Below are 115,343 nucleotides of genomic sequence, written 5' to 3'. Positions count from 1 at the left end.
TGTTATAAGATAAATAAAAGTTTTACTAAATAAATAGTAGTTAAGCAATTAATATAAATTATAGTTTAAGAAAGGAATGCATGTTTTATGAAAATACTTATTACTGGAGGGGCAGGCTATATAGGAAGTACTATATGCTCTGCATTAGAAGATAAAGGACATACACCAATTATATTAGATTCACTTATAAATGGAAGAGTTGAATTCACTAAAAATCGTATATTTTATAAAGGAGATATAGCAGATGAAGCCTTATTAGAAACTATATTTAAAGAACATAATGATATAGCCTGCACTATTCATTGTGCAGCACTTATAATAGTTCCGGAATCAATAGAACATCCTTTTGAATATTATACTGAAAATGTATCAAAATCAATTAAATTATTTAAAAAGTTAAATGAATTAGGATGTAATAAGATTGTTTTTAGTTCATCTGCTTCTGTATATGATGATGTAGAAAACTTTATGGTAACTGAAAAATCCAAGGTAAATCCAAGAAGCCCTTATGCTAGAACAAAATATATGATGGAAATGGTGCTTGAAGATTTTTGCAAAGCATATAACATGAAGGGAATATCATTAAGATATTTCAATCTAATTGGTGCAGATCCAAATATGAGATCAGGAATGTATAATAGTAATCCATCACATATATTAGGAAAGTTAGTTAGTGTTTATAACGGTAGAGAGGAACAACTAAAAATTACTGGTGTTAATTGGGCTACTAGAGATGGTTCTGGAATAAGAGACTATATAGATATTTGGGATTTAGCTAATGCGCATGTTCTAGCTGTAGAAAATTTTGAGAAAGCATTTGAGAAATGTGGGATTGATACACCATATCTTACTATAAATCTAGGAACAGGAGAAGGTGTCACAGTTAAAGAATTAGTGAATTCTTTTGAAAGAGTAACAGGGACTACATTAAACAAAGTAGAGACTGAACCTAGATTTGGAGATGTTGGAGGAGCATATGCTAATATAGATTTAGCAAATAAATTGCTTAATTGGACTCCTGAAGTTAGTGTTGATGAAAGTATATTAAAGGCATTAAAATGGGATGAAGTTCGTGTACAAACTTTAAAATACTAGAAAATATAAAAAACTAATGAATATATTTTTTGTATAGAATTGGTGCTTTAACGATGCTGTAGAAGAAGGTAGAGTTATAATGCAGTTAATTAAAAATTGTAATGTAGTATTTGAAGATAGAATTGAAAAAAATAATGTTATTATAGAAAATAAAAAAATAAAATTAATAACTAAAAGTTGTGATTTTAAATGTGATGTTTTGGAATGCGATGATTTGTTTCTTTCACCTGGATTTATAGATATTCATATTCATGGTACAAATGGTTATGATATAATGGATAATTCATATGAATCAATAAATAGAATATCAAAAATAATTGCTAAAAGTGGGACAACATCATTTCTTCCAACAACTATGACATATAAGATTTCGGAGACCAATGAAATAATTCATACAATTGCAAGTTCAAAAGAGCGAGGTACTGATGGTGCAAATATTATAGGCATAAACTTAGAAGGTCCATTTATAAATAAGGATGCTCGAGGAGCTCATAAATCAGAATTTATAATTAATCCTACAATAGAAAATTTTAAAGCTATAGTAGGGAATAATGAAAAATATATTAAGATAATTACAATAGCACCTGAAGTTTGTGAATGTAGAGAGTTTATTCAATATTTGAATGGAAAAGGAATTGTTGCTTCTATTGGACATACTAGAGCCACATATGATGAAGCAATAAAAGCTATAAAGTTTGGAATATCCCATTCAACTCATATATTTAATGCAATGCCAGGATTTCATCATAGAAATCCTGGGACTATTGGAGCTATATTTGATAGTAATATTACTACTGAAATAATTGCAGATGGAATATTGAATTCATTTACAGCAGTTAGATTATTATGTAATATGAAAAATTCAGATAGCATAATTATTGTCTCAGATTCAATAAAATATGCAAATATGGCGGAAGGTTACTATAAGACTGATGATTATGATTTAAGCGTTTTGAATGGAGTTGCAATGTTAAAATCAGGAGTTTTAGCTGGATCTACCACAATGTTAAATAAAGCTGTAAAAAATGTATATAAAAATACTTGTTTACCACTATATGAAGTCATAAAAATGGTAACGATTAATCCAGCTAAGTTATGCAGAATAGAATCAAAAAAGGGGATTATTAAAAGTGGGTTTGACGCAGATTTAATTCTTTTTGATAAAAATATCAATATTAATAAAGTAATTATAAATGGGAACTTGTTTTATGAATAAGAAATAAAAGGTTTTAGGGAGGCAATTATGATTGAACAAGCAATATGTAATAGGGGTTGACTTAGGAGGAACTAAGATAAATATTGCAATAGCTGATATAAAAGGGAATATAGTTATAAATGAAATCAGAGATACTGAAGCGTATTTTGGTGAAAAACATATAGTTAACAACATTTTAAAACAAATTGAGCATTTATTAAGAAAAATGAATATTAGCTCAAAAGATTTAAAAGCTATAGGAATAGGAGCACCAGGAATTATTGATCAAGACAAAGGAATTATTATTAAAGCTACTCAATTGCCGTTTGAGAATTTTAACATTATTAGCCCTATAAGAGAAAAGTATAATATCCCAATTTTCCTACAAAATGATGCTAATGTAGCAGCTTTAGGGGAATATATGTCTGAAGAAAATAAAAACTGTAAAGATATGATTTACTTAACCATAAGTACAGGAATAGGTGGTGCCGCGATAATAAATGGAGAGTTATATTTTGGTTCATCAGCTAATGCATTAGAAGTAGGACATACTGTAGTAAAATTAGATGGCGAAAAGTGTAATTGTGGAAACTACGGATGTCTTGAAACAATTGCATCGGGTAATTCAATTGAAAAAAGAGGAAATAAAATATATGAAAAACATATGAAAATATCTAATTCAAACTATAAAAAGATTACAACTAAAGATGTATTTATTAAAGCAGAAAGTGGAGAAGAACAGTATAGAAAAATTTTAGAAGAAGCTTATTTTTATTTAGCAATATCCTTAGCTAATTTAATTGTTTTATTTGATCCAGAATTAATTGTTATTGGTGGTGGGGTAGGAAATTCAAGTTATTTCGATCTCAATAAGTTAAGTAAAATTATATTTCAAAAAGGATTCTCTAAAATGCATAAGGATTTGAAAATTAGAAAATCAAAATTGAAAGGAAATTCTGGTGTGGTAGGTGCAGTTGCATTAGCTATTAGAGGGATATGATGAACTTACAACTTATTTTGTACGTAGTTAATATCTTATTTTTTGAAGTATCATTTGAAGAAATATAAATAGAATTCGTCTTTTTAGTTAAGTTTGATATAAAAATAAGTGTTAATATTCAATAGGTTTAGTAAAAAAGATGCAAAATGTAAAATTATATTGTTACAGCAGGAGTATGTTAAACAGAAAAAGTTTATTTATTTCTAGCAGACAAACATGTGGTTATTATATATGTACATTATAAAAAAGGTAATTTATATATTGATTAGATAACAAGTATTTTAATGAAAATGTTTATTATAAATTGGTAAGTATGAATGGAGGATATCTATGTTATGGAAAACCGAGGAGTGCTGTTATATGATGTATTAATGAGAGGAAGCCAATATGGAGCAGATAATATTGTGCTGGTATATAATAATTTTAAAGTATCATACACTGAATTTTGTGATATGGTACAGAAAAAATCGTGTATATTAAAACAACACGGGATTTGTAAAAATTCTAAAGTTGCAATTATTATTGAAAATCAATTTCAATTTATTTTGAATTTTTTCTCGATAAGCAAATGTGGAGCTATAGTTGTTCCTATATATAACAAAACTGGGAAGAATAAAATAGAAAATATTATTGATGAATATGATATTAATTACATAATTTGTGATGAGAAGATCGAAAAATTAAAATATAATAGCAAAGAAATGGAATGCATGACACTTTATATATGTGAAGAGAATATTGATGAAAGTCTAGATGATGTAAGGCTGATTTTGTTTACATCAGGAACTACAAGCACTCCTAAAGCGATTATGCTTACAGAAAAGAATATATTCAGTAATATAGAGTCTATTAGTAGTTATCTTAATATTAATTCTAACGATAAAATATTATTAATAAAGAATTTATGTCATTCATCTAGTATAATTGGAGAATTATTAGTTGGTATAATTAATGGTTGTACAATTGTATTGTCTAGCAAAGTCCCAATGACAAGAAATATATTGTGGTTGATAGAAGAAAATAATATAAGTGTTTTTTTTGCAGTTCCTACTATTTTAAAAGGTATATTGGATTACTCAAGAAAAAATAAAGTGAATTTAGAAAAGTTAAGGATAATTAATTTTTATGGTGCACCTATGAATAAAGAAGATATCTCAAGTTTAATTAAATTGTTGCCAAGTTGCAATTTAATCTATTCTTATGGTCAGACTGAGGCATCTCCAAGAGTAACATATATTGAAAAGAAAGATTTAATTAATAAACCGGGGTCAAGTGGGAAAGCAATTAAAAATGTTGAATTTAAAATAGTAGATGAATCTGGAAGAAGTGTCCTGCCATTTATAAAAGGAGAAATTACAGTTAGTGGTTTCAATGTTATGAAAGGATATTACAAGAACATTGAAAAGACTAAAAAGACCATAAAATCTGGTTGGCTGTATACAGGGGACATTGGATATGTTGATGATGAAGGATTTTTATTTGTTTGTGGCAGGAAAGATAATATGATCATAAGTGCAGGAAAAAATATATATCCTGAGGAAATTGAAAATGTTTTAATGTTGCATGAATCTGTTAAAGAAGTTTTAGTATTTAGTGAGCATGTTGAAAATGAATCTTTTGTATTATCTGCATTGATAGTTGTGAATGAAGGTATGTCAGTATCAATAAGTGAATTATTTAAATTATGTAGTTTATTTTTAGAAAATTACAAGATACCACAAAATATGAAGTTTGTTAACCAGTTGGATAAAACCCCAAGTGGCAAAATTAAGAGGTGTTTGCATGAACAAAATTAACTTATTTGTAATTCCATTTGCTGGTGGATCTTCATCGAGTTTCCCCAAAGTTGGAAGCAGTGATATTGGTTGGAATGTTATCGTGCTAGACACTCCTGGAAAAGGTAAAAAGGATAATGAACAGTTAGTAACTGAATTTGAGAATTTGGTTATGAATATTTATCAACAAATTTGCACTTATATAGATACAGATAACTGTAAGGAATATGCTATACTTGGACACAGCTTAGGAAGTTATGTGGCATATGAAGTTGTAAAAACAATGGAGAGACTTGGAACATCTACCCCCACATGGTTGTTTTTAACAGGAACTGTAGCGCCTGACAAGTTGAATGTTGATGAGATAAAAAATTTATTTGAGCGTGGGGATGAGTCAATTATAAACCATATAGTGAATTTTGGATATGTAAATAATAAGATTGCACATAGTTCATATTTTATGAAAATATTTTATCCAATAGTAAAAGCTGATTATTCTATGTTAGTTAAATATTGTGAGGGAGCTAGAATGAAAAAAATGGATAAAGTGCAAATTTGCTGTCCCGTCATGATTTTAAATGGTAAGGATGATTTGATCAGTGAGAAAGATGTGTTGGCATGGCAAGATTTTTGTAAAAGAGAAATAGAGTATGTATGGTTTATGGGCAAACATTTCTTCATTATAGAACAATGGGAAAGTATTTTATCTTATATGTGGAATAGAGTAGAGAAACTATTAATTTAAGGTAGTGGAAGATTATGATTTATGAAAAAGCGTATAAAACGTTACAAGGATATGAATGTTTAAGTTCATGCATTGGAAATTACTTGATGTATGATGGTATCAACATTAATGCAAGTGATATATTCTTTTTGGGAAATGGATTTAATATTACATATAATATTAATGAAAAGATAATTAAAACGGATATGTATGAAGCGAATTTTAAATTTATGAATTTATTTGGAGTTAAGTATGAGCAGAAGGGTTTTAAAGATAGAATATCAGCCATAGAGTTTTTAAAAAAATCTGTATTATGCGAAAAAAAAGTAATTATAAAAGTTTCATCATCTTTTATAAAATACAATAGAGTGTTTTCCCAATCCAATAATTCACCACATTATATTAATGTAATTGGTATAAAACAGGATGAAGTTTATATTAGTGATGGGTTTGTGCCGACTAGAGTTGCGTCTGTCTATGAGGGGTGGATATCTTTAGATCAAATAGTAAGTGCTTGGGAGGCAATGGAATATAGATGCTTAATTTTAAATTTTGATAAAATAAATTTTGATAAAAAGATGATTCAAAATAATATTAAATTTAAAATTCAAAAAGGCATAAAGAGTTATTTAGATGGCAGTATATATTCAGATTTCTGTTATGGAGTTACTGCAGTCCGAAAATTATTAAGTGAATTAAATGAGTTAATTTTGAAAGATAATTTTTATGAATCTATCGTTTTCATGAACTATCAATTAAGAGTATACGGATTTTTGTCATCAAAGAATATGATTTTAGCCAAAATTCGTGACTTTGGATTATCACCCAACGTATGTGAAGGTTATGAAAATGTTATCAAAACATGGGAGAAAGTCTTATTGCTATTGATTAAAGTAGGTATTTCAAAGAAATTAGATACATTAGATGAATTAATAAGTACTGTTGATGATTGTATTGAAAATGAAAGAAGTGTATTAAATGATATAGTCGCATTATGGAGGTAATAAGTTATGGATGATAGTATCTTAATGAAATGTTTAAAAGTAAATAATGGACCTATGTATATATATGATAAAAAGAATATTATTGACAAGCTTTTAGTACTATCAGATGCATTATTTGACGATGCAAAAATTTATTATTCAATGAAGGCGAATCCTTTGTTAGGAATATGTAAGTTAATGATTAACAATGGTTGTGGTATTGAGGTAGCATCAAAAGGGGAATTGTTTGTTGCTTTAAAGGCTGGAGCAAGTCCTAAAAATATAATATTTACCAGTCCAGGAAAAACCTATGATGAAATTGATTATGCTATAGATTGTGATATAAAAGTTATTAATGTGGATTCATTTGAAGAAATAAAAATTATAAATAAACTTGGAGAAAATAAAAATAAGATAGTTAAGGTTGGGTTAAGGATAAATCCAAGTGTGTCGTTTTCTAATGCTAAAATAAAAATGACAGGAGTTTCTTCACAATTTGGTATAGAAGAAGGCTGCATTGATCAATATTTTATAGATGAAATATTGAAAATGAAGTATGTAGAAGTAGTTGGAATTCAAGTATATATGGGTACTAACATATTGGATTCTAATGATATTGTTAAGAACTCAAAATATATAATTGATTTATGTATTTCTCTTGAGGATAAGTTTAAATATAAGTTTAAATATTTGAATCTTGGTGGTGGTTTTGGTATTCCGTATTTTAAAAATGAACCAATGCTAGATATAAATGATTTAAAAATTCAAATGAATGTATTATATGAAAATTATAGAAGTTCACTGTCTGACAAGGACATAATTTTTGAAAGTGGTAGATTTTTAATGGCAGAGTCTGGTTGCTTTATTACAAAGGTTTTATATAAGAAGGAATCAAAAGGACAAAAGTATATTATTTGTGATGGAGGATCTAACTTTCATAGTGCTTCTGCATTTTTAGGGAGATTTATTCGTAACAACTATCCTATGCATGTTTTAAATAAGAATAATGATATAAAAGAAAAATTTAATGTGGTTGGACCATTATGTACGCCTACCGATGTAATAGGTCAAAATGTTGAACTTGATTGTCATATAAATGTTAATGATTATATTGTTATTGAAAAATCAGGGGCGTATGGTTTGACCTATAGTCCATGTTTATTCTTAGGGCATGAGATGCCCAATGAATATTTGTATGATGGAGAAGATTTTGTATTATTAAGGTCAAAAGGGAATCTGGAAGATGTTCTCATTAATCAAAGTATAAAGTAGGTGATAGTGATGGATAATGTTTTTGATTTGATTGAGATAATTACTAATAAAAGAAGTAATTGTAGAATTATATGGTTATTTAATATTGGAACTGAAAAATACTGGAGTGATGAAAGTTACTCTGTTAAGGATACTAATGAAGAGTTGTTATTAACACATGTTGAAGAAATGAATCTTTTGTTAACCCGAAAACAAGATATATTGATACTGAGAAAAAGACCAGATGAAAGATTTTTAAAGTATCTTGAAGAAATAGGATTTGAGGTGCCTCAAATAATATGTCCTAAAAGTAATGAAGATGATTGCAGGTCTATATCAGAAATTATCTTGGAAGATGAGAATTTTTTAAAACTTCTTTCAGGGCTCAATAAAAATGAAGATGATGTGTATTTTGTTCCATATGGAATATCCTTTTTGGAAGAAAAAATTTCACAAATCTGCAATTTGAGAATGATAGGAACAAGTTCAAGTATTGTAAAGCAAATAAATGATAAAGCATTTTCTAGAAATTTGGCAGAGCAACTTGGACTAAAAGTAACAGAAGGAAAAGTATGTAATTCATTCGAGCAAATTGAAGAAGAATATTATAAGTTAAAGTGCAAGTTTAATAGAGTAATTATTAAGCAGTGTTGTGGGGCTTCTGGCAAAGGTTTATACGTTGTAGATAATGATAGAAAACTAAAATCTACTATTATGATATTGAAACATTTTACTAAGAGTAAAGTTAACTCTAAATGGATTGTTGAAGGTTGGTATGAAAAGAAATGTGATATTAATTATCAGATATATGTTAGAGAAGACGGAGAAGTAAATGTTTTTTCTATAAAAGAACAATTGTTGGATGAAACTAAATATATTGGGTCTGTTGTACCACCTAGAATTAGTTGTGATATTATTGAAAAATATAAATCATATGGTGAGATTATTGGACAAGCTCTGCATAAAATTGGATTCAATGGTGTGTTAGGAGTAGATTCTTTTATTTCTGAAGATGATTTGATAATTCCAATTATTGAAATTAATGCAAGGTTTACTCTGTCTACTTATATATCATTTTTGCCTGAAAAGTTTCATGACAAATCAATTTATTCATTTTATGAAAGACTTACATTAAAGGATGGCATATCATTCAATGATTTGGAGAATTTAATAAGAAAAAATAATTTGGGGTTTGACTTGAGGAACAACACAGGTTTATTTTGTTATGTATCAGAGACTATGAAAGATAATGTTAGCAGGCATAATGGAAGGCTTTTTGTTGCAATTATAGGAGATTCTTATCAAGAAAATAAATTAATGAAAGAAAAATTAGATAGGGCATTAGAAAGTATCAGGAGGTGATATAAAATGGAGCAAAAAATTAGAAATGTAGTAGGAAGTGTACTAGGATTATCAGAAAAAGAAAGTGCTAACATTGATCAAAATGAATCATTGCTTGATTACGGATTAGATTCAATGAATAGTATAGAAATTATTGTTTCTATTGAAGAAGAATTCAGTATTTCAATTGAAGTAGAGGATTTAACGGTAGAGAGTGTTGGTTCTATTAACGGTTTGATAAAGTTAGTTAATAAGTATTTATAATTAGTAAAGAATAAAAGGTGTTTAAAGTATAATAAAAAGGAGAAATTGTTAATATAATAAACAATTGTAATTATGATGGAGATTAGAAAAAGTATAATTTTAGAGAGAATTATATCTCAAAAACGCGGAGAAAACTTTGATGTTGCTGTTATGTATAGTGGTGGAAAGGATAGTGCATTTCTTATACATTTATTAAAGAACGTATACAACTTAAGAGTTAAAGCTGTTGCTGTTGATAATGGATTTGAAAATGAAAATATGTGGAAAGCCATGAGCCATTTTACGGAAGCGAATAATATACCTTTAGAAATAATTAGACCTAATAAAGAGGTTTTTTGTGAATTATATAGAGTGTTAGTTGAACATCAACATGTATTTCACAAGGAAAAGACAAATCATTTATGTTTTATATGTAATAATTTATTGTGGGCTAGTGTTGTAGAATATGCAGATAGAAATAATATACCATTTGTTGCTTCAGGTTTATCATTAGCTCAATTGAGTAGCGGGAGGAAACATTCTTTAAATCCAGATAAATTTGCAAATTCAATTGCTGAAAAATCTACACAAATGATTTTTCTTAATGCATACAATAATTTAAAAGGTATAAATGATTCTAATATAAATGAACTATTGTTAGAATATTTCAATAAGGTTAATGTTTCAGGAAAAAAAGTTACTACTATATATCCATATATATATCATGAGATTTCTGTGGAAGATTTGAAAAGTAAGATATCACAATTAGGATGGACTCCTCCGAGTGAAGTTAGTATAGAAAAGTATGTCTCATCTGGATGTATGATAATGAGAAGTCTGGTTTATGAACTTGAGAAAATAGGAATTATTACATTGAATGAACGTGAACAAGCTAAGGTCATGATTAATAAAGGACAAATGAGCGAAGAACAGTTAAATTTTGCACTATATGATGCAAGTAAAGATGTTGTTAATTTACAAAATCCGATTTTTGATGAATTAAATATTAAGGAATATTTAATATCAAAATGTAAAGAAAGAAATAAAGTTTTTACTGAGTAATAATGCATAAAAGCATAACAAACAAGGGATTGATATTTTTACTTTGTATATTTTGAAAATGAATTTATTTAGGGAAAGGTTAGGAGAATATGAATGAATACAACTAAAAATATTAGGATTGCTGAATATCCACTTACGCATGTGGATTGTGTTGAAAAAGCTATTTGCGTTTTATTGTCGGCTTACGGTAAAGATTTGCCTAGTTTATACTTAATGTATCTAAATTTATTTCGTTCTTATAATAGTGAAATTAAGAATATTCCTAATACTGAACTTGGTGTTCTAGAGTATTTGTGTAAACAGAATGTTATCCCGCTAACATTTGTTGCAAAAAAGGTTGATTATGATGCTTCTTTAGAGGTAGATAAATTAATTGCTTATAGCAAGCCATGTTTGGTGCCTGGAGATTTGTATGAATTGTTTTATTCAAAGCATTACCATATTAATAGCTGGCCTCATTTATTTGTTATTGATGGAGCTAGAAAAGAAGAACGTTTATTTTTTATTATGGATTCTGTTCATAAAAATGAGAATGAACATATTTTTTCTAAATTTGTTATGCAATATAATACACTAACAGATTTGTATAAATGTTATTGTAACAACTATAAAAAAAATATAATGTATTCTGAAAATAACGTTATATATCATTTTGATGAAAACATTTCTGAAAAAATCCCAGAGGTAGACATCCTAAGTAATGTAAGATCATTAGTCAATTCTTTAGTGAGGATTAGTAATGGTTCGATAGAGAAGGCGATGCTTGAAAAAATAAAGAATAGTTGTTCTAAATATGGAACCATATGTACTGATTATAATAATGATATAAATGAATTGTTAGGAAATGTAAAGATAAAATTTGCAAGAATAATAAAACGAAAAGAAGTTTTGTTCAATGAAATAACTAACAACTTAAGTGATTATATAACTGAAGGAATGCTTAATAAATTTAACAGTGATTTGAAGTTATTTATAAGCAATTATAATGCTTTTTTTAGGGTTATGGTTGCAAGTTGTTTAAGAGGAAATATAGACGGGTTAGATGAAAGGTTAAATAAAAGTATAGCTGAAGAGCAAAATTTTATTTATGAGCTTAATACTGCTGTTGCAAGAATAAATAATATACCTAAAGAAAATGCATATGAGCCAATATGGAATTTTGAAAACAATAATGACAATAATATTTCTGAAGAAAATGGAGTTTTTATAATTAAAACTAAGAAGGAATGTAATTGTTGGATTAAAGATGAGTCTATAAAAATAATGTTAAATAAACAGATGAGTGATTTAAAATACTGGAGATTTGTTATACATATGTCTTTGGCTAATGGATATGTAGACAATAATTATCACTGCGGTATTTCTTTTAGAACTAATGAAAACAAATTATTTTATTGGGGAAGTTACAATTCAGAATGTATTAGGCTTTCTGATATAGGAATAAAACTTGATGTATTTGATGTGATTTCAGAAGAAAATATATCAGATATTTATTTTGGAGTTATCAAACAAGATAATTTATATAAACTGTATTACAAAACAAAAGGTGGACAAGATAAATATATTCCTGTTCAGATGCCAATTGGCCAAATAAGCGAAATTGGTATTGGGTGTAAAACATGGGAATCGAATTTTGATGAAGAATTTGTAATGATGGTTGATAATATTATATTCGAATCAAAATAGAAAAATATTAATTTAAGGAAGGGTTAATATGATATTTTTAGACAATGTAACAAAGCAATTTGTTACATCCAAAAAGTACCCAGGTTTTATTGGGGCAATTAAGGGATTGTTTACTAGAGAAAAGGTTATAAAGTTAGCAGTTAATAATATATCTATGAAGATAAATGATGGAGAAGTTGTTGGTTATATTGGAGGAAATGGTGCTGGAAAATCAACAACTATTAAAATGATGACGGGAATATTAACTCCTACAAGTGGAACTTGTATGGTGAATGGAATTAATCCTGCAGAAAATAGAATAGAAAATGCCAGAAATATTGGAGTTGTATTTGGTCAGAGAACACAACTATGGTGGGACTTACCCCTAAGTGAATCCTTTTCAATACTAAAGGAAATATATCATATAAGTAGTGTAGATTATGAGAGTAGAATGGAATATTTTAATGAAGTATTAGGAATAAATGAGTTCATTAATTCTTCTGTTAGAACTTTATCATTAGGTCAACGAATGAGAGCAGATTTAGCCGCAGCTTTATTGCATAATCCTAAAGTACTATATTTAGATGAACCGACTATAGGGCTTGATGTAGTAGTTAAAGAAAATATACGTAGAGCAATTAAGGAAATAAACAAAAAATATAACACAACTATAATATTAACAACACATGATATGGAGGACATAGAAGAGTTATGTAATAGAATTATTATTATTGATAAAGGCACAGTAATATATGATGGAATGCTTGCGGATTTAATGAAAACTTATGGCACTAAATGTATTATTGAAATAGAAGTTAAAGAGGTTGAGTTGTTGCAACTTAATTATAACGAGTTATTAAATATTTCTAAAGAGAACTTGTCTGTTAAAATTAATAAAAATAATATATGTTTTACTTTTAATAAAAATGCAATTAGTGTAATTGATATTATTAGCTATGTTATGAAGAGGGGAACAATTAAAGATTTTAAGGTAAAAGAAACTGAATTATCTGAGATTGTTAAAGAGATTTATAAAAAGGGAATGGTTGGAGAAGTGTTATGTTAACGATGTTTAGAGTATATTGGCCTTTTGCAGCCAATAAGATTAAAAGCAGTTTTGCTTACAGAGGAAGGTTTTATCTTTTAATTCTTGGAAGAATTTTTAGTATGTTTATTGTTTTTTTCTTATGGATGGCAATTTATAAAAATTCTAATGGAGGCATTATTGGCGGTTTTAGTGAAAATGAAATGATGCTATATGTTTTTATGTCGTATGTCATTTCTGGATATGCTACAATAGGAATTTCAGATGAGATAGGTAGTAATATTGTTGACGGCTCAATAGCTATAAATTTAACTAAACCTTTAGACTATAGATTAAGTTTAATTTTTAAGGCATTTGGTACTTTAGTTTATAAATTCGTTGTTCCATCATTATTTATTTGGATAGGAGTTGAAATATATAGAGTAATTTATTTGGGAATTGCAGTTACGAGTATTGTAAATATTGCACTATTTTTACTTAGTAGTTTGTTCAGTTTTTTTATATATGTATTATTTGATTATTTATTTGGAATGTTAGCATTTTATACTACGTACATTTTTGGACTGAACATTGCTAAAAGTGCTGTTTTAGGAATACTTACCGGCCAACTCATTCCATTATCTTTTTTTCCAGAAGTAGTACAAAAGGTTTTTTCAATACTGCCTTTTTCATCTATGACATATTTACCTGTTATGATATATATGGGAAAATGTTCAAAGTTTGATACTATGATGATTATTGTTAGACAAATAGTTTGGATTATTATTTTGTATTATTGTGGTACCGTATTATGGAAAAAAGCTACTAAGAGATTAGTAGTTTTAGGGGGATGATAAATAATGAAGATTGGTATAGTAGGATATTCAAAATTATATTTTATCTTTTGTAGACAATATATAAAATCATTATTACAATCAAAAGTTGATTTTTTGATGGGGTTGTTTGGCTTTTTATGTTCTCAAGCTTCAGGGATTATATTTCTATATTTGATATTTAAAAGGATACCAGCTCTTAGTGGATGGAGTTTTGAACAGTTGATTTTTATATATGGATTTTCTCAGATTCCAAGAGGATTGGATCATTTATTTACAGATAATTTATGGATGCTTGCATGGCAAATGGTTGTACGAGGAACCTTTGATCGATATATGCTAAGGCCTATGAATCTTTTTTTTCAGATAATATGTGAGAAAATTCAATTTGATGCTTTGGGAGAAGTGCTTATTGGTTTAATTCTAGTGTGCAGAGCTATAAAATTGAACATAATTAACATATCCACGAAATTTATTTTATGTTTCATTTTATCAGTAGTTGCAGGAGCTATTATTTATACATCAGTGAAGTTATTTTTTGCTTCATTAGCATTTTGGGTAAAAGAGAGTGCTCCTTTCTTACAAACTGCGTATGATACATCAGATTTTGCAAAATACCCAATCGAGGTATATCCTAAAATAATAAAATTTGTATTGGTTTATATAATGCCATTTGCTTTTGTAGCATATATTCCAGCAACTTATTTTTTGAATAAGAATGGGTTTTTCAAAACAGTTGGAATGGAATGTGTAATTTCAATTATTATATTTAATATTTCATATTTTGTTTTCAAAAAGGGTACTGAAAGATATGAGAGCGCTGGAAATTAACAACAAGCTAATAAATATGAAATTTGAAATGCTTTTACTAATGTAAAGGATATTGAATAATTGATTATTAATAGGTGATTTATAGATATTAATACTTATTTAGGGTTTAGTAGCGTTGAAAATAAATATAACAAGATATTTAATAGTAATCATAAAAAATTTCAATATAGTGAATGTAAAGTACATTATTAATTTTGGCATAGGAAATGAAAAGATATTTTACAATGTTAGCATTTTTGAAATATATAACAAATTATTTTTGATATATAATTATATGATGAGAGGTGTATTTAAGTGAATAGTAATGAAAGATTGTTGAATTTGATTAATAAACTAAAAAATAATAATCCTTACTTTAAAGAATATTTTAAAGATTTTGATATTAATCTTGAAAATATAGAAAGTATTTATGACAGTTTACCTATTATTAATAAAGCTGAAGTAGAACATAACTTGAGAGAATATATTGTTTCTGATTTTAAATCAGAATTAGGACAAGATGAATTATTAAAGTTATTTCATGATATGTCTGATATTTCTTGGAATCATGATAGGACAATAGTTGATGGAAATAAAAAGTGGATATTAGAAACAACAACTGGTACAACTGGAAAACCCTTTACGGTTTTAAAAAATCAAATTGAAAAGTTTACTGAGTCCAAATATCTAATGAAATGCAGAAGAAATGTTTCCGATGAAATATTATGGGATAATGGTTTTCTTCTTTTGGAACCTAGAGATGAATATTTAAAAAAGTGCTTTAGAGACGTAAATAAAAAAAGTCACTTTAATATTATGAAGCATTTAGGCGAGTCTGAAGCAAAGTGGTTGCTTGCAACAGCATTACAAATTAGAAAATTATTTGATAGTATTTTAGAAAATAATTATGGTGAGCAAATATCGAGAATCCCTATTAAATTAGTGGAAACAACTAGTCAAAAATTATTTCCAGATGAGATTGAAAGTATGAAAAAAGTCTTTAAATCAGCAACTTTTTTAAGTCAATATGGTTGTAGAGAGTTTTGGAATATTGCATATGAATGTAAATGTGGTAAAATGCACGTTAATAATGATTATTTGAGGGTAGACTTGATTGATGATCATGGCAAAATTATTAGAGATGAAGGAATTGTAGGAGAAGTAATAGTTACTAGTTATGCTCATCTTAGTATGCCATTTTTCAAATATTATTTAGGAGATAGAGGAAAGATGCATTATGGTGAATGTGAATGTGGAAATTGTGCTCCATGGATAGAACTGCAACCAGGTCGTGATAAGCAGAAACTTGTTAATACAGATTATTATGGTAGTGAAGTATATAGAAAAATTCTTAGATATATCAACTTTCATATGTCATACATTGACATACAAAAAATAAAAATAATTCAAACAGAAGACTATAAGCTTGTCGTATATGCTGTAGTTAATGAACAATATAAGAAGAAATTTGAAGATGAATTTATTAAAAATTCTATTTATAATATTCAAGGATTTAATAAGTTTAATGTAGAATTTGTTTATGAATACCCATTTATAGATGATGATAGAGCTCTTAAAAATGAAATATTTGAGAATAAATTATTGTAGGAGGTAGAAGAAGAGATGAGAGAAATTTTAAAAACAATTATTGACAAGTATAGTAAAAATCCAAACTATATTTTTTCAGATGAACTAAACTTAATTGATGATTTGAATTTAGATTCTTTGGCATTAATTAGTATTGTTACTGAAATAGAAGAAACATTTAATATCGTTTTTGATGCAGAAGATTTAGATTGGAGTATGTTCACTAATATAAATAATATTGAACAGTTGATTGTAAATAAGACCAATAAGTGATTTATCATTGAAATGAATATTGAATGTAAATCAACGTCTTTATAACTTGAAAATATTTTTGTACATTCTTTATATTTTGATTAGAAATATAAAGAATATTAATAGTTTTGACTTAAAATGTTATAGTGAGATTTAAAACATTTTAATGAAACAAGTTTTACGGTAATGAGGCTGTAACACTAAGTAATTAGTACCCAGCCTCTTTAAATTACAAAAAATAAATTTGAAACCCAATAAGTTTCAGATTTATAGTAAAATATTATTACGCCAACAAAAAGATTATATAATAAATTACAAGTTTTATCCTTCTGTTTGGAAAGGGCTGTTATGAAAAATTAAGTAATAATAAGATTTGTATGATTTGAAGAAGCTGTTTAATACAAATTTGACACACTTTTTTATAATTTATTAAAGAGTATGTCAAATAGTGTTACAGTTTCTTTTTTATTTTACGAAAAATCTAATAAATATTAGAGATAAATTTTCAATTAAGGAGATGCTATGACGATTTTTAACACTATTATTTTAGTTATAGTTGCAGTTATTCCTGTAACTATGCTTGGATATAATTTATCTAATTGGATATTGATTTTACTTGGAGTTATTTTTTTGTGTAAAAATAGACCAAAGTCTATTAATAAGAGTTTTATTATAATGACTTTAAGTTTAGTTATTTGCAGCATTGTTTCTATTATAATTAATGGAATGAAAATAGATCAAATAGGTTCAATGAGTTTTTATGTTATTATACCTATTTATTATCTTGTATTCAAAGCAATGAGTGAAAATATAAAAAATAAGGATATAAATATAACATTGATAATTTCAGCAGTAGTAGCCTTGGGTTATATATTTTATGTAGGAGTATACTATGGTGCAAGGGTATATGGAAACTTGGGTTATGCTAATAGTTATGCACTGTTAATGCTTATGTTTATAAATATCAATTGTAGGTATAATACAGAGAAATTTTCTGAAATTTTAAACATTATATACATAATAACTATATTATTTACTGGCTCGAGAACAACTTTAATCTTGTTATTGATCAATATAGTATACATAGAATTTAGAAGAAGAGAAATGGTGCTATCAGAAACCTTTATAGCTTCACTAATAGTTTTTACTCTAATAGAGAATATACCCATAGTAGGAATAACCATTTTGCCAGTTATATTTTATTTGTTTTTGGAATTCAAAGGTTTTAAAAACAAAAAAATTTCATGGGTAATTATGCTGCTTATTATTGCATCATTTACTATAGTTTCAAAAATAAATACATTTCAGAGAATAGAGAATATAAGTATTAGTAATGGATCATTTCAAGAAAGACTTCTTACATTTGAAGATGTTATAAGAAATCTTAATTTTGTAGGACATGGGATAAATACTTTTGAATATAAGCAATTTAAAATTCAAAGTGGATTTTATGATATAAAGTATATTCATAATTCAATCTTACATACATCATTTGAATTAGGCATTGTTGGTGGCATTGCGTTAATAGTAATAATAGTATATGGATCAATAATATTACTTAAGAAAAGAAAAATTGATGAGTTGGCTGTGCTATTAATAGTGTTTATTCATTCCTTGCTAGATTTTGATTTTGCTTATTCAAGTATAATAATTCTTTTACTATTTGTCGTGATATGCAGAAATAAAAATGTAGAGGTTAAGGAGGATACCAAGGTAAGATATAAAATTATATTATGCTGCATGATAATATTATCTTGTATAATAATCTTTAATGAAAGCATATTAAGAACCTCATATTTAGCTATAATGTATGAAAAGTTTAATATTAGCCAAATTGTAACAAATATAAATTTATTTAATGATTGGAGAATATATCAATCTAGAAGTGATTCTTTTATTAAAGATATTAATGGTAACGAGCTCGAGCGGAAGAAGTTATTAATTGCCAAAGATGCTTTAATTAATGGATTGAATGCTAATAAAGAAAATATAATGTTAAAGTGGAATTTGGCTTACGTATATGAGAAAATGAATGATTCTAGGGCTAAAGGTTTAAGATTAGAGCTTGTAGAGGATGAAAAATATAACTTTGAGAGCTATAAAGAAGCTTATAAATATAGTAATGAAGATAAGAGTGTTTATTTTAAGTTAAATGAAATTTTTAAAAATGCGTATATTGGCAGAAGCTTTAGAGCAAAGTATATTAAAAACCAGATAAAGGATTCTTTAGAGGAGACTTTAAAGATGTGAGTTGGATTAATTCAATTTAAATGCAAATGATAAATACGAATAAAATATTTTGGACAAAATTTCCACCAAGTATTGGCTTGGCTTGCCTATCTCCCTATGGTAAAATTAGCATAAATAATTTTATTATAAGGGGGATTTTTTATGTCAAAACTAAAAAAAATAGTAGGAATATTGTTAGTTTACTGCTTTACAATGACAGTGCTGCCTATGAGTTCATTAGTTAAAACAGTACAAGCTGCCACTAATGCTGTTCCCAAGTATTTAGATTATAGTGAAGCTTATGTTAGAGCAGGGATGCAGTACAAAGATAAAACATTACTAAATACTAATAAGGGAACTTTATATTTTAATAATGGGAAAACAAGTACTGTCAAAAACTTTGATTCATATAATCAAATATCTGATAAGCAATTTTTTAATAGTTCAACGAATAGTATATTCAATCTTGAAACAGGAAAAATTTCTTCATTGGATAATGATAATACATATATTAAAGAAAAGAATTTAATTATTGCAAAGTACAAGCAGTATAATGTAACGACTAAGAGAATAATACCTATTAGATCAACAGGAAACATAAAGTGGAGTGTATACATTGTTGGGTATTTTAATAAAGATAAACAATATGTTAATAAGATGGGTTTCGTTAGTTCTAATTTAAGTATATATGAGGTTGATAAAGAGCAGTATTATTCATTAGTATACAACTCCTGTGTTTATAAGGATAGTCTATATTATATAAGTTCTGGAAATAAGTTAATTGTCATAAATCCAGATAAATCTAGTTATAAATATGAATTTAGTAATAACCTTAAGAAATTATATGGACGAGGTTATTCAAATATATATATTAATAAGAATGGCATGTATTTAAAAGTTCTCCAGTCTTCGCAAAGTGGGTATAATATTGCTTTGCAGAAAATAAAAATAGTTAATAATCAAGTTAATCCTGTAGGAAACAAAATTATTAATGTATCTTCAAAGCTTCCTTTTAACTTAATATCAATGGATATAAATAATAATATGTGGATAATGAAAGATGGATTTGTTTATAAGATAGAAAATGATGTTTTGGTAAAGAAGTATCAAGTAAATAAGAACATGAATGGGCTTTATGTATATGATGATAAGCACTTAACAGTTTCAGGTTATGATGTTACAACAAAAAAAGGAATGTATAAGATAATTAATATTAAATAACAATATTAGGCTGTTTCAAACTTATTTGTAGCGTGAAACAGCCTAATTTTTGTTGATAAAACTTTACCGTCATGTTATTATTATGTTATTAAAATAGAAAACAATTTCAGGATTGTTACTGGTTAAGCAGGCGAGACCTAAATTAATATGAAACAACTTATATTTATAAGTGTTTGATATTAGCTTAGGTCTTTTTATTTTAGCAAATGCTAAATAAAAGTAAGCTGAAAAATAAATAATATAAACATATTATTTTTACTAATGTTAAATAATTCACTTAATATAGAAGGAGGAATTAATATGATAAACGGTACAGAAAAATTTCCAAAAGGATTTTTGTGGGGCGGTGCAGTTGCAGCTAACCAATGTGAGGGAGCATACAATGAAGAGGGCAAGGGTTTATCGACTCAAGATATAGCTCCAAGAGGAATTGTTGGACCAATAACAGAGGAACCAACAGAAGATAACATGAAATTGATAGGAATAGATTTCTACCATAGATATAAAGAAGACATAAAGTTATTTGCGGAGATGGGCTTTAAGGTATTTAGAACATCTATAGCTTGGTCAAGAATATTTCCAAATGGTGATGATGAGAAGCCAAATGAAAAAGGCTTACAATTCTATGATGACTTATTTGATGAATGTTTGAAGTACGGAATTGAGCCATTAGTTACAATTTCACACTATGAAACACCACTTGCTCTTTCTAAGAACTATGATGGTTGGGTAAATCGTAAGTTAATAGGATTCTTTGAAAACTATGTTACAACAATCTTTAATAGATATAAGAATAAGGTAAAATACTGGCTTACATTTAATGAAATTAACTCAGTATTACATGCACCATATATGAGTGGTGGTATTTTTACAGATAAGGAAAAGTTATCAAAACAAGATTTATATCAAGCAATTCATCATGAACTAGTTGCAAGTGCTAAAGCTGTTAAAATTGGTCATGAGATAAATCCGGACTTTAAGATTGGATGTATGATTCTTGGGGTTCCAAACTATCCATTAACATCTCAACCAAGTGATGTACTTGAAGCAATGAAGCAAGATAGAGATAATTTATTCTTCTCAGATATTCAAGTAAGAGGATATTATCCAAGGTATATGAACAGATACTTTAAAGCTAACAATATAGAAATTAAAATGGAACCAGGCGATGAAGAAATTCTTAAAAATACAGTAGACTTTATTTCCTTCAGTTACTATATGAGTTCTTGCGCAACAACTGATCCAGAAAAGAAGAAAGGTGCAGCAGGGAATATTATTGCAGGAGTTCCAAATCCGTATTTAGAAGCTTCAGAATGGGGTTGGCAAATAGACCCTCAAGGATTACGCTATATTCTTAATCTTTTATATGATCGTTACCAAAAACCTCTATTCATTGTTGAAAATGGACTTGGTGCTGTAGATGAACTTATAACAGACGAGAATGGAAACAAGACAGTAAATGATGATTATAGAATTAAGTATTTAAATGATCACTTAGTTCAAGTAGCAGAAGCTATAGAAGATGGTGTAGATTTAATGGGATACACTACTTGGGGATGTATTGACCTTGTAAGTGCTTCAACTGCTCAACTTAAGAAGCGTTATGGATTCATATATGTTGACCGTAATGATGATGGATCAGGTACTTTAGAGAGATATAAGAAGAAGAGTTTCAATTGGTATAAAGAAGTTATTGCAACTAATGGTGGTAGCTTAGAAGACTAAAATATAGAAGAGATTACTGAAGAATAAATTGTAACAAAAATTCTGCAGTAATCTCTTTTTATTATATGCATATGAGATATATTATAATCTGCTATAACTGTGGCTAACAATTAAATATAACTATACTGGTTACCAAAGTTCATCTTCACTTGGGCAGTAATTAATCTTTTTAGCAGCTCTTAATTCTACAAAACAGCCACATTTACCACACATTCCATTTATAAGATGATTGCACTGTTTGCATATAGAAAGTCTGTGTTTATAAGTTTCATCATCTGCTTTTATGTCTATAGGCATTACTTTAATATATTCCACTATATTTTCATAGTATTGCTTAATATTACTTTCTGAAAGCAGACATTTTCTACAAAACTTAGTCATTACTCAAGGGTTATAGAAACTACACTACATTTAGGTAGTTTAATTTTTAAACCATCTTTTAAGATTCTAAAGTCAGTAAAAGCCTGTGGTTCTATAGCATTTGGATCATCAAAGGTATTGTGAGCATCCATTTTAGCTGTTAGTACCTTTCCTGCCACTCTTGAAAAATCAAAACCTAGTATATTGCTTTCAACTTCAAAGTCTTCATCAATAGAACAATTTGAAACTGTAATGTGCATTTTACCTTGGAAGTCAATTGAAACAGATTGAGAAATACAAGGGATAGAGTTAGCATCATATTCTATAGTTTTGTTTTCAACAAAGCTGTCTATAAGTGTAGAATCTTGATGCTCTTTATACATATTAAACACGTGATAGGTTGGAGTCTTAATCATTTTCTTGCCTTCAGTTAATATTATAGCTTGAAGTACGTTAACTGCTTGAGCGATGTTAGCCATAATAACTCTATCAGAATGTTGGTTGAATATATTTAAGTTTATAGCAGCTACAATTGCATCTCTCATAGTGTTTTGCTGATATAAGAAACCTGGGTTTGTCCCGTCTTCAACATCATACCAAGTTCCCCATTCATCAACTATAAGTCCAATTTCATGATTCTTATCATGCTTTGACATTATTTCGCAGTGTTTAGTGATAAGTTCATCAATATATAAGGTTCTTCTAATAGTTTCATAATATTCATGGATTTCAAATTCTGTAGCTTTGCCCTTATGATTCCAATCTCCAGTAGGAACTGTGTAATAATGCAAAGAAATAGCTTTTGTATGGTAAGGTGTTATGTTAGATAGAAGTTTATCAGTCCAATTATAATCATCGCTATTTGGACCACAAGCAATTTTGAAAAGTTCATTGCCACTGAAGTTTCTGCAGTAAGTTTGATAACGTCTGTATTCATTTGCGTAATAGTCTGGTTGCATTGAGCCTCCACAACCCCAATTTTCATTGCCTATACCAAAGTACTTAAGTTTCCATGGTTTTTCTCTTCCGTTTTGTTTTCTTAAGTTTGCCATAGGAGAAACTCCATCAAAGGTCATATATTCAATCCATTCTGCCATTTCTTGAACTGTACCACTACCTAAATTTCCAGCAATGTAAGGCTCACAACCAATCTGCTCACAAAGTTCAAAAAACTCGTGAGTACCAAAACTATTATCTTCAACAAGTCCACCCCAATGAGTGTTAATCATTTTTTTTCTTAATTCCTTAGGACCAATACCATCTTTCCAATGATATTCATCAGCAAAGCAACCGCCTGGCCAACGTAAAACAGGAATTTTAATTTCTTTTAATGCTTCAACTACATCATTTCTCATTCCATTTGTATTAGGAATTTTTGAATTTTCACCAACATATAGTCCTTCGTATATGCAACGGCCTAAATGTTCTGAAAAATGTCCATATATTTCTTTATTAATTTTACTTTTCTTATTGTTTCCGTTTATTATCATTTTTAAAGTTGTCATAAAAATCACCTCTCAAACTTATGATAACTTGTTGACAGTAGAAATACACTGATTTATTATATTTTTAAAGCTGATATATAATACTTTTTTAGGAGAAAATATGAAGATAAATAAACTTGGATTAAATTATACACATGATAAATATTTTTGTTTAAAAAGACCAAATGGATCAGGAGATTATCTATTTTTATTTGTAAAAACTCCAGCAGTGTTCTACTTAAATGGTGTTGAAACTTTTGCAGACAAGGATTCTGTAATAATTTATAATTTTCAAAGTTCTCAGCATTATGGCGCATATGAATGTACATACATAAATGACTTTATTCATTTTAATATGGACAATGATTTGTACTTTTTTGATAGCTTAGGTATACCTTTTGATTCAATAATAAAGCTTACTAATCCTAAAGAAATATCAAAAATGCTAGAGAATATTTCTCTTGAGTATTTTTCAAATAATACAAAAAAGTCCAGTTCAATAGATTTATTAATAAAGCTATTATTTACTAAATTAAGTGAGCAAATAAAGGACGAAGGATTGGGAAAGCAATATAATAGACATTATTATGAGTTATTAGCATTGCGCTCAAAGATTTATAGTACACCCCAGCTTAAGTGGAGCGTGGCTGAATTATCAAAACAAGTAAATTTAAGTCCATCCTATTTTCAAGAAGTTTATAAACAAACCTTTCATGTAACCTGTATTGCTGATGTAATTACAAGTAAGATTGAATTTGCAAAATATAATCTTTCAAAAACTAATTATGCTATAAAGGAAATAGCAGAACTTTGTGGATATGAAAATGATGTTCATTTTATGAGACAGTTTAAAAAGTTTGTTGGTATGACAGCGAGTAATTATAGAATGAAATGTAAATAAAAAATAATATAAATTTAATATAAAACAAAGGTCTGTAACTGTATAATATAAGATGTTTATATAAGCTTTTAATTGTATAGAAATCTTAAAGGAGAATATTAATATGAACTTTATGGATATAGCCATTTTAGAAGCAAAAAAAGCAGGGCAAAAAGGAGAGATACCTGTTGGTGCAGTAATAGTAAAAGATAATGAGATAATAAGTACAGCCTTTAATGAAAGGGAAAACTTAAATTCTCCAATTGCACATGCAGAAATATTGGCAATAGAACGGGCAGCAAAGAAACTTAATAATTGGAGACTTAATGGTTGTGAAATGTATGTAACCCTTGAACCGTGTCCAATGTGTGCAGGAGCAATTCTTCAAAGCAGGATATCTAAATTGTACATAGGAACTTTTGATCCTACTACAGGGGCTTGCGGAAGTGTGGTAAATTTAATGGATAATGTGAATCTTAATAGTTTTGTGAGGGTAAAATGGGAATATAATGACGAATGTAGTAGTTTATTGAAAGATTTTTTTAGTCGTAAAAGGGTTAAAATGTAGCTTAATATCTATATTCCAAGTTGGTATAATGTGATAAAATTATAATTGAGGGGATAAAATATAGTATTTTATAGGAGGGTGAGATGGAACTACAAGTAGAAATGTTAATAGCTTATGATATAAAATTATTTGAAAAAAACTTTTATAATAATGAAGAAAGATTAACTACATTTTTATCCAAGTATTTTAAGGAAACATATGGACATAAAGTGGCTGGTTTGCAAGTTGAAGAAAATGTACTGTTTGCATGGTCATATTATTTTGTGAATTTAGCTGATGATGATATAAAGGCTGTAGATCATATAATGGGAAATATGTTTACACATTTTGATTATATGCTTAACAGTGATGAAGAATCACAAGCTTCAAATGGAGATAAATCAAGCAATCATTTATTATTAGATCATACATTTTGTGCTACATGGTTTAAAACTAGTGTTTGTGTAATGCTAATGATGCTATATGGAAAAGATAGATTTAGAAGAGCAGATGAATATTTGGAGGAAAATTACTATTCTAAAAACCAAAGATTTAGAAGTCTTATGCTTCAAGAACCACCTAAACAAGATGAGAATAATTAATGAGAGAAACCTTAGTTAAAAAGTTTATTTTAACTAAGGTTATTTTTTACCAAAGATTTAAAATAGTGAATTTGATAACTACGGGTTATTTTCATAAAGGAATAAAAACATTTAAATCAATAGAACCGATATATGGAACATATTAATAGGGTTAGAAGAATATAAATTATTGATATGGATTTGGTAGGGCATCTTCAAAAAATAAGTAAGTATATATACGTCTATTTGACTTTATACTACATCAGCAGAATCAAGAGATAGCTGTTTATATGTGCAATCTGCTTCTTTGTATAACTAAAAATATCTGTCGCATATTTACAGTTGTTGTTTATTTCTAGGTGCCTAAAGCAATAATTAGGGAGGATGTAATTATGAAAAAGGTGGACATAATTTCGGGATTTCTTGGAGCCGGCAAAACTACTTTAATAAAAAAACTCTTAAAAGAAAGGCTGAATGGAGAAAATATAGTAGTAATTGAGAATGAATACGGTGAGGTAGGAATAGACGGTAATATCCTAAAATCAGATAATATAACAATTAAAGAAATAACCTCAGGTTGTATATGCTGTACCATATCTAGTAGTTTTAAAGATGTATTGGATGAAGTATTTGATACCTACAATCCCGATAGAATAATAGTTGAACCTTCTGGAGTAGCTAAACTATCAGAGGTGGTCAAAGAAATAAGAAGTGAGCAAGTTAAGAGAAATATTATTATAAATATGCAGATAGCTGTAGTTGATTCAGTAAATTTTGAAAATTATTTTGATAACTTTGGAGAATTTTTTGTTGATCAGATAACTAATGCAAAAACTATAATATTAAGCAAAACTCAGCTTATGAGAAATACGGATTTAAATCAAGTATTTAAGGCAATAAGAAAGATGAATCCAACTTGCCCTATAATAACTACAAACTGGGATAACATACCAGCTAGTAAGATATTAGAAGTAGGTGAATTCAGAAATAAAGATGTATTAAGTCAAGTTGATTTGATAAGAAAACCTTTAAATGTATCTCATCTTATAAGAAAAGGAATGAAAAGTGATTCTATAGCCTCTGATGTATTTAAAACTTGGGGAGTAGAAACTCCAAAGGTATTTAAAAAATCAGAACTTAGAAATATTCTAGAAGAGTTAGGTAAAGGCAATTATGGCAATGTTATAAGAGTAAAAGGAGTAGTAAACACTGCTGCTTCATGGATACAATTTGATTATGTACCAGGACAAATTGAGATAAAAGACATAAATTATGACTATACAGGACGAATTTGCGTTATTGGCAGTGAACTTAAAAAAGAAGCAATAAAAACATTGTTTTTAGGAGAGTAGTTAAATGAGTTCAAGTTGTAATGTTGAGGTAGTTACAGGATTTTTAGGGTGGGGAAAAACCACATTTGTTCAGGCATATTTAGATTTAACAGCTAAACCTGAAGATAATACACTAGTAATTCAATTAGAAAATGGCAGAACTAAAATTGATGAAGGAAAATTAAAGGGACGGAATATATCTATAAGGAGATTTAAATCAATAGAAGATATAGATGAAAAAAGGTTTAATAGAATGATTGCTTTTTACCAACCTAAAAGAATTATTTTTGAATTGAATTGTATGACTAATGTAGACCAGTTAAGAAATATGCTTAATGATTATAATACTACTAGAAAATTTAAGATTACATCCACTATATCTTTAGTGGATGCAATCACTATAAAGATATTTTTAAGAAATATGAGCAATATCATTCAACCTAACATTCAAGAGGCTGATTTGCTCATAATTAATAATTATAACAAGATATCAAGAGAAACTCTTAAAGACATTAGGGAAAGTTTAGAACAATTAAATCAACACGCTCATGTTATGGAATGTATGTGGGATAGTTTGTATGAAAATCTTAAGCAAAGTAGATTAATTAAATGTGTTAGGAGATAGTGATATGGAAGAATTCTCAGTAGTATTTACTAGCATGGTACTAGAAGCACTTCCGTTTATATTAATTGGAGTTCTTGTATCTGCATTTATTCAAATGTATTTATCTGAAGAGCATATAAGGAGAGTTCTTCCACAAAACAAGGTGATAGGAGGAATAATAGCTGCATTTATAGGAGTATTCTTTCCTATATGTGAGTGTACATCTGTACCAATCACTAAAGGGCTCATAAGGAAGGGTATACCTATTAATATGGCAATAACTTATATGTTAGCTGCACCAATTGTAAGTCCAATAGTTATTATGTCAACTTATTATGCTTTTAATGGAAATATAAAGGTGGTAGCATTTAGAACCTTTTTGGGAGCTTTAGCAGCATTTATAATTGGATATTTGATTTCAATAATGAATTCTGAAAATGTTAATTCTATTCTCAGAGAAGGTATTGATAAAAATAGAGAACTCTGCGACTGTGGGTGTGGATATCTTAAAAATAGTAGAGGTTTAAAACCACTTTTATATCATGCTTCAAAGGAATTTTATAATGTAACCATATATTTTATTTTTGGTGCTTCAATTGCTACTGTAAGCAATTTAATAATATCAAAAAACGAATTTTTAGGGATGCATTTTTCAACTCCAGTGGCAATTATAATAATGATGTTGTTTGCATTTTTCGTATCTCTTTGTTCTGAAGCAGATGCCTTTGTTGCTTCAACATTCTTGTCTACTATGCCATTAGGAGCAGTTATGTCATTTTTAATACTTGGACCTATGATTGATGTGAAAAATACTTTTATGCTGCTATCTTATTTTAAAAAGGGTTTTGTTTTTAAGCTAGTATTTTTAATATTTGCAGTTTCATTTATTATCTGTGCATTAGTAATTTAAGGGTAAGAGTGATTGTATTATGAGGAGATTTAATTTAAATGAATTTTTGTGGTTTGTAATCTTAAGCCTTTTTATGATGATTATCGCATATGGTATAGCTTCAGGAAATATATATAATATTCTAACTCAAAGACTAGTTAAGTTTTTGTGGATAGCAGTAGTGATAATTGGATTATTAATATTAGTCCAAGTACCTAAAATATTTACAATACCAGATAGAACAGGCGTAAAGAAAAGTAATGCTATATTTATATTAGCACTAAGTATTATGTTTATAGGAGTTATGCAAGCACCTATAGTCACTTTATCAAAACAAGTTCAAGTTGTAGTACAGGATGAAAATCATCAGCATGATGAGGAGGAACGTATTCCAGATGGAGTTATAAATGTCACAGATAAAAATTTTTATGGTTATTTAGAAGAAATTCAAAAAGATTTAGGTAAGTTTGAAAATCGAGATATATCCTTAAAGGGGAGAGTAATAAAGCAGAACGGAAGGTATATAATCACAAAAAATGTCATGAATTGCTGTGCGGCAGATGCTAAAACATATGGAATTTTTATTGATATAAGACCTACTATGAGTCTTGAAGAAGGAAGAGAGTATGTAGTTGCAGGTAAATTACAAAAGATTGAAGTAAAGCATAATAATAAGTATATAGAATTACCAGAAATAAAAGACGTTAAGTTAGTAACAAAGCTTTAGTATACTAAATAAAGAGCAAACAGAATTTTTAGTGTAGAAGATATTTTGAAATATTTTCTACATTTTTTGTTTCTAAATTATTAAAAATTAGAATTTTAAAAGTTATGGTATAATGAATTGAGAAACATTATTAATTATTAATTGTAATTAATAATGGTAAACTATAAATGACTAATTAATCACTTAGATGAAGATATAATGAGGAGGATGAAATTTATGAATCCAGTAGCGTTTAAATTATTTGGATTACCTATAATGTGGTATGGTGTTCTTATTGGATCGGGAGTACTATTAGCATTAGCATTAGCTTGGTACAATTGCAAGAAGAAAAATGTTGATTTTGATACAATAACAACTCTTTTTCTAATAGCATTTCCTTGTGCAATAGTCGGTGCAAGATTATATTATGTAATATTTGAATTTTCAAGATATAAGAGTTTTTTTGATGTTATAAATATAAGACAGGGTGGATTAGCTATTCATGGTGGTATAATAGGAGCTCTTTTATCAGCTTTAATCTATACGAGAATAAAAAAGATAGAGTTTTTGAAGTATGCAGATATTGCAGCACCATCTATAATATTGGCACAAGCTATTGGTCGTTGGGGGAACTTTATGAATAGTGAAGCTCATGGAGGACCTGTTTCAGCAGAATTTATAAGCAAGTTTCCAGGTTTTATACAAAAGGGGATGTATATAGATGGAACTTATTATCAGCCAACCTTTTTATATGAATCTGCGTGGAACATAGTAGTACTAATAATTTTATTGATAATCTTATATAGGAAGAAGGATAGTCATAAAGGAATAGTGATTGCAAGTTATATAGGATTATACTCTGTGGGAAGATGTGTAATTGAAGGTTTAAGAACAGATAGTTTAATGTTTTATGGATTTAGGGTTGCACAATTAGTAAGCATAACAGCTGCGTTATGTGCAGTAGTGGCTATAACTTACATAGTTAGAAATGAAAAAGCTAAAAAGAACTTAAATAACTCTATAAAATAAGTTAAGTTTATTATAGTGAGCATAAAGGCTAATTGCCTTTTGCTCATTTTTTGTTTTGGTAAGGATAAAATATATCAGTAAGGAGCTTAATATTTGAATACATTTATAAGAGATTAATAATCAAGTGAAGTCTTTTCACTTAATTATTGTTTTATTTATTAAATTAGGAATATACAATATAAAAAACGTAAAAAATGTATATTGAAAAGTATTCCAAAAAGAAGTACTATTTACCTATAAATACATAAATCTTGCTTTTATAGTTTATCAATTTTAAGTTGATAAGAATTAAATTAGAGTTTCACAGTAATTGTAACAAATGGGGGAAAGGTGTTTATGAAAGTAAATATAAGATATTTGACAATTTTTTTACTTCTATTTTTAATAGAAGCTATTATAGCTTTTTTTGTACATGATGCAATTATTAGACCATATATTGGAGATATCTTAGTAGTTATACTAATGTATACTTTTATAAGAGCCATTATAAATAAAAAAATAAAGTTTTTGCCTATATATTTATTTATTTTTGCTACCATAGTAGAGATCTCTCAATATTTTCACCTTGTGAATATTTTGCACTTGCAAAACAATAAAATTGCATTAATTATTCTAGGAAATTCTTTTGATATAAAAGATATTCTATGCTATTTAGTTGGGAGCATAATTTTAATCATTTGTGAAAGAAGTAAACTAATTAATGATAACAGATAAAGTATAATTATATATAAAATTGTCAGGGAAATAGGGGATATTTTATTAATGAGTTAATGGAGTGAGCAAAGTGGAAGTAACATACACAAATACATTTGAAGATTTAGTCGATATTTATACAATGAGATATATGAATAATAGTGAGAATAAGAAAATTATTTACAAAGGAAAAGTTGCAATTCTGTTATCAATTATACTTATAACCTTAGGATTATCTTTAATTTTTTATCAATTTCAAAGATTTTTTGTATATCCAATACTGTATGTAGGATTAGTAACTGTATTTATTGTAAGGATAACATATCCTGACGTTTGTGAATCAAGGTTAAGGGAGAAGATTATTGAGCAGTTAAAAGAAGTGAATTATAAGTTGCTCCTTACCCCTATTAAGTTAAATTTAGCTGACGGAAGCATAAAAGAGGAGAAATGTGGAAACATAAGAATAATACCGTGGAAGTATGTACGAAAAGTTGATATTCATGATAAGAAAATATATTTAAAGCTTGGGAGTATAGATACATTAATTATTCCAGAGGCAGCGTTTAATAATGTAGATGAAAGAGATTTTTTCACAGAGTATGTTTTTAGTCATACATCATTAGAAAAAAAAGAAATAAATAGGAAAACACTTAAAGCAATAAACAGTTAGTTTAGAGTAAACTAGCTGTTTTAAATTATTATAATTATTAAATAGCTTGGTGTATAAGGAAGCTACATGCAAATTATTGTGTGGTAATATATTATCAACATGGAAATATTATTTAAAGGTAACTATCTTGACGATAGAAGTTTAAATTGTTATAATGAGAACACCGTGAATAATACATGATATGTATAAGAAGGCGGTACTTGTGGAGAGATGTCCGAGTTGGTTTAAGGAGCACGCCTGGAAAGCGTGTATAGGGGAAACTCTATCAGGGGTTCGAATCCCCTTCTTTCCGCCATAGTCATGCTAGATGGGGAGCTAGCGGTGTCCTGTAACCTGCAATCCGCTACAGCAGGGTTGAATTCCTCATTGAGGCTTTAGTCTGTATGGCCTGCCCCTTGCAAGTGATGTTGAAGGTCGGGTCCCACGCAATGTAAACCTGTGAACCTCGTCAGGTCCGGAGGGAAGCAGCGATAAGCAGTTATTTACATGTGCCGTGGAATAACCTGGCCCGAGTTAACTACAAGGGTAACGCATATAGATTATTGTCAAGGTGAGGTGCATGACTTTCAAAAAAAAGGTCTGTATAAAATATCTGAGGGTATTTTATACAGACCTTTTTGTTTAGTTTTAAATGAAACAATTTTTAATTAAAAGCAGTTTAAATGTGAGAATATAAAAAATTAGAGTATATAAAGTCTAGTTTCTTTTATAATCTACAAATCTATATGTAGTCCCATTTTCTACAATAGGATCACTTTTCTCAATAATCTTCCAGTGTGAAGCTTCTAATTGAGGAAAATAAGTATCTCCCTTAAAGGAATCTTGCAATTCAGTTAAGTACATTTTTGAAGCATATGGTAAGAAAGCAGCATATATTTGACCACCACCAATAACAAAAACTTCTTCATCAGAATCCTTAAAGTTCTTAATAATAGTATCTATAGAATTTGAAATTTCTACAGCTTGATTATCTATAGAAAAGTTTTCATCTCTAGTAATTATAATATGTTTTCTTTTTGGTAAAACACCAGGAAGGGATTCAAAGGTCTTTCTGCCCATAATTATAGTGTGATTTTCTGTTAGTTTCTTAAATCTTTTAAGATCACTTGATAAATGCCAGATTAGTGAATTATCTTTTCCTATAACATTGTTGTTAGCTACTGCGCATATAATTGATATCATTATACGGACACCTCCATTTTTATTGCTTCATGATGTTTGTAATCTACAAGCTTAACATCATCAGCAGTGAAATCATAGAAATTCTTTATATCAGGGTTTATCCAAAACTGTGGAGCTTCATAGGCTTCATTTATTCTTGTCAATTGTATTTTCATACCTTCAACTTGGTTTTCATATATGTGAGCGTTGTTGATAACGTGAGTAAATAGACCTGCTTTAAGTCCAGTGACTTGGGCAAGCATATGAGTTAATACAGCGAATTGAGTACTGTTAAATGGCACACCTAAAGGTATGTCTCCACTTCTTTGTACCAGCATACAATTAAGATGACCGTCAGTAACATCCCACATAGTCAAAAAGCAACAAGGAGCTAAGTTCATCTCAGGTAAGTCCTGCCAATTCCATATGTTAAGCATCATTCTTCTATCTTGAGGATTGTTTTTTAAAGCCTCTATTAGATTATCAATTTGATGAAACTTCTTTATTTGATATCCATAAGCTTTTCCAATGGTTCCATCTTGACCTTCCCATTCATTCCATATCTTTACGTTAACTTTTCTTAGATCTTCAACAACATTAGATTGTTTTTGATATATCCATAGCATTTCCTTTACTGCTGTTTTAAATGCCACAAATTTTGTGGTGAGGATAGGAAATTCCTTTTGAAGATTGAACTGCATAATTTGATGAGGCAGCTTGTAAGTAGAAACCCCTGTTCTATTAGTGTCGAAGTATCCATTATCTAAAATATCTTTTGTTATAGCAAGATACTTTTCATCATAAAGACTCATTATAAATCCTCCTTAAATATAATAAATTGAATGCTATATTTATTTTATATCATTTTTATAAGAATAGCTAATATTAAAAAGTAAAATCCTATTAGATAGTATTCTATTATAGTATATTTTTGTGTTATTTAACAAAAATCCTACTTTTCTTAGTGAGAATTATTTAATGAATATCGGCTATTAATAAGAGTGCTATTAGTGTATAATTATCTATAGAAAATTCATAGAAGAGAAGGTGGGGAAAATATGGGTTATACAGCTTTATATAGAGAATGGAGACCACAAAGGTTTGATGAGATAGTAGGACAAAAACATATAACGACTACGTTAAAAAATCAAATTTTAAATGATAGGATAGCCCATGCATACCTGTTTTGCGGAACTAGAGGAACTGGAAAGACAACTACAGCTAAGGTAATGGTGAAGGCTTTAAATTGCCTTAACTTGCATGATGGGGAACCTTGCAATGAATGTGAAATGTGTAAAAAAATCAATGAGGGTTTATCTATAGATGTAACTGAACTAGATGCAGCTTCAAACAACGGTGTTGATAAAATAAGAGATATTATTGAGGATGTTCAATATCCTCCTCAAGAGGCTAGATTCAAGATTTATATAATGGATGAGGTACACATGCTTTCTCAAGGAGCTGTTAATGCCTTTCTTAAGACATTAGAGGAACCACCTAAGAATGTGGTATTTATATTAGCAACTACAGATCCACAGAAGTTACCAATAACTATACTTTCAAGATGTCAGAGGTTTGATTTTAAGAGGATTAGTAATGAAGATATAACTGATAGATTAAGGGCCATAGTTGATGCCAAAGGAGTTAGAGCAGATAATGGTAGCTTAAAGCTTATTGCGAGAGTTTCTGATGGAGCTATGAGAGATTCTGTAAGTATATTAGATCAAGCTATATCTATGGGTGATGGTAAGGTTGAGTATAATGATGTAATATCTATGCTTGGTCTTGTAACTAATGAGCATTTATTTAGAATAGCAGATGCAATAATAGAGCGAAGTGTAGAGAAGTCTATGTCAATAATTGAAGATATAGTGCTTTCAGGTAAGGATGTTTACGGATTTATAAAGGAATTAATAAGTCATTACAGAAATCTTTTGATGGTGAAGGTCACAAGTAATCCAGAAGATGTCATTGATATGTCACAGGATAATATAGAATCATTAAGAGAGCAAGCTAATAGATTAAGAAGTGAAGAAATCATGAGAGGCATTAGAGTTCTTCAAGAAGCAGAAGAAGATGCAAGAATAAGTAAGCAAAGCAGAATATATTTAGAGCTAGCTATAATTAAAATGTGCAAGATTGAATATGATACATCAAAGGAGGTCCTTTTATCTAGAATTAATAAGCTAGAGAATATAATAAAGAGTGGAAACATTACTGTGGAAAGAGTTGAACAATCTTCAGGTAATGTGCATAGTGAAAATAAATTACCTAAGACTGAGGTGAAAAAGCAGCAGTCAGTAGATTTAAAAGTACCTGATGAAGAAAGAAATGAGCATTCTACTATAACAATAAATGATGTTCAAAGGGCTTGGGCTGACATATTAGAAGCATTTAAAGCAAGAAGAAAGATGGTCATATATGCTTCATTAGTGACAGGTAAAGTTGCTAGTTGTAGTGAAGGCGTTATAGAAATAAGGTATGAAAATCAATTTTCATTTAATAAGATGAGGTTAGAGAAAGGTGAAAATGCACAGACAGTGAATGAAGTATTTTCAGAGATATTGAAAGAAAGAGTTAGAGTAAGATACGCTGTAGACAAAGGCGTTGATGAAGGTGAAAGGAATTCTGAGGATATTTTAAGAGAGAGGCTCGGAGATGGGATACTAGAAGTATTTGATGAATAAATTACAGACTTAAGTTATATATTAAGTATAGTTTATGTGAAGAATATCATTGTGTATCAGTATTAGTTTAAAATTTCTTCATATGAGAATTTAAACCACAGTAGAAAAACAGGAAAAAATACTATATAATTAATATAGATTTTATTATTTTAAGGAGGAACGTTAAATGGCAAGAGGTGGATTTCCTGGCGGCGGAAACATGAATAATCTAATGAAGCAAGCACAAAAGCTACAAAAACAAATGGAAGATACTCAAAAAGAGCTTGAAAGTGCTGAGTTTGAGGCTTCAGTAGGTGGTGGAGCAGTTTCAGTTAAAGCCAACGGTAAGAAAGAAATTTTAAGTATAAATATAAAAGAAGAAGTAGTAGATCCAGATGATGTTGAAATGTTAGAAGATTTAATTTTATCAGCTGTTAATGAAGTTTTAAGAAAAGCTGAAGAAGAAACTTCAAGCAAGATGGGTAAATTAACAGGTGGAATGAATATACCAGGATTATTCTAAGAAATTTTTCATAGAATAGGGTATAGTAAGAGTTGAATATAAGTATATAATATTTTGGAAACATAAAACTCCGCTATAAGCGGAGTTTTTTATCAAGTATCATAAAGGAAGGATGTGAATAAGAATATGGATTTTTATCCTGTTGCTATAGAGAAATTAATAGAGGAATTTGCAAAGTTACCTAGTATAGGTTATAAAACAGCACAAAGATTAACCTTACATATTCTTAATCTACCTAAAGAAGAGGTAGAAGAATTTTCGAAAGCCTTGGTGCAGGCTAGAGGAACTATTAAGTATTGTTCAATTTGCGGTAATTACACAGATAAGGACCCATGTGCAATCTGTGGAAATCCAAATAGAGATAAGGAAAGTATTTGTGTAGTAGAACAACCTAAAGATATAATGACTATGGAAAAGGTTAAAGAATTTAATGGCGTTTATCATGTGTTACATGGCAATATATCTCCAATGCAGGGCAGGGGTCCTCAAGATATAAGAATTAGAGAACTCGTGGCAAGAATGAGCGGAGATATTAAAGAAGTAATAGTAGCAACAAATCCTAATATTGAAGGGGAAGCTACAGCTATGTATATAGCAAAGATTTTAAAGCCATTAGACGTAAAGGTAACAAGAATTGCAGCTGGAATTCCTGTAGGGGGAGACCTTGAATATGCAGATGAAGTTACTTTATCAAAAGCTCTTGAGGGTAGAAAAGAAATATAAAAGTTGATGTTTTGGTTATAAAAGTTATATTTCAGTAATAATATATTATCAAGAATAGTTTTCCTAAAATATGTAAATAATCTTAAAAGCATATTAGTGGAGGGGTTATATGGATAATGTATTCACAGCAAATTTAAAAAAGGCAGAGATATCAAAATACGATGAAACTCTTTTAGAATCCATAAGACAAGCTAAATTAGACATGGATACTGCTATAGGGATTTTTAATACTTGTATTGATCCAAAACTTATAGATATTGCAATATATGAAGAGAATGTAGCTAGAACAAAATTAGATTATTTAATTTTGGAAGCAAAAAAACGTGGCTTGAAGTTTAATTTTGAAATTGAATGTTGCAACATTGAGAATGTTGAGTAGTGTAAAGTTAGAGGTGATAGGTGGATGGAACCATTATTATACGCTCTGTTAGGAATATTGTTATTGGTTGTTATAACTAAAATATTTGCTTGGCCGGTAAAAATTTTAATAAAGCTTGTTGTAAATGGAGTTCTTGGAGTTGTATTACTGTTAATTGTAAATTATATCGGTGCTTACTGGAGCTTTTCCATAGGTATAAATGTAGTCACAGCGTTAATAGCAGGATTTGCAGGAATACCAGGAGTAATATTTTTAATACTGTTTAAACTTTTTTTGTGATCTGAAAAGATCACTTTTTTTATTCTTTAGGAAATTATATTCAAAAAATATCTGTTACATAGTTGGAGTGGTTATCTATTTTCAGACAGCTTGTTTGACAGAATGAATTTATAGTTGTAACATAATAATATGATAAATTGTTAGAATTCTAATGATTTGAAATCTAATTATTTGTAATCTAATTATTTAAGAGGGGTATGAGATTTATGATTAAGACATTACATAATTTATTATTGAGTACACACTCAATATTTAATAAAAGAGTATTTGCAAACTTAAGTGATACAGGTCTTACATTAGGTCAACCTAAGGTACTTGATTACTTGAAATATCATGATGGATGTGTGCAAAAAGATATAGCAATAGCATGTGAAATTGAATCATCAACAGTGACAAGTCTGCTTTTGAGAATGGAGGAGTCTGGGTTAATTGAAAGAAGAATGCTAAATGGCAATAGGCGGTCATTGTATGTATTTCTTACTGAAAAAGGACGAAAATCATTGGAAAAAGTAAGTGAAGTATTTGAAGGCCTTGAAAGAGTTGCTTTTGAAGGATTTTCAAAAGAAGAAGAAGAGGATTTTATAGAGAAATTTTGGAAAATACACAGTAATTTAATGAAAGAAAAGTAATTAACATTAAGAGAGGGGTTTTATCAGTTATGACAAAAAAGGAATTATTCAAAAGATATGCTTTTTTTACTATGGGATTATTTGTAAATGCGCTTGGCGTAAGCTTAATCACAAAGGCACAGTTAGGAACATCACCTATTTCCAGTGTGCCGTATACTCTTAGTAAGGGTTTTCCACTTACAATGGGTACTTTTACATTTTTTCTAAATATGATTTTAATTATAGGACAAATATTATTGCAAAAGAAAGACTTTGAAAAAATACAACTTGTTCAAATACCTGTTTCAGTTCTATTTGCTTATTTCATAGACTTCACAATGGGTATGCTCTCATTTTTAAATCCAAATACATATATACTTAAAGTAGTATTTTTACTAATAGGTTGTTCAATTCTTGCATTAGGTATAAGTATGGAAGTGATTGCAAATGTAGTTATGCTTTCAGGGGAAGCATTTGTAAAAGCACTTTCATCAAAGTTAGATAAAGAATTTGGCACCACTAAGGTTTCATTTGATATAACATTGGTTCTTACAGCTTGTATTGTTTCCTTAATTTTATTCCGTAGAATTGCAGGTGTTCGCGAAGGAACAATTATTGCGGCTTTAATTGTTGGTCTAATTGCAAGGTTTTTCAATAGCAAACTTGGATTTATTAATAATATGCTTCTTGTGAATGAGCAATTTTTAAATCAAGAAGATATGGAAGATGAACAAGCTTCATAAAAGGGCATTATAATACATCTTTATTAATAATTAATTATATAGTAAATATAGAATAATATATAAATAGAATGACTTAGCATGAAGCTAAGTTATTTTTTTATAGAAAAAAGTAAAAAAATTTTTAAACTAGAAGGAAAAAAATTGATTATATAGAATTAATATGATAATTGCGTTTTTAGCTAAGTTTGAAGAAGGAATAAGTATAAGTCTAAAAACATAAGTAAAATATTAGAAAAAATTAAGAAAATCTTAATTTTTCAAGGATATAATAACAGTAGTTAGAAAGGGGGATATAAATGAAAAAGGTACTTGAAGTAAATAATGTAAAGAAGAAGCTTGGAAAAAGAGAAATTATAAAGGGTATTACTTTTGATGTTAATGAGGGGGAAATATTTGGGTTTTTAGGACCTAATGGTGCAGGTAAGACTACTACAATAAGAATGCTTGTAGACTTAATTCATCCAGATTCAGGAGAAATAAAGATTTTTGGTTATAATTTAAAAAAAGAGAGAACAAAGGCTCTTGAAAATATAGGAGCTGTAGTTGAGAATCCTGAATTATATAAGTATTTATCAGGAAGAGAAAATCTTATGCAGATTGCCAGGGTAAGAAAGCTTCCAAAGGAAGAGGTTGAAAGAGTAATTGAAATTGTAGGACTTAAGGATAGAATAAATGATAAAGTTAAAAAGTATTCTTTAGGTATGAAACAAAGATTAGGTCTTGCAGCAGCCCTATTAGGAGAACCTAAGTTAATAATTTTGGATGAGCCTACAAATGGACTTGATCCTTCAGGAATAATAGATTTTAGAGAAATAGTTAAAACAGCAGCTAAGGAAAAAAATATGGCTGTATTTGTATCTTCTCATATATTAAGTGAAGTGCAGCAACTTTGTGATAGGGTTGCATTTATAAACAATGGAGTAATTCAATCAGTAGAGGATATGAATGCAGAGTTTACCACAGAAACTGAAGTTTTGGTATTAAAGACCACAGATGATGATGCAGCTGTAGAGATTGTTAAAGGTATAAGCATGGTTAAAGACTGCACAGTAAGAGAATCTATGATTAATGTTCAACTAGAAACAGGAAAGACTCCTGATTTTATAGAAGAACTTGTAAAGAATAATATTAGAATAAATGAAATTTATAGAAAACATGAACAGCTAGAACAAAGGTATATGGAACTTGTTGAAGGGGGTGCAAGATAGTGCTTTTTACATTGATAAAGAATGAATTAATAAAGATATTTAGAAGAGGGAAGACATGGATTGTATTCATATTGTTTGTGGCACTTGTAGGTGTAACTATGTATGGAAGTTTTTATGAAGAAAAGCAAGCAAAGAAAAATATAACTTATAATATAGAAAGCTTAAAGCAGCAAAATCAAGATAATGAGGGGAAAATTAAGAATTTAGAAAGTTCAACTGATGCAAAGAGCCAAGAAAGTCTGGTAATGCTAAAGAAAGAACAAGAGAATATTAAGGATACACTACAAAGTCTAGAAAGTGAATTAAGTGAAAAGGTAGATGTAGAGGAAATCAAAGCTTCTAGAGAAAAAGAAATTGCAACATTGGAAGAAAACTTAAAAGGTAATACGGACGATAGATCAAAAAGTTTTGCAGAGCAGCACTTGGAAGAATTAAAATACTTACAAGCTAATAATATTTATGAAGCAGCAACTTATAAAACAAACCCATATAAATTCATGACGATGCTATTTGCAATTTTAGCAACAATGCTATTAATAGCAGGGATTGCAGTATTTATGAGTGATATAGTTTCAGGAGAATGTACACCACCAACGTTGAAGTTTCTTCTTATTCAACCTATTTCAAGAGGAAAGGTGTTGTTTTCAAAATTTATAGCAGTAACAACTACTGTATTAACTATGATAATGGGTATGGAGTTAATAGGGTTCCTACTTATGGGGATAACTAGAGGCTTCAATTTAGCAAAATATCCAGTATTAATGGGTGTAAAATATGAAATGAAATATAATGCTCAGTCAGCTAGTTCACATCCAGCAATGATAAGTGGTTCAGGAGTAATGGGAACCAATGGAGAATTATTGTTAAAATCTTTATTGTTACAAGTTTTATTTATAATAACATGCTGTGCCTTTGTATTTTTAATATCAACATTATTTAAAAGCAGTATGATTACTATGGCTATATCAGTGTTATCAACTATAGCAGTAGTTATATTCTTTGGTAGTATAAGTTTCTTACAAAGTAAAGCGCATATTTTATTCTTCAGTTATGCTAATACTCAGGCTGTTTTAACAGGTGATATAGTAAATAGTTATAATAATGTTAATCTAACACTTACTAATTCAATTATAGTGATGGTGATAACTACCATTTTAACCTATGCAATTGCACATTTTATATTTAATAAGAAGGATATTCTTATATAAATAAGAAGTGCACAAAGCTTTAGTATGTTAATTCATGTAAAGTAATTACAAGATAACTGGACTTTATTGCAAAATATCCTGTGGGGAAGTTTTTAATGCTTATTCTACAGGATATATTTTTATAAAACTTATAGTTTCTTTATAGTGAAGCAGATTAATAAATATATAAGTAAAATATTAGAAAAAATTAAGAAAATCTTAATTTTTCAAGGATATAATAACAGTAGTTAGAGAGGGGGATATAAATGAAAAAAGTACTTGAAGTAAATAATGTAAAGAAAAAGCTTGGAAAAAGAGAAATTATAAAGGGTATTACTTTTGATGTTAACGAGGGGGAGATATTTGGATTTCTAGGACCTAATGGTGCAGGTAAGACTACTACAATAAGAATGCTTGTAGACTTAATTCATCCAGATTCAGGAGAGATAAAGATTTTTGGTTATAATTTAAAAACTGAGAGAACAAAGGCTCTTGAAAATATAGGAGCTGTAGTTGAGAATCCTGAATTATATAAGTATTTATCAGGAAGAGAAAATCTTATGCAGATTGCTAGGGTAAGAAAGCTTCCAAAGGAGGAGGTTCAAAGAGTAATTGAAATTGTAGGTCTTAAGGATAGAATAAATGATAAAGTTAAAAAGTATTCTTTAGGTATGAAACAAAGATTAGGTCTTGCAGCAGCCCTTTTAGGAGAACCTAAGTTAATAATTTTAGACGAGCCTACCAATGGACTTGATCCTTCAGGAATAATAGATTTTAGAGAAATAGTTAAAACAGCAGCTAAGGAAAAAAATATGGCTGTATTTGTATCTTCTCATATATTAAGTGAAGTTCAACAACTTTGTGATAGGGTTGCATTTATAAACAATGGAGTAATTCAATCAGTAGAGGATATGAATGCAGAGTTTACCACAGAAACTGAAGTTTTGGTATTAAAGACTACAGATGATGATGCAGCTGTAGAAATTGTTAAAGGAATAAGCATGGTTAAGGACTGCACAGTTAGAGAGTCTATGATTAATGTTCAGTTAGAAACAGGAAAGACTCCTGATTTCGTAGAAGAACTTGTAAAGAATAATATTAGAATAAATGAAATTTATAGAAAACATGAACAGCTAGAACAAAGGTATATGGAACTTGTTGAAGGGGGGGCAAGATAATGCTTTTTATACTGATAAAAAATGAACTTATTAAAATACTTAGAAGAGGCAAGACATGGGTTGTATTTATATTGTTTATAGCACTTGTAGGACTTGCAATGTATGGCTCTTTTTATGATGAAAAACAACAACAAAAGTATAATAATCCTCAAAATAGATTGCAAGATGTTAATTATAGATTAAGTGATGTTGATAAAGAGATTAAAGATTTAGAAAGCTCAAAAAGTAGTGAAAATGAGGATAAATTAAATTCGCTTAAAATGCAACAACAAACCTTGACCAAAGAAAAAGAGAAGTGGGAAGCACTAGCTAATGGAACTATAACTGTTGAACAAATTAAAGCGAGTAGAGATCAGGAAATAAAAACTCTAGAACAGCAGATAAAGGAAAACAAAGAACCAGAAGAAAAAGTTTATACTCAACAAAGGATACAAACAATAAAATATTTACAAGCTAATAATTTAAAAGATGAAGATGAATTTAAGGTAAATCCATATAGTTTTATGAAGACGTTATTTGAAATGTTAGGAACAATGTTATTAGTAGCAGGAATTGCTGTATTTATGAGTGATATAGTATCAGGAGAATGTACACCACCTACATTAAAGTTTCTTTTGCTTCAACCAATATCAAGAGGAAAAGTGTTACTTTCAAAGTTTATTGCAGTAGTAGTGACAGTAATATCAATGATAATGAGCATAGAATTAGTAGGTTTTCTAGTTATAGGTATAGTTAGAGGGTTCAACTTTGCAAAATATCCAGCGTTAATGGGAACTCAGTATAAGATGCAATATGCAGGGCCTAATAATAGCAATTATCAACCAGTGGCTATAGATGGTACAACAGTAATTGGAACCAATGCAGATCTTATTTTAAAATCATTTTTGTTACAAATACTATTTATAATTACATGCTGCGCATTTGTATTTTTGATATCTACATTATTTAAGAGCAGTATGATTACTATGGCAATATCAGTATTGTTTATTATAGGCTTAACTATATTCTCACATTTAATAAACTTTATGAAACAGATAGCTCATCTATTGTTTATCAGTTATGGCAATCCAGTAGCCACTATAACGGGAAATGTGGTCTTAGATTATAAAAATGTAAATATGACAGTCACTACTGCAATAATAGTAATGATAGTGACTACAGTAGTAAGCTATTTGATTGCACATATTATATTTAAAAAGAAGGATATTCTTATATAGGGAGCAGTCCATTGAGATAATTAATAGGATTAAAAGTAAAAGGTTAGCAGTATTAATGCTAGCCTTTTTGTTGCTGTAATATCTATCTAAAAATATAGATATTACTTTTGCTACGTTAAGAATAGAGCAGAATTCCTCCATTTATATAAACAATAATTTATTCTAAAATGTAAACCCTATAAAAAATATTTTTTTGTGGAAAATTTGTCCTCTGTGGTTTACAATAAGAACATATGTTTGGTTATTGTTAGTGTATTTCATTTTAAAGGAGGAATTTTTATGAATTTAACTGAAATGATATTATGCTCTCGTGATAATGATAAGAATTTTGATGATATTTATTTTAGATTTAAGAAAAAAATAGAGTTTTTAGTTGAGAGCTTTAATATAAAGCTATACAAGAATGATGTTATATTATTTCTTTGGCAGCTTACTAAAAAGATTAACGTTTCAAACTTTAAGTCTGAGCAAATGTTACAAGCATATATATCAGTTTCCTTAAAAAACTACTGTATAAGTATTTATAATAAGCACTGTAAAAATAATAAGATTATCTATAACTCAGTACTTACAAATATTGAAATTGATCAAAACTATAATGATAACTCTATAGAAGATTCTTCATTAGCTTTTGATGATTTAATTATAAACTTATCAGATAAGCAGAAAGAAGTTATAACTATGAGATATAAATATTGCCTATCAGATGATGAAATTGCTCGGTCTTTAAATATATCTAGGCAAGCAGTATATAAGAATAGAATAGCTGCATTAAATAAATTACATGAAACCTTAAGTTGTTAAATTTAATTTTTACATGGGGAGGTGTTCTAGATGGAAAGTAATATAATACAACTTGTAGCTACTCAAGGTGGATTTGCAGTATTATTTTCATATTTATTGTTTTATGTCTTAAAAGAAAATAGTAAACGTGAAGAAAATTATCAGGAAATAATTAAAAGGTTCTCTGATTCTCTACCTGAGATAAAAGAAGAAATAGAAACTTTAAATAGTAAACTTAAAAACTAATTTTTATGTTTTTAAATAAACTTATCAGCATAGCAAAAAAGTTGACTGGACTTATATACATGTTATAATTGTTAAAAGAGGTAAAAAATGTGATGAGATAATTTAATTATGCATGTAATATGTAAAACGTTATATAATTAAATAATATCTATCTATGCAAGGAGGATTAAATGCAACAAACCGTTAAGATAATGTTACATCTAATAATTATATCTGTTATTGCATATATAGGTCCAGATATATTAAATATATAACCTGAATCTAATTTATTTAGTTATTTAATATTTCTTATGCTAATTGAAGGCTTAATTGTTTTTTTCTTAAACGGAAAAATAAAATATTTAATAGCAATTTTTCAAATAATACTTGTAAACTGTATTTTATACTTTGAAGGATTTTTTATTTATGAAAGATTAAATAAATTATATGGATCATACTTTTGGTTTGAACAGCATTCTCCTTGGGATGCAAGCTTCATTACAATATTATTTTGTGTAGTATCAACTGTTCTTGCAGCACTAAGTTATATTTTTCTAAGGAAGTTTTCGACATTCTTAATACTAAAAATAAAAAAATAATTTTTTAAAATCTGGTACCTATAGACTAAACACTTTTTTATGTGCTCAGTCTATAGGAAATTATATTTATATAGTACATTAATCTAATTAAGGTGGTGTTCATATGGAGATAACATATTCAAATACATATGAAGATTTAATTGATATGTATAAATTCAGATATCTAAATGATAAATCTAACAAAAAAAGCTTAACTTTTGGAAAAATTTTAACTCTATTAATAATTATGCTTTCTTCTTTTATAATAGCTTTATTGATATTTGAATCTAGTGTATACGTCTATTATATATCAATCTGTATTAGCATATTTTGTGTTCTTTTTGCCTATAAAAGTAACTTTAATTTTTATAAACTTCGTGCTAATCATAATATTTCTAATATCCTAAAACAATTAGACTATAGTAATCTTCTAAATCCTATTACATTAACATTAACTGAAGAAAGTATAAAAAAAGAAAGAAATGGTTCAATTGATATAATCACTTGGAATCATGTGCAAGTTATTGAAAATTATAAAAATAAAATATACTTGAGATTTAAAAATAATGATGAAGTAATCATCCCAGAAGACACTTTTAAAGATAAAGGAGAAACGAAACTGTTTTTAGAATTTATCAATAGTCATGTCATTACAGCTTCTTAGTTTAACCTTTGGTTTATTTAGTTTTTTATAATTAAATAACTCTGTAATTATTAATAAAAGTATTTAAGAGGTGGAAAGTAAATATGAAAATAAATTATACTAATAATTTAGATGAGGTAGTGGAAATTAATCATGTTCTCTTAATGGATAGTCCTATAGTGAAAAGAAGGATTAATATGTGTAGGATTGTTTTGCCTATAATATTAGTAGTGTTTCTTTTAGTTTTAAACTTCTATTCTGGCATTGTATTTATAATAATTAAATGTACATATATATTATTAGCCTTATTACTCGCAGTATTCTATAAAAAATATTATGCAAGTAAACTATATAAAGTATTATATAGAAGAATAACAGAGTCTGAGGATTTATTAAAAAATATTACTTTAACTTTAAATGAAACTGGTATATGTAAAGAAGTAGATGGAGATATATTATCAACTCCTTGGAATGAAATTCAAAATATTAAACTTATAAACGAACATATAGTAATAAATCTAACTACCCATAAGTTTTTTGTAGTGCCTATAAGAGCATTTAGTAATGAAGCTGAGAAAAATTCCTTTGTGCAAATAATGAAAGATCATATTAATTACAACTAGTGCGGGAATCATGTAAAATAAAATGACATTTTTTAGATCTACATGGTTTTATTTTATTTAAATTTAGAATTTTATCATAGGATTATGCACAATGCTAATTTAAATAGAAATACGGAGGAATTGATATGAAAAAGGTTCTTAAAAATTTTCTGTGGTCTTTAGGCATTACTTTGCTGATTATATTAATAGCACTTGTGGGAAATGAGTTATTGACTCATAAAAATAATTTAATAACAAAAGAAGGATTTGTATTGTTTTCTCAGTATAATAATGTTTCAGATAGTATACCTAAGGTTCAAAACATACTAGAAAAGTTTCCTCAACTGAAGATATATTTAGAAAATGATTTAAACAAAAAAGTTAATGACCCGGAGACAATAAAGAAGTTTGGAAATATAGCTGGCCTTTATGAAAATAATAATATATATATAAGTACACTTAATAATAGTACGACTCTATTTCATGAACTTGGACATGCTATAGATGCCTATATGGGTTGTTATTCAGCGTTAGGATATGCAGCTGAGGATTTTAGATATACTTTATCTGCAAATGACGACTTTAAAAAGCTTTATGAAAAATATAAAAACACTTCTATATTTACGGAATACGGCAGAAACCCTTCCTCAGATACAAGAAAGTGCTTATCAGAAGGCTTTGCAGAGATGTTTGCAAACTATATATCTGATAGAAATAAGGTAGATAAGGAAGTTGCAACATATTTTGATAATATAGTAAAAATGATAAATGAGTTAAAACCAACAGAAGTGGTGCATTAGATATAAGGAAAAATTTAAAATATATTATGTCTTGTGTGTAACTTATAAAAACAACTAAATAAAAATATAATAAAGGACTGTTGAAAATTCAACAGTCCTTTATTATATAAAAATTTATCCGATAGCTAGCATCCGTAACACTCCAACTTCTTTAAGTTGGAGATAACGGCTGCACGCTCCTGGATAAGTTCAACTAAGATTCAGATGGGGATACACCCCACCTGAATCTTAGTTGAACTTGATATATTAATAAAAAGTCACTTATTTTAAGTTCACTCTTCTGAATTATTTTCTATCAAGTTGTAAATACACTCCTCCACCAGTTAAAATCAAAGTGTTTTTATCTTTTATATAGAAACTACAGCCCGTATATTTTTTAGAATTGATAACTTCTACTTCAGTAACGCTGTTACCTTTTATACCTAATTTATCTAAAGTAACATGATTCCTTGTCTCACTTGCAATAGTATCATTTGATACTGTCTTTTTCTGATAAATAGGATTAGTTATTATATTATTCAAGTCACTTACGTTTTCAGCAAAAGAGATTGACTGCTCCTTTGAGAAAATAACAGTTTTACCTATAATCTTATTTAAGTCTTCATCAGTAAAAGTTGTTACTTTATTACTTGCTAGTTTTTTATTAATAGTCCAAGTTCCATAAAATGATGGTCGAATCTCATTATTCTTTGAACCAGAGTCATTTTTAGTTGTTTCCTGTTTTGAATTTGAGTTATTATCCTTTGTGTTTTGTTGGTTTGAGTCTGAATTACTAGCTGTTGAATTATTATCAGTGTTATCATTTGCTGTTTGATCTTTTGAATTTACATCATTGTTTTGAGATGTGTTAGTCTTTGAAGAAGCATCCTTCACATCATTACTATTGCTACATCCACCTAAAAAAACACACATTAGAATTAGTATGGGTATTAATTTCTTTTTGATCATTACTTGCATCTCCTTTTAGGAGTATTTTACAGTAATAAACTCCAAAGAATGTAACAAAATGATTAATTTTGTATTTCGTTGTAATAACAGTTTAAACTTAATCTATCAATAGCTTACAATTAAATAAGTATTGTGGTGTAATTTTTATATTAGTTGATATTATAAATTTTATATTAGTTTGTACTAATTAAAGGTTATTTTTGAAAAAAGAATATATAAAGATTGAGATAGATACAATCATTAAAGTTAAAGGAGGCATATAAAAGGATTTATCGTAAGTGAATGCATAAGATATAACTTTAAAATAAGAGGCATTTAAGGTATAGCTATATAAGAAACTGTCTGTAGATGGCACTATAAAATACATAATGCTTTGAGGAATTAATATGGTGCAGATAATCAAAATACCATAGATTGTAACTGATATCTTATTATTCATTTTATTTGAAAGTAGTAGAATCATAATAGCTAATGATATTGTAAGTGAACTCGAATACATTAAACATTCTGTAATTGAACTTTTATCATTAAAATGAAAGACACAAGCTATGTTAAATATAGTGGCTATTGTTAAAATACTATAGATCATAATTGGGAGTATATTACCTACTTTACATGCAGGTAATGAGATTAAAATGGATAATATAATTAGTATTAATATTATAACTATATTTAGCAATGAAATTATATTATCTCCAATAAGAAATATACCATGTAGGAGACTCAACAAAATTGCTAATATTGATGATATTATACCTAATACACGCGCAATGGTATTCTTCATAAAAACCTCCTTTAACTATAAATACTTAGAATTTAAGTATCCTTCATATAATGATTTATCAAAACACCGTATACACAAAGATTGGTTTAAATCTAGTGGATATTCACTATCTCTCTTTATGTTTTATTTAATTAAATAATACTAGAAATTTTTGTCATGTAAGTATAGTAAGTTAGAACTAGTTTTTACGCCAATCATATCTCCCATTAGGCAAAGTAATTTTATGACCATTAATTATAACTGTATTATTACTTTCCCAGACTATAGCAGCCTTGTCTATTCTATAGTCCCAATAAATATTTTTTGGTTTATTGTTTGAAGCATCATTTATTATTACTTCACATCTAACAGAAAAACTAACTGTTGAGCCCCCTCCATTACAAACATACGCTTTTACAGTGTACTTATTATCAGGAGACTTTGATTCTGACAAGAAATCACCTTTTGGTAACTTCTGAAAATCATCAGATAGATTATTATTTATATAATATGAGATTGCATTATGAGTAAATAAAGTTCCTAAGAGCATAAAGATAACTATCCCGATAATTAAATATACTATATTTGTTTTATGCTTACTCATTTTATTACCTCCGTTTATATGTATTAAATACATATTTTTTACTCACAAGTTCTTTTGGATATTCTTAAAATATATCTATTAATCAGTTTACATCCAACTATAAAAAATGTAAATAATTATAAATGATCATATAAAGGAAATTGGTTGTGTTATAATTATGAATAATGGTAAAAGTTTAATAGTTATTATAAACATCATATATAGTAATAAAAATTAATCACGAAACAGTAGCAATTTTACTTATTAAAGATAAAGAATAAAATCTAAAATTCCAATAGCTAGGTGACTTTTATTGTTATAAATGCTAAACTTAGATGTAATTACTAAAGAAATAGGAAGTGATAAAATGCCTATAGGAAAAGGGATAAATTGCAAGTTTTGTCCGGATTATAATGTAAGCTGTAATGGTGATGCTACAGATTGCTTATGCTATGTATGTCCAAGAAACTTGGGCCAATGCATGTGTGTAAAGTATTGTAGAGAAACTGAGTCAGTATTATATTTTGAAAATAGTACAAAATCTTCATCTCAAGAAAATTATAAAGATTTGTATGAAGATTAAGATATATAAGGGGGCTTTAAGAGAATGAGTATAGTAGAGGAAAAACTAAAAGAATTAGAAGAATATTTAAAGGTTATTGAACATTATAATCAAGCTAGTGCTTTGGTGTATTGGGATATGACAACTGGAATGCCAGAGAAAGCATTGGATGATAGAGCGGAAACTATGTCATTTTTAGGATTGCAAGCACACAATTTATCTGTTGCACCTAAAATGGATGAATTAATAAAGTTTTTTGAAAGTCATGTAGAAGAGCTTGATGATGTTCACAAGAGAATGACAAGTGAGCTTAGAAAGGCTTATGATAAGAACAAAGTTTACCCAGAAGAGTTTATTAAGGAAATATCTCTAGCTTGTTCAAAAGGAGAAGCTGCTTGGGAAAAAGCAAAGAATGCAAATGACTTTGAAATCTTTAGACCACATCTACAAAAGATAGTGGATTTAACAAAGAAATCTATAACCTTTAAACCAGCTAAAAAGAATATATATGATTCATTATTAGATGATTATGAACCAGGGTTAACTGTTGAAAAACTTGATAAGGTTTTTGGAGATTTAAGAAACGGTATAGTAGAGATATTAAATAAAATTAAAGCTGCAGGAGTTGAAGTTGATAATTCTTTCTTTAAGAAGACTTTTTCTAAAGAATCTCAACAAAAGTTTAGCATAGAAGTTTTAAATAAAATGGGATTTGACTTTAAGGCTGGAAGATTAGATGAGAGTGAACATCCATATACAACTAACATGGGGAATAAGGATGTAAGAATAACTTCTCACTATTATGAAAATGAGTTTACTTTTGCATTATATTCAGCAATTCATGAAGGTGGTCACGCTATATATGAGCAAGATATTCCAGATTCTTTAAGAGGAACAGGATTAAATCAAGCTTCATCAATGGCCGTTCATGAATCTCAATCAAGATTTTATGAGAACATAGTTGGAAGAAGTAAAGCTTTTTGTAAGTATCTTTATAAGTCAGCAAAAGAACAATTTCCTCAATTTGCAGATGTAGATGAAGAAGGTTTCTATAAAGCAATTAATAAGGTAGAACCATCACTTATAAGAACTGAGGCTGATGAATTGACATATAGTCTTCATGTAATAATAAGATATGAAATAGAGAAGTTACTTATAAATGATAAGATAACTGTAGATGAATTACCAAGAGTTTGGAATGAAAAATATAAGGAATACTTAGGAATAGAACCTCCTACTGATACTGAAGGAGTACTTCAAGATGTTCACTGGGCGGGTGGCTCTTTTGGATATTTCCCAAGCTATGCTTTAGGTAATCTTTATGGAGCTCAAATGCTAAACAAGATGCTTAAGGATGTTCCTAATATATATGACGAAATTGCAGAAGGAAATTTAGATTCAGTTCATAAATGGTTAAGAACAAATGTACATGAATGTGCTTCATTATATGATCCAAGTGACTTAATTAAGAGAATTACTGGAGAAGAATTGAATGCTAAGTACTTCCTTGAGTATTTAGATAAGAAATTTAAGGACATCTATAATTATTAATAGTAGATTATTGATTTTGTGACACTGGATTTAGAGTGATGTATGGTTACTCTAAATTCAGTGTTTTTTGTACTTATATGATTCAGGTAGCTGTAGAAATATTTTGTGTTAGTATTTATTGGTATGAGTAAATAAAGATTAACATTAAGAGTATATTAATCTATAGATGATTGAATACTGTATGTAATAATAAGGCTTACATTGATAGAAGTTTACTGGAAAATAGAAAAGTTTAATAAATCGACAAAAAGATACGTATAAATATAATGATAATTCTGTGTAAATCTTAAATTAATATTAAATCGTTAAACTTGTATTGAAGTGGAAACACACTGGTGCTATTATTAGTACAATATATTGAACAATAATATAAATTTGGGGGTTATTTTATGCACAAAAAATTATTTATTCCAGGACCAGTAGAGGTTCGACAGCAGGTTTTAGAGAAGATGGCAACGCCTATGATTGGGCACAGAAGTAAAGAAGCATCAGAGCTTCAAAGAAGAATAAGTGATAACTTAAGGAAATTATTTTATACTGAAAGTGAAATTCTAATCTCAACATCATCAGGTAGTGGGCTTATGGAAGGGGCGATAAGATCCTGTACTTTGAAAAAAGCAGCAGTATTTTCTGTTGGAGCATTCGGTAAGAGATGGTATGAAATTGCATTAAGCAACAATGTGCCAGCAGATAAGTTTGATTTTCCTTTAGGGCAAGCTGTAGATCCAGCAAAGGTAGATGAAGTTTTGGCTACAGGAGAATATGATTTAATTACAATTACTCATAACGAAACATCAACAGGAATTATGAATCCTATAGAAGAAATAGCTGAGGTTGCTAAAAAGTATCCCAACGTAATATTCTGCGTTGATACAGTTAGTTCCGCAGGAGGAACAAAGATTGAAGTTGATAAATTAGGCATAGATATTTGCATAACTTCAAGCCAAAAAGCATTAGCATTGCCACCAGGACTTGCAGTATGTACATTTTCAGAGAAGGCAAGAGCAAGAGCAGAAAAAGTTCAATTCAGAGGAACATATCTAGATTTACTATCATTATATAAATATATTAAGAAGAAAGATTATCAATACCCATCAACACCATCTTTATCACATATGTTTGCTTTAGATTATGAGTTAGATTATATACTAAATGTTGAAGGATTAGAAAATAGATTCAACAGACATATAGAAATGGCAACTGTAGTTAGAGAATGGGCTGAGAGATACTTTGAAATATTCCCAGACAAGAGATATTTATCAAACACATTAACCACAATAAAAAATACTAGGGGCATAAGTGTATCAGAATTAAATAAGGAGCTTGGAAGAAGAGGGTTCCAAATTTCTAATGGATATGGAGATTTAAAAGAAAAAACTTTTAGAATAGCTCATATGGCAGATATGACAGTAGCAGACGTAAAAGAACTTTTATTAAATATAAATGAAATACTTGCATTAGAATAAATTTGTGGAAAAGCAATAAGTAATTTGTGGGGGTTTTTAAATATGAAGAAAGTTTTGATAGCAGATGGATTGCAGAAAAATGCAGTTGAGCAGCTTAAAGATCTTGGCATAGAAGTTATAGAAAGACATTTTGAACAAGAAGAACTTGGGGAAGCATTAAAAGAATTTGATGCAGTGGTAATAAGATCAGCATCAAAAATAAATAAGGCTGTACTTGATAAAGAATTAGGTGGCAAATTAAAGTTAATAATAAGAGGAGGAGTAGGAGTAGATAATATAGATGTGGATTATGCCGTGAAAAATGGAATAATTGTAAAGAATACTCCTAATGCTAGCTCAGTTTCAGTAGCAGAACTAGCGATTGCTCATATCTTTGCCTTAGCTAGGTTTATTAATATATCCAATGTTACTATGAGGGATGGTAAATGGAATAAAAAGAAATATGTTGGTACAGAAATCACAGGGAAAACTCTTGGTGTTGTAGGACTCGGAAGAATTGGAAGAGAAACTGCTAAAAGAGCAGCTGCACTTGGAATGAAGGTTATATATTTTGATTTCATAGGAGAAATTCCTGGGGTTAGTGAATATGAGTATTATAAATTGGATGAATTATTAGCTAAATCAGATTTTATTTCATTACATGTACCTTATGATGCTAAACAAGGCTCATTAATAGGCAAGGAAGAATTTGCAAAAATGAAAGAAGGAGCTTATATTATAAATTGTGCAAGAGGTAAAGTCGTAGATGAAGCAGCTTTATTAGAAGCTTTAAATTCAGGAAAAGTAGCTGGAGCGGGAATAGATGTATTTGAGCAGGAGCCAACACAGAATTTAGAATTAGTATCTCATCCTAAAGTTAGTGTTACTCCTCATATAGGAGCTTCAACAAATGAAGCACAAGAAAAGATAGGAGAAGAAGTGGTTAATATTATTAAGGAGTTCTTCAATCTATAAAAATTGTTAACTAACGTTTAGATGGAGATTAAGTTGCATATGAATAAGGTTCACTTTATCCGATAGCTAGCATCCGTAACACTCCAACTTTTTTAAGTTGGAGATAACGGCTGCACGCTCCTGGATAAGTTCAACTAAGATTCAGATGGGGATCAAACCCCACCTGAATCAAGTTTCACTTGATAAAAGACTGTTTAACTCTCATAAAGGAGGAGAAAAAAGGTGGCAATATTAAGGGCATTTAAGGCGATAAGGCCTACAAAGGAATTAGCAAAGGACGTAGCAGCATTACCTTATGATGTAATGGATTCAGATGAAGCTAGAGAAATGGTTAAAGATAAGCCTTACTCATTCCTTCATGTAGATAAAGCAGAGGTAGATTTACCTGTAGATATTGATGTTTATGATAGTAGGGTTTATGAGAAGGCAAGGGAAAATTTAAACTCTATGATTGAAAAAGGAGTTTTAATTAAGGACAAAAATCCTAGTTTATATATTTACAGACAAGTAATGAATGGGCATCCTCAGACAGGTATTGTGGGCTGTGTATCTATTGATGAATATGAAAAAAACAAGATAAAGAAGCATGAGTTTACAAGACCTGAAAAGGAACAGGATCGAATAAATCATGTAGAGAATTGTAATGCTAATACAGGTCCAATATTCTTAAGCTATAATGGAAAATCAGATATAAATGCATTAATTGATATGTGGACAAAAAAGCAGCCAGAATATGACTTTGTATCTGAAGATGGAATTCAGCATGTGGTTTGGGTAATTGACAATGAAGAAGTAATAGCAGAGATTATCAATAAGTTTAAGTCTGTAGAAAATTTTTATATAGCAGATGGACATCATAGAGCTGCCTCAGCAGTGAAGGTTGGTTTAAAGAAAAGACTTGAAAATCCTAATTATACTGGAAATGAAGAATTTAATTTTTTCTTAGGAGTTTTATTTCCAGCAGAACAACTGCATATTCTTGACTATAATAGAGTAGTAAAAGATTTGAATGGGTACTCAGAAGAGGAAATTATCAATAAAGTTAGTGAAGCCTTTGAAGTGGTTCCTTGTGAGAATCATGGAAGCTATAAACCACAAAATAAGCACCAATTTGGTATGTATCTAAACAAGAAATGGTATGCACTCAAAGCTAAGGGTGGGAGTTTTGATGAAAGTAACCCAATAGAAAGTTTAGATGTGGCTATTCTACAAAATAACTTACTATCACCTATTTTAGATATAGGTGACCCAAGAACTGATAAGAGAATAGATTTTATAGGTGGCATAAGAGGAATGAAGGAACTTGAAAGAAGAGCAAATTCAGATATGAAGATAGCCTTTTCAATGTATCCAACTACAATGCAAGATATAATTGATGTAGCAGACATGGGGAAGGTTATGCCTCCAAAATCAACATGGTTTGAACCAAAGTTGAGAAGTGGGCTGTTTATTCATGAACTTGAGTAGTTGTCCATCTCACAAACTAAAAGACCTAAGAAAAGCAGTTGCTTTTCTTAGGTCTTTTGTATTATGAATAGTGATGTTGAAATCCACTAATTTTGTATTTTCATTAAAATTAAGCCTATTATCTGATTTTGCCGATCCATTTTTAGTTAGTTTTTAATCATCTAATCTAGCCTTACAAATCATATTATCTTTATTGAAAACATAATTTTGGTGATAAGTTACAATACGTTCTTTACGATTAGAATCATAAGTTATATGAATTTTTACACTAAGTTTCACATCAATGAAATTCTCAGGAGTCTTAGTTAGTGTTTGAATATCAATGCTTTGAAGAGTATCAATCTGTTTATCTTTCTTATAGCTGTCTATATCTCTTGCAATTTCTTCATTACTTACGTGATGCTCTAAACGACAGTAATCATTGAGAACTTTATCATGCAATTCTAATGTGAAATTATTATAATTTAGGTTCATTGTAAGGTTAGCAACTTTTTCTGTGAGTTTAATTACTTTTTCTTTTTCAGTTTCAGATATATTCCCTATAATTTTTGCATTTTTTGAATTTGCTTTTGTGCTAAATACGTCATTCTTATTAGTATTTTTATTTCTAATAATATTAGTTATCTTAAAGGCAGCTATGAGTGCTGCTATTAATACAATCAAAGTGCATATTGTAATTATAAGTCTTTTTTTCATGTCGAAAATCTCCTTACTTTTAGTCTAATGATAAATACTATTAAATACGCACATTTGGGCTTTTATCTAGTATTTTACAGAAGATGCGTCCAAAAATCAAATATCTTTATTATGTGACTTGCGCAAGTAAAAGGAAATATGGGAAGTAAGAAGTTGGTTGCATTTTAGTGAGAATACTTTTACTTCAAAATCTAAAATTGATGTATAATATAAACATAAATATAAATTTATGTGTTTTTAGGAGGGGAAAATGAATAATTATAATGAGACTATTTCGTTTTGGAATAACATATTTGGTGATCAAACTCCAAAGCATTATAATGATGAAACAAGGCTTCATGAGGATTTAGAAGGTGGAATTAAGTGGTTAACTGACGGGACAACAAATATTTTGGACTATGGTTGCGGAAGCGGTGCAATTTTATTTAGATGCACAGCTAATAAGAATATATCAAAATGTTTAGGAATGGATATTTCTGAAAAGGCAGTAGAGTTAGGCAAGGCTACAGCGAGATTAAACAATTTAGATGATGTAGTGGAATTTTGTTGTGGTGGAGTAGAAGAGTTAAGAGGAATTGAAGAGAATTGTTTTGATGGAGCAATACTATCTAATATAGTTGACAATATTACGCCTGAGGATGCTGAAGTTGTTATAGAAAATGTTAGCAGAATACTTAAACCAAAAGGAAAATTATTATTAAAGCTAAATCCATATTTGTCAGCAGAGCAACTAGATGAATGTGGATGTAAATTAATTGGGGATAATCTTTATGAAGAAACAGAAGGAATTTATCTATGGAATTGTAGTACAAGCCAATGGAAAGAATATATAGAAAGGTATTTTATTATTGAGGACTATAAGGAAATACATTTTCAACAATTTAATCAGTATAACAGATTGTTTCTTTTAACCAAGAGAAGATAAGTTAAAAGAGTGGCTTCATTTGAACATAAGTTGATAAAAGTATACGGAACATAGATATTTAAGTTCAAAAAAGTTTTTGCTGACAATATAAACATATTTGTGCAAGTTAAGTTGCGAAGTCTACCTTAAATTTTTATATACTTTAGTTGAAGGGAGGGAAGGACATGGATTGGATACAAAAAATGAATCAAGCACTCACTTATATAGAAGAGAATTTGACAGAAGAAATTGATTTTGGAGTGGTTGCACAAAAAGCATGTTGTTCATCATATAACTTTCAAAGGATGTTTTCTTTTATAACTGACATTACTCTTGCTGAGTATATAAGACGAAGACGGTTAACCAAGGCAGCTTTTGAATTGCAAAACAGTGATATAAAGATTATTGATTTAGCAATGAAATATGGATATGATTCACCAGTATCTTTCTCAAGAGCATTCCATAGTATACATGGAATCACTCCAAACAAGGCGAGAGAAGAGGGTGTACAGCTAAAAGCCTATCCTAGACTTTCCTTTCAAATAACAATTAAAGGAGTAAGTGAAATGAATTATAGGATTGAGACAAAACCAGAATTTCAGGTTTATGGAGTTGAAGGAATCTTCGACAATGAGGGATGTAATGATACAGTCCCTAAGTTTTGGGATAAGTTTTGTGAGAAAAATCAGGGGGATAGGTTAATTAAATCTTTAGGGAAAGATCCAAAGACAACAGAAGGGGTAATACATGCTATATGTGGATATAGAAATATAAGTGATAAAGCTTTTCCATATATGATTTGTGCCTTCAAAACCCCAGAAGCAAACACAGAAGGATATACAGTTGTAGATGTTCCAGCAGCAACTTGGGCGATATTCACATCTGAAAAACATGGAAGAGATAAGGTTACAGAAGCCACCCAAAATTTGAATGCACGTATTTATACAGAGTGGGCTCCAAATTCCTCTTATGAAATAATTGAAGGATTTGACTTAGAAATATATAGATTTGATGGTGACAAGTGTTATGAGGAGATTTGGGTTAGAGTGAAACCAGCTTCAAATAAATAAAATTGTTGTTTAGTAAAGTTCAAGATACTATTGACGGTTCAGTAGTATCTTGAACTTTAATATTTATAAGTGGTTTTTTAACGTAAATTGATGCAACACCGCATTTTATCTATAAATGTTTATATAGTTTTATAGTTTTATGTATAAATATATTTAAATATTTATAGGTTTATATTTACTTTTTTGTAACTAAGGTGCTATGCACAAGGTATATAATTTAAAAATAGCCAGTTTTATGAAATGAGTAGTAGTTTTAAATATCAACACAACAATTAATAATTGTTGTTTGGATTGTGATTCTGGAGGGATACAAATGGATAAGTTAAAAAAGTATGTAGTGTATATAGGGATTTTCTTAATAGTAACTTTAGTGACATTTCCAATGTTGTTGCTATATACACCATTTTTCAAAAATGCTAGAAAGGTATATGTGGCATCAGCAATGTGCACAACAAGTCATCAATGGCTAGCAACCAAATTTTTATCAGATGAAAAAATTAAAGATATTTTAAACAGTGAGGACAAAAAGGTTTCAGCTGATAAAGAAAACACAAGTATTGTGCAAATACCAAAAAATAATGATAATGCTATAGATTTCGTTAAGATTAATAATTCTAGATATACTGGATATTGTTTGATTATACACAATCCTAGAAGAGTTAAGGTTGCAGCATCAGAAGAAGGTGGTACAAAAGGAGAACTTATAGAGAAAATAGTTAATAAGAATAGTGCTATCTGCGGAATTAATGGAGGTGGCTTTTCACAGGATATTGGTACTAATAAAAATAAGCCTCTTGGAATTATAATGTCTGAAGGAAGACTTATATATCCAAAGTCAGAGGATAAGGTAGATTTTAATAGATTGTGCTTAGGAGCAATAAATAAGCAAGGTTTATTAATAGTAGGCAAATATACATTTGAAGAGTTGAAAAAAATGAATGTACAAGAAGCTATTAGTTTTGGTCCAGTTTTAATTAAAGATGGGAAAGCCATACCTATAGAGAATGATATAGCCTGGGGAGGTGGAAGTGCAATGAATCCGAAGGCACTAATTGGTCAGAAGCAAGATGGATCTATAATTTTAATGGTGCTAACAGGGCATTTAAATTCTATGATTTGTGCTACTTTAAATGAAGCTCAACAGCTTATGTTAGATTTAGGGGCTGTAAATGCTATGAACCTTGATGGGGGTAACTCTGTCATAATGTATAAAGATGGACAACTAGTTAATACACCATCTAAACAATCAGAATTGAGACACTTATCATCAGCTATAATAGTGAAATAGGGGGCAATACGATGAAAATGAAGATTGAAAAAAAAGTAGGATTAATAGTATTGGGTTCACTAATAGTGCAAATAGCAGTTTTAACTTTTTTAGATAAGTATTATTTAGTAGATAATTATAAGTTTCAGGTAACTTATTTAGATAACAGTGCATTGAAGGAAAATAAGGAGTTGCAAAATAAACTGGAGTCTAAGGACCATAACTACATAATATATCATAATGAGAAAATAATAAAATTAGTAAATAAAAAATCAAATGAAACAAACTATATAAGTCTTGAAGAGGGCAACAGACTACAAGATATAAAATGGTCAGAAGATAATAAGCAAGTCCTCATAACAGAACAATCAAATAATAATAAACAACTAAAAAGGTATTCATACGATATAGATAAGGGGATAAAGAAAGAAATTAAATAGAGATATGATTTTAAAAATATTTTGCTTAAAGTTTATAGTTTAAGAAATTAGTAAACAAAATCCTATAACAAATACTGAACAAAGGTAATTGTTATAGGATTTTGTTTTATTTCTTAACACCAATTTTTTGCAATTGTTCATTTAAATAAGCTGCATCCTTTTTGTTGTTAGTGACATACCAAAAAAAGTGCAATATATAAAAAAGAACATACAAGCTTAGGAATTCAGCTTGATATAATGTAGAGTTAGGAATCCAACCTGCATATTTAATAAAATGAATGATTGGTATATAAGTAATAACAAAATGCACTAGAGTACGAATGATTAATGACCACTTTTCAATATCAAACAAAACACTACCTGCAAAGGCAATAAAACCAATTATAACAGAACTTGTGAAGTATTTTGTTAGAATGGTTATATCTAAAGTAATGGAACTATACCCGTTAAGTAACAAGATAGCTAATAGTACAATTACAGTTAGTGAAATGCTAATTAAAATTCCTAATAATCCTCTTTTTAAAATTGATTTTATCATATACATTCACCTCAAAAACTTAATTTTTCTTTGATTTTTTTCAGATACCTTCTAGAAACATATTCCTTTGTATTATCATTAAAATTAATACATAGTAGTCCATTGTGCATAGCTTGAAAACTTTCTATATAAGAAATGTTTACTATAGCTGAATTGGAGATTCTAATAAAGTTTTCTGATTTTAGAAGTTCTTCTAACTCGTAAAGAGTGTATTTTAGCATAAATAATTTTTCTTTTTGACGTGCAATAATCTTTTTATTTTCACTGTATATTTCATAAATTTTGCTGGCATTCAATAGATGAACTTTATTATCGTAAGTACCTTTTAATGTGACGTTTTTTTCATATAATTTATCTAAGATTGAGTTAACCTCTTCATTAATTTCTTTTGTATGGATTTCCACTTGAATTTCGTCTATAGTTTCATCAATTTTAACAGATACTTGCATTTTTTCTCCCTCCTTTATTACATTATATGTCATTTAAGGGAGTTTTCATATGGTTTCTGTATAGGTGGCAGTTATATGAAGATAGTTGGTTTCGAATATAAATAACCCCTAGTGTTTAACTTTTTTTAGTTATATAATTATATGTGAGTAATTTATTTTGGAATTTTAAATTAATGTTTTTAATCTAATTTGTGGTGGTATAGGTCTAGCATTTAATGATTAATCCAGTTTTATGAAAGGGGAAGCAGTGTATGAGAAACCAAGAAGAGTATAAAAATATAGCTGATGGGGATAAATCTAAGGATGGGCAAGAAGGCAAACCATCAATTTTAAAGGATTGGATTATTCCTTTATTGACAGCTTTAATATTAGTGTTACTAATAAATAAGTTTGCATTTTTTATTGCTAAAATTCCATCAGAATCGATGGTTCCAACCTTAAATGTGGGAGATAGACTTATAGTAACCAGAATTTATAACAAAGATAAATTGAAACGTCAAGATATAATTGTTTTTAAGTCTAAAGAAAAGGATGAAACAATGATTAAGAGGTTAATAGGACTTCCAGGGGACAAGGTAGAGATTAAAGCTGGTGTTGTGAGTGTAAATGGAACTAAGCTTGAAGAAAACTATATTGGGCAACCAGACACGCTTGGTGGAAGTTATACTGTCCCAAAAGGCAAGTACTTCTTTCTAGGTGATAATAGATTAAGGTCTGCTGATTCTAGGTATTGGGATGATCCATATATAGATTGGGCTGATATAGAGGGAAAGGCACAATTTAAAGTATTTCCTTTCAGTGATATAGGAAAATTAAAGTAGAGCTTAAGCATAAATAAAAGGGAATATGATGCTATGATGAAAATTGTTGTAGAGCACATAAGAATGTAGTTGTACAACAATTAATTTTTTTTATTTAAGAAAAATATAAACGTTATGAAAATATGTACGAATATATAATATAAAACATAGAGGTCATGTAGATATGGCTGAGAAAAGAGGAAGATAATGATAAATCTAAAAGGTGACTCATTTACTTATTTACGAAAGATGTTTGACTCAGTAAGAATAGTTAACCCTAATGATTGTAGTGAAATTTCAATTTTAAATAATGATATTGAATGTAAAAATAGGACTGAATCTTGCTATAGAATGTGGGGAAAAGGTACTAAGTGTAACAATTGTATTTCATCAAGAGCATATAACGAGGATGGAACTTTTATTAAGTTTGAATGTAGTGGTGAAAAAACATATTTAGTTATGGCTATGCCAATAATTGATGAAGGAAAAAAATATATTATCGAAACAATAAAAGAAATAAAAGATGGCAGATTTATTTATGGAGAAGAAAATTTCACTCCAAATCAATTATATGAAAAGATACAACATAATAATGAGCTGATCATTTTAGATGAATTAACAGGTGCATTTAATAGAAGATACATTAATGAAAATTTACCTACAGAAGTAAGTAAAGCAATAATCAGTAATAATACTTTGTCTTTGGCGATGCTAGATTTAGATGATTTTAAGATGATTAACGATACATATAATCATGCTATGGGTGACTTTATAATTAAGGAATTTGTAAAAGTAGTGAAGGAAAATATAAGACGTCACAATGATTGGATTGCTCGTTATGGTGGAGAGGAATTTATAATTGTCTTTAGAAATACTGATAAGGAAGAAGCATATACTCTTTGTGAAAGAATTAGAAAAGCTGTACAAGAGCATGTGTTTTTTAAAGACAATATTAAAATTGATTTAACAGTTAGTTTTGGAATTAGCACTATAGCTGAAGATGTTAACAATAGTGAATTGTTATTAAAAAATGCAGATGATAATTTATATAAAGCAAAGGATAATGGAAAGAATAGAGTGGAAAAGGATTAAACCTTAAGGGAGTTTTAAAAATTCCTTTAAGGTTTTTAGTATTATATGTTTTTAATCATATTTTCAAGTATTGTAGTAGAATTTTTAATAGCTACAGGAATAAATTTTTCATAATCCATGCTAGCTCCATTGTTTGCATTGTCAGATATTGATCTGATAACTACAAAAGGAATTTTATTTAAATAAGCAACGTGAGCAATACTTGCACCTTCCATTTCACAAGAAATAGCATCATAAGTTTCTGATAACCACTTGATTCTATCTATGTTAGCAACAAATTCATCACCGCTTGCGATTCTTCCAACAAAGCTATTTATTTCAGGAAGGTTTTCACAAGCTTTTTTAGCTATTTCTATAAGCTTTGCATCACTTTTAAAATCAAAAGTATCAAGTCTAGGAATTTGCCCATGCTTATAACCAAATTGAGTTGCATCCATATCGTGTTCAACTAAGGTATCACCGATTACTACGTCTCCTGGGTAGATATCTTTACCTATACCTCCAGCAACACCCACATTAATTACGCAATCTACATCATACTCGCTAGCTAGGATTTGTGTACAGATAGCAGCGTTAACTTTACCAATTCCAGAAACCACTGCTATTACATCTTTTCCCCATAGACTGCCTTTGTTGAAAGTCATAGTTGCTTTTGTGTGTTGTTCTTCTAAATTCATTGCAGTAAGTAATGGTTCTAATTCTTCACTCATTGCAGATATAATACCAATTTTCATTCGAATTCCTCCAATTATTTTGATTAATATTATTATATAGTAATTCAACTGTCAAGACAAATATGTGTATTTTGATAAGAAATATCGGCTTTAAAATATAGATATTTTGTAAGTAGTATATTATAATATAGAGGATAAAATACAGAAATTTGAGAAAGTTTAATATATAGATATTCAACATATTTTTATCTGTCTTTAAGACATATATTCTATATAGATATTAATAAAGGAGAAAAAATTATGCCACAACATTCATTATCAAGAACTGAGTTATTAATAGGTGCAGAAGGTTTAGAAAAGTTAAAGAACTCAAAGGTAGTTGTTTTCGGAGTAGGTGGAGTTGGAAGTTTTACTATAGAAGCTTTAGTAAGAGCTGGAGTAGGTACAATTATAATTGTAGATGATGATACAGTATGCTTAACAAATTTAAATAGGCAAATACATGCTACATATAATACTATAAGTCAACCTAAGGTTGAAGTAATGAAAGAAAGATTATTATCAATAAATCACAAATGTAATGTAATTACTTATCAAACTTTTGTGTTAGAAGATAATATTAAAGATATAATCCCAGAGGATTGCGATTATGTAGTAGATGCTATAGATACTATCACAGCAAAGATTGCTTTAGCAGTATATTGTGAGAAAAATGATATAAAACTTATAAGTTCTATGGGTACTGGTAACAAATTAGATCCAACTCAATTTAAGATAACAGATATATATAAAACAAGAGTATGTCCTCTTGCTAAGGTTATGAGATATGAGCTTAAAAAGAGAGGAGTAAAAAAGCTAAAGGTAGTATATTCAGAAGAAATACCTCTAAAGCCAAAGGATGAAGAAGTAATTACTTGTAAAACAGGATGCGTATGTACAGGCGGAACAAAGAAATGTGCAAGTAAGAGGCAAATCCCAGGCAGTATATCTTTCGTACCTCCAGTAGCAGGAATGATAATAGCTTCAGCAGTAGTTAGAGATTTGTTAGATATAAAATACTAGTATAAAATATAAAGACTACGCATGTATGTTTAGTTATATTTTTTGAAGATAAAACATCAAGTGAAACTTGATTCAGGTGGGGTGTATCCCCATCTGAATCTTAGTTGAACTTACACCCTCAAGGGGTACCTCGTCCAGGAGCGTGCAGCCGTTATCTCCAACTTAAAGAAGTTGGAGTGTTACGGATGCCAGCTATCGGATAAAAGCTAACCAATATAGAAGGGTTTGCTACAAGTTATTTTGTAGCAAACCCTATTTAATTAAATGATTTTATTGTTTTAAGCTTATTATTAATTATAGCAATATATTGAGATTAAGCTTCAATATTTATTGATATTTTAGATGAATCTTTAGTTAAGGATTGAAGAATATTTTTCAAGTTATCCTTAGTATTTGATACAGCTTGGTCATAAATCTTTTTATCGTTAAGCTTGTCTTTCATTTTGTTCATAACTTCCTTCTCAACGAAGTTATATTCATCTGCCTTTAGTTTTATATCTCCAAATCTTAACAACCCATTATCGGTTGTTTCATAGGTGGTCTTATCTCTATCGATTGTCACAGAATCCACTTGAGGTTTAGGAATAGTTATAGTAACTGTTCCAGTAAGCTTATCAACATTTACTTTGTCTTTTGAAAGATTAGATAAGTCAACCGCATAACTGCCCACACCGTAGTAGTGGATTTTCTGGATTTTCTTAAATACTTCCCAATCGCCCCAGCTATTATCAATAATCATATTTTCTTTCAAATCTAGTTGTAAAGAAATTAACTTATTAACTTCATGTATTTTATTAACTATAGTTTCTTCAGAGGTAATTTTTAAACTATCATTTGCAGCATTAGGAACTACATAAGTTTTTGGATCTTTCTTAAATATTTTAAAATAACCAAAGGTAATTACTAAGATTAATATCAGTAAGATAGTAATGCTTTTTATAAGCTTAATCTTAGCAAATAAGGGTGTAGTTTTCTTTTTTCTATTCAATCTCGTTTCCTCCCTTATAAAAGCTATTGTTTATAGCTTAAGGCATCTTTGAAAAATAAGTAAGTCCATATACCAACTTATTTGAACTTAATAGTTATTTCTAGATGCCTAATATATTAGTATGCAGACCAACCTTCATTTAGAAATTGATATAGAGCTGGGTATGCATTCAACTGAGCCATAAGGCTTATATATTCATCAAGTATTTCAGGCTTTTCCTTAGAATTAGAAGTTTTTATTGCACGAATCATTAAGTTTTTAGGAGTTTCTAACGGCGAAATATATTCAACAACAGAAACGTCATATCCTTTAGCTTCTAGCATCATACTTCTCATTCCATCTGTAAGTGCATCTGCAATTCTAGCTTTTAATATTCCATATTTTAATATTGATTTCATAGGATCAAATTTATATTGATTTAGCAATTCTCTGTGACAACAAGGAACTGCTATTATACAATCTGAATTTAACTTAATACCTAAAGCTAGTGCCATGTCAGTAGCAGTATCACAAGCATGAAGAGACATTACTAAATTAACTTTTTTGTCTGGTACATAATTTTTAATGTCTATTGCACGGAACTCCATGTTTCTATATCCAAGGTGAGAAGCCATTTTCTTTGAACTTTCTATTACACCTTCAGAAATATCTAACCCGATAAAATGACATTTTCTCTTTTTAACTTCTGTAAGATAATAATTAAGAACAAAGGTTAAATAAGATTTGCCACAGCCACAGTCCAATATATTTATTGTTTGATTATTTGGTAATGAATCTAGAATTCCATCAAGTAATTCGACATAATGATCTATTTGATTATATTTTCTTATTTTATCATTTTTTATTTTGCCATCTTTGCTCATAATCCCTATCTCTTTTAATAGAGCATCTGCTTTTCCTACTTTTATATAGTAATTTCTATTTAGCAAGGTAGATACTTCCCCTACTGAATGAGAATCTTTTGTATTTGCAATGCTATCCTTTGGATTTAAGATTTCTTTTACTTCAGTAGTGTTCATTTTTACATTCTTGTTGTCGCAAGTTAATGTTAAATTAGAACCACGTTCACTATAGGTTACAATTGCTGCATCATACTTTTCAGCTTCTAAGCAGATTTTATCGAAAACTTCATCGATACTTAATGTGTCTGTCTTTCCATTAAAGTTATAATCTATTTTTCCTGCATTGAAGGATCCAGTACCATTAAATTCTTTTAATCCAGCTTTATAAGTAACATAAATTCCTTTAAACACATTAGAATCTTCAGCGAATCTATTTGTTAATCCAAGTAATAGTAATTTCATTTTATTTATATTTTGTTTATTCATTTTGCACCTCATAAATTTATAGAGTTTTTATATACATATATAATTATCAATTTACTGAAATATAAACACTACTATAAGTAGTAAAAAATATAGGGCGTTAGTATATATCAATATTTGTTGAAATCATATATGTTTATAATAAATAATAACAATATGAAAGAAAACAGTAAAGTGTTATAGTAATATAATGATGGATATTTTGTAAATAAATCTTGAATTTATGATATAATTTTATTAGCAAAAAACTATTTAGTTAATTTTATATTTAGGGAGAGATCTTCGTGAGGAATAAAGATGTCAGTATTGATAGAGTAAAAGACGATGACTCAGTATACGTTATACGAGATGCCAGTAATATTATAATAGGAAGAATAAAAATAATAGAGCTAGAATTAGCTAATAAGTCAATGGATATTAGATTGAAATTCTATAGAGTAAATGATGATAGACTTTTAGCTGAAGCCTTAGACAAATTTTGCAGAGTTATTTTTAATGATGGTAGAATATTTAAACTGAATATTTTTGTTTCAGAAGATTTAGATGTAAATGTATTTCTAAACATGGGATTTATTTTAGAAGGTATAATTACAGATACTATAATTAGCAACAATATTAGAAAGAGTGAATTATTATTTGGAATTAATATTAATGATTATAATCAAAGCAAAAAGATAGATCATGTAGAGTTAGTAGGAAAAGATATTTTTATAAGAAATCTAACTCCTGGTGATGCAGAGGCTATGTTAGACTTTTATATTAGGAATGAAGAGCATTTGAGAAAATATGAACCGCAAAGGGATAAATCTTTTTATACTATAAATACTCAATATGCAATATTAAAGGATACTTATAAAGAGTTTATAAAAGGAACAGATATAACATTAGGTATATTTAAGGAAGATAATTTTATAGGAAGAATAAAAGTTTCAAATATAGTATATGGTATTTTTAAAAGTTGCTTTTTAGGTTACGCTATGGATAAGGATTATGTAGGAAAAGGATATATGAAAGAAGCTGTAGGGTTAGTTTCTGATTATATATTTAATGAAATGGAATTACATAGGATAGAAGCTAGTACCTTAACGGATAATATTAAATCACAAGCTGTACTTAAAGCTAATGGATTTAAAGAATTAGGGGTTAATAAAGACTACTTATATATAAATGGAGAATGGAGAGACCATATTACTTTCTATAAAATAAATGAATAAACTCACTTAATTATATAAATGATAGATTAATAGCTTATGGTTTTAGAAATAGAAATCATGAGCTGTTTTTATCCGATAGCTAGCATCCGTAACACTCCAGCTTTATATGAAACTCCCCTTCCTAAAGTTAGATGAGTACTCACAGAGTAAGCGACCATCATCAAATCATAGATTTGATGATGGTCGCTTAACTGATTCACACTAAATCATAGATTTAGGTTTTCTGCTTAAGTTGGAGATAACGGCTGCACACTCCTGGATAAGTTCAACTAAGATTCAGATGGGGATACACCCCACCTGAATCAAGTTTCACTTGGTATGTCACTGTAAATTAGTATTCATCAGTTCTTATTTATTACTTATTAATAACTTTGTTGAACAATATTTTTTAGATTTTATATAGTATGAGAGATAATATTAATATACACCCAACCCGGAGTGTCAATATGTGAAATTAAGAGGATATAAGAATAATATAGAGTATATTGTAAATAAACATCCATATTGGTAGAATTATTTATAAGTTACATGTTCATATGTGTTAAGATATGTCTTGTCGCTAAGCGATGTGTGAAAAATTCAACACAAACAAGTTTGAATTTCACAAAAAACTTTTCAAAAAAAGTGTTGACACAAAACACTTTCGATGATAAAATAAATAAGTCGCCAAATGGTGACAAGATAAAACAAGATGATCTTTGAAAATTAAACAGAGGAAACTAATAGTTCATATGAACTTTTTTTAAGACCAGCAATTCTTTTAAGCGAAAGCTAAGATTAAACTTGAAACTTAAATTGAGAGTTTGATCCTGGCTCAGGACGAACGCTGGCGGCGTGCTTAACACATGCAAGTCGAGCGAGAGAGTCTTCTTCGGAAGACGATCTAGCGGCGGACGGGTGAGTAACACGTGGGTAACCTGCCTTATAGAGGGGGATAGCCTTCCGAAAGGAAGATTAATACCGCATAACATGGTTTTATCGCATGGTAGAATCATCAAAGGAGTAATCCGCTATAAGATGGACCCGCGGCGCATTAGCTAGTTGGTGAGGTAACGGCTCACCAAGGCGACGATGCGTAGCCGACCTGAGAGGGTGATCGGCCACATTGGGACTGAGACACGGCCCAGACTCCTACGGGAGGCAGCAGTGGGGAATATTGCACAATGGGGGAAACCCTGATGCAGCAACGCCGCGTGAGTGATGAAGGCCTTCGGGTTGTAAAGCTCTGTTTACAGGGACGATAATGACGGTACCTGTGGAGGAAGCCACGGCTAACTACGTGCCAGCAGCCGCGGTAATACGTAGGTGGCAAGCGTTGTCCGGATTTACTGGGCGTAAAGGGAGCGTAGGCGGATTTTTAAGTGGGATGTGAAATACCCGGGCTCAACTTGGGTGCTGCATTCCAAACTGGAAGTCTAGAGTGTTGGAGAGGAAAGTGGAATTCCTAGTGTAGCGGTGAAATGCGTAGATATTAGGAAGAACACCAGTGGCGAAGGCGACTTTCTGGACAATAACTGACGCTGAGGCTCGAAAGCGTGGGGAGCAAACAGGATTAGATACCCTGGTAGTCCACGCCGTAAACGATGGATACTAGGTGTAGGAGGGTCCAACCTTCTGTGCCGCCGTTAACACATTAAGTATCCCGCCTGGGGAGTACGGTCGCAAGATTAAAACTCAAAGGAATTGACGGGGGCCCGCACAAGTAGCGGAGCATGTGGTTTAATTCGAAGCAACGCGAAGAACCTTACCTAAACTTGACATCTCCTGCATTACTCTTAATCGAGGAAGTCCCTTCGGGGACAGGAAGACAGGTGGTGCATGGTTGTCGTCAGCTCGTGTCGTGAGATGTTGGGTTAAGTCCCGCAACGAGCGCAACCCTTATTGTTAGTTGCTACCATTTAGTTGAGCACTCTAGCGAGACTGCCTGGGTTAACCAGGAGGAAGGTGGGGATGACGTCAAATCATCATGCCCCTTATGTTTAGGGCTACACACGTGCTACAATGGCAAGTACAAAAAGATGCAATACCGTGAGGTGGAGCAAAACTCAAAAACTTGTCTCAGTTCGGATTGTAGGCTGAAACTCGCCTACATGAAGCTGGAGTTACTAGTAATCGCGAATCAGAATGTCGCGGTGAATACGTTCCCGGGCCTTGTACACACCGCCCGTCACACCATGAGAGTTGGCAATACCCGAAGTCCGTGAGCTAACGCGTAAGCGAGGCAGCGGCCGAAGGTAGGGTCAGCGATTGGGGTGAAGTCGTAACAAGGTAGCCGTAGGAGAACCTGCGGCTGGATCACCTCCTTTCTATGGAGAACATCTAAGTGATGGAAACATGTACTTGGATAAAAACGAAGACTGGTTATCCTCTGTTTAATTTTGAGAGATCTTCTCTCAGAATTTTGTTCTTTGAAAATTGCACATAAGTATATAAAAAATTACATTTTAATGTAATATCTCAAATGTCAAATTCAAATGCGAATTTAGATTTAGTAACTTTGTTAAGATAGGCACGATGTGTTTTGATAACACATCAACAAAAAAGAAACGAGTAGTACGCGGAGCTGACGAGCGAGCAGCAGAGCTTACTTAGGTAAGTGAGCAGCGCAGCGAGGAAAGCGACAAAGTAATACGAAGTTAGTTTTTTGTTAGAGGTCAAGCTACAAAGGGCGCATGGTGAATGCCTTGGCATCAGGAGCCGATGAAGGACGCGATAAGCTGCGATAAGCTTCGGGTAGGCGCACATAGCCTGTGATCCGGAGATTTCCGAATGAGGGAACTCACATGGGAAACCCCATGTACTGTACAATGAATAAATAGTTGTATGGAGGTAAACCTAGGGAACTGAAACATCTAAGTACCTAGAGGAAGAGAAAGAAAACTCGATTCCGTAAGTAGCGGCGAGCGAAAGCGGAAGAGCCCAAACCAGAGATTTATCTCTGGGGTTGCGGACAGAACATAACGTGAAGGTATCGTAATTGAAGATAGCTGGAAAGCTACACCGTAGAAGGTAATAGTCCTGTAAGTAAAACGAGAAGATCATAGTTCTGCTCCAGAGTACCACGAGACACGTGAAACCTTGTGGGAAGCAGGGAGGACCACCTCCCAAGGCTAAATACTACCTGATGACCGATAGTGAAGAAGTACCGTGAGGGAAAGGTGAAAAGAACCCCGGGAGGGGAGTGAAATAGAACCTGAAACCGTGTGCCTACAACCGATCAGAGCACCATATGAGTGTGATGATGTGCTTTTTGTAGAACGAGCCAACGAGTTACGGTATGTAGCGAGGTTAAGTACTTAAGGTACGGAGCCGAAGGGAAACCGAGTCTGAATAGGGCGACTAGTTGCATGCTGTAGACCCGAAACCGGGTGACCTATCCATGGCCAGGTTGAAGCGAGAGTAAAATCTCGTGGAGGACCGAACCACGTTGGTGTTGAAAAACCATGGGATGAGCTGTGGATAGCGGAGAAATTCCAATCGAACTCGGAGATAGCTGGTTCTCCCCGAAATAGCTTTAGGGCTAGCGTCGAATATGAGTAATGGAGGTAGAGCACTGAATGGGCTAGGGGGCATAGCGCTTACTGAACCTTATCAAACTCCGAATGCCATATACTATTAGTTCGGCAGTCAGACTACGAATGATAAGATCCGTGGTCAAAAGGGAAACAGCCCAGATCGTCAGCTAAGGTCCCAAAGTGTAAGTTAAGTGGAAAAGGATGTGGGATTTCCAAGACAACTAGGATGTTGGCTTAGAAGCAGCCACTCATTAAAAGAGTGCGTAATAGCTCACTAGTCGAGAGATCCTGCGCCGAAAATGTTCGGGGCTCAAACTTACCACCGAAGCTACGGCATCAGTTATACTGATGGGTAGGGGAGCGTCGTAATCGGGCTGAAGTCGTACCGTAAGGAGCGGTGGACTGATTACGAGTGAGAATGTTGGCATTAGTAGCGAGATGTGGGTGAGAATCCCACAGGCCGAAAACCTAAGGTTTCCTCAGGAAGGTTCGTCCGCTGAGGGTTAGTCGGGACCTAAGCCGAGGCCGAAAGGCGTAGGTGATGGACAATCGGTTGATATTCCGATACCACTATTAATCGTTATTACCGATGGAGTGACACAGGAGGATAGGATGTGCTAGCTATTGGATGCTAGTCTAAGCACTTAGAGAGTTGTGATAGGCAAATCCGTCGCAACAATCTTGAGGTGTGATGGGGAAGGAACTACGGTTCCGAAGTATCTGATTCCACGCTGTCAAGAAAAGCTTCTAGGGAGAGAAATAGTGCCCGTACCGCAAACCGACACAGGTAGGTGAGGAGAGAATCCTAAGGCCGGCGGAAGAATTACAGTTAAGGAACTAGGCAAATTGACCCCGTAACTTCGGGAGAAGGGGTGCCTACGAGAGTAGGTCGCAGAGAATAGGCTCAAGCAACTGTTTAGCAAAAACACAGGTCTCTGCTAAAGCGAAAGCTGATGTATAGGGGCTGACGCCTGCCCGGTGCTGGAAGGTTAAGGGGAATACTTAGCGCAAGCGAAGGTATGAACTTAAGCCCCAGTAAACGGCGGCCGTAACTATAACGGTCCTAAGGTAGCGAAATTCCTTGTCGGGTAAGTTCCGACCCGCACGAATGGCGTAATGACTTGAGCACTGTCTCAACTGTAAATCCGGCGAAGTTGTAGTACCAGTGAAGATGCTGGTTACCCGCGATTGGACGGAAAGACCCCGTAGAGCTTTACTGTAGTTTAGCATTGAGTTTCGGTATTGTCTGTACAGGATAGGTGGGAGACTGAGAAACCAGGGCGTCAGCCTTGGTGGAGTCACCCTTGGGATACCACCCTGACAGTACTGGAATTCTAACCGGGCGCCATGAAACTGGTGACGGGACATTGTTAGATGGGCAGTTTGACTGGGGCGGTCGCCTCCAAAAAAGTAACGGAGGCGCCCAAAGGTTCCCTCAGAACGGTCGGAAATCGTTCGAAGAGTGCAAAGGCAGAAGGGAGCCTGACTGCGACACCTACAAGTGGAGCAGGGACGAAAGTCGGGCTTAGTGATCCGGTGGTACCTCGTGGGAGGGCCATCGCTCAACGGATAAAAGCTACCTCGGGGATAACAGGCTGATCTCCCCCAAGAGTCCACATCGACGGGGAGGTTTGGCACCTCGATGTCGGCTCGTCGCATCCTGGGGCTGAAGTAGGTCCCAAGGGTTGGGCTGTTCGCCCATTAAAGCGGCACGCGAGCTGGGTTCAGAACGTCGTGAGACAGTTCGGTCCCTATCCGTCGCGGGCGCAGGAAATTTGAGAGGAGCTGTCCTTAGTACGAGAGGACCGGGATGGACTGACCTCTGGTGTACCAGTTGTTCCGCCAGGAGCATGGCTGGGTAGCTAAGTCGGGAAGGGATAAACGCTGAAAGCATCTAAGCGTGAAGCCCACCTCAAGATGAGATTTCCCATAGCGTAAGCTAGTAAGATCCCTTGAAGAACACAAGGTTGATAGGTCAGAGGTGTAAGTGTGGTAACATATTTAGCTGACTGATACTAATAGATCGAGGGCTTGACCAATAAAATAGATTAACAAAAAGAGATAAAACTTGTGTGCAATTTTGAAAGAACATAAAAGTTCTTTTGTTTGTAGAAATTTCTGCAAACCATGAATCTGGTGATGATGTGTTTTTGGGTTACACCCCTTCCCATTCCGAACAGGATGGTTAAGCCAATTACAGCTGATGGTACTGCATGGGCGACTGTGTGGGAGAGTAAGTGGTCGCCAGGTCAGTATGATTCACTAGCTCAGTCGGTAGAGCACATGACTTTTAATCATGGTGTCCCGGGTTCGATTCCCGGGTGGATCACCAAATCACTTAACGAAAGTTAAGTGATTTTTTTATTGCAACAAATTTAATTATTAGTGGCATAAAATAATTCACAATTATATTGGGGTAAATTAAAAGTAATCCACAAGTTTTATGTTAATAATACATTTTAAGCATCATAAATAATTTATTATCCACACATATATATAATAATCCACAGAAAAGCTGATAAAGTTTAAGTTTATGTGGATAAAAAAACACATGATATTATCAAAAGATTTGAAAATATCATGTGTTTTTTTGTTGAAACCATGTGGTAAGTTTCAATTTTTATATAACATATAATTTTATATTACAATACGTATTCTTCAATAGATTATGTTATGGTAGATAAATGTTACACCATTAGTTTAATAATATTTATAAAATTATTTTGTTTTGTATGTTAATATTGCATCTACGCCTGCAGAAACATTGATACCAACAGCAGGTGTAATGTCTTTTACAGAATCAACATTTGTTATTAATACAGGTGTAATTAGAGAGATTCCCTTAGAGGTAATAAACTCTCTATCTATCTTTATAATAGGAGTACCTGCTTTAACATTAGTTCCAGGTTCAGCAAGTCTTTCAAAACCTTCACCATTTAATGATACCGTATCTATTCCTATGTGTACAAGTAATTCAACACCATCTTTTAATGTCATTGCAAATGCATGATTTGTTTGAAAGATTAGTGATAATTCTCCATCACAAGGTGCAACAATAGTGTTGCCTGTAGTATCAATTGCAACACCATCTCCAGCCATTTTTTCAGCAAATACTGGATCAGGAACTTCAGATAAGTTAATAACTTTTCCATCTACTGGGGCTAAAAATTTAGAATCCTTTTTTAAAAAACTAAACATATTAAAAACTTCCTTTCTTATATGTATTTATGATTGTAATATAAAAAGGCATAAGTCTCAGTAGAAACTTATGCCTGATTTAACAGTTACATATTCTTTATGATTATAAGCTTCTATAAAAAATCTGTCAATATAAAAATATAAATAAGCATTATTATTATAGCTCGATTTTTACATTATATTCTTTTAACCATAAATTAATCTGAATAAAGTAAGCAATTAGTTGAGGTCCTGTCATTAATTGCCCATACCAAGGAGAAGTATAGGATGCACCTTTACTTTCTACCATTGATTTTACAAACTCTGTATCTATTAAATCCAAAATTGGAGAAGTAGGATCTTGGAGTATTTTAGACATTTCATTGCAAACAATCTCTGTATAGATAGGATTGTGTGTCTTAGGATAAGGACTCTTTTTTCTAAAAATAATTTCATCAGGTAAAATACCCTTTAAACATTCTCTAAGCAATCCTTTTTCTCTGCCATTGAGGAATTTAAAGTTATTAGGTATATTAAATGCATATTGAACGATTCTGTAATCAGCAAAAGGAACTCTTACCTCAAGGCTATTTGCCATACTGCATCTATCTTTTCTTGTTAATAGAGTAAGCATAAACCACTTTATATTTAGATAGAACAACTCTCTCATTCTATATTCTTCAGGAGTTTCACCATCTAAGTGAGGTACTTGCTTTAAAGTATCAAGATAGTTTTCATTTGTGCAATCTTCTATTTTTAAAGATTTTAGCTCCTTAGATAGGATTTGCTTTCTATTTGGTACAAATCTTGACCATGGGAAAGTTGTAGCATTCATCAATTCTGGCCTTGTAAACCAAGGATAGCCACCAAATAATTCATCAGCGCATTCTCCGGAAAGTGCAATTACAAAGTCTTTTTTTACTTCCTTACAGAATAAATATAATGAAGAATCTATATCGACCATACCAGGTAAATCACGAGCAATCACAGCTTCTTTAAGTGAGGAAGCTAGGTTTTCATGATTTAGTACTACTGTCCTATGATCACTACCTATATATTTAGCCATAATCTCAGCATAGAATTGATCTGAAGTTGGTTGAAATAATGAAGATTTAAAATATTTAGCGTTATCTTCATAATCAATAGAATAAGTAGTTAGAGTTTTACCATTATTCTTATATTCAGTTGAAGCTATAGCAGAAATTGCACTTGAATCTAGCCCTCCTGATAAGAATGTACACAAAGGAACATCTCCAACCAATTGTCTTTTAATAGCATCAATTAATAAATCTCGAGTGTGTTCAATAGCTTCAGTTTCAGTTTCCTTAGATTCTTCTGCAGACACTTTCCAGTATTCTTTTAGAGTAAGCTTATTATCAGAGGTAAGAAGTAAATAATGAGCAGGAGGAACTTCACTTATATTTTTGTATACTCCACTGCCAGGTCTTACGGCTGGGCCTAAAGCAAAAAGTTCAGTTAAACCATCTCTATCAATAACTGCATTAACTTCTGGGTGAGCCAATAGAGTTTTGATTTCTGAACCAAAGATTAATGAGTTATTTTTTCTAGTATAAAATAAAGGTTTTACTCCAAGAGGATCTCTTGCAAGAAATACGCTATTGTTTTTTGTATCATATATTGCAAAAGCAAAGATTCCGTTGAATTTTCTTACGCAATCTATACCCCAATAAATATATGAAGTTAGTAGAACCTCTGTATCAGAATAAGAATTAAATGTAAAGCCTGCAGCTAATAGTTCTTTCCTTAAATCTTCTGTATTATATAGCTCACCGTTATAAACAACTGTATAATCCTTTCCGAAAGAAGTTTTAGTCATTGGCTGCTTACCACCTTCAGGGTCTACTACTATTAATCTTCTATGCCCCAAAAGCACATTCTTTTTAACATAATATCCATAGCTATTTGGACCTCTTAATTTTAATGTATCAGTCATATTTTTAAGAATATCTTCATGAGCAGATATATCCTTTGAAAAATCTACCCAACCTGCGATTCCACACATACAATCACCTTCTAATGTAATATGGTTTATTATATGTGAAAACATTAGTTTCAGTTACATTTCAAAGTGGTAGTGATGAATCATATAAAAGTATCTTGGGCATAGTTCAATTTATTATTCATTTTCACATACCCAATAATTAAAAAATATATTTTAGGATATCACTATAGTATACATATAGAAAAAATCAAGGATTTATGCTATATTTGTAATATAATAAGACGAGAAAAGGAATGATAAGATATGTCAAATGCAAGCAGTTCATCAAACTTTATAAAAAACATAGTTGTTGATGATTTACAAAGTGGTAAACATAAAGAAATAATAACACGTTTTCCGCCAGAGCCTAATGGTTACTTACATATAGGTCATGCAAAATCAATAGTTTTAAATTTTGAATTAGCAGATGAATTTAAGGGAAAAACAAACTTAAGATTTGACGATACAAATCCAACTAAAGAAGATGTTGAATATGTTGAATCTATAAAAGAAGATGTAAAGTGGTTAGGTTATGAATGGGATAATCTTTATTTTGCATCTAATTATTTTGAGGAAATGTACAGTAGAGCAGTTTTATTAATCAAAAAGGGATTAGCTTATGTATGTGATTTAACTCCAGAAGAAATAAGAGAGTATAGAGGTACATTAACTGAGCCAGGTAAGGAAAGCCCATATAGATCAAGAACTATAGAAGAAAACCTAGAACTTTTTGATAAAATGAAAAATGGTGAATTTAAAGATGGAGAAAAAGTGCTAAGAGCAAAGATTGATATGACATCTCCAAATATAAATATGAGAGATCCAATAATCTATAGAATTTCTCATTCAGAGCATCATAGAACAGGAGATAAGTGGTGCATATATCCTATGTATGATTTTGCACATCCATTGGAAGATGCTATTGAAGGAATCACACATTCAATATGTACTTTAGAGTTTGCAGATCATAGACCACTATATGATTGGGTTGTTAAGGAATGTGAGATGGAAAAGGTTCCTCAACAAATAGAATTTGCAAGACTAAACCTAACTAATGCAGTTATGAGTAAGAGAAAGCTTAAGCTTTTGGTAGATGAAAAAGTTGTTGATGGTTGGGATGATCCAAGAATGCCTACAGTGGCAGGACTTAGAAGAAGAGGATATACTCCAGAGTCTATAAGAAACTTCTGCAAAGAAATTGGAGTGGCTAAGGCTGCATCAATAGTAGATTCTCAAATGTTAGATTATTTCATAAGAGAAGATTTAAATACAAAGGCTCCTAGAACAATGGCTATATTGAGACCATTAAAAGTAGTTATTACAAACTATCCAGAGGATCAAGTTGAAATGCTTCCTATAGAGAATAATCCTGATAATGAAGAAGCAGGTATCAGACAAGTTCCATTCTCAAAGGAAATATATATAGAGCAAGAAGACTTTATGGAAAACCCACCAAAGAAATACTTCAGATTGTTCCCAGGAAATGAAGTAAGACTTAAGGGTGCATACTTTATTAAATGTAATGAATTTATAAAAGATGAAGCAGGGAATGTTACAGAAATACATTGTACTTATGACCCAGCAACAAAGAGTGGTTCAGGATTTACAGAAAGAAAGGTTAAGGGTACAATTCACTGGGTAGATGCAAAGCATGCAGTACCAGCAGAATTTAGACTTTATGAACCATTATTATTAGAAGATGAAAGTACTGATAAGAGTTTCTTAGAACAAATAAATCCTAACTCTATGGATATATTAAATGGTTTTGTTGAAGATAATATGGTTAATGCAAAACCTCAAGATAAGTTCCAATTCTTTAGACATGGATACTTTAACGTAGATACAAAGTACACTACAGAAGGAAAATTAGTATTTAACAGAATAGTTTCATTAAAGAGTTCATTTAAATTAGAAAAATAATATATAAAAATATAAGGATTATATCAGAGCTAAGCTTGGATATAATCCTTAATTCATTACAAGAGTAGTTGATGTTTTTGGTATACCGCTGTTTCTTTTCATAGCAGCAAGCACAACTTCCTTTCTTTTCTGTGCATTTTCTGGGTGCTTATCTGGATTGTAAGCATTTGGAGCTTGAGGTATGCCAGCTAATAGAGCACATTCCTCCAAGGATAAGTCTTTTAAATCTTTATTAAAATATTTCTTGCTAGCATTTTGAACTCCGTAGGTATTTGAACCATAATAAATTACATTAAAGTACATTTCTAATATTTGATCTTTTGTATATTTTCTTTCTAGTTCCATTGTAAAAAATACTTCTTCAAATTTTCTTTTAAAAGTTCTATCATTAGCTAAAAATAAATTTTTAGCTAACTGTTGTGTGATTGTGCTTCCACCTTCTTTAATTTTACCAGCTCGCACATTAGCATATAAAGCTCTGGTGATTGATATATAATCAAAACCATTATGAAAATAAAATCGCTTATCTTCAACGGAAATAACTGCATTCTTTAAATTATCTGGAATTTTATCAATAGTAATATAATTTGGGTTTCTAGATGATATCTGCTTTATAAGATTAGTATCTATTTTATATTGAGAAGTATTAGATTTTAAACAGCCGTTAAAAGTTGTAACAAATGCTGATACTAATACCATTAAAAATACTGTTACCTTTTTCATTTTAATCATCCTTTCATATCAATTTCTCGGTTATTTACTATATTTATATATTACTGCAGTTTATAGATATCTCATATTGATTAACATTTCATTTATCTTTCAATTTTGTAATGTATAAATGGAATATAGATATTATAGAAAAGCTTAAATTTAATTGTGACTTTTTATGATTGGTTATTATACTATACATTAATGCTAAAATTTTGTATGAGTAATTTTGGAGGAAATAGTATGAAGGTTAAGCCACGAATTTTGGTTGGATGTCCAGTATGTCAAAAGCCAGATATTTTAAAAGAATTTCTAAATTCATTGCAAAATATAAATAAAGAAGAAATAGATATTGATTTTTTATTTATAGATGATAATGTTGTGGAGGAATCAAGTAGTCTTCTGAAATCTTTATCCTTTACAGGGGCCAAAGTAGATGTACTTGAGGGAAAATGCAAAGATAACTATATGTGCAATGAACATACACATACTTGGAATAATAATTTGGTTTGGAAAGTAGCTGAATTTAAAAACATAATTATACAGCATGCCAAAAATAAGAATTATGATTATTTATTCTTAATAGATTCTGATATATTATTACAGCCAATAACTGTACAACATCTTATGGAGCAAAAAAAGGATATTATATCAGAGATATTTTGGACAAAATGGACTCCTGAGTCCATAGAACTTCCTCAGGTGTGGGTTTGTGATCAATACACACTTTATGAACCTGCTTTGAATATGAGTCTTTCAAGTGATCAGATCAATGCTAAGGTTATAGAATTTATCAATAACCTTAGGATACCAGGAGTTTATAAAGTTGGAGGACTTGGAGCTTGCACACTTATAAGTAAGAATGCAATAAATAAAGGGGTTTCTTTTGATAGAATATATAATATAAGTTTTTGGGGTGAAGATAGACATTTTTGTATAAGATCAGTAGCATTAGGATTAGAATTATACGTTGATACAAATTATCCAGCTTATCATATATATAGGGAATCTGAGCTAGAGGGAGCTAATGAATTTAAAATTAGGTGTAACTATAAGAATTATAATTAAGGCTAAATTTTTTTATTGAGTATAATCTCAGGATAAAGGCCTATATCAATATTGCATTTTACCATAATTTTATATATAATAAACTTAATTGTTTTATAAAGGAGGGTAGATCATGGATAATATAGTTCGTACTGTTAAGTTTGATTCTTATGGACATTTAGAATACAGTAGTTCTGCGCAAAAAACAGCAATTTCTAAGTTTAAGGGGAGAAGTGCGTCCTTTTTTAGAATAAGTGCTGGCTATTGCGTAAATCCATGATTCTGCATCTTTCGGATATTGCATTCATTTCATATAATTTGAATGCTAATTAGTAAGATCTTATAGGACTCAAGATTTATGCTTGAGTCCTTTTAATATGCTTATTTAAAAATTAAATAGTTTTTACTTTTATAAATCATAATCTGTAAGTTTAAATTAATAATAGTAAACTTGAGAGTATATTGATTTATAAGTTAAAAACTGTAGATGTACTCTCTCATAAGTCTTTTACTGTTAATCTTCTTAATAGATTCTATTAAGAGGGGCAGATAAAGGGCTTATTTTTTATGTATCCTATAACTAGTTATAGGATAAGTTCAACTAAGATTCAGATGGAGATACAATCCACATGAATCAAGTTTCACTTGATAAATAATAAGTATAATTACTTGGAGGATTTAATAATGATAAATAAAGGTACAAAATTAGATAATAATATAAACATTAAATTAAGAAGAAATATATCGGTTAGTTATGTATATAATTTCTTATTACAATTGAATATTACTTCAGCTATATGGGTTTTATACCTAGCTTTTAAAGGGATGTCTTTAACTGAAATAGGAATTATAGAATCAATTTATCATATAACAGGAGTGCTTTTTGAATTGCCAACAGGAGCAATAGCTGATTTGTATGGTAAAAAGTTTACTGTAATTCTTGGAAGGTTTTTAAGTGTAATTTCCTGTGTGCTAATGATAACATCAAATAGCTTTATAGGTTTTGCAATCTCATTTGTGTTATGTGCAGCATCAAATAATTTAAATTCTGGCTCTGGAGAAGCTCTAATTTATGATAGCTTAAAGGAACTAGGGGAAGAGGAGAGATACAAAAAGATTTGGGGTAATCTAGCTTTTATAATAAGCATTTCTCAAGGAATAGCTGTTTTATTAGGAGGAATATTATCAGATGTGAATTTTCTATATGCATATATAGTAGGAACACTTATACAAATAGTAGCATTAATATCATCATTTAGCTTTAGTGAGCCACCGGTTCATAAAAATGAAGAAGAGGATGAATCCAGAGGGAATGCTATTGCATATCAGGTAGCAACAAGTATAAATGTTCTCAAGGCAAGAAAAGTTGTATTTTATTTGATATTATTTTCTGCTTTAGTAGGTAGTCTTCAAACTACAGTATTTTTCTATAGTCAAAAGTATTTTTCAGATTTAAGTTATTCAAAGACTTTAATTGCTGTAATATGTGCAGTAGGTAGTGCTATTGAAGCAGTGAGCTCAAAATATGCTTATAAGTTTGAAGAGTTATTTAAGCTTAGAGGAACATTAATTAGTATAGCCTTAGCAAATATATTTGCCTTGTTAGGTCTAGCACTTAGTAAGAACTTGGCGGCAGTATTTTTTATTATGACATCAATTAATGGAGGATTAGCTTACACAATATTTAGTGATCATATAAATAAGAGAATTCCTTCAGAGTATAGAGCAACAATATTATCAGTTGATAGCTTGTTTTTTAGTGTGTTTATGATATCTGTATTTCCTTTGTTTGGAGTACTAGCAGAAAGGATAGGCTTTTCAATAACTTTTGGGACTATAGCATTACTTTATGTGCCAGTAATGATTTTTCTAATGTTAAAACTTAAAAAGCATAGAGATATAGAAGAGGGTGAGATAGTTATAGAAGAAGTTAATTATCAGTAAATATTAATTTGCTTAAGGGAGTCACAAGATAAAAGTGATTCCCTTAATTTATAATAAGTTTAGAGGTAATTATTTAGTTTTTGTAAGAAAGCTAAGTTTAGATAGTTTTACTTAAAGGAATTTCTATTTCAATAATTGAATCTTCATTTTCATCAATAATCTCAACAGAAATTTTTTCAACTAAAGTATCAAAATCATCTCTTATAGAACAGACATCTTCATAGGCCTTATTTAAATCTGATCTATTAGTAAAATTACCTATAGTCATATGTGGCATGAAATTAACTTCATTTAGCCATGCAGGTTTATATTCTTCTAGCATCCCAGAATATAATTTAGTATGAATGTCTTTAATTTTATCAATACCGTCCTTTACAGAAAGGAATAAGTACATTCCTGTAGTATCATCAACTTTTATTATATCTTGAAGGTTTAAATGAAAGCTGGATACATTTTTTAATCTTTCAATAAGGTGATTATACAATTCTTCTGTGCTTATACTGCTTTCAAAAGGAAATACAAGTGTAACATGAGGTCTTACATTGTTTGCTAGAGGATCATACTTATTTCTGATTTCATTAATAAGGTTTATGTTATCGAATCTTGGAAAAATCATTATGCATCTCTTCTTTGTATTTGAGTTCACGTTTACCCCATCCTTTAATTTTATTTATAAATATAGATGTTCTAATAAACAGATTAAATAATCTTGATTATACATTGTTATCTAATTAATTTCAAACAATGACTGTTATCTAATATTAACTAAAATGTCAACGCAGTTGAGTTATTTTGGGCTTGCAATATATGGTATAATGAAATATATTACAATCTTAAACTTCATTCTATAAATTACATAGTATAGAATGAAATTGTTAAGGTTGCCATACATAATTATTTGGGGAGATATTAATATGATAAAAGGGAATAGAAATAGATATAAGGTTGAAGTTTGGGATGTAATTCAGTTTATTTTTAGTAGTTTTAATGACCATCAGCTACACTGTATAATTGATTTTAAAAACCATATAGATGAAGAGTGCTTAAAGAAAGCAGTTGATATGTCAGCAGAAGGTTTACCATTGATAAAATGTCGCTATGTTGAAGGTTGGTTTAGATCATACTGGGAAGAGTGTGATTATACAGTAGAAGATATAGTAAAGATCATTAAATCAAGTAATATACAGGAAGATGTAAGTAAGCTTATCACATTTAGACCAGATGAGTTTAAAGGACCACAGCTCAGAGTGTACATTATTAGAGGGAAAGACAGTGATTCTATATGTATAATACTAAACCATATGATATCAGATGGCGTAGGCATGAAGGAATATGTATACAACTTGAGTTCTATATATTCCAATTTAATAAACAATAAAAATTATAAAGCTGATATAACAAGGATAGGATCAAGAAGTTCAAAACAAGTACTTAATCAGTTCAACTTTAAAGATAAAATAAATATGTTAAGCTCTTCAGCTAAGTTATCAAAATATAATAGTGGCAAGTATTTTAAGCTTGAAGGAGATAAGAGTAATCCATTTATTATATTTCATAACATTCCAAAGGATAGATTTTTAGAAATTAAAAAGTTTTCAAAGAAAACAAATTCTACTGTAAATGATGTTCTTATGGCAACCTATATAAGAGTTATAGATAAGTTTTTAAATTGTGGACCTGTTCCATTACCTTGTCCAGTTAATTTAAGAAGATATTTACCTGATGGTAAGGGGGAGGCAATATGTAATCTTACATCTAATTTTGTATGTGATATAGGAACAGATATTGGAGATAACTTTAATGAAACGCTTGCAAAAGTAAAACAAGTACTAGGAGAAGAAAAAGATAGTTTATCATGTTTGAAGCCTATACTGTTATTAGAGATTTTATTTAAGATTCTCCCATATAAGATGGCCAAAAGTACAGTTATTAAGCTGTTTAATAATCCACCTATAGCTATGACTAATATAGGCCTAATAGATAAAGATAGGCTTAAGTTTGAAGAAGCTGAAATAAAAAGTGTTCATATAAATGGTTCTATAAAATATAAACCATATTTTCAGGTTGCAGTGACAACTTTTAATGATGAAATGACTCTTAGTGTTAATTTTCATGGCACAGAAAAGGATAAAGTAGAAATTAGAAGATTTCTTGTAGCTTTTGAAGAGGAGCTTTCTAATATAAAGTAAAATCAGGTGGGAAAACCCACCTGATTTTATAATATGCAAGATTACAATTAATAAGTGTACTTATCAAGTAATTGTGATTTTAAGTTCCAAAGGTCTTTTGATAAATCTACATAGTAGGTATGAGGATTCTCAAATCTTAATACTTCTTCCCATAAAGTAGAAACTTCTTTTAAGCAATAATCTCTGATTTCATCTAAAGATTTTTCCTCATATATGCAAACACCTTTGTCAAAAATTTTCTTTAATAAAGGTTTTACATAGAAGTTTGTAAGCTTAGTTTTCTTCCAATTATAAACTGGATGGAAGATTGTATAAGGAGCATTTTCATCTATAGTCTCTCCGTGTAGAGTTACTAAGTCAGCTAAGGCTGCATTTGTGTCCTTATCATAGAATCTATAAAGGGACTTAAAGCCAGGAGTAGTTACTTTTTCTATGTTCTCACTGATTTTAATTCTTGGTGCAAGTTCACCATTTTCTTCTACAGCAACTAACTTATAGACACCACCAAAAACAGGAGAGGATTTAGCTGTTATAAGTCTTTCACCAACTCCAAAGGCATCTATTTTTGCATTTTGAAGCATTAAGTCTCTGATTATATACTCATCTAAAGAGTTTGATGCCATTATAATACAATCTTTTAAACCAGCTTGATCTAGCATTTTTCTAGCTTTTTTACTTAAATAAGCTATATCACCGCTATCAAGTCTTATACCTTTTAGTCTTTTTCCCATTGGTTCAAGAACTTCTTTAGCAACCTTTATTGCATTAGGAACTCCTGATTTTAATACATTATAAGTATCAACTAATACTAAGCAGCTATCTGGGTAAGTTTCAGCATAAGCTTTGAAGGCTGAATACTCATCATTAAACATTTGCACCCAAGAATGAGCCATAGTTCCGTAAGTTTGTATACCAAAAAGTTGTTCTGATATAGTACATGCTGTTCCGTGTGCACCACCAATATAAGCAGCTCTTGCACCAAGAATAGCTGCATCATAGCTTTGAGCCCTTCTTGAGCCAAATTCTGCTACAGTTCTTCCTTCAGCAGCTCTTGCAATTCTATTAGACTTAGTTGCAATTAAACTTTGGTGATTAATTGTAACTAGAACCATGGTTTCAACAAATTGAGCTTGAATTGCAGGTCCCTTTACAGTAACGATAGGTTCTCCTGGAAACATAGGAGTTCCTTCTTCAAGAGCCCATACATCACAAGAAAATTTAAATGTTCTTAAGTATTCTAGGAATTTTTCTGAAAACAGATTTTTATTTCTTAAATATTCAATATCATTATCAGTGAACTTTAGATTCTTTAGATAGTCAACTAATTGAGCAACTCCAGCCATTATGGCAAAGCCACCACCATCAGGAATATTTCTAAAGAACATATCAAATACAGCTTCTTTTTCGCCAACTCCTTGTTCCAAAAAACCATTTGCCATAGTTATTTCGTAAAAATCGGTAAGCATAGTTAAATTATCTCTTATCATGGAATGTTACCCCCTTTTGAATAGAGCTTCAGCAAAACACTTATAAATGTTTTGCTGAAGTAATTATAATATTATAATTCTAGAAATTTAGTAAATCTTTCTTGAACTTTTTCTTCACCAAGAATTTGCATGATAGTATAAAGGTCAGGAGTGTTAGCTCTATGAGTAAGAGCTGTTCTTACTATTCCTGCTACATCTGATACCATTCCTTTGAAGGCGTCAGGATCTTTCTTAAAGCTCTTTCTGTCAGTAGCATAGCCAAGCTCTGCAGCTAAAGTTTTAAGATCTCCAAACCAAGAATCTTGATCTTTTGTTATATCAAAGATTTTCTTATATTCAGTAATAACTCTCTTAGCTTCTTCTAAATCAATGTTTTTAGGGAATTCTATATTTTCTTTAGCTTCAGCATAGAAAAGTTCATCAAAGAAGTAGTAGATTTTTTCTCTTACTTCGTTCCACTTACCAAAGTCTTTTCTTGGCTTAGGACCTTCTTTATCTATATTAAAGATTTCCTTTGATACAGCTTCGTTTGCAGTTACTAGATCATACATTTCTTTATCAAATTCTTTAGCCCAAGTAGTGTAGTTATCATAAACTACGTCAGCATTGAATTTACAGATTACATTTTTACTTACGTCATGAAGCTTTACTATATCGAATAAAGCACCACTCTTACTCATTTTTTCAAGAGCAACAGGGAATTCATGATAATCAGTATCTGGATTTTCTTCTCTCCATTCTTCGAAAGTAGAGTTTACTATGTTAAGAAGATATTCTATAACAGATTGAGTAGGATATCCTTCTTCTTTATAGTAAGAAACAGCACTTTCAGGATCCTTTCTCTTACTTAGCTTTCTCTTTGAACCACCATCTTGTTTCATGATTGTTGGTGTATGAGAATATTGTGGAGCCTTAAAGCCAAGTACATCAAATAATTGTACATGTATAGGAAGAGATGATAACCATTCTTCTCCTCTTATAACGTGAGTAGTTCTCATTAATGCATCATCTATAGCATGAGCAAAGTGATAAGTTGGAAGTCCATCTGATTTTATGATAACTATATCTTGATCATTTTCAGGGAATGATATATCGCCTTTAATTAAATCATGGAATTCAACTCTATTTGCACTGTTGCCAGGTGATTTTAATCTTAGGATATAAGCATCACCTTTTTCTATTCTAGCAATAGCTTCATCAACACTTAAGTTTCTGCAAATAGCATATTCACCATGATATCCAGGTGTTACTTTTTCTGCTGTTTGTTTTTCTCTAATAGCGTTTAATTCATCTGGAGTACAGAAGCAAGGATAAGCTAATCCTTTTTTAATTAAATCTTTAGCAAATGTTTCATATATTTCTTTTCTTAAACTTTGTCTATAAGGACCATAGGTACCAATTTCACTGTGTTCTCCAGTCATTCCTTCATTAAACTTAAGACCAAAGTTATTCATTGTAGCTATAGTATCTTCGATAGCTCCTTCAACTTCTCTTTTTTGGTCAGTATCCTCTATTCTAAGATAGAATACACCATTAGATTGAGTTGCAATTCTTTCATCGATTAATGCTGAGAATACTCCACCTATGTGTTGAAATCCAGTTGGACTTGGAGCATATCTTGTAACATTAGCACCTTCAGGTAAGTTTCTTTCTGGATATTTTGCAAGATAATAATCTGGTGTCTTATCGATATTAGGGAAAATTAATTCAGCTAATTTTTCGTAATTCATATTTTCAAATCCTTTCATATATAAAATTCTTTAGTTAACTTAGGAATCTTAAAAAGATAACTAAGTGTATATGCAAGTTTATTTTTGCTTGCTATTTATTTTAGATTCCTTAATTGAAATATAAAAAAGCTCTCATCCTAAGATTAGGACGAAAGCATAATTCCGCGGTACCACCTAAATTGGTTAAAAACCCTCTTTGTAAAAATAGCTCCAAAGCTTCCTTCTATAGTTCAACTTATCAACTTCCACCAACATTGACTCTCTTTAAAGTTTAGGCATTTATTTTCAGATGCCTTATTCCTATATACTCTTCTTTTTCAACGCTAAGTATTTAATTTGATTATATTATAGCCTTATGAAATTAAATTGTAAAGATTATATGTTGGATTTATATAATCTCTTCAACTATAGAATAGCGTTATGAATTAGTTTGATTAGCTTAGTTATGCTTTATAGTTAATTTAGATGAGCCTCTTAGTTGTTTTATAGATAAAAGCAAAGGAATAGCGGCAGAAAGTAATCCAGAAGTTGCACATAAGCTGCAATATTTACTGGTGACATCATCATAGGCATTAAATATTGTTATTATCCAAATACCACATATAATTATTTTATTTAAATTATAACATAGTGCCTTTATAAAGAAATATTGCTTTGTGAGAAATATATAGTTAGGCTTCAGTAATTTGATTATCTCTTTTTATAGTCTACAATTATACCCAATAAAGGACATAATATAGCGATTATTGCCGTGGAAATATAGTAGAATATCTTTCTTATGAAACATTATTGATAATAAAGCCAGGGAATTTATGAAAATCTATAGTGGAATAAATACAGTAAAAGAATTTACTAAAACATAAAAATAGAAGTTTATGTATTTTGATGTTAAAATGTAGAAGACTATATAAAGAGTGGTGATTAGATTGAATAAAGATATAAATATACTGATAGTAGAAGATGATAATAGCATAAATAATATGTTAGCTAGACTTTTAGAAAAGAATGATTATAAGGTTACTCAAGCTTTCTCAGGTACTGAGGCAAAGTTATATTTAGATTCTAAAGAGTTTCAATTAGTATTGATGGATTTAATGTTGCCAGGAATGAATGGAGAGGAATTGCTTCAGTATATAAGAAATACAAAAACTTTACCTATAATTATAATTTCAGCTAAGATTGATAAAAGTTTAAAGGTGGAGTTATTAAGATTAGGTGCTGATGATTACATCACCAAGCCATTTGATATAGAAGATGTTTTAGCTAGGGTGTATGCAAACCTTAGAAGGTATATAGATTTCAGTAACAGTGCTAAAGATGAAAATAGTATAAATCAAGAGTTGAGTTTTAAGGATATAAGATTGAATTTAGAATCTAAAGAAGTGTATGTTAATAATCAAAAAATAGTTTTAACAGCAAGAGAATTTAATATACTTAAGTTATTTTTACAACATCCACAGAAAGTATTTTCAAAGGCTAATATATTTGAAAGTGTTTGGGAAGAGGATTATCTAGGTGATGATAACACCGTCAATGTGCACATGAGTAACTTAAGAAATAAATTACTTAAGGCAAATCCTCAAGAGGATTATATTGAAACTATATGGGGAATGGGGTACAAGCTTAAATCATAAACTTAAGTTTTTCTTAAGGATTTCTTTAAATTCCCTTATGGATTGGTTTATATTATAGGTTTATAAGGTTAGGAATCTGAAAGAAAGTAGATTTATATGTCAGTCTATTTGCTTTCAGATTCATTAAGGGAGTGGTAAGGATGAATGAATTTGTGTTAAGAACAAGAAATTTAACAAAGACCTTCAAGAATGCAACTGTGCTTGATAATGTTAATATGAACATAAGAAAAGGCAGTATTTATGGATTAATAGGCTTAAATGGTGCAGGAAAAACAACATTAATTCGCTTAATTACAGGTCTTTCAGTAAATCAGTCTGGTAGTATTGAGCTTTTTGGAGAAAATGAAGAAAGAAAGTTTAATTCATTAAGAAGTAGAGTAGGATGTTTGATTGAAACACCTGCTATGTATCCAAATAAGACAGGCTATGAGAATTTAGAAATAGACAGAATTCAAAAGGGAATTCCAGGAACAGAATGCATAGAAAAAGTGCTTAAGATGGTTGATCTAGAGGAAGCAAAGGGTAAAACAGTTAGGAATTATTCTCTTGGTATGAAGCAAAGGTTAGGAATAGCCATGGCATTGCTTGGAGATCCAGAATTTATAATATTAGATGAACCAGTTAATGGGTTAGATCCAGTGGGTATTATTGAGGTTCGTGAATTATTAAAGAAGCTAAATACAGAGTATGGTGTAACAATACTTATTGCTAGCCATATTTTAGAGGAATTGCATCAGTTAAGCACTTGTTATGGAATAATTCACAAGGGAAAGTTAATTCAAGAAATAACAGAAAAAGAGTTGATGGATAGATGTAAAAAGTATCTACATTTAAAAGTGGATGATGCAGCTAAAGCTTCAGTTATAATAAATACAAAGTTAAGCACTTCAAATTTCGAGATATTACCTAATAATATTATAAGACTATATGATTATTTAGATAAGTCTGGTGTTGTATCTAATGTTCTTATTAAAGGTGGAATTAGCGTAGAAGAGATAAATCCTAAAGGGGATAATCTTGAACAATATTTCACTAAATTAATAGGGGGTGGAGAGAATGCTTAATTTAATAAAGGTGGAATTTTATAAGTTAAAAAGATCTAAATCATTTTATGGTATGATAATTTTAATGTTACTTCAAACTTTAGCAGTATATACATTGTCTACTCATCTAAAAGGGATGAGTGGTAGGAAGGTATTGTTAGATGGATTTGCTAATGAACAATTTTTATTAGGAATGATAATAATAGCAGTATTTGCAGGAGAATATATAGGTTCAGAATTTTATACAGGTTGCATAAAAAATATGATTTCTTATGGGCATAGTAGAAAAAATATAATTATAGCTAAAAGTATAGTTTTCTATATTGGTGTAACTATAATTATTTCAATATACCCAATTATAACAACAGTAATTAATTCTATACTTTACGGTTATGGAGAAGCATTTACTTTTCAATCAGTTATTAACTTTATAATAATAACATTACTTATGATGTTAGTGTATGTTGGAATTGCAAGTATTGCATTAGCCATAGCATTTATATCTAAAAATTTGATTATAATAATAGGCGTATTTATGGTTGTTGATCCAATTGTTAGAGTGGCTGAAGCTATGTCACTTAGAAATACTACTGTCAATGCAATATTTAGCAAAACGATATATTATCAGCCTTCTATAATATATAGATTTAATGAAGTTACCATAGAACAAAAATTATGGACAATTATAATAGCACTGTTAACTATAGCAATATGTACTCTAATAAGTATATATTCATTTAATAGAGCAGAGATAAAGTAAAAGAAAGGTGGGTGGATGGATGATATATATAGTTATCAGTTTAATAGTTATACTAATATTTTTCATAGCCCATTTACAATATAATAAGAAACAAATCAATAGAATAAGAAATGAGCTTATGAATATAAATAAGGAAAAGGCAGATAGGAAAGTAACTGTATGTCTTTTAGATAAAAATATTGAGAGTTTGGCAGAAGAAATTAATAGAACAATAGATGGAAGAAGAGAATCTGAGGCTAATAGAGTAAAATTTGAGAGAGAATTAAGACAAACTATAGCTAATATGTCTCATGATTTAAGAACTCCGCTTACTTCAATCATAGGATATCTTCAGTTTTTAAAATTAGACGATATAAATGAAGAAGAAAAGTTAGAATATTTAAATATAGCAGAGCAGAGAGCACGAGTTTTAGAAGGACTACTAAATGATTTTTATGAGTTATCCTTAATTGATTCAATAGATTTTCAAATAAAGTGTGAAAAAGTAAATATAAGTAGGCTTATTGAAGAAATTTTGTTAGGAAAGTATTCTGACTTTGTAAATAGAAATTTAATTCCTGAAGTAGAGATGTGTAGCAGTATGGTTAATATTTTAGCTGAGGAAAAATCACTTAAAAGAGTTATTGAAAATTTATTAAGTAATGTAATAAAATATGCGAAGAATAGTGTGAAAATATCACTAAGAGTTGAAAAAAAGGAAGCAGTATTTACTGTGAGTAATAATGTAATTAATTTAACCAAGGAAGATGTAGAAAATATATTTGATAGATTCTATATGGCAGATAAAACTCGATCAGGTAATGGAACAGGAGTTGGTTTAGCTGTGGCGAAAGCCTTGGTTAATAAAATGGATGGAGACGTATCAGCTGAGTTTGAAGAAGAGGTACTTAGTATAAGTTGTAGATTTAAACTAATATCTTAGGAGATTTTCAGCAAATAGTTATGTATTTATATAGTTAAAATAAAGGATTGTTATAAAACTACACTATGAGGCTAGCTTTATAACAATCCTTATATAATTTATATTACTTCGATTTTGATCGAGTAACTGCCATAACCACAGGAACAGTTATTATAATTGCAGCAGCTGCTGATATAAAACCATTAAGGATTAATCCTAAAAGAGTATTTGTTGCAAAAGTTCGGCTCACATGAAGAGCATTAGCATAATCATCTAAATATAAAGCAAAAATTATACCTACTACCCCTAAAGTATTAGTAAATGAACCAATAGCAGCACCAATTCCGATATTTAGAGTCTTAGACTTTGTTTTAATGAGCTTGTACCCATAATATGACGTAACGCCTATAAGAATTCTAGGCAATACAGCAACTATAGGATCTATAAAAATGAATGAAACAGGTGTTGGAGTATTAATAGCTTGAAATATACTAAATAAGCCAAAAAGTAATCCTATCATGGCACCAACCACAGGCCCCTCAAGTATTGCACCTATAATAACAGGAATGTGCATAATTGTAGTTTTAAATGGTGGAATAGGAAGAAATCCTAAACCAGTTGCACCAAGTATAATGGTAATGGCAAATAAAAGGCCAATTACAACAACTTGTCTTGTAGAAAATTTTCTTTCTGAAGCATATGTGTTTTTTATCATGGTAACCTCCGTTCTCATTTCGTCCAAGAATATAAGGCGGACATAATGAAAAAAATATTATTTTAGTTTGGTTCTATTTACCTAAAGGTAAAAATGATACCAACTATATATAATAATACCACAAACTTTGTGAAAAGAATATCAAAGAATAAAAATCGTTACTTTTTTAACCTTACTAATTTAAGCATATCGTCTTTGATAAATATAAAAAACATTTTAATACTTTGAAAGTCATCACTTAAGTTACTCTCCTTGTCATCATCTAGAATTTTACTGATATAAAAGAATAAGAATATGAAGAATATAGCAATGCAAAGATAAATATCTTTAATATCTGCAACAAATAGAGGCATAATGCCTATAAAATCTAAACTACCTCCATAAAACAATTTATCAATTAAAGAACAAACTGCACCTGAGAACATAAATATAAAAGTAAAGTCCAACCAAGAACATTTATAGTTTTTATAGATAGAATATCTGTAAATTTCTAAAATAAAAAATAGTCCTATAAAGTTAAATATAATTAATCCAATAAAGCTTACATTAGCTCCAAATCTAGCATTAAGCCAAGAACCTTGGGTATTTATAATAGGATCAAAGTTAATGATGTCTTTTATAATTACGAAGGATTTATCAAAAAACCATCTCTTTATTGTAAGTTTAATTCCTTGATCAATAGCTATAAAAATCAAAAGAGATAGAAATATAGATTTTGTTTTAAGACCTTTAGATAATTTGGTTCCCAAGATATAAAGAATGTAGCCTACTAAAGCAAATAATATTATGAAAACTATATTAAAGGATATTTGTTTCATATCCTTAACTCTTCCTGTAACTAGTTCTAATAAAAAATACATCATCCAAAAAGCAGGCAAAAGTGAACAGGCGATAAGTTTTTCTTTTTTCATAGTAAATAATCCTCCCCAAAATAATTACAATATAACTAAATAGATTCTATCACATATTAAGAAAGATATCATTCAAAATATACCATTGTAAACATTAACAATAAGTATTAATATGATTATATAATAGATTAGTATTTATATTTTTTGTAGAACATATATAAACTTAAAAGGAGAAGATATTATGTTAACTGTTTTTGCAATATCAGATTCTATAGGGGAAACAGCAGAGCAGGTAGCTTTAGCTGCAGCAAGTCAATTTAAAGAGAAAGTTGAAGTTCAAAGAATACCATACATAAAAACAATGGAAGATGTAGAGGAAGTTATAGGAACCATAGAATGTGTAGATAAAGCTATGGTAGTGTCAACAATAATAACTGTTAATGTTAGAGAATATTTGACTCAAAAATGTATTGAGAAAAATATAAACATTATAAATGTTCTAGGACCTATTATAAATGTTGCTTCTACAATACTTAATCAACATCCTGATTACAATCCAGGAGCAGTTTGGAAAACTGATGAGATATATTTCAATAGAATAGAGGCTATGGAATTTGCAATGCAATATGATGATTCTAAAGATTATAGAGGATTGAAGAATGCTGATGTAGTTCTTATAGGACTTTCTAGAACATCTAAAACTCCATTATGTATGTACTTAGCTAACAAAGGGATAAAGGCTATCAATATTCCATTGGTTCCAGAAGTAGGAGTTCCTGATGAACTATATACAATAGATAGAAAGAAGATTTTTGGTCTTACAATAAATCCATTGCAACTTATAGAAATAAGAAAGAGACGACTTGATAAATTCCATAGGATTTCAGCAGAAATTGAGTATGCAAGTGATGCTAGAATTTTAGAAGAGTTTGATTTTGCAGATAAAATAATGAATAAGTTAGGGTGCAAGAAAATTGATGTAACTCAAAGAGCAATTGAGGATACAGCTCTCATTATATTAGAAACAATAAATGCATATAAGAATAAATAATTAAAAAATGATAAAAAGATGTTGACAGTATATTATCTAAGTGATAAGATAGTCATTGGCGCTAAGGCGATGTGTGAGAAATTTAAAACAAATTGAATTAAATCTCACAAAAAACTTTTCAAAAAAAGTGTTGACACAAAACACTTTGGATGATAAGATAAATAAGTCGCCAAACGGTGACAAAATAAAACAAGATGATCTTTGAAAATTAAACAGAGGAAACTAATAGTTCATATGAACTTTTTTTAAGACCAGCAATTCTTTTAAGCGAAAGCTAAGATTAAACTTGAAACTTAAATTGAGAGTTTGATCCTGGCTCAGGACGAACGCTGGCGGCGTGCTTAACACATGCAAGTCGAGCGAGAAAGTCTTCTTCGGAAGACGATCTAGCGGCGGACGGGTGAGTAACACGTGGGTAACCTGCCTTATAGAGGGGGATAGCCTTCCGAAAGGAAGATTAATACCGCATAACATGGTTTTATCGCATGGTAGAATCATCAAAGGAGTAATCCGCTATAAGATGGACCCGCGGCGCATTAGCTAGTTGGTGAGGTAACGGCTCACCAAGGCGACGATGCGTAGCCGACCTGAGAGGGTGATCGGCCACATTGGGACTGAGACACGGCCCAGACTCCTACGGGAGGCAGCAGTGGGGAATATTGCACAATGGGGGAAACCCTGATGCAGCAACGCCGCGTGAGTGATGAAGGCCTTCGGGTTGTAAAGCTCTGTTTACAGGGACGATAATGACGGTACCTGTGGAGGAAGCCACGGCTAACTACGTGCCAGCAGCCGCGGTAATACGTAGGTGGCAAGCGTTGTCCGGATTTACTGGGCGTAAAGGGAGCGTAGGCGGATTTTTAAGTGGGATGTGAAATACCCGGGCTCAACTTGGGTGCTGCATTCCAAACTGGAAGTCTAGAGTGTTGGAGAGGAAAGTGGAATTCCTAGTGTAGCGGTGAAATGCGTAGATATTAGGAAGAACACCAGTGGCGAAGGCGACTTTCTGGACAATAACTGACGCTGAGGCTCGAAAGCGTGGGGAGCAAACAGGATTAGATACCCTGGTAGTCCACGCCGTAAACGATGGATACTAGGTGTAGGAGGGTCCAACCTTCTGTGCCGCCGTTAACACATTAAGTATCCCGCCTGGGGAGTACGGTCGCAAGATTAAAACTCAAAGGAATTGACGGGGGCCCGCACAAGTAGCGGAGCATGTGGTTTAATTCGAAGCAACGCGAAGAACCTTACCTAAACTTGACATCTCCTGCATTACTCTTAATCGAGGAAGTCCCTTCGGGGACAGGAAGACAGGTGGTGCATGGTTGTCGTCAGCTCGTGTCGTGAGATGTTGGGTTAAGTCCCGCAACGAGCGCAACCCTTATTGTTAGTTGCTACCATTTAGTTGAGCACTCTAGCGAGACTGCCTGGGTTAACCAGGAGGAAGGTGGGGATGACGTCAAATCATCATGCCCCTTATGTTTAGGGCTACACACGTGCTACAATGGCAAGTACAAAAAGATGCAATACCGTGAGGTGGAGCAAAACTCAAAAACTTGTCTCAGTTCGGATTGTAGGCTGAAACTCGCCTACATGAAGCTGGAGTTACTAGTAATCGCGAATCAGAATGTCGCGGTGAATACGTTCCCGGGCCTTGTACACACCGCCCGTCACACCATGAGAGTTGGCAATACCCGAAGTCCGTGAGCTAACGCGTAAGCGAGGCAGCGGCCGAAGGTAGGGTCAGCGATTGGGGTGAAGTCGTAACAAGGTAGCCGTAGGAGAACCTGCGGCTGGATCACCTCCTTTCTATGGAGAACATCTAAGTGATGGAAACATGTACTTGGATAAAAACGAAGACTGGTTATCCTCTGTTTAATTTTGAGAGATCTTCTCTCAGAATTTTGTTCTTTGAAAATTGCACATAAGTATATAAAAAATTACATTTTAATGTAATATCTCAAATGTCAAATTCAAATGCGAATTTAGATTTAGTAACTTTGTTAAGATAGGCACGATGTGTTTTGATAACACATCAACAAAAAAGAAACGAGTAGTACGCGGAGCTGACGAGCGAGCAGCAGAGCTTACTTAGGTAAGTGAGCAGCGCAGCGAGGAAAGCGACAAAGTAATACGAAGTTAGTTTTTTGTTAGAGGTCAAGCTACAAAGGGCGCATGGTGAATGCCTTGGCATCAGGAGCCGATGAAGGACGCGATAAGCTGCGATAAGCTTCGGGTAGGCGCACATAGCCTGTGATCCGGAGATTTCCGAATGAGGGAACTCACATGGGAAACCCCATGTACTGTACAATGAATAAATAGTTGTATGGAGGTAAACCTAGGGAACTGAAACATCTAAGTACCTAGAGGAAGAGAAAGAAAACTCGATTCCGTAAGTAGCGGCGAGCGAAAGCGGAAGAGCCCAAACCAGAGATTTATCTCTGGGGTTGCGGACAGAACATAACGTGAAGGTATCGTAATTGAAGATAGCTGGAAAGCTACACCGTAGAAGGTAATAGTCCTGTAAGTAAAACGAGAAGATCATAGTTCTGCTCCAGAGTACCACGAGACACGTGAAACCTTGTGGGAAGCAGGGAGGACCACCTCCCAAGGCTAAATACTACCTGATGACCGATAGTGAAGAAGTACCGTGAGGGAAAGGTGAAAAGAACCCCGGGAGGGGAGTGAAATAGAACCTGAAACCGTGTGCCTACAACCGATCAGAGCACCATATGAGTGTGATGATGTGCTTTTTGTAGAACGAGCCAACGAGTTACGGTATGTAGCGAGGTTAAGTACTTAAGGTACGGAGCCGAAGGGAAACCGAGTCTGAATAGGGCGACTAGTTGCATGCTGTAGACCCGAAACCGGGTGACCTATCCATGGCCAGGTTGAAGCGAGAGTAAAATCTCGTGGAGGACCGAACCACGTTGGTGTTGAAAAACCATGGGATGAGCTGTGGATAGCGGAGAAATTCCAATCGAACTCGGAGATAGCTGGTTCTCCCCGAAATAGCTTTAGGGCTAGCGTCGAATATGAGTAATGGAGGTAGAGCACTGAATGGGCTAGGGGGCATAGCGCTTACTGAACCTTATCAAACTCCGAATGCCATATACTATTAGTTCGGCAGTCAGACTACGAATGATAAGATCCGTGGTCAAAAGGGAAACAGCCCAGATCGTCAGCTAAGGTCCCAAAGTGTAAGTTAAGTGGAAAAGGATGTGGGATTTCCAAGACAACTAGGATGTTGGCTTAGAAGCAGCCACTCATTAAAAGAGTGCGTAATAGCTCACTAGTCGAGAGATCCTGCGCCGAAAATGTTCGGGGCTCAAACTTACCACCGAAGCTACGGCATCAGTTATACTGATGGGTAGGGGAGCGTCGTAATCGGGCTGAAGTCGTACCGTAAGGAGCGGTGGACTGATTACGAGTGAGAATGTTGGCATTAGTAGCGAGATGTGGGTGAGAATCCCACAGGCCGAAAACCTAAGGTTTCCTCAGGAAGGTTCGTCCGCTGAGGGTTAGTCGGGACCTAAGCCGAGGCCGAAAGGCGTAGGTGATGGACAATCGGTTGATATTCCGATACCACTATTAATCGTTATTACCGATGGAGTGACACAGGAGGATAGGATGTGCTAGCTATTGGATGCTAGTCTAAGCACTTAGAGAGTTGTGATAGGCAAATCCGTCGCAACAATCTTGAGGTGTGATGGGGAAGGAACTACGGTTCCGAAGTATCTGATTCCACGCTGTCAAGAAAAGCTTCTAGGGAGAGAAATAGTGCCCGTACCGCAAACCGACACAGGTAGGTGAGGAGAGAATCCTAAGGCCGGCGGAAGAATTACAGTTAAGGAACTAGGCAAATTGACCCCGTAACTTCGGGAGAAGGGGTGCCTACGAGAGTAGGTCGCAGAGAATAGGCTCAAGCAACTGTTTAGCAAAAACACAGGTCTCTGCTAAAGCGAAAGCTGATGTATAGGGGCTGACGCCTGCCCGGTGCTGGAAGGTTAAGGGGAATACTTAGCGCAAGCGAAGGTATGAACTTAAGCCCCAGTAAACGGCGGCCGTAACTATAACGGTCCTAAGGTAGCGAAATTCCTTGTCGGGTAAGTTCCGACCCGCACGAATGGCGTAATGACTTGAGCACTGTCTCAACTGTAAATCCGGCGAAGTTGTAGTACCAGTGAAGATGCTGGTTACCCGCGATTGGACGGAAAGACCCCGTAGAGCTTTACTGTAGTTTAGCATTGAGTTTCGGTATTGTCTGTACAGGATAGGTGGGAGACTGAGAAACCAGGGCGTCAGCCTTGGTGGAGTCACCCTTGGGATACCACCCTGACAGTACTGGAATTCTAACCGGGCGCCATGAAACTGGTGACGGGACATTGTTAGATGGGCAGTTTGACTGGGGCGGTCGCCTCCAAAAAAGTAACGGAGGCGCCCAAAGGTTCCCTCAGAACGGTCGGAAATCGTTCGAAGAGTGCAAAGGCAGAAGGGAGCCTGACTGCGACACCTACAAGTGGAGCAGGGACGAAAGTCGGGCTTAGTGATCCGGTGGTACCTCGTGGGAGGGCCATCGCTCAACGGATAAAAGCTACCTCGGGGATAACAGGCTGATCTCCCCCAAGAGTCCACATCGACGGGGAGGTTTGGCACCTCGATGTCGGCTCGTCGCATCCTGGGGCTGAAGTAGGTCCCAAGGGTTGGGCTGTTCGCCCATTAAAGCGGCACGCGAGCTGGGTTCAGAACGTCGTGAGACAGTTCGGTCCCTATCCGTCGCGGGCGCAGGAAATTTGAGAGGAGCTGTCCTTAGTACGAGAGGACCGGGATGGACTGACCTCTGGTGTACCAGTTGTTCCGCCAGGAGCATGGCTGGGTAGCTAAGTCGGGAAGGGATAAACGCTGAAAGCATCTAAGCGTGAAGCCCACCTCAAGATGAGATTTCCCATAGCGTAAGCTAGTAAGATCCCTTGAAGAACACAAGGTTGATAGGTCAGAGGTGTAAGTGTGGTAACATATTTAGCTGACTGATACTAATAGATCGAGGGCTTGACCAATAAAATAGATTAACAAAAAGAGATAAAACTTGTGTGCAATTTTGAAAGAACATAAAAGTTCTTTTGTTTGTAGAAATTTCTGCAAACCATGAATCTGGTGATGATGTGTTTTTGGGTTACACCCCTTCCCATTCCGAACAGGATGGTTAAGCCAATTACAGCTGATGGTACTGCATGGGCGACTGTGTGGGAGAGTAAGTGGTCGCCAGGTTATTCTTATATATAAGAATAATAATGTTCCGCGATAGCTCAATGGTGGAGCACTCGGCTGTTAACCGATAGGTTGGAGGTTCGAGCCCTCTTCGCGGAGCCATTTTTATTTTATTAAGTGTATAATATAAAGAAAGCTAGTTTAAAGATTTAATTATAAATCTTTAAACTAGCTTTTTTCATTAAATAAGAAAACAACGAATTGTTGTTTATTCACATTATGTGTATTCGCCTTAATTATTGTTGTACCTATAGTACAAGTCTTCAACAAGTTTATATGTAACATCCCATTTCAGATTATTACAATTACAAAACAGTAGTACACTAAAATTCTTTTCATAAAAATGTACATAAATACTTCTGAAACCTGCATCTCCTCCAGTATGCCAGATTGTTTTCTGTGCACATTTTTCTTGTATCATCCAACCGTAACTATAACAGCCGCAATAATCAAAGAGAATCTGTCCATCATTGCTAACACCTGGTTCAATAAATTTTCTTTTACTGTCTGAATTTATAATTTTGTAGCTATATAGAATATCATCATATAGTTTCATGTCTGCAATTGATGTAAAAACATTCGCACAGCCTGTTGCTAGTGTATCAACATAAAAGCAATGGAATTCACTATTATTCTGATCATAGCCGTATACTCTATTGGGCACAACAGGTTGATTTTCATCAAATACCAAAGTATTCTTCATACCAGGTGGTATAAAAATGTTTTTCTTCAAATAACCAGGAAGTGGCATTTTTGTGACTCTTTCAATTATAATAGCAAGTAATACAAAATTTGAATTGCAGTATTCCATTTTGCTTCCAGGTAAAAAGTGCAACTCTGTTTGTGATTTAAGCAAACTTAGAACTTCAGCATTTGTAGAATGTAAAGCATCATTTCTTGCTTTTTGCCATAACAAATCATTATAGTCAGGTAAGCCCGACATATGATGAACCAAGTGATATATTTTAATATCTTCACCATAGTGTTTTATTTCAGGTATGAAATTTACAACTTTATCATTTTCACAAATTAGATTGTTCTCTATTAACTGAAGTACAGCTATACCTGTAAATTGTTTTGATACAGAGCCAATGTTAAATACAGATTGAGCAGTTATTGGAATATTATGTTCACAATTTGCCAATCCAAGATATTCTTCATAAACAACATCAAAATTCTTAATTGGCATGACACCTATTCCTGGTGAAGTATTGGAATATTCATTATAATATTTTTCTAACATATCATACCTCCTCTTTTTGTTGTATCATTTTTAGTTTGCTGTTTCTAACTATCGCACATGAACCTAACTATATATTATATGGATGGTATTAATAATTAAAATGTATCCTATTTTCAACACTATTCTTTAACAAAGCCTAATTTTAATACTATTTCGTGTCCTAAAATAAGAAAGACAACATACACAAAGAAAAACCATGTGTGCTTATAGCAGGATGTAACTACAAGACAAAGAAAGAGATAGAAAAATATGATTAATGTATTAATAATTGATCCAAGAAATGCTCATTAGCATTTTAATCTAAATAGAGTTATTATTTGTGATCGGCAGTATAAATAATATAACTATCATCAATATGATACATAAACATTTCCTAGTGTATCAGTATAAGAAAAAATGCATTATATTGAGAATAAAGTAGAAATATAAAAGTAACTTAAAAATTTGATACAATAGGAAACTCTTTGATTGGGATGATGTGATAAGATAGTTATTGTCGCTAAGGCGATGTGTGAGAAATTTAAAACAGATTGAATTAAATCTCACAAAAAACTTTTCGAAAAAAGTGTTGACACAAAACACTTTGGATGATAAGATAAACAAGTCGCCAAACGGTGACAAAATAAAACAAGATGATCTTTGAAAATTAAACAGAGGAAACTAATAGTTCATATGAACTTTTTTTAAGACCAGCAATTCTTTTAAGCGAAAGCTAAGATTAAACTTGAAACTTAAATTGAGAGTTTGATCCTGGCTCAGGACGAACGCTGGCGGCGTGCTTAACACATGCAAGTCGAGCGAGAAAGTCTTCTTCGGAAGACGATCTAGCGGCGGACGGGTGAGTAACACGTGGGTAACCTGCCTTATAGAGGGGGATAGCCTTCCGAAAGGAAGATTAATACCGCATAACATGGTTTTATCGCATGGTAGAATCATCAAAGGAGTAATCCGCTATAAGATGGACCCGCGGCGCATTAGCTAGTTGGTGAGGTAACGGCTCACCAAGGCGACGATGCGTAGCCGACCTGAGAGGGTGATCGGCCACATTGGGACTGAGACACGGCCCAGACTCCTACGGGAGGCAGCAGTGGGGAATATTGCACAATGGGGGAAACCCTGATGCAGCAACGCCGCGTGAGTGATGAAGGCCTTCGGGTTGTAAAGCTCTGTTTACAGGGACGATAATGACGGTACCTGTGGAGGAAGCCACGGCTAACTACGTGCCAGCAGCCGCGGTAATACGTAGGTGGCAAGCGTTGTCCGGATTTACTGGGCGTAAAGGGAGCGTAGGCGGATTTTTAAGTGGGATGTGAAATACCCGGGCTCAACTTGGGTGCTGCATTCCAAACTGGAAGTCTAGAGTGTTGGAGAGGAAAGTGGAATTCCTAGTGTAGCGGTGAAATGCGTAGATATTAGGAAGAACACCAGTGGCGAAGGCGACTTTCTGGACAATAACTGACGCTGAGGCTCGAAAGCGTGGGGAGCAAACAGGATTAGATACCCTGGTAGTCCACGCCGTAAACGATGGATACTAGGTGTAGGAGGGTCCAACCTTCTGTGCCGCCGTTAACACATTAAGTATCCCGCCTGGGGAGTACGGTCGCAAGATTAAAACTCAAAGGAATTGACGGGGGCCCGCACAAGTAGCGGAGCATGTGGTTTAATTCGAAGCAACGCGAAGAACCTTACCTAAACTTGACATCTCCTGCATTACTCTTAATCGAGGAAGTCCCTTCGGGGACAGGAAGACAGGTGGTGCATGGTTGTCGTCAGCTCGTGTCGTGAGATGTTGGGTTAAGTCCCGCAACGAGCGCAACCCTTATTGTTAGTTGCTACCATTTAGTTGAGCACTCTAGCGAGACTGCCTGGGTTAACCAGGAGGAAGGTGGGGATGACGTCAAATCATCATGCCCCTTATGTTTAGGGCTACACACGTGCTACAATGGCAAGTACAAAAAGATGCAATACCGTGAGGTGGAGCAAAACTCAAAAACTTGTCTCAGTTCGGATTGTAGGCTGAAACTCGCCTACATGAAGCTGGAGTTACTAGTAATCGCGAATCAGAATGTCGCGGTGAATACGTTCCCGGGCCTTGTACACACCGCCCGTCACACCATGAGAGTTGGCAATACCCGAAGTCCGTGAGCTAACGCGTAAGCGAGGCAGCGGCCGAAGGTAGGGTCAGCGATTGGGGTGAAGTCGTAACAAGGTAGCCGTAGGAGAACCTGCGGCTGGATCACCTCCTTTCTATGGAGAACATCTAAGTGATGGAAACATGTACTTGGATAAAAACGAAGACTGGTTATCCTCTGTTTAATTTTGAGAGATCTTCTCTCAGAATTTTGTTCTTTGAAAATTGCACATAAGTATATAAAAAATTACATTTTAATGTAATATCTCAAATGTCAAATTCAAATGCGAATTTAGATTTAGTAACTTTGTTAAGATAGGCACGATGTGTTTTGATAACACATCAACAAAAAAGAAACGAGTAGTACGCGGAGCTGACGAGCGAGCAGCAGAGCTTACTTAGGTAAGTGAGCAGCGCAGCGAGGAAAGCGACAAAGTAATACGAAGTTAGTTTTTTGTTAGAGGTCAAGCTACAAAGGGCGCATGGTGAATGCCTTGGCATCAGGAGCCGATGAAGGACGCGATAAGCTGCGATAAGCTTCGGGTAGGCGCACATAGCCTGTGATCCGGAGATTTCCGAATGAGGGAACTCACATGGGAAACCCCATGTACTGTACAATGAATAAATAGTTGTATGGAGGTAAACCTAGGGAACTGAAACATCTAAGTACCTAGAGGAAGAGAAAGAAAACTCGATTCCGTAAGTAGCGGCGAGCGAAAGCGGAAGAGCCCAAACCAGAGATTTATCTCTGGGGTTGCGGACAGAACATAACGTGAAGGTATCGTAATTGAAGATAGCTGGAAAGCTACACCGTAGAAGGTAATAGTCCTGTAAGTAAAACGAGAAGATCATAGTTCTGCTCCAGAGTACCACGAGACACGTGAAACCTTGTGGGAAGCAGGGAGGACCACCTCCCAAGGCTAAATACTACCTGATGACCGATAGTGAAGAAGTACCGTGAGGGAAAGGTGAAAAGAACCCCGGGAGGGGAGTGAAATAGAACCTGAAACCGTGTGCCTACAACCGATCAGAGCACCATATGAGTGTGATGATGTGCTTTTTGTAGAACGAGCCAACGAGTTACGGTATGTAGCGAGGTTAAGTACTTAAGGTACGGAGCCGAAGGGAAACCGAGTCTGAATAGGGCGACTAGTTGCATGCTGTAGACCCGAAACCGGGTGACCTATCCATGGCCAGGTTGAAGCGAGAGTAAAATCTCGTGGAGGACCGAACCACGTTGGTGTTGAAAAACCATGGGATGAGCTGTGGATAGCGGAGAAATTCCAATCGAACTCGGAGATAGCTGGTTCTCCCCGAAATAGCTTTAGGGCTAGCGTCGAATATGAGTAATGGAGGTAGAGCACTGAATGGGCTAGGGGGCATAGCGCTTACTGAACCTTATCAAACTCCGAATGCCATATACTATTAGTTCGGCAGTCAGACTACGAATGATAAGATCCGTGGTCAAAAGGGAAACAGCCCAGATCGTCAGCTAAGGTCCCAAAGTGTAAGTTAAGTGGAAAAGGATGTGGGATTTCCAAGACAACTAGGATGTTGGCTTAGAAGCAGCCACTCATTAAAAGAGTGCGTAATAGCTCACTAGTCGAGAGATCCTGCGCCGAAAATGTTCGGGGCTCAAACTTACCACCGAAGCTACGGCATCAGTTATACTGATGGGTAGGGGAGCGTCGTAATCGGGCTGAAGTCGTACCGTAAGGAGCGGTGGACTGATTACGAGTGAGAATGTTGGCATTAGTAGCGAGATGTGGGTGAGAATCCCACAGGCCGAAAACCTAAGGTTTCCTCAGGAAGGTTCGTCCGCTGAGGGTTAGTCGGGACCTAAGCCGAGGCCGAAAGGCGTAGGTGATGGACAATCGGTTGATATTCCGATACCACTATTAATCGTTATTACCGATGGAGTGACACAGGAGGATAGGATGTGCTAGCTATTGGATGCTAGTCTAAGCACTTAGAGAGTTGTGATAGGCAAATCCGTCGCAACAATCTTGAGGTGTGATGGGGAAGGAACTACGGTTCCGAAGTATCTGATTCCACGCTGTCAAGAAAAGCTTCTAGGGAGAGAAATAGTGCCCGTACCGCAAACCGACACAGGTAGGTGAGGAGAGAATCCTAAGGCCGGCGGAAGAATTACAGTTAAGGAACTAGGCAAATTGACCCCGTAACTTCGGGAGAAGGGGTGCCTACGAGAGTAGGTCGCAGAGAATAGGCTCAAGCAACTGTTTAGCAAAAACACAGGTCTCTGCTAAAGCGAAAGCTGATGTATAGGGGCTGACGCCTGCCCGGTGCTGGAAGGTTAAGGGGAATACTTAGCGCAAGCGAAGGTATGAACTTAAGCCCCAGTAAACGGCGGCCGTAACTATAACGGTCCTAAGGTAGCGAAATTCCTTGTCGGGTAAGTTCCGACCCGCACGAATGGCGTAATGACTTGAGCACTGTCTCAACTGTAAATCCGGCGAAGTTGTAGTACCAGTGAAGATGCTGGTTACCCGCGATTGGACGGAAAGACCCCGTAGAGCTTTACTGTAGTTTAGCATTGAGTTTCGGTATTGTCTGTACAGGATAGGTGGGAGACTGAGAAACCAGGGCGTCAGCCTTGGTGGAGTCACCCTTGGGATACCACCCTGACAGTACTGGAATTCTAACCGGGCGCCATGAAACTGGTGACGGGACATTGTTAGATGGGCAGTTTGACTGGGGCGGTCGCCTCCAAAAAAGTAACGGAGGCGCCCAAAGGTTCCCTCAGAACGGTCGGAAATCGTTCGAAGAGTGCAAAGGCAGAAGGGAGCCTGACTGCGACACCTACAAGTGGAGCAGGGACGAAAGTCGGGCTTAGTGATCCGGTGGTACCTCGTGGGAGGGCCATCGCTCAACGGATAAAAGCTACCTCGGGGATAACAGGCTGATCTCCCCCAAGAGTCCACATCGACGGGGAGGTTTGGCACCTCGATGTCGGCTCGTCGCATCCTGGGGCTGAAGTAGGTCCCAAGGGTTGGGCTGTTCGCCCATTAAAGCGGCACGCGAGCTGGGTTCAGAACGTCGTGAGACAGTTCGGTCCCTATCCGTCGCGGGCGCAGGAAATTTGAGAGGAGCTGTCCTTAGTACGAGAGGACCGGGATGGACTGACCTCTGGTGTACCAGTTGTTCCGCCAGGAGCATGGCTGGGTAGCTAAGTCGGGAAGGGATAAACGCTGAAAGCATCTAAGCGTGAAGCCCACCTCAAGATGAGATTTCCCATAGCGTAAGCTAGTAAGATCCCTTGAAGAACACAAGGTTGATAGGTCAGAGGTGTAAGTGTGGTAACATATTTAGCTGACTGATACTAATAGATCGAGGGCTTGACCAATAAAATAGATTAACAAAAAGAGATAAAACTTGTGTGCAATTTTGAAAGAACATAAAAGTTCTTTTGTTTGTAGAAATTTCTGCAAACCATGAATCTGGTGATGATGTGTTTTTGGGTTACACCCCTTCCCATTCCGAACAGGATGGTTAAGCCAATTACAGCTGATGGTACTGCATGGGCGACTGTGTGGGAGAGTAAGTGGTCGCCAGGTTATTCTTATATATAAGAATAATAATGTTCCGCGATAGCTCAATGGTGGAGCACTCGGCTGTTAACCGATAGGTTGGAGGTTCGAGCCCTCTTCGCGGAGCCATTTTTATTTTATTAAGTGTATAATATAAAGAAAGCTAGTTTAAAGATTTATGATTAAATCTCTAAACTAGCTTTTTTCGTTATATATTTTTTATTTTAATGTCTAAAAAAGAAAGTATGTTATATAAGTAATATTGTTTTAGAATTTAAAGTAAACCCTCAGCCTTTAATAATTCAGCTGTTAATACTGAGCCACCAGCAGCACCTCTTAATGTGTTGTGGGATAAGCATACAAATTTATAATCAAATAAGGTATCTTCTCTAAGTCTACCAATACTAACCCCCATTCCCCTTTCAATATCTCTGTCTAGACCTGTTTGAGGCCTATCATCTTGCTCAAAATAAGTTAAAAATTGTTTAGGAGCTAGAGGAAGTTTTAGTTCTTGAGGTTTGCCTTTAAAATTTCTCCAATGCTCAAGAATCTGTTCTTTAGTAGGTTTCTTTTCAAATGAAACAAAAACTCCAGCTAAGTGACCATCAGAAACGGGAACACGGATACATTGAGCACTAATTACAGGGTTCGTAGCAGGAACTATTTTTCCATTTCTAACAGTGCCCCAAATTTTTAATGGTTCTTTTTCACTTTTGCTTTCTTCGCCAGAGATGTAGGGGATTGCATTATCATTAATTTCTGGCCAATCACTAAATATTTTACCTGCACCAGAGATAGCTTGATAAGTACAAACTAAAATCTTTGTAGGTTTAAATTCTAATAATGCAGTTATTGCAGGAACATAACTTTGGATTGAGCAGTTTGGTTTGGTTACTATAAAACCTTTCTGGGTTCCTAATCTCTTACGTTGAGCATCAATAACATCTAAATGATTGTTATTGATTTCAGGAATAATCATTGGGACATCTTCAGTCCATCTGTTAGCAGAATTATTTGATATAACGGGAATATCTGCTTTAGCATACAGTTCTTCTAACTCTTTAATTTCGTTTGATGGCATATTTACCGCGCAGAACACAAAATCAACATCTTTTATTATTTCATCAAGATTATAAACATCTTTTACCATAATGTTATTAACGAAATCAGGCATAGGCAAATTAAGTTTCCATCTACCTTTAATTGATTCTTCATAAGTTTTACCTGCAGAACTTTTGCTAGCAGCTAATACTGTAACTTGAAAATATGGGTGGTTATTAAGTAATGTGATTAATCTTTGACCAACAAATCCAGTGGCACCAAGAATACCAACTTTAAGTTTACTCATTTAAAACGCCTCCTAAGTTTAGCTTATTGCTTATAATATAGATTAAATTCAAAATAATATTTATTTTTAACTATATTAGTAGTACATTATGCAAGAAAAAGTAATAAGTTTGCATAGTACATACATATAAATTTTTATACTGGATAAATTAATACTGCAGTAGATATTAGTTGCTGAAATATAAGAGGTGAGCATAAATGTCTGAATACAAGATGGATATAAATGGAATGATAGGGCTTAGTGATTATAGTAATATTCATGATTATATTTCTATCATAGATAGAAATGATAACTTTACTATAACATTAGATGATTCTGCGAAGATTAGCTTAGACATAATTCAATCAATTCTTAAGGATAGTAAATTTTCAATTACTTCTGAAGGTGTTGATAACCAAGGAAAATACTATATGAGCCTTCATAAAAGCAAATATGATGAGTTATAAGACTTATATATTTCAAATAAAAGGAACATTGGGATAAAATCGGGGATATTTTTGTAAAAATAACAAAAAAAATATTTATTTATTAGCCAAAACTCCAAATAACATAATATGCATAGTATGTTATAATCATAGTATATTATATAATTGGAGGAGAATGACTATGAAGAACTATTTTATAGGGATAGATTTAGGTGGAACCAAAATTAGTACAGCTATTTCTGACGTTGAAGGAAATGTAAAAGCTCAAAGTACTGTTGCAACAGATGCTAAGGATGGAGAAATTCCAGTTTTAAATAGAATAATATCAACTGTTGAAAAGGTTTTAGAAGAATCTAAGATATCATTAGATGAAGTAGAAGCTATAGGAATAGGATCACCAGGACCTTTAGATGCTAAATCAGGAGTGATAATTACAACACCAAACTTACCATTTAAAAACTTTAATCTTGTAGCACCTATAAGAGAAAAATTTAATGTGCCAGTATTTTTAGATAATGATGCAAACGTAGCTGCTATAGGAGAGTTTATGTTTGGTGCTGGTAAAGGAACTGAAAATATGGTTTATATGACTGTTAGCACAGGTGTAGGCGGTGGAGCTGTATTGAATGGTAAGATATACAGAGGAAATACTTGCAATGCTTTAGAAATTGGACATACTACAGTAGCTGCTGATGGGCCAAGATGTAATTGTGGAAATATAGGATGTTTAGAAGCTACATCTTCAGGAACTTCAATAGGAAAAAGAGGTAAAGAAGCTTGTTTAACAAAGGTAGAAACTTCATTAAAGAATTATGATGAAGTAACTTCATATGAAGTGTTTGTAGAAGCAGCTAAAGGTGATGAAGTAGCAAAAGACATAATAGACAATGCTTTAAATTACTTAGGAATTGGTGTTGCAAACATGGTATCAACTTTTGACCCAGAAGTAGTTATAATTGGTGGAGGAGTTTCAAAAGCTGGAGATATAGTTTTCGAAACAGTAAGAAAAGTTGTAAATAAGAGATGTTTCAAGAATATGGCTGAAAGTTGCAGAATAGTTCCAGCAGGGTTAGGTGCTGATGCTGGAGTTATAGGTGCACTTGGATTAGCTATAATGGAAAGTAAATAGAAATAATTTATTAAAATTGAATACATTGAATAGTTTAAAAGATAAGTATTATAGTTTATATAATACTTATCTTTTTTTATGCTTTAGCAAGTGATAATGAAAATAAAATATTTCTATTTTGGTGTAGGTCTGCAAGCAGAAATAGGTATCAGATACAATTCAAGAGATATTTTTTTATAAAAAATAACCTGTATATGATTACAATTGTGAATAAAGTGCAAACATATAAAAAGACATTTTTTATATATTGACTGCAAAAAAAACAAGTGATATTATGAAATATAGTTAGATATCTAATTAGTTTGGAGATGATAAGATGCAGAATAATGATACGGAGCAGTTGTACTATCTTTTCGAGAGAGTTATAAAATTGAAGTTTAATAGAGCTTTTGTTCTATGTGATGATATAGGTATTCATCCAGGACAAAATCATATGCTAAGTTTTTTGTATAAGCATGAAGGACAAAGTCAAAAACAGATTGCTGATATGATAAATATAAAGCCATCTACTGTAACAATCATGATAAAAAAGATGGAGAAAGCTAATCTTGTAAAAAGAATACCAGATGAGATGGATCAAAGAGTTATAAGAGTGTATTTATCTGATGAAGGCAGAATAATATGTAAGAAGTTACTTGAAGTAAATAATCAAATTCAAGAAGAGTGTCTTAAGGATTTTGATGAGCAGGAAATAGAAGAGTTACATAAATTATTATCCAAGGTAAAAAATAATCTTGAACAATTTGAAGATGAAAAGTTATTTAAAGAGAAAATGCAAAAACACATGGAATGCCATCATGGAGCAAAAGAAGAGGACAATTAATAATTAATTATAGAAAGGACGGCGGAATATATGTTGAAATTAACAAAGTATTTAAAGAGTTATACAGTTTGGCTTTTGGCTATATTAGCATTAGCTTTCGGACAAACTATGGCAGATTTAAATTTGCCAAATATAATGTCTGAGATTGTTGATACTGGAATAGTAAAATCTGATACTTCTTTTATCATTCAAAAAGGAGGAGTCATGTTATTAGTATCTTTTGGAGGAGCACTTTGTGCAATACTATTAGGGCTATTGGCTTCTAAGGTAGCAGTAGGTGTAGCTAAGAAGATGCGTGAAGATGTATTTATGAAGGTAGAAAGTTTTTCTCTTAGTGAGTTCAATAAAATAGGAACTTCATCACTTATTACAAGAAGTACTAATGATATTAACCAAATACAACAAGTTCTTATTATGATATTACGTATAGCAGTTACAGCTCCTGTTATGTTTATCGGAGCGTTAATAATGGCTGTTTCAAGAGATAAGGCATTATCTATGGTGTTTGTAGTAATAATTCCATTGTTATTACTTACATTAGGAGTAGTGTCAGGAAAAGCAATGCCTTTATTTAAAAGCATGCAAGGTAAAATTGATAAACTAAATAGAGTTGTTAGAGAAGGTCTTATAGGAATAAGAGTAGTACGTGCATTTAACCGTACTGAGTATGAAGAAAAAAGATTTGATGAATCAAGTAGAGATTTAGCAGATACAGCTATAAAGGTTAATAAGATAATGGCAGTTATGATGCCGCTTATGATGTTCTTTTTCAACTGTATGTCTATTGCTATAATATGGTTTGGTTCAAAAAGAATAGATTTAGGCGAAATGAATGTTGGAGATTTAATGGCATTTATCCAATATGCTATGCAAGTAATGATGTCTGTACTTATGGTTGCCATGATATTTATAATGGTACCTCGTGCATCAGCATCTGGAGAAAGAATTAGAGAAGTTCTATCTGTTAAACCAATTATAAAGGATGCAGAACAAACAAAAGTAGTTAATGGTTCTAGAGGATATTTAGAGTTTAAGAATGTAGTATTTAGATATCCTGGTGCAGAACAATCAGTACTAAACAATATCAGTTTTAGTGCAAAACCAGGTGAAACTACAGCTATTATAGGTAGTACTGGTTCTGGAAAGTCTGCGTTGATTAACTTAATACCTCGTTTCTATGATATAGAAAGTGGTGAAATCTTAGTAGATGGAGTTAATATAAAAGAATTATCTCAAAAAGATTTAAGATCTAAGATTGGAGTAGTTCCACAAAAGGCAGTACTTTTCTCAGGAACTATAAAAGACAATATTAGATATGGTAAAGAAGATGCTACAGATGAAGAAATAAAGCATGCAGCTGAGGTTGCACAAGCTAGTGAGTTTATTTCAGAGATGAAGGAAGGTTATGATTCAGAAATAGCTCAAGGCGGAAATAATGTTTCTGGTGGACAAAAGCAACGTTTATCCATAGCAAGGGCTATAGTTAGAAATCCAGAAATCTATATATTTGATGATAGTTTTTCTGCTCTAGATTTTAAAACTGATGCTAAGTTACGTGGAGCTTTAAAGGATGAAACTAAGGATTCAACAGTTATAATAGTAGCACAAAGAGTTTCTACAGTAATGGATGCAGATAGAATAATAGTTTTAGATGAAGGTACAATTTCTGGAGTAGGAACTCATAAAGAACTTTTAGAAAATTGTGAGGTTTACAAGGAAATCGTGTCATCACAACTTTCAGAGGAGGAGATAGCATGAGTTCAGATAGAGGAAGAGGCAGAGGCCCTATGGGCGGAGGCCCAATGCGAGGAATGGGCAAGGTAGAAAAGGCCAAGGACTTTAAAGGTAGTTTAAAGAGATTAATTGGATACCTAGCACCATATAAAATAAAATTAATAGCAGTATTCATTACAGCTATATTAAGTACAATATTCTCAATAGTGAGCCCTAAGATAATGGGTAGAGCTACAACTAAGCTTTTTGAAGGAATAATAATGAAGAAGATGCACATTCCAGGTGCAGCTGTAGATTTTGAGTATATACTACAAATTGTATTAAATCTTATAGTTTTATATTTGATTAGTTCAATTTTTACTTATATACAACAATATTTAATGGCAGGCGTATCACAAAACACTGTGTATGATATGCGTAAGGAAGCAGAAAATAAATTAGGAAGATTACCTATAAAATATTTTGATTCAAGATCTCATGGAGATGTATTAAGTAGATTTACTAATGATATGGATAATATCAGTACAACCTTACAACAGAGTTTAACTCAGCTTATAACTTCTATTATTACTATAATAGGAATTCTAATAATGATGCTTACAATAAGTCCATTAATGACTCTAATTGCTATAGTAGTATTACCAGTAACTATGCTAGTAATAAGTCCTATACTAAAGAAGTCACAAGGCTTCTTTGCTAATCAACAAAAAGAACTTGGTAACTTAAATGGACATATTGAAGAAATGTACACAGGTCATAACATAGTTAAGGCTTTTGGACATGAGGAAAAGGCTATAAACGAGTTTAAAGAAATAAATGAAAAGCTATATGACGTAGGTTGGAAGGCACAATTTATTTCGGGTTTAATGATGCCTATGATGATGTTTGTTAACAATATAGCTTATGTGGCAGTATGTGTTGTGGGTGGATTCTTAGCAACAAAGAAGAAACTAGAAGTTGGAGATATTCAAGCATTTATACAATATATGAGACAATTCTCTCAACCTATAAACCAAACAGCTAACATAGCGAACATTATTCAATCAACAGTTGCTTCAGCTGAACGTGTATTTGAAATATTAGATGAAGCAGAAGAAATTCCAGATGAAGTTAACGCAAAGCAAATAACTTCTTGCAAAGGTGAAGTTAGATTCGATCATGTTAAATTTGGTTATAAGGATGGTCAAACTCTAATCAGTGATATGAACATTGATGTTAAGAGTGGTCAAACTATAGCTATTGTTGGACCTACAGGAGCAGGAAAGACTACACTTATAAACCTATTGATGAGATTCTATGAAGTTAACGAAGGTAAGATTTTAGTTGACGGTATAGATATAAGAGATTTAAAGAGAGAAGATTTGCGTAATACTTTTGGAATGGTACTTCAAGATACTTGGTCATTTAATGGAACAATAAGAGATAATATAGCTTATGGTAGACAAGGTGCTACAGAAGAAGAGATAGTTGCAGCTGCAAAGGCAGCACATGCAGATCACTTCATAAGAACTCTTGAAGATGGATATGATACTGTCTTAAATGAAGAAGCAACAAATATATCTCAAGGCCAAAAGCAGTTATTGACTATTGCCAGGGCAATACTTGCAGATCCAAGCATATTAATTCTAGATGAGGCGACTAGTAGTGTAGATACTAGAACAGAAGTATATATACAAAAGGCTATGGATAGACTTATGCATGGCAGAACAAGCTTTGTTATAGCACATAGACTTTCTACAATTAGAGATGCTGATTTAATCCTTGTAATGAATCATGGTAATGTAATTGAACAAGGAAATCATAAAGAATTGATGGCTGAAAATGGATTCTATGCAGACTTATATAATAGTCAATTTTCAGGGAAACAAATAGATGAAGCAATGTAAGATAATATAAATTACAATTAGAACTGTTGTTAAAGTAACTTAACTTTACAGCAGTTCTAATTTTTTTGGCATATGATTGTAAATTGTAGGGTTAAATATGTGAAGAATACTTTAGTTAGATAAGACAACACTATTTAGTGATAGAGAGACATCTAAGAGGTTTGTTGATGTAGTATAATGGCAAATACATTAGTGCAGAACTGTATTTATTAAGTAAAGGTCAATAAAAAGATGTATAAAGAGAGTATATATGATTAAAAAGTTTACATAATAAGAGATTATAGTTCACTGACTGGTATTTATGGCTATATAATTTTATAATTATAATAGTAATTAACTGGGGAGGAAAGAAATTATGGATTTTAATAAGTTAAGTTTAGAGATGCATGAGAATAATAAAGGTAAAATATCAATAGTATCGAAAGTTAAGGTTGAAACAAGGGATGATCTTAGTACTGCATATACACCAGGAGTTGCAGAACCATGTAGAAAGATTCATGCAAACAAGGATGATGCTTACAAGTATACTGCAAAAGGTAATTTAGTTGCAGTGGTTTCAGATGGTACAGCAGTTTTAGGTCTTGGGGACATTGGTCCAGAAGCAGCAATGCCTGTTATGGAAGGAAAATCAATATTATTTAAGGAATTTGGGAATGTAGATGCCTTTCCTATTTGCTTAGATACTAAGGATGTAGAAGAAATAATAAAAACAGTTAAGTATATGGCACCAACTTTTGGCGGAATTAACTTAGAGGATATATCTGCTCCAAGATGTTTTGAAATAGAAAGAAGATTGAAGGAAGAGTTAGAGATTCCAGTATTTCATGATGATCAACATGGTACTGCTATTGTAGTAGCAGCAGCCTTGTTAAATGGATTAAAGTTAGTACATAAAAACATAGAGGAAGTTAAAATTGTTATTAATGGAGCTGGTTCTGCAGGAATATCAATTTGTAAGTTATTATTACAATTTGGAGCTAAAAACATAGTCATGGTAGATAGAGCTGGAGCGTTGGTTGAAGGAGT

At 31.8% G+C, this 115,343-nt stretch carries 97 protein-coding genes, 4 tRNA genes, 9 rRNA genes and 1 other RNA gene (1 of these 111 cut by a window edge); 88 read left to right on the top strand and 23 right to left on the bottom strand.

The window, feature by feature from the left end; genetic code table 11:
* Window positions 1-87 precede the first annotated feature (87 nt).
* The 19 genes from galE (at window position 88) to OCU47_RS18325 (ending at window position 22,015) form a co-directional block, all read left to right on the top strand.
* On the top strand, window positions 88-1,095 hold the full coding sequence (gene galE / locus OCU47_RS18415) for a UDP-glucose 4-epimerase GalE (protein WP_261830049.1): 1,008 nt from the start codon (window positions 88-90) through the stop codon (window positions 1,093-1,095).
* 79 nt (window positions 1,096-1,174) lie between these two features.
* The gene (gene nagA / locus OCU47_RS18410) at window positions 1,175-2,311 is read left to right on the top strand and encodes an N-acetylglucosamine-6-phosphate deacetylase (RefSeq protein ID WP_261830048.1); all 1,137 of its coding nucleotides are present in this window, start codon (window positions 1,175-1,177) and stop codon (window positions 2,309-2,311) included.
* A 31-nt stretch (window positions 2,312-2,342) separates the two neighbouring features.
* Window positions 2,343-3,290, top strand: a complete 948-nt coding sequence (locus tag OCU47_RS18405; protein WP_261830047.1) for an ROK family protein — start codon at window positions 2,343-2,345, stop codon at window positions 3,288-3,290.
* 335 nt (window positions 3,291-3,625) lie between these two features.
* Entirely contained in the window at window positions 3,626-5,086 is a 1,461-nt protein-coding gene (locus OCU47_RS18400; RefSeq protein ID WP_261830046.1) for a class I adenylate-forming enzyme family protein, read from the top strand.
* A complete protein-coding gene (locus OCU47_RS18395) occupies window positions 5,073-5,810 on the top strand; it encodes a thioesterase II family protein (protein WP_261830045.1) in 738 nt (245 codons plus the stop codon). The genes OCU47_RS18400 and OCU47_RS18395 overlap by 14 nt, the downstream gene beginning before the upstream one ends.
* A 14-nt stretch (window positions 5,811-5,824) precedes the next feature.
* The gene (locus OCU47_RS18390) at window positions 5,825-6,793 is read left to right on the top strand and encodes a BtrH N-terminal domain-containing protein (protein ID WP_261830044.1); all 969 of its coding nucleotides are present in this window, start codon (window positions 5,825-5,827) and stop codon (window positions 6,791-6,793) included.
* Between the two features lie 6 nt (window positions 6,794-6,799).
* Window positions 6,800-8,044: a type III PLP-dependent enzyme domain-containing protein gene (locus OCU47_RS18385; protein WP_261830043.1), complete on the top strand. Its 1,245-nt coding sequence runs from the start codon at window positions 6,800-6,802 to the stop codon at window positions 8,042-8,044.
* 9 nt (window positions 8,045-8,053) lie between these two features.
* A complete protein-coding gene (locus OCU47_RS18380; RefSeq protein WP_261830042.1) occupies window positions 8,054-9,385 on the top strand; it encodes an ATP-grasp domain-containing protein in 1,332 nt (443 codons plus the stop codon).
* 6 nt (window positions 9,386-9,391) lie between these two features.
* Window positions 9,392-9,628 carry an acyl carrier protein gene (locus tag OCU47_RS18375; RefSeq protein WP_261830041.1) on the top strand — a complete coding sequence of 79 codons (237 nt, stop codon included), beginning with the start codon at window positions 9,392-9,394 and terminating at the stop codon, window positions 9,626-9,628.
* Between the two features lie 75 nt (window positions 9,629-9,703).
* Complete coding sequence (locus OCU47_RS18370; protein ID WP_261830040.1) at window positions 9,704-10,669, top strand: adenine nucleotide alpha hydrolase family protein; 966 nt, start codon at window positions 9,704-9,706, stop codon at window positions 10,667-10,669.
* 93 nt (window positions 10,670-10,762) lie between these two features.
* Entirely contained in the window at window positions 10,763-12,355 is a 1,593-nt protein-coding gene (locus OCU47_RS18365) for a hypothetical protein (RefSeq protein WP_261830039.1), read from the top strand.
* 28 nt (window positions 12,356-12,383) lie between these two features.
* Window positions 12,384-13,400: an ABC transporter ATP-binding protein gene (locus tag OCU47_RS18360; protein WP_261830038.1), complete on the top strand. Its 1,017-nt coding sequence runs from the start codon at window positions 12,384-12,386 to the stop codon at window positions 13,398-13,400.
* Window positions 13,394-14,212: an ABC transporter permease gene (locus OCU47_RS18355; RefSeq protein ID WP_261830037.1), complete on the top strand. Its 819-nt coding sequence runs from the start codon at window positions 13,394-13,396 to the stop codon at window positions 14,210-14,212. The genes OCU47_RS18360 and OCU47_RS18355 overlap by 7 nt, the downstream gene beginning before the upstream one ends.
* A gap of 6 nt (window positions 14,213-14,218) precedes the next feature.
* Window positions 14,219-15,022, top strand: coding sequence for an ABC transporter permease (locus OCU47_RS18350; protein WP_261830036.1), 804 nt, complete (start codon window positions 14,219-14,221; stop codon window positions 15,020-15,022).
* A 294-nt stretch (window positions 15,023-15,316) separates the two neighbouring features.
* Window positions 15,317-16,609 carry a hypothetical protein gene (locus OCU47_RS18345; protein ID WP_261830035.1) on the top strand — a complete coding sequence of 431 codons (1,293 nt, stop codon included), beginning with the start codon at window positions 15,317-15,319 and terminating at the stop codon, window positions 16,607-16,609.
* A 15-nt stretch (window positions 16,610-16,624) separates the two neighbouring features.
* Complete coding sequence (locus OCU47_RS18340) at window positions 16,625-16,861, top strand: acyl carrier protein (protein ID WP_261830034.1); 237 nt, start codon at window positions 16,625-16,627, stop codon at window positions 16,859-16,861.
* Between the two features lie 501 nt (window positions 16,862-17,362).
* Window positions 17,363-19,090: an O-antigen ligase family protein gene (locus OCU47_RS18335; protein WP_261830033.1), complete on the top strand. Its 1,728-nt coding sequence runs from the start codon at window positions 17,363-17,365 to the stop codon at window positions 19,088-19,090.
* Between the two features lie 141 nt (window positions 19,091-19,231).
* Entirely contained in the window at window positions 19,232-20,290 is a 1,059-nt protein-coding gene (locus OCU47_RS18330) for a hypothetical protein (protein WP_261830032.1), read from the top strand.
* Between the two features lie 300 nt (window positions 20,291-20,590).
* Window positions 20,591-22,015 carry a glycoside hydrolase family 1 protein gene (locus OCU47_RS18325; protein ID WP_261830031.1) on the top strand — a complete coding sequence of 475 codons (1,425 nt, stop codon included), beginning with the start codon at window positions 20,591-20,593 and terminating at the stop codon, window positions 22,013-22,015.
* Between the two features lie 129 nt (window positions 22,016-22,144).
* On the opposite strand, the gene OCU47_RS18320 is transcribed toward OCU47_RS18325, so the two are convergent.
* On the bottom strand, window positions 22,145-22,396 hold the full coding sequence (locus OCU47_RS18320) for a DUF6171 family protein (protein WP_261830030.1): 252 nt from the start codon (window positions 22,394-22,396) through the stop codon (window positions 22,145-22,147).
* Window positions 22,396-23,880: an alpha-N-arabinofuranosidase gene (locus tag OCU47_RS18315; RefSeq protein ID WP_261830029.1), complete on the bottom strand. Its 1,485-nt coding sequence runs from the start codon at window positions 23,878-23,880 to the stop codon at window positions 22,396-22,398. Before OCU47_RS18315 ends, OCU47_RS18320 begins: the two co-directional genes overlap by 1 nt.
* Window positions 23,881-23,980: 100 nt before the next feature.
* Between OCU47_RS18315 and OCU47_RS18310 the strand changes: the two genes are divergently transcribed.
* The 12 genes from OCU47_RS18310 (at window position 23,981) to ffs (ending at window position 32,352) form a co-directional block, all read left to right on the top strand.
* Window positions 23,981-24,760 carry a helix-turn-helix domain-containing protein gene (locus OCU47_RS18310; RefSeq protein WP_261830028.1) on the top strand — a complete coding sequence of 260 codons (780 nt, stop codon included), beginning with the start codon at window positions 23,981-23,983 and terminating at the stop codon, window positions 24,758-24,760.
* 103 nt (window positions 24,761-24,863) lie between these two features.
* Window positions 24,864-25,307 carry a nucleoside deaminase gene (locus tag OCU47_RS18305; RefSeq protein ID WP_261830027.1) on the top strand — a complete coding sequence of 148 codons (444 nt, stop codon included), beginning with the start codon at window positions 24,864-24,866 and terminating at the stop codon, window positions 25,305-25,307.
* A gap of 83 nt (window positions 25,308-25,390) precedes the next feature.
* The gene (locus OCU47_RS18300) at window positions 25,391-25,888 is read left to right on the top strand and encodes a hypothetical protein (protein WP_261830026.1); all 498 of its coding nucleotides are present in this window, start codon (window positions 25,391-25,393) and stop codon (window positions 25,886-25,888) included.
* Between the two features lie 371 nt (window positions 25,889-26,259).
* Window positions 26,260-27,219, top strand: a complete 960-nt coding sequence (locus OCU47_RS18295; RefSeq protein ID WP_261830025.1) for a CobW family GTP-binding protein — start codon at window positions 26,260-26,262, stop codon at window positions 27,217-27,219.
* Window positions 27,220-27,223: 4 nt separating this feature from the next.
* A complete protein-coding gene (locus OCU47_RS18290) occupies window positions 27,224-27,823 on the top strand; it encodes a GTP-binding protein (RefSeq protein WP_261830024.1) in 600 nt (199 codons plus the stop codon).
* Between the two features lie 4 nt (window positions 27,824-27,827).
* Complete coding sequence (locus OCU47_RS18285) at window positions 27,828-28,712, top strand: permease (protein ID WP_261830023.1); 885 nt, start codon at window positions 27,828-27,830, stop codon at window positions 28,710-28,712.
* A gap of 19 nt (window positions 28,713-28,731) precedes the next feature.
* Window positions 28,732-29,418 carry a TIGR03943 family putative permease subunit gene (locus OCU47_RS18280; RefSeq protein WP_261830022.1) on the top strand — a complete coding sequence of 229 codons (687 nt, stop codon included), beginning with the start codon at window positions 28,732-28,734 and terminating at the stop codon, window positions 29,416-29,418.
* 216 nt (window positions 29,419-29,634) lie between these two features.
* Window positions 29,635-30,426: a prolipoprotein diacylglyceryl transferase gene (lgt, locus tag OCU47_RS18275; RefSeq protein WP_261830021.1), complete on the top strand. Its 792-nt coding sequence runs from the start codon at window positions 29,635-29,637 to the stop codon at window positions 30,424-30,426.
* 336 nt (window positions 30,427-30,762) lie between these two features.
* Window positions 30,763-31,140 carry a ribosomal maturation YjgA family protein gene (locus OCU47_RS18270; protein WP_261830020.1) on the top strand — a complete coding sequence of 126 codons (378 nt, stop codon included), beginning with the start codon at window positions 30,763-30,765 and terminating at the stop codon, window positions 31,138-31,140.
* Between the two features lie 70 nt (window positions 31,141-31,210).
* Window positions 31,211-31,789 (top strand): YcxB family protein, encoded by a 579-nt coding sequence (locus OCU47_RS18265; protein WP_261830019.1) that lies wholly within the window; start codon window positions 31,211-31,213, stop codon window positions 31,787-31,789.
* A gap of 204 nt (window positions 31,790-31,993) precedes the next feature.
* Window positions 31,994-32,084 (top strand) — tRNA-Ser (locus OCU47_RS18260).
* A 3-nt stretch (window positions 32,085-32,087) separates the two neighbouring features.
* Window positions 32,088-32,352, top strand: an RNA gene (gene ffs, locus OCU47_RS18255) — signal recognition particle sRNA large type.
* Between the two features lie 133 nt (window positions 32,353-32,485).
* Here ffs and OCU47_RS18250 read toward each other — a convergent pair.
* The gene (locus OCU47_RS18250; protein WP_261830018.1) at window positions 32,486-32,971 is read right to left on the bottom strand and encodes a dihydrofolate reductase; all 486 of its coding nucleotides are present in this window, start codon (window positions 32,969-32,971) and stop codon (window positions 32,486-32,488) included.
* The gene (locus OCU47_RS18245; protein ID WP_261830017.1) at window positions 32,971-33,762 is read right to left on the bottom strand and encodes a thymidylate synthase; all 792 of its coding nucleotides are present in this window, start codon (window positions 33,760-33,762) and stop codon (window positions 32,971-32,973) included. Before OCU47_RS18245 ends, OCU47_RS18250 begins: the two co-directional genes overlap by 1 nt.
* 246 nt (window positions 33,763-34,008) lie before the next feature.
* Between OCU47_RS18245 and dnaX the strand changes: the two genes are divergently transcribed.
* The 16 genes from dnaX (at window position 34,009) to OCU47_RS18165 (ending at window position 47,292) form a co-directional block, all read left to right on the top strand.
* Window positions 34,009-35,637 (top strand): DNA polymerase III subunit gamma/tau, encoded by a 1,629-nt coding sequence (gene dnaX / locus OCU47_RS18240; protein ID WP_261830016.1) that lies wholly within the window; start codon window positions 34,009-34,011, stop codon window positions 35,635-35,637.
* Window positions 35,638-35,803: 166 nt separating this feature from the next.
* Window positions 35,804-36,139: a YbaB/EbfC family nucleoid-associated protein gene (locus tag OCU47_RS18235; RefSeq protein ID WP_261830015.1), complete on the top strand. Its 336-nt coding sequence runs from the start codon at window positions 35,804-35,806 to the stop codon at window positions 36,137-36,139.
* Between the two features lie 126 nt (window positions 36,140-36,265).
* Entirely contained in the window at window positions 36,266-36,862 is a 597-nt protein-coding gene (gene recR / locus OCU47_RS18230) for a recombination mediator RecR (RefSeq protein ID WP_261830655.1), read from the top strand.
* A gap of 109 nt (window positions 36,863-36,971) precedes the next feature.
* On the top strand, window positions 36,972-37,241 hold the full coding sequence (locus OCU47_RS18225) for a YaaL family protein (RefSeq protein WP_261830014.1): 270 nt from the start codon (window positions 36,972-36,974) through the stop codon (window positions 37,239-37,241).
* A gap of 24 nt (window positions 37,242-37,265) precedes the next feature.
* The gene (locus tag OCU47_RS18220) at window positions 37,266-37,520 is read left to right on the top strand and encodes a pro-sigmaK processing inhibitor BofA family protein (RefSeq protein WP_261830013.1); all 255 of its coding nucleotides are present in this window, start codon (window positions 37,266-37,268) and stop codon (window positions 37,518-37,520) included.
* A gap of 206 nt (window positions 37,521-37,726) precedes the next feature.
* A complete protein-coding gene (locus tag OCU47_RS18215) occupies window positions 37,727-38,149 on the top strand; it encodes a MarR family winged helix-turn-helix transcriptional regulator (protein ID WP_261830012.1) in 423 nt (140 codons plus the stop codon).
* A 29-nt stretch (window positions 38,150-38,178) separates the two neighbouring features.
* Entirely contained in the window at window positions 38,179-38,871 is a 693-nt protein-coding gene (locus OCU47_RS18210; protein ID WP_261830011.1) for a YczE/YyaS/YitT family protein, read from the top strand.
* A gap of 296 nt (window positions 38,872-39,167) precedes the next feature.
* Window positions 39,168-40,079, top strand: coding sequence for an ABC transporter ATP-binding protein (locus OCU47_RS18205; RefSeq protein ID WP_261830010.1), 912 nt, complete (start codon window positions 39,168-39,170; stop codon window positions 40,077-40,079).
* The gene (locus tag OCU47_RS18200) at window positions 40,079-41,287 is read left to right on the top strand and encodes an ABC transporter permease subunit (protein WP_261830009.1); all 1,209 of its coding nucleotides are present in this window, start codon (window positions 40,079-40,081) and stop codon (window positions 41,285-41,287) included. Before OCU47_RS18205 ends, OCU47_RS18200 begins: the two co-directional genes overlap by 1 nt.
* Window positions 41,288-41,532: 245 nt before the next feature.
* Window positions 41,533-42,444, top strand: coding sequence for an ABC transporter ATP-binding protein (locus OCU47_RS18195; RefSeq protein ID WP_261830008.1), 912 nt, complete (start codon window positions 41,533-41,535; stop codon window positions 42,442-42,444).
* Window positions 42,444-43,661: an ABC transporter permease subunit gene (locus OCU47_RS18190; protein ID WP_261830007.1), complete on the top strand. Its 1,218-nt coding sequence runs from the start codon at window positions 42,444-42,446 to the stop codon at window positions 43,659-43,661. Before OCU47_RS18195 ends, OCU47_RS18190 begins: the two co-directional genes overlap by 1 nt.
* Window positions 43,662-43,940: 279 nt before the next feature.
* Window positions 43,941-44,465 carry a sigma factor-like helix-turn-helix DNA-binding protein gene (locus OCU47_RS18185; RefSeq protein WP_261830006.1) on the top strand — a complete coding sequence of 175 codons (525 nt, stop codon included), beginning with the start codon at window positions 43,941-43,943 and terminating at the stop codon, window positions 44,463-44,465.
* A gap of 30 nt (window positions 44,466-44,495) precedes the next feature.
* Window positions 44,496-44,690, top strand: coding sequence for a BhlA/UviB family holin-like peptide (locus OCU47_RS18180; RefSeq protein WP_261830005.1), 195 nt, complete (start codon window positions 44,496-44,498; stop codon window positions 44,688-44,690).
* 681 nt (window positions 44,691-45,371) lie between these two features.
* A complete protein-coding gene (locus OCU47_RS18175) occupies window positions 45,372-45,911 on the top strand; it encodes a hypothetical protein (RefSeq protein WP_261830004.1) in 540 nt (179 codons plus the stop codon).
* Between the two features lie 83 nt (window positions 45,912-45,994).
* Window positions 45,995-46,513 (top strand): YcxB family protein, encoded by a 519-nt coding sequence (locus OCU47_RS18170; RefSeq protein ID WP_261830003.1) that lies wholly within the window; start codon window positions 45,995-45,997, stop codon window positions 46,511-46,513.
* Between the two features lie 125 nt (window positions 46,514-46,638).
* Window positions 46,639-47,292, top strand: coding sequence for a hypothetical protein (locus OCU47_RS18165; protein ID WP_261830002.1), 654 nt, complete (start codon window positions 46,639-46,641; stop codon window positions 47,290-47,292).
* A 285-nt stretch (window positions 47,293-47,577) separates the two neighbouring features.
* Here OCU47_RS18165 and OCU47_RS18160 read toward each other — a convergent pair whose 3' ends face one another.
* The 3 genes from OCU47_RS18160 to OCU47_RS18150 all read right to left on the bottom strand — a co-directional run bounded on the left by OCU47_RS18160 (window position 47,578) and on the right by OCU47_RS18150 (window position 49,607).
* The gene (locus OCU47_RS18160) at window positions 47,578-48,240 is read right to left on the bottom strand and encodes a hypothetical protein (protein WP_261830001.1); all 663 of its coding nucleotides are present in this window, start codon (window positions 48,238-48,240) and stop codon (window positions 47,578-47,580) included.
* A gap of 187 nt (window positions 48,241-48,427) precedes the next feature.
* Entirely contained in the window at window positions 48,428-49,024 is a 597-nt protein-coding gene (locus OCU47_RS18155) for a hypothetical protein (RefSeq protein WP_261830000.1), read from the bottom strand.
* Between the two features lie 178 nt (window positions 49,025-49,202).
* On the bottom strand, window positions 49,203-49,607 hold the full coding sequence (locus tag OCU47_RS18150) for a DUF5412 family protein (protein ID WP_261829999.1): 405 nt from the start codon (window positions 49,605-49,607) through the stop codon (window positions 49,203-49,205).
* 346 nt (window positions 49,608-49,953) lie between these two features.
* On the opposite strand from OCU47_RS18150, the gene OCU47_RS18145 reads away from it, so the two are divergent.
* The 5 genes from OCU47_RS18145 (at window position 49,954) to OCU47_RS18125 (ending at window position 55,586) form a co-directional block, all read left to right on the top strand.
* Window positions 49,954-50,169, top strand: a complete 216-nt coding sequence (locus OCU47_RS18145; protein ID WP_261829998.1) for a hypothetical protein — start codon at window positions 49,954-49,956, stop codon at window positions 50,167-50,169.
* Between the two features lie 24 nt (window positions 50,170-50,193).
* Complete coding sequence (locus OCU47_RS18140; protein WP_261829997.1) at window positions 50,194-51,699, top strand: carboxypeptidase M32; 1,506 nt, start codon at window positions 50,194-50,196, stop codon at window positions 51,697-51,699.
* A gap of 389 nt (window positions 51,700-52,088) precedes the next feature.
* Window positions 52,089-53,165, top strand: coding sequence for a pyridoxal-phosphate-dependent aminotransferase family protein (locus tag OCU47_RS18135; RefSeq protein ID WP_261829996.1), 1,077 nt, complete (start codon window positions 52,089-52,091; stop codon window positions 53,163-53,165).
* Window positions 53,166-53,207: 42 nt separating this feature from the next.
* Window positions 53,208-54,119 carry a D-2-hydroxyacid dehydrogenase gene (locus OCU47_RS18130; protein WP_261829995.1) on the top strand — a complete coding sequence of 304 codons (912 nt, stop codon included), beginning with the start codon at window positions 53,208-53,210 and terminating at the stop codon, window positions 54,117-54,119.
* A gap of 222 nt (window positions 54,120-54,341) precedes the next feature.
* On the top strand, window positions 54,342-55,586 hold the full coding sequence (locus tag OCU47_RS18125) for a DUF1015 domain-containing protein (protein ID WP_261829994.1): 1,245 nt from the start codon (window positions 54,342-54,344) through the stop codon (window positions 55,584-55,586).
* A gap of 153 nt (window positions 55,587-55,739) precedes the next feature.
* On the opposite strand, the gene OCU47_RS18120 is transcribed toward OCU47_RS18125, so the two are convergent.
* Complete coding sequence (locus OCU47_RS18120; protein ID WP_261829993.1) at window positions 55,740-56,282, bottom strand: hypothetical protein; 543 nt, start codon at window positions 56,280-56,282, stop codon at window positions 55,740-55,742.
* Between the two features lie 250 nt (window positions 56,283-56,532).
* On the opposite strand from OCU47_RS18120, the gene OCU47_RS18115 reads away from it, so the two are divergent.
* The 4 genes from OCU47_RS18115 to OCU47_RS18100 all read left to right on the top strand — a co-directional run bounded on the left by OCU47_RS18115 (window position 56,533) and on the right by OCU47_RS18100 (window position 59,963).
* The gene (locus OCU47_RS18115) at window positions 56,533-57,207 is read left to right on the top strand and encodes a class I SAM-dependent methyltransferase (RefSeq protein ID WP_261829992.1); all 675 of its coding nucleotides are present in this window, start codon (window positions 56,533-56,535) and stop codon (window positions 57,205-57,207) included.
* Between the two features lie 164 nt (window positions 57,208-57,371).
* Window positions 57,372-58,256, top strand: coding sequence for an AraC family transcriptional regulator (locus OCU47_RS18110; protein ID WP_261829991.1), 885 nt, complete (start codon window positions 57,372-57,374; stop codon window positions 58,254-58,256).
* Window positions 58,257-58,569: 313 nt separating this feature from the next.
* Window positions 58,570-59,544: a phosphodiester glycosidase family protein gene (locus OCU47_RS18105; RefSeq protein WP_261829990.1), complete on the top strand. Its 975-nt coding sequence runs from the start codon at window positions 58,570-58,572 to the stop codon at window positions 59,542-59,544.
* Window positions 59,545-59,555: 11 nt separating this feature from the next.
* Entirely contained in the window at window positions 59,556-59,963 is a 408-nt protein-coding gene (locus tag OCU47_RS18100) for a hypothetical protein (protein ID WP_261829989.1), read from the top strand.
* A 106-nt stretch (window positions 59,964-60,069) separates the two neighbouring features.
* Here OCU47_RS18100 and OCU47_RS18095 read toward each other — a convergent pair whose 3' ends face one another.
* The gene (locus tag OCU47_RS18095) at window positions 60,070-60,501 is read right to left on the bottom strand and encodes a DUF3021 domain-containing protein (RefSeq protein WP_261829988.1); all 432 of its coding nucleotides are present in this window, start codon (window positions 60,499-60,501) and stop codon (window positions 60,070-60,072) included.
* Window positions 60,502-60,512: 11 nt separating this feature from the next.
* Window positions 60,513-60,950 carry a LytTR family DNA-binding domain-containing protein gene (locus OCU47_RS18090; protein ID WP_261829987.1) on the bottom strand — a complete coding sequence of 146 codons (438 nt, stop codon included), beginning with the start codon at window positions 60,948-60,950 and terminating at the stop codon, window positions 60,513-60,515.
* Between the two features lie 251 nt (window positions 60,951-61,201).
* Here OCU47_RS18090 and lepB point away from each other — a divergent pair, with 251 nt between their 5' ends.
* Window positions 61,202-61,771 (top strand): signal peptidase I, encoded by a 570-nt coding sequence (gene lepB, locus OCU47_RS18085; protein ID WP_261829986.1) that lies wholly within the window; start codon window positions 61,202-61,204, stop codon window positions 61,769-61,771.
* Between the two features lie 186 nt (window positions 61,772-61,957).
* Entirely contained in the window at window positions 61,958-62,842 is an 885-nt protein-coding gene (locus OCU47_RS18080; RefSeq protein ID WP_261829985.1) for a GGDEF domain-containing protein, read from the top strand.
* Window positions 62,843-62,883: 41 nt separating this feature from the next.
* Here the strand turns inward: OCU47_RS18080 and OCU47_RS18075 are convergent, their stop codons facing one another.
* Window positions 62,884-63,576 (bottom strand): 5'-methylthioadenosine/adenosylhomocysteine nucleosidase, encoded by a 693-nt coding sequence (locus OCU47_RS18075; RefSeq protein ID WP_261829984.1) that lies wholly within the window; start codon window positions 63,574-63,576, stop codon window positions 62,884-62,886.
* A gap of 240 nt (window positions 63,577-63,816) precedes the next feature.
* On the opposite strand from OCU47_RS18075, the gene OCU47_RS18070 reads away from it, so the two are divergent.
* Entirely contained in the window at window positions 63,817-64,578 is a 762-nt protein-coding gene (locus tag OCU47_RS18070; RefSeq protein WP_261829983.1) for a tRNA threonylcarbamoyladenosine dehydratase, read from the top strand.
* A gap of 313 nt (window positions 64,579-64,891) precedes the next feature.
* On the opposite strand, the gene OCU47_RS18065 is transcribed toward OCU47_RS18070, so the two are convergent.
* The gene (locus OCU47_RS18065) at window positions 64,892-65,566 is read right to left on the bottom strand and encodes a DUF4230 domain-containing protein (RefSeq protein WP_261829982.1); all 675 of its coding nucleotides are present in this window, start codon (window positions 65,564-65,566) and stop codon (window positions 64,892-64,894) included.
* Between the two features lie 116 nt (window positions 65,567-65,682).
* The gene (locus OCU47_RS18060) at window positions 65,683-66,894 is read right to left on the bottom strand and encodes a class I SAM-dependent methyltransferase (RefSeq protein WP_261829981.1); all 1,212 of its coding nucleotides are present in this window, start codon (window positions 66,892-66,894) and stop codon (window positions 65,683-65,685) included.
* A 281-nt stretch (window positions 66,895-67,175) separates the two neighbouring features.
* Between OCU47_RS18060 and OCU47_RS18055 the strand changes: the two genes are divergently transcribed.
* From OCU47_RS18055 to OCU47_RS18035, 5 genes are all read left to right on the top strand, one after another.
* Complete coding sequence (locus OCU47_RS18055; RefSeq protein WP_261829980.1) at window positions 67,176-68,105, top strand: GNAT family N-acetyltransferase; 930 nt, start codon at window positions 67,176-67,178, stop codon at window positions 68,103-68,105.
* A gap of 791 nt (window positions 68,106-68,896) precedes the next feature.
* A 16S ribosomal RNA gene (locus tag OCU47_RS18050) occupies window positions 68,897-70,411 on the top strand.
* A gap of 346 nt (window positions 70,412-70,757) precedes the next feature.
* Window positions 70,758-73,659 (top strand): 23S ribosomal RNA (locus OCU47_RS18045).
* Window positions 73,660-73,752: 93 nt separating this feature from the next.
* Window positions 73,753-73,870, top strand: a 5S ribosomal RNA gene (gene rrf / locus OCU47_RS18040).
* Together the 16S, 23S and 5S rRNA genes with 1 tRNA gene alongside form the textbook arrangement of a ribosomal RNA operon.
* A gap of 6 nt (window positions 73,871-73,876) precedes the next feature.
* Window positions 73,877-73,952: transfer RNA gene (locus tag OCU47_RS18035), tRNA-Lys, on the top strand.
* Window positions 73,953-74,338: 386 nt separating this feature from the next.
* On the opposite strand, the gene OCU47_RS18030 is transcribed toward OCU47_RS18035, so the two are convergent.
* Window positions 74,339-74,818, bottom strand: a complete 480-nt coding sequence (locus tag OCU47_RS18030; protein WP_261829979.1) for a PTS sugar transporter subunit IIA — start codon at window positions 74,816-74,818, stop codon at window positions 74,339-74,341.
* 157 nt (window positions 74,819-74,975) lie between these two features.
* Window positions 74,976-76,820, bottom strand: coding sequence for an asparagine synthase (glutamine-hydrolyzing) (gene asnB / locus OCU47_RS18025; RefSeq protein WP_261829978.1), 1,845 nt, complete (start codon window positions 76,818-76,820; stop codon window positions 74,976-74,978).
* Window positions 76,821-77,063: 243 nt separating this feature from the next.
* Here asnB and OCU47_RS18020 point away from each other — a divergent pair, with 243 nt between their 5' ends.
* The gene (locus OCU47_RS18020) at window positions 77,064-78,719 is read left to right on the top strand and encodes a glutamine--tRNA ligase/YqeY domain fusion protein (RefSeq protein ID WP_261829977.1); all 1,656 of its coding nucleotides are present in this window, start codon (window positions 77,064-77,066) and stop codon (window positions 78,717-78,719) included.
* A gap of 48 nt (window positions 78,720-78,767) precedes the next feature.
* On the opposite strand, the gene OCU47_RS18015 is transcribed toward OCU47_RS18020, so the two are convergent.
* The gene (locus OCU47_RS18015; protein WP_261829976.1) at window positions 78,768-79,442 is read right to left on the bottom strand and encodes a transglycosylase domain-containing protein; all 675 of its coding nucleotides are present in this window, start codon (window positions 79,440-79,442) and stop codon (window positions 78,768-78,770) included.
* Window positions 79,443-79,673: 231 nt separating this feature from the next.
* On the opposite strand from OCU47_RS18015, the gene OCU47_RS18010 reads away from it, so the two are divergent.
* The 3 genes from OCU47_RS18010 (at window position 79,674) to OCU47_RS18000 (ending at window position 82,421) form a co-directional block, all read left to right on the top strand.
* Window positions 79,674-80,498: a glycosyltransferase family 2 protein gene (locus OCU47_RS18010; protein ID WP_261829975.1), complete on the top strand. Its 825-nt coding sequence runs from the start codon at window positions 79,674-79,676 to the stop codon at window positions 80,496-80,498.
* A gap of 112 nt (window positions 80,499-80,610) precedes the next feature.
* Complete coding sequence (locus tag OCU47_RS18005; RefSeq protein WP_261829974.1) at window positions 80,611-80,757, top strand: hypothetical protein; 147 nt, start codon at window positions 80,611-80,613, stop codon at window positions 80,755-80,757.
* Between the two features lie 404 nt (window positions 80,758-81,161).
* On the top strand, window positions 81,162-82,421 hold the full coding sequence (locus OCU47_RS18000; protein ID WP_261829973.1) for an MFS transporter: 1,260 nt from the start codon (window positions 81,162-81,164) through the stop codon (window positions 82,419-82,421).
* Between the two features lie 97 nt (window positions 82,422-82,518).
* Here OCU47_RS18000 and OCU47_RS17995 read toward each other — a convergent pair whose 3' ends face one another.
* Window positions 82,519-83,067, bottom strand: a complete 549-nt coding sequence (locus tag OCU47_RS17995; protein WP_261829972.1) for a 2'-5' RNA ligase family protein — start codon at window positions 83,065-83,067, stop codon at window positions 82,519-82,521.
* 268 nt (window positions 83,068-83,335) lie between these two features.
* Between OCU47_RS17995 and OCU47_RS17990 the strand changes: the two genes are divergently transcribed.
* Entirely contained in the window at window positions 83,336-84,610 is a 1,275-nt protein-coding gene (locus OCU47_RS17990; RefSeq protein ID WP_261829971.1) for a WS/DGAT domain-containing protein, read from the top strand.
* Between the two features lie 47 nt (window positions 84,611-84,657).
* Here OCU47_RS17990 and OCU47_RS17985 read toward each other — a convergent pair whose 3' ends face one another.
* Entirely contained in the window at window positions 84,658-86,097 is a 1,440-nt protein-coding gene (locus OCU47_RS17985) for a nicotinate phosphoribosyltransferase (RefSeq protein WP_261829970.1), read from the bottom strand.
* Window positions 86,098-86,168: 71 nt separating this feature from the next.
* Window positions 86,169-87,827: a glutamate--tRNA ligase gene (gltX, locus tag OCU47_RS17980; protein ID WP_261829969.1), complete on the bottom strand. Its 1,659-nt coding sequence runs from the start codon at window positions 87,825-87,827 to the stop codon at window positions 86,169-86,171.
* A 926-nt stretch (window positions 87,828-88,753) separates the two neighbouring features.
* Between gltX and OCU47_RS17975 the strand changes: the two genes are divergently transcribed.
* The 4 genes from OCU47_RS17975 (at window position 88,754) to OCU47_RS17960 (ending at window position 92,186) form a co-directional block, all read left to right on the top strand.
* On the top strand, window positions 88,754-89,461 hold the full coding sequence (locus OCU47_RS17975) for a response regulator transcription factor (RefSeq protein WP_261829968.1): 708 nt from the start codon (window positions 88,754-88,756) through the stop codon (window positions 89,459-89,461).
* Between the two features lie 140 nt (window positions 89,462-89,601).
* A complete protein-coding gene (locus OCU47_RS17970; protein WP_261829967.1) occupies window positions 89,602-90,525 on the top strand; it encodes an ABC transporter ATP-binding protein in 924 nt (307 codons plus the stop codon).
* On the top strand, window positions 90,518-91,264 hold the full coding sequence (locus tag OCU47_RS17965; protein ID WP_261829966.1) for an ABC transporter permease: 747 nt from the start codon (window positions 90,518-90,520) through the stop codon (window positions 91,262-91,264). Before OCU47_RS17970 ends, OCU47_RS17965 begins: the two co-directional genes overlap by 8 nt.
* A gap of 19 nt (window positions 91,265-91,283) precedes the next feature.
* A complete protein-coding gene (locus tag OCU47_RS17960) occupies window positions 91,284-92,186 on the top strand; it encodes a sensor histidine kinase (protein WP_261829965.1) in 903 nt (300 codons plus the stop codon).
* A gap of 103 nt (window positions 92,187-92,289) precedes the next feature.
* Here OCU47_RS17960 and OCU47_RS17955 read toward each other — a convergent pair whose 3' ends face one another.
* Entirely contained in the window at window positions 92,290-92,880 is a 591-nt protein-coding gene (locus OCU47_RS17955; RefSeq protein ID WP_261829964.1) for an ECF transporter S component, read from the bottom strand.
* A gap of 158 nt (window positions 92,881-93,038) precedes the next feature.
* On the bottom strand, window positions 93,039-93,791 hold the full coding sequence (locus OCU47_RS17950; RefSeq protein ID WP_261829963.1) for a signal peptidase II: 753 nt from the start codon (window positions 93,789-93,791) through the stop codon (window positions 93,039-93,041).
* Between the two features lie 181 nt (window positions 93,792-93,972).
* Here OCU47_RS17950 and OCU47_RS17945 point away from each other — a divergent pair, with 181 nt between their 5' ends.
* The 5 genes from OCU47_RS17945 to OCU47_RS17925 all read left to right on the top strand — a co-directional run bounded on the left by OCU47_RS17945 (window position 93,973) and on the right by OCU47_RS17925 (window position 100,152).
* The gene (locus tag OCU47_RS17945; protein ID WP_261829962.1) at window positions 93,973-94,782 is read left to right on the top strand and encodes a pyruvate, water dikinase regulatory protein; all 810 of its coding nucleotides are present in this window, start codon (window positions 93,973-93,975) and stop codon (window positions 94,780-94,782) included.
* A gap of 294 nt (window positions 94,783-95,076) precedes the next feature.
* Window positions 95,077-96,591 (top strand): 16S ribosomal RNA (locus OCU47_RS17940).
* A 346-nt stretch (window positions 96,592-96,937) separates the two neighbouring features.
* Window positions 96,938-99,839, top strand: a 23S ribosomal RNA gene (locus OCU47_RS17935).
* Window positions 99,840-99,932: 93 nt separating this feature from the next.
* Window positions 99,933-100,050 (top strand): 5S ribosomal RNA (rrf, locus tag OCU47_RS17930).
* A 27-nt stretch (window positions 100,051-100,077) separates the two neighbouring features.
* Window positions 100,078-100,152, top strand: a tRNA-Asn gene (locus tag OCU47_RS17925).
* 130 nt (window positions 100,153-100,282) lie between these two features.
* Here the strand turns inward: OCU47_RS17925 and OCU47_RS17920 are convergent.
* The gene (locus tag OCU47_RS17920; RefSeq protein ID WP_261829961.1) at window positions 100,283-101,293 is read right to left on the bottom strand and encodes a serine hydrolase domain-containing protein; all 1,011 of its coding nucleotides are present in this window, start codon (window positions 101,291-101,293) and stop codon (window positions 100,283-100,285) included.
* A 732-nt stretch (window positions 101,294-102,025) separates the two neighbouring features.
* Between OCU47_RS17920 and OCU47_RS17915 the strand changes: the two genes are divergently transcribed.
* The 4 genes from OCU47_RS17915 to OCU47_RS17900 all read left to right on the top strand — a co-directional run bounded on the left by OCU47_RS17915 (window position 102,026) and on the right by OCU47_RS17900 (window position 107,101).
* A 16S ribosomal RNA gene (locus OCU47_RS17915) occupies window positions 102,026-103,540 on the top strand.
* Between the two features lie 346 nt (window positions 103,541-103,886).
* Window positions 103,887-106,788, top strand: a 23S ribosomal RNA gene (locus OCU47_RS17910).
* Between the two features lie 93 nt (window positions 106,789-106,881).
* Window positions 106,882-106,999 (top strand): 5S ribosomal RNA (gene rrf, locus OCU47_RS17905).
* A 27-nt stretch (window positions 107,000-107,026) separates the two neighbouring features.
* A tRNA-Asn gene (locus tag OCU47_RS17900) sits at window positions 107,027-107,101 on the top strand.
* Between the two features lie 145 nt (window positions 107,102-107,246).
* Here the strand turns inward: OCU47_RS17900 and asd are convergent.
* The gene (gene asd, locus OCU47_RS17895) at window positions 107,247-108,320 is read right to left on the bottom strand and encodes an aspartate-semialdehyde dehydrogenase (RefSeq protein ID WP_261829960.1); all 1,074 of its coding nucleotides are present in this window, start codon (window positions 108,318-108,320) and stop codon (window positions 107,247-107,249) included.
* 197 nt (window positions 108,321-108,517) lie between these two features.
* On the opposite strand from asd, the gene OCU47_RS17890 reads away from it, so the two are divergent.
* The 6 genes from OCU47_RS17890 to OCU47_RS17865 all read left to right on the top strand — a co-directional run.
* Window positions 108,518-108,766 carry a hypothetical protein gene (locus OCU47_RS17890; RefSeq protein ID WP_261829959.1) on the top strand — a complete coding sequence of 83 codons (249 nt, stop codon included), beginning with the start codon at window positions 108,518-108,520 and terminating at the stop codon, window positions 108,764-108,766.
* Window positions 108,767-108,926: 160 nt separating this feature from the next.
* Window positions 108,927-109,874, top strand: coding sequence for an ROK family protein (locus OCU47_RS17885; RefSeq protein ID WP_261829958.1), 948 nt, complete (start codon window positions 108,927-108,929; stop codon window positions 109,872-109,874).
* 316 nt (window positions 109,875-110,190) lie between these two features.
* Window positions 110,191-110,697 carry a MarR family winged helix-turn-helix transcriptional regulator gene (locus OCU47_RS17880; protein ID WP_261829957.1) on the top strand — a complete coding sequence of 169 codons (507 nt, stop codon included), beginning with the start codon at window positions 110,191-110,193 and terminating at the stop codon, window positions 110,695-110,697.
* A 30-nt stretch (window positions 110,698-110,727) separates the two neighbouring features.
* Window positions 110,728-112,455, top strand: a complete 1,728-nt coding sequence (locus OCU47_RS17875) for an ABC transporter ATP-binding protein (protein ID WP_261829956.1) — start codon at window positions 110,728-110,730, stop codon at window positions 112,453-112,455.
* Window positions 112,452-114,317, top strand: a complete 1,866-nt coding sequence (locus OCU47_RS17870; RefSeq protein WP_376778047.1) for an ABC transporter ATP-binding protein — start codon at window positions 112,452-112,454, stop codon at window positions 114,315-114,317. The genes OCU47_RS17875 and OCU47_RS17870 overlap by 4 nt, the downstream gene beginning before the upstream one ends.
* Window positions 114,318-114,672: 355 nt before the next feature.
* Window positions 114,673-115,343, top strand: partial view of an NAD(P)-dependent malic enzyme gene (locus OCU47_RS17865; protein ID WP_261829955.1) — the 5' portion only. The gene runs 505 nt beyond the window's last position; the window shows 671 of its 1,176 coding nt (coding positions 1-671); the start codon lies at window positions 114,673-114,675; the stop codon falls past the right edge of the window.

The organism is Clostridium sp. TW13 (genome assembly GCF_024345225.1).
In the GTDB taxonomy this organism is placed as follows: Bacteria; Bacillota; Clostridia; order Clostridiales; family Clostridiaceae; genus Inconstantimicrobium; species Inconstantimicrobium mannanitabidum.
The sequence above is the reverse complement of the archived record's forward strand: the minus strand, read 5'-3'. Positions and strand labels throughout refer to the sequence as shown.

Bases quoted from the DNA above. Each gene is read 5' to 3' on its own strand.
- OCU47_RS18110 (WP_261829991.1), top strand. From the start codon at position 57,372: ATGGATTGGATACAAAAAATGAATCAAGCACTCACTTATATAGAAGAG.
- OCU47_RS18195 (WP_261830008.1), top strand. From the start codon at position 41,533: ATGAAAAAAGTACTTGAAGTAAATAATGTAAAGAAAAAGCTTGGAAAA.
- OCU47_RS17875 (WP_261829956.1), top strand. From the start codon at position 110,728: ATGTTGAAATTAACAAAGTATTTAAAGAGTTATACAGTTTGGCTTTTG.
- lepB (WP_261829986.1), top strand. From the start codon at position 61,202: ATGAGAAACCAAGAAGAGTATAAAAATATAGCTGATGGGGATAAATCT.
- OCU47_RS18165 (WP_261830002.1), top strand. From the start codon at position 46,639: ATGAAAAAGGTTCTTAAAAATTTTCTGTGGTCTTTAGGCATTACTTTG.
- OCU47_RS17985 (WP_261829970.1), bottom strand. From the start codon at position 86,097: ATGATAAGAGATAATTTAACTATGCTTACCGATTTTTACGAAATAACT.
- OCU47_RS18235 (WP_261830015.1), top strand. From the start codon at position 35,804: ATGGCAAGAGGTGGATTTCCTGGCGGCGGAAACATGAATAATCTAATG.
- OCU47_RS17880 (WP_261829957.1), top strand. From the start codon at position 110,191: ATGCAGAATAATGATACGGAGCAGTTGTACTATCTTTTCGAGAGAGTT.
- OCU47_RS18215 (WP_261830012.1), top strand. From the start codon at position 37,727: ATGATTAAGACATTACATAATTTATTATTGAGTACACACTCAATATTT.
- gltX (WP_261829969.1), bottom strand. From the start codon at position 87,827: ATGAATTACGAAAAATTAGCTGAATTAATTTTCCCTAATATCGATAAG.
- OCU47_RS18145 (WP_261829998.1), top strand. From the start codon at position 49,954: ATGCCTATAGGAAAAGGGATAAATTGCAAGTTTTGTCCGGATTATAAT.
- OCU47_RS18360 (WP_261830038.1), top strand. From the start codon at position 12,384: ATGATATTTTTAGACAATGTAACAAAGCAATTTGTTACATCCAAAAAG.
- OCU47_RS18005 (WP_261829974.1), top strand. From the start codon at position 80,611: ATGGATAATATAGTTCGTACTGTTAAGTTTGATTCTTATGGACATTTA.
- OCU47_RS17965 (WP_261829966.1), top strand. From the start codon at position 90,518: ATGCTTAATTTAATAAAGGTGGAATTTTATAAGTTAAAAAGATCTAAA.
- OCU47_RS17955 (WP_261829964.1), bottom strand. From the start codon at position 92,880: ATGATAAAAAACACATATGCTTCAGAAAGAAAATTTTCTACAAGACAA.
- galE (WP_261830049.1), top strand. From the start codon at position 88: ATGAAAATACTTATTACTGGAGGGGCAGGCTATATAGGAAGTACTATA.
- OCU47_RS18060 (WP_261829981.1), bottom strand. From the start codon at position 66,894: ATGAATAAACAAAATATAAATAAAATGAAATTACTATTACTTGGATTA.
- OCU47_RS18320 (WP_261830030.1), bottom strand. From the start codon at position 22,396: ATGACTAAGTTTTGTAGAAAATGTCTGCTTTCAGAAAGTAATATTAAG.
- OCU47_RS18315 (WP_261830029.1), bottom strand. From the start codon at position 23,880: ATGACAACTTTAAAAATGATAATAAACGGAAACAATAAGAAAAGTAAA.
- OCU47_RS18280 (WP_261830022.1), top strand. From the start codon at position 28,732: ATGAGGAGATTTAATTTAAATGAATTTTTGTGGTTTGTAATCTTAAGC.
- OCU47_RS18310 (WP_261830028.1), top strand. From the start codon at position 23,981: ATGAAGATAAATAAACTTGGATTAAATTATACACATGATAAATATTTT.
- OCU47_RS18105 (WP_261829990.1), top strand. From the start codon at position 58,570: ATGGATAAGTTAAAAAAGTATGTAGTGTATATAGGGATTTTCTTAATA.
- OCU47_RS18100 (WP_261829989.1), top strand. From the start codon at position 59,556: ATGAAAATGAAGATTGAAAAAAAAGTAGGATTAATAGTATTGGGTTCA.
- OCU47_RS17970 (WP_261829967.1), top strand. From the start codon at position 89,602: ATGAATGAATTTGTGTTAAGAACAAGAAATTTAACAAAGACCTTCAAG.
- asnB (WP_261829978.1), bottom strand. From the start codon at position 76,820: ATGTGTGGAATCGCAGGTTGGGTAGATTTTTCAAAGGATATATCTGCT.
- OCU47_RS18095 (WP_261829988.1), bottom strand. From the start codon at position 60,501: ATGATAAAATCAATTTTAAAAAGAGGATTATTAGGAATTTTAATTAGC.
- OCU47_RS18355 (WP_261830037.1), top strand. From the start codon at position 13,394: ATGTTAACGATGTTTAGAGTATATTGGCCTTTTGCAGCCAATAAGATT.
- OCU47_RS18075 (WP_261829984.1), bottom strand. From the start codon at position 63,576: ATGAAAATTGGTATTATATCTGCAATGAGTGAAGAATTAGAACCATTA.
- OCU47_RS18340 (WP_261830034.1), top strand. From the start codon at position 16,625: ATGAGAGAAATTTTAAAAACAATTATTGACAAGTATAGTAAAAATCCA.
- OCU47_RS18245 (WP_261830017.1), bottom strand. From the start codon at position 33,762: ATGAGTCTTTATGATGAAAAGTATCTTGCTATAACAAAAGATATTTTA.
- OCU47_RS18225 (WP_261830014.1), top strand. From the start codon at position 36,972: ATGGATAATGTATTCACAGCAAATTTAAAAAAGGCAGAGATATCAAAA.
- OCU47_RS18220 (WP_261830013.1), top strand. From the start codon at position 37,266: ATGGAACCATTATTATACGCTCTGTTAGGAATATTGTTATTGGTTGTT.
- OCU47_RS18395 (WP_261830045.1), top strand. From the start codon at position 5,073: ATGAACAAAATTAACTTATTTGTAATTCCATTTGCTGGTGGATCTTCA.
- OCU47_RS18070 (WP_261829983.1), top strand. From the start codon at position 63,817: ATGCCACAACATTCATTATCAAGAACTGAGTTATTAATAGGTGCAGAA.
- OCU47_RS18080 (WP_261829985.1), top strand. From the start codon at position 61,958: ATGATAAATCTAAAAGGTGACTCATTTACTTATTTACGAAAGATGTTT.
- OCU47_RS18190 (WP_261830007.1), top strand. From the start codon at position 42,444: ATGCTTTTTATACTGATAAAAAATGAACTTATTAAAATACTTAGAAGA.
- OCU47_RS18390 (WP_261830044.1), top strand. From the start codon at position 5,825: ATGATTTATGAAAAAGCGTATAAAACGTTACAAGGATATGAATGTTTA.
- OCU47_RS18385 (WP_261830043.1), top strand. From the start codon at position 6,800: ATGGATGATAGTATCTTAATGAAATGTTTAAAAGTAAATAATGGACCT.
- OCU47_RS18290 (WP_261830024.1), top strand. From the start codon at position 27,224: ATGAGTTCAAGTTGTAATGTTGAGGTAGTTACAGGATTTTTAGGGTGG.
- OCU47_RS18160 (WP_261830001.1), bottom strand. From the start codon at position 48,240: ATGATCAAAAAGAAATTAATACCCATACTAATTCTAATGTGTGTTTTT.
- OCU47_RS17870 (WP_376778047.1), top strand. From the start codon at position 112,452: ATGAGTTCAGATAGAGGAAGAGGCAGAGGCCCTATGGGCGGAGGCCCA.
- OCU47_RS18000 (WP_261829973.1), top strand. From the start codon at position 81,162: ATGATAAATAAAGGTACAAAATTAGATAATAATATAAACATTAAATTA.
- OCU47_RS18325 (WP_261830031.1), top strand. From the start codon at position 20,591: ATGATAAACGGTACAGAAAAATTTCCAAAAGGATTTTTGTGGGGCGGT.
- OCU47_RS18365 (WP_261830039.1), top strand. From the start codon at position 10,763: ATGAATACAACTAAAAATATTAGGATTGCTGAATATCCACTTACGCAT.
- recR (WP_261830655.1), top strand. From the start codon at position 36,266: ATGGATTTTTATCCTGTTGCTATAGAGAAATTAATAGAGGAATTTGCA.
- OCU47_RS18175 (WP_261830004.1), top strand. From the start codon at position 45,372: ATGGAGATAACATATTCAAATACATATGAAGATTTAATTGATATGTAT.
- OCU47_RS18370 (WP_261830040.1), top strand. From the start codon at position 9,704: ATGGAGATTAGAAAAAGTATAATTTTAGAGAGAATTATATCTCAAAAA.
- OCU47_RS18030 (WP_261829979.1), bottom strand. From the start codon at position 74,818: ATGTTTAGTTTTTTAAAAAAGGATTCTAAATTTTTAGCCCCAGTAGAT.
- OCU47_RS18135 (WP_261829996.1), top strand. From the start codon at position 52,089: ATGCACAAAAAATTATTTATTCCAGGACCAGTAGAGGTTCGACAGCAG.
- OCU47_RS18335 (WP_261830033.1), top strand. From the start codon at position 17,363: ATGACGATTTTTAACACTATTATTTTAGTTATAGTTGCAGTTATTCCT.
- nagA (WP_261830048.1), top strand. From the start codon at position 1,175: ATGCAGTTAATTAAAAATTGTAATGTAGTATTTGAAGATAGAATTGAA.
- OCU47_RS18375 (WP_261830041.1), top strand. From the start codon at position 9,392: ATGGAGCAAAAAATTAGAAATGTAGTAGGAAGTGTACTAGGATTATCA.
- OCU47_RS18170 (WP_261830003.1), top strand. From the start codon at position 45,995: ATGAAAATAAATTATACTAATAATTTAGATGAGGTAGTGGAAATTAAT.
- dnaX (WP_261830016.1), top strand. From the start codon at position 34,009: ATGGGTTATACAGCTTTATATAGAGAATGGAGACCACAAAGGTTTGAT.
- OCU47_RS18115 (WP_261829992.1), top strand. From the start codon at position 56,533: ATGAATAATTATAATGAGACTATTTCGTTTTGGAATAACATATTTGGT.
- OCU47_RS18250 (WP_261830018.1), bottom strand. From the start codon at position 32,971: ATGATATCAATTATATGCGCAGTAGCTAACAACAATGTTATAGGAAAA.
- OCU47_RS18090 (WP_261829987.1), bottom strand. From the start codon at position 60,950: ATGCAAGTATCTGTTAAAATTGATGAAACTATAGACGAAATTCAAGTG.
- OCU47_RS17950 (WP_261829963.1), bottom strand. From the start codon at position 93,791: ATGAAAAAAGAAAAACTTATCGCCTGTTCACTTTTGCCTGCTTTTTGG.
- OCU47_RS18120 (WP_261829993.1), bottom strand. From the start codon at position 56,282: ATGAAAAAAAGACTTATAATTACAATATGCACTTTGATTGTATTAATA.
- OCU47_RS17920 (WP_261829961.1), bottom strand. From the start codon at position 101,293: ATGTTAGAAAAATATTATAATGAATATTCCAATACTTCACCAGGAATA.
- OCU47_RS17990 (WP_261829971.1), top strand. From the start codon at position 83,336: ATGATAAAAGGGAATAGAAATAGATATAAGGTTGAAGTTTGGGATGTA.
- OCU47_RS18180 (WP_261830005.1), top strand. From the start codon at position 44,496: ATGGAAAGTAATATAATACAACTTGTAGCTACTCAAGGTGGATTTGCA.
- OCU47_RS18295 (WP_261830025.1), top strand. From the start codon at position 26,260: ATGAAAAAGGTGGACATAATTTCGGGATTTCTTGGAGCCGGCAAAACT.
- OCU47_RS18150 (WP_261829999.1), bottom strand. From the start codon at position 49,607: ATGAGTAAGCATAAAACAAATATAGTATATTTAATTATCGGGATAGTT.
- OCU47_RS18130 (WP_261829995.1), top strand. From the start codon at position 53,208: ATGAAGAAAGTTTTGATAGCAGATGGATTGCAGAAAAATGCAGTTGAG.
- OCU47_RS18210 (WP_261830011.1), top strand. From the start codon at position 38,179: ATGACAAAAAAGGAATTATTCAAAAGATATGCTTTTTTTACTATGGGA.
- OCU47_RS17890 (WP_261829959.1), top strand. From the start codon at position 108,518: ATGTCTGAATACAAGATGGATATAAATGGAATGATAGGGCTTAGTGAT.
- OCU47_RS18205 (WP_261830010.1), top strand. From the start codon at position 39,168: ATGAAAAAGGTACTTGAAGTAAATAATGTAAAGAAGAAGCTTGGAAAA.
- OCU47_RS17960 (WP_261829965.1), top strand. From the start codon at position 91,284: ATGATATATATAGTTATCAGTTTAATAGTTATACTAATATTTTTCATA.
- OCU47_RS18300 (WP_261830026.1), top strand. From the start codon at position 25,391: ATGGAACTACAAGTAGAAATGTTAATAGCTTATGATATAAAATTATTT.
- OCU47_RS18270 (WP_261830020.1), top strand. From the start codon at position 30,763: ATGAAAGTAAATATAAGATATTTGACAATTTTTTTACTTCTATTTTTA.
- OCU47_RS18020 (WP_261829977.1), top strand. From the start codon at position 77,064: ATGTCAAATGCAAGCAGTTCATCAAACTTTATAAAAAACATAGTTGTT.
- OCU47_RS18330 (WP_261830032.1), top strand. From the start codon at position 19,232: ATGTCAAAACTAAAAAAAATAGTAGGAATATTGTTAGTTTACTGCTTT.
- OCU47_RS17885 (WP_261829958.1), top strand. From the start codon at position 108,927: ATGAAGAACTATTTTATAGGGATAGATTTAGGTGGAACCAAAATTAGT.
- lgt (WP_261830021.1), top strand. From the start codon at position 29,635: ATGAATCCAGTAGCGTTTAAATTATTTGGATTACCTATAATGTGGTAT.
- OCU47_RS18400 (WP_261830046.1), top strand. From the start codon at position 3,626: ATGGAAAACCGAGGAGTGCTGTTATATGATGTATTAATGAGAGGAAGC.
- OCU47_RS18380 (WP_261830042.1), top strand. From the start codon at position 8,054: ATGGATAATGTTTTTGATTTGATTGAGATAATTACTAATAAAAGAAGT.
- OCU47_RS18285 (WP_261830023.1), top strand. From the start codon at position 27,828: ATGGAAGAATTCTCAGTAGTATTTACTAGCATGGTACTAGAAGCACTT.
- OCU47_RS18155 (WP_261830000.1), bottom strand. From the start codon at position 49,024: ATGAAGAATACCATTGCGCGTGTATTAGGTATAATATCATCAATATTA.
- OCU47_RS18140 (WP_261829997.1), top strand. From the start codon at position 50,194: ATGAGTATAGTAGAGGAAAAACTAAAAGAATTAGAAGAATATTTAAAG.
- asd (WP_261829960.1), bottom strand. From the start codon at position 108,320: ATGAGTAAACTTAAAGTTGGTATTCTTGGTGCCACTGGATTTGTTGGT.
- OCU47_RS18015 (WP_261829976.1), bottom strand. From the start codon at position 79,442: ATGAAAAAGGTAACAGTATTTTTAATGGTATTAGTATCAGCATTTGTT.
- OCU47_RS18010 (WP_261829975.1), top strand. From the start codon at position 79,674: ATGAAGGTTAAGCCACGAATTTTGGTTGGATGTCCAGTATGTCAAAAG.
- OCU47_RS18305 (WP_261830027.1), top strand. From the start codon at position 24,864: ATGAACTTTATGGATATAGCCATTTTAGAAGCAAAAAAAGCAGGGCAA.
- OCU47_RS18185 (WP_261830006.1), top strand. From the start codon at position 43,941: ATGAATTTAACTGAAATGATATTATGCTCTCGTGATAATGATAAGAAT.
- OCU47_RS17945 (WP_261829962.1), top strand. From the start codon at position 93,973: ATGTTAACTGTTTTTGCAATATCAGATTCTATAGGGGAAACAGCAGAG.
- OCU47_RS18350 (WP_261830036.1), top strand. From the start codon at position 14,219: ATGAAGATTGGTATAGTAGGATATTCAAAATTATATTTTATCTTTTGT.